At 42.0% G+C, this 115,343-nt stretch carries 96 protein-coding genes and 4 pseudogenes (2 of these 100 running past the window's edge); 64 read left to right on the top strand and 36 right to left on the bottom strand.

Features of this window, described 5'->3' with window-relative positions; genetic code table 11:
* Window positions 1-390, bottom strand: partial view of an alpha/beta hydrolase gene (locus tag MN869_RS06260; RefSeq protein ID WP_033134547.1) — the beginning only. The gene continues 519 nt to the left of window position 1, outside the view; 390 of the gene's 909 nt are visible here — the first part of the coding sequence; it begins with the start codon at window positions 388-390; its stop codon lies off the left edge, out of view.
* Window positions 391-480: 90 nt separating this feature from the next.
* On the opposite strand from MN869_RS06260, the gene MN869_RS06255 reads away from it, so the two are divergent.
* Both MN869_RS06255 and MN869_RS06250 read left to right on the top strand, forming a co-directional pair.
* Window positions 481-894 carry a MarR family winged helix-turn-helix transcriptional regulator gene (locus tag MN869_RS06255; RefSeq protein ID WP_004806068.1) on the top strand — a complete coding sequence of 138 codons (414 nt, stop codon included), beginning with the start codon at window positions 481-483 and terminating at the stop codon, window positions 892-894.
* 117 nt (window positions 895-1,011) lie between these two features.
* On the top strand, window positions 1,012-1,332 hold the full coding sequence (locus MN869_RS06250; protein ID WP_241345128.1) for a DUF1330 domain-containing protein: 321 nt from the start codon (window positions 1,012-1,014) through the stop codon (window positions 1,330-1,332).
* An 89-nt stretch (window positions 1,333-1,421) separates the two neighbouring features.
* On the opposite strand, the gene MN869_RS06245 is transcribed toward MN869_RS06250, so the two are convergent.
* The 5 genes from MN869_RS06245 to MN869_RS06225 form a co-directional block, all read right to left on the bottom strand.
* Entirely contained in the window at window positions 1,422-2,132 is a 711-nt protein-coding gene (locus MN869_RS06245) for a glutamine amidotransferase (RefSeq protein WP_033134548.1), read from the bottom strand.
* A gap of 114 nt (window positions 2,133-2,246) precedes the next feature.
* Complete coding sequence (gene eutC / locus MN869_RS06240; RefSeq protein WP_033134549.1) at window positions 2,247-3,059, bottom strand: ethanolamine ammonia-lyase subunit EutC; 813 nt, start codon at window positions 3,057-3,059, stop codon at window positions 2,247-2,249.
* Window positions 3,060-3,069: 10 nt separating this feature from the next.
* Window positions 3,070-4,455: an ethanolamine ammonia-lyase subunit EutB gene (locus MN869_RS06235; RefSeq protein ID WP_004806075.1), complete on the bottom strand. Its 1,386-nt coding sequence runs from the start codon at window positions 4,453-4,455 to the stop codon at window positions 3,070-3,072.
* Between the two features lie 23 nt (window positions 4,456-4,478).
* Window positions 4,479-5,909, bottom strand: a complete 1,431-nt coding sequence (eat, locus tag MN869_RS06230) for an ethanolamine permease (RefSeq protein ID WP_004806076.1) — start codon at window positions 5,907-5,909, stop codon at window positions 4,479-4,481.
* Window positions 5,910-6,116: 207 nt separating this feature from the next.
* Window positions 6,117-7,628, bottom strand: a complete 1,512-nt coding sequence (locus MN869_RS06225; protein ID WP_033134550.1) for an aldehyde dehydrogenase family protein — start codon at window positions 7,626-7,628, stop codon at window positions 6,117-6,119.
* A 127-nt stretch (window positions 7,629-7,755) separates the two neighbouring features.
* Between MN869_RS06225 and MN869_RS06220 the strand changes: the two genes are divergently transcribed.
* Window positions 7,756-8,934, top strand: a complete 1,179-nt coding sequence (locus tag MN869_RS06220) for a transcriptional regulator (RefSeq protein ID WP_033134551.1) — start codon at window positions 7,756-7,758, stop codon at window positions 8,932-8,934.
* 30 nt (window positions 8,935-8,964) lie between these two features.
* On the opposite strand, the gene MN869_RS06215 is transcribed toward MN869_RS06220, so the two are convergent.
* Entirely contained in the window at window positions 8,965-9,930 is a 966-nt protein-coding gene (locus MN869_RS06215) for an alpha/beta hydrolase (RefSeq protein WP_033134552.1), read from the bottom strand.
* 161 nt (window positions 9,931-10,091) lie between these two features.
* Here MN869_RS06215 and MN869_RS06210 point away from each other — a divergent pair, with 161 nt between their 5' ends.
* The 11 genes from MN869_RS06210 (at window position 10,092) to MN869_RS06160 (ending at window position 25,356) form a co-directional block, all read left to right on the top strand.
* Window positions 10,092-11,804, top strand: a complete 1,713-nt coding sequence (locus MN869_RS06210; RefSeq protein WP_033134564.1) for an AAA family ATPase — start codon at window positions 10,092-10,094, stop codon at window positions 11,802-11,804.
* A gap of 11 nt (window positions 11,805-11,815) precedes the next feature.
* Window positions 11,816-12,178, top strand: coding sequence for a 5-carboxymethyl-2-hydroxymuconate Delta-isomerase (locus MN869_RS06205; RefSeq protein ID WP_033134553.1), 363 nt, complete (start codon window positions 11,816-11,818; stop codon window positions 12,176-12,178).
* Window positions 12,179-12,417: 239 nt separating this feature from the next.
* Complete coding sequence (locus tag MN869_RS06200; RefSeq protein WP_033134554.1) at window positions 12,418-15,612, top strand: type VI secretion system Vgr family protein; 3,195 nt, start codon at window positions 12,418-12,420, stop codon at window positions 15,610-15,612.
* A gap of 70 nt (window positions 15,613-15,682) precedes the next feature.
* On the top strand, window positions 15,683-20,461 hold the full coding sequence (locus MN869_RS06195; RefSeq protein WP_033134555.1) for an RHS repeat-associated core domain-containing protein: 4,779 nt from the start codon (window positions 15,683-15,685) through the stop codon (window positions 20,459-20,461).
* A gap of 13 nt (window positions 20,462-20,474) precedes the next feature.
* Window positions 20,475-20,972: a hypothetical protein gene (locus MN869_RS06190; protein WP_033134565.1), complete on the top strand. Its 498-nt coding sequence runs from the start codon at window positions 20,475-20,477 to the stop codon at window positions 20,970-20,972.
* 47 nt (window positions 20,973-21,019) lie between these two features.
* The gene (locus MN869_RS06185; protein ID WP_050511496.1) at window positions 21,020-21,442 is read left to right on the top strand and encodes a hypothetical protein; all 423 of its coding nucleotides are present in this window, start codon (window positions 21,020-21,022) and stop codon (window positions 21,440-21,442) included.
* A gap of 34 nt (window positions 21,443-21,476) precedes the next feature.
* Window positions 21,477-21,932: a hypothetical protein gene (locus MN869_RS06180; protein ID WP_033134556.1), complete on the top strand. Its 456-nt coding sequence runs from the start codon at window positions 21,477-21,479 to the stop codon at window positions 21,930-21,932.
* 41 nt (window positions 21,933-21,973) lie between these two features.
* Window positions 21,974-22,444, top strand: a complete 471-nt coding sequence (locus tag MN869_RS06175; RefSeq protein WP_033134557.1) for a hypothetical protein — start codon at window positions 21,974-21,976, stop codon at window positions 22,442-22,444.
* A gap of 54 nt (window positions 22,445-22,498) precedes the next feature.
* Window positions 22,499-22,948 (top strand): hypothetical protein, encoded by a 450-nt coding sequence (locus tag MN869_RS06170; protein WP_033134558.1) that lies wholly within the window; start codon window positions 22,499-22,501, stop codon window positions 22,946-22,948.
* Window positions 22,949-23,037: 89 nt separating this feature from the next.
* On the top strand, window positions 23,038-23,985 hold the full coding sequence (locus MN869_RS06165) for an RDD family protein (RefSeq protein WP_033134559.1): 948 nt from the start codon (window positions 23,038-23,040) through the stop codon (window positions 23,983-23,985).
* 186 nt (window positions 23,986-24,171) lie between these two features.
* Entirely contained in the window at window positions 24,172-25,356 is a 1,185-nt protein-coding gene (locus MN869_RS06160) for a porin (protein ID WP_033134560.1), read from the top strand.
* A gap of 51 nt (window positions 25,357-25,407) precedes the next feature.
* On the opposite strand, the gene MN869_RS06155 is transcribed toward MN869_RS06160, so the two are convergent.
* Window positions 25,408-26,241, bottom strand: a complete 834-nt coding sequence (locus MN869_RS06155; protein ID WP_033134561.1) for a DMT family transporter — start codon at window positions 26,239-26,241, stop codon at window positions 25,408-25,410.
* A gap of 75 nt (window positions 26,242-26,316) precedes the next feature.
* Window positions 26,317-27,297, bottom strand: coding sequence for a LysR family transcriptional regulator (locus tag MN869_RS06150; protein ID WP_005213090.1), 981 nt, complete (start codon window positions 27,295-27,297; stop codon window positions 26,317-26,319).
* A gap of 100 nt (window positions 27,298-27,397) precedes the next feature.
* Here MN869_RS06150 and MN869_RS06145 point away from each other — a divergent pair, with 100 nt between their 5' ends.
* From MN869_RS06145 to cntB, 6 genes are all read left to right on the top strand, one after another.
* Entirely contained in the window at window positions 27,398-28,510 is a 1,113-nt protein-coding gene (locus tag MN869_RS06145; protein ID WP_033134562.1) for a tartrate dehydrogenase, read from the top strand.
* Between the two features lie 39 nt (window positions 28,511-28,549).
* Window positions 28,550-30,205 (top strand): BCCT family transporter, encoded by a 1,656-nt coding sequence (locus MN869_RS06140; RefSeq protein WP_241345176.1) that lies wholly within the window; start codon window positions 28,550-28,552, stop codon window positions 30,203-30,205.
* Entirely contained in the window at window positions 30,202-31,155 is a 954-nt protein-coding gene (locus MN869_RS06135; protein ID WP_241345127.1) for an alpha/beta hydrolase, read from the top strand. The genes MN869_RS06140 and MN869_RS06135 overlap by 4 nt, the downstream gene beginning before the upstream one ends.
* Window positions 31,156-31,219: 64 nt before the next feature.
* On the top strand, window positions 31,220-32,335 hold the full coding sequence (cntA, locus tag MN869_RS06130) for a carnitine monooxygenase subunit alpha (protein ID WP_005150788.1): 1,116 nt from the start codon (window positions 31,220-31,222) through the stop codon (window positions 32,333-32,335).
* Between the two features lie 75 nt (window positions 32,336-32,410).
* A complete protein-coding gene (locus MN869_RS06125) occupies window positions 32,411-33,862 on the top strand; it encodes an NAD-dependent succinate-semialdehyde dehydrogenase (protein ID WP_241345126.1) in 1,452 nt (483 codons plus the stop codon).
* Window positions 33,863-33,966: 104 nt separating this feature from the next.
* Window positions 33,967-34,923, top strand: coding sequence for a carnitine monooxygenase, reductase subunit CntB (cntB, locus tag MN869_RS06120; protein WP_241345125.1), 957 nt, complete (start codon window positions 33,967-33,969; stop codon window positions 34,921-34,923).
* A 76-nt stretch (window positions 34,924-34,999) separates the two neighbouring features.
* Here cntB and MN869_RS06115 read toward each other — a convergent pair whose 3' ends face one another.
* Window positions 35,000-36,601 (bottom strand): bifunctional aspartate transaminase/aspartate 4-decarboxylase, encoded by a 1,602-nt coding sequence (locus MN869_RS06115; RefSeq protein WP_004806113.1) that lies wholly within the window; start codon window positions 36,599-36,601, stop codon window positions 35,000-35,002.
* A gap of 49 nt (window positions 36,602-36,650) precedes the next feature.
* The gene (gene aspT / locus MN869_RS06110) at window positions 36,651-38,336 is read right to left on the bottom strand and encodes an aspartate-alanine antiporter (RefSeq protein ID WP_241345123.1); all 1,686 of its coding nucleotides are present in this window, start codon (window positions 38,334-38,336) and stop codon (window positions 36,651-36,653) included.
* A gap of 530 nt (window positions 38,337-38,866) precedes the next feature.
* Between aspT and MN869_RS06105 the strand changes: the two genes are divergently transcribed.
* Both MN869_RS06105 and MN869_RS06100 read left to right on the top strand, forming a co-directional pair.
* Window positions 38,867-42,178: an ESPR-type extended signal peptide-containing protein gene (locus MN869_RS06105; protein WP_243306992.1), complete on the top strand. Its 3,312-nt coding sequence runs from the start codon at window positions 38,867-38,869 to the stop codon at window positions 42,176-42,178.
* A gap of 314 nt (window positions 42,179-42,492) precedes the next feature.
* A pseudogene (locus MN869_RS06100) lies at window positions 42,493-44,082 on the top strand (hypothetical protein); the annotation flags it as partial.
* 61 nt (window positions 44,083-44,143) lie between these two features.
* Here MN869_RS06100 and MN869_RS06095 read toward each other — a convergent pair.
* Entirely contained in the window at window positions 44,144-45,268 is a 1,125-nt protein-coding gene (locus tag MN869_RS06095; protein WP_243306991.1) for a linear amide C-N hydrolase, read from the bottom strand.
* Between the two features lie 323 nt (window positions 45,269-45,591).
* Between MN869_RS06095 and uraD the strand changes: the two genes are divergently transcribed.
* From uraD to MN869_RS06070, 5 genes are all read left to right on the top strand, one after another.
* The gene (uraD, locus tag MN869_RS06090) at window positions 45,592-46,092 is read left to right on the top strand and encodes a 2-oxo-4-hydroxy-4-carboxy-5-ureidoimidazoline decarboxylase (protein ID WP_033134691.1); all 501 of its coding nucleotides are present in this window, start codon (window positions 45,592-45,594) and stop codon (window positions 46,090-46,092) included.
* Window positions 46,092-46,427 (top strand): hydroxyisourate hydrolase, encoded by a 336-nt coding sequence (uraH, locus tag MN869_RS06085; RefSeq protein WP_033134692.1) that lies wholly within the window; start codon window positions 46,092-46,094, stop codon window positions 46,425-46,427. Before uraD ends, uraH begins: the two co-directional genes overlap by 1 nt.
* Before the next feature lie 50 nt (window positions 46,428-46,477).
* Window positions 46,478-47,845: a nucleobase:cation symporter-2 family protein gene (locus MN869_RS06080; RefSeq protein WP_004654259.1), complete on the top strand. Its 1,368-nt coding sequence runs from the start codon at window positions 46,478-46,480 to the stop codon at window positions 47,843-47,845.
* Between the two features lie 199 nt (window positions 47,846-48,044).
* The gene (locus tag MN869_RS06075; protein ID WP_033134693.1) at window positions 48,045-49,340 is read left to right on the top strand and encodes an OprD family outer membrane porin; all 1,296 of its coding nucleotides are present in this window, start codon (window positions 48,045-48,047) and stop codon (window positions 49,338-49,340) included.
* A 17-nt stretch (window positions 49,341-49,357) separates the two neighbouring features.
* Window positions 49,358-50,731: an 8-oxoguanine deaminase gene (locus MN869_RS06070; RefSeq protein ID WP_033134694.1), complete on the top strand. Its 1,374-nt coding sequence runs from the start codon at window positions 49,358-49,360 to the stop codon at window positions 50,729-50,731.
* A 58-nt stretch (window positions 50,732-50,789) separates the two neighbouring features.
* Here MN869_RS06070 and hpxO read toward each other — a convergent pair whose 3' ends face one another.
* Both hpxO and MN869_RS06060 read right to left on the bottom strand, forming a co-directional pair.
* Window positions 50,790-51,947 (bottom strand): FAD-dependent urate hydroxylase HpxO, encoded by a 1,158-nt coding sequence (hpxO, locus tag MN869_RS06065; RefSeq protein ID WP_033134695.1) that lies wholly within the window; start codon window positions 51,945-51,947, stop codon window positions 50,790-50,792.
* Between the two features lie 182 nt (window positions 51,948-52,129).
* A complete protein-coding gene (locus MN869_RS06060; protein ID WP_033134696.1) occupies window positions 52,130-52,846 on the bottom strand; it encodes an FCD domain-containing protein in 717 nt (238 codons plus the stop codon).
* 164 nt (window positions 52,847-53,010) lie between these two features.
* Between MN869_RS06060 and alc the strand changes: the two genes are divergently transcribed.
* The 5 genes from alc to MN869_RS06035 all read left to right on the top strand — a co-directional run bounded on the left by alc (window position 53,011) and on the right by MN869_RS06035 (window position 56,786).
* Window positions 53,011-54,024, top strand: coding sequence for an allantoicase (gene alc / locus MN869_RS06055; protein WP_033134697.1), 1,014 nt, complete (start codon window positions 53,011-53,013; stop codon window positions 54,022-54,024).
* A gap of 198 nt (window positions 54,025-54,222) precedes the next feature.
* A complete protein-coding gene (locus tag MN869_RS06050) occupies window positions 54,223-54,759 on the top strand; it encodes an ureidoglycolate lyase (RefSeq protein WP_005204576.1) in 537 nt (178 codons plus the stop codon).
* Between the two features lie 259 nt (window positions 54,760-55,018).
* On the top strand, window positions 55,019-55,507 hold the full coding sequence (locus MN869_RS06045; protein WP_005204574.1) for a hypothetical protein: 489 nt from the start codon (window positions 55,019-55,021) through the stop codon (window positions 55,505-55,507).
* 133 nt (window positions 55,508-55,640) lie between these two features.
* Entirely contained in the window at window positions 55,641-56,123 is a 483-nt protein-coding gene (gene imm9, locus MN869_RS06040; protein WP_005204572.1) for an Imm9 family immunity protein, read from the top strand.
* Between the two features lie 63 nt (window positions 56,124-56,186).
* Entirely contained in the window at window positions 56,187-56,786 is a 600-nt protein-coding gene (locus MN869_RS06035) for a hypothetical protein (RefSeq protein ID WP_033134698.1), read from the top strand.
* 45 nt (window positions 56,787-56,831) lie between these two features.
* On the opposite strand, the pseudogene MN869_RS06030 reads toward MN869_RS06035, so the two are convergent.
* A pseudogene (locus tag MN869_RS06030) lies at window positions 56,832-57,050 on the bottom strand (2OG-Fe(II) oxygenase family protein); the annotation flags it as partial.
* Between the two features lie 171 nt (window positions 57,051-57,221).
* Between MN869_RS06030 and MN869_RS06025 the strand changes: the two are divergent.
* Window positions 57,222-57,992, top strand: a complete 771-nt coding sequence (locus MN869_RS06025; RefSeq protein ID WP_033134700.1) for a hypothetical protein — start codon at window positions 57,222-57,224, stop codon at window positions 57,990-57,992.
* A 72-nt stretch (window positions 57,993-58,064) separates the two neighbouring features.
* Here the strand turns inward: MN869_RS06025 and MN869_RS06020 are convergent, their stop codons facing one another.
* Entirely contained in the window at window positions 58,065-59,078 is a 1,014-nt protein-coding gene (locus MN869_RS06020; RefSeq protein WP_033134707.1) for a 2OG-Fe(II) oxygenase family protein, read from the bottom strand.
* Window positions 59,079-59,534: 456 nt separating this feature from the next.
* Here MN869_RS06020 and MN869_RS20390 point away from each other — a divergent pair, with 456 nt between their 5' ends.
* The 5 genes from MN869_RS20390 to MN869_RS05990 all read left to right on the top strand — a co-directional run bounded on the left by MN869_RS20390 (window position 59,535) and on the right by MN869_RS05990 (window position 64,995).
* Window positions 59,535-60,386: a DUF4240 domain-containing protein gene (locus MN869_RS20390; protein WP_033134701.1), complete on the top strand. Its 852-nt coding sequence runs from the start codon at window positions 59,535-59,537 to the stop codon at window positions 60,384-60,386.
* A gap of 492 nt (window positions 60,387-60,878) precedes the next feature.
* Complete coding sequence (locus MN869_RS06005) at window positions 60,879-61,871, top strand: ABC transporter substrate-binding protein (RefSeq protein WP_033134702.1); 993 nt, start codon at window positions 60,879-60,881, stop codon at window positions 61,869-61,871.
* A 64-nt stretch (window positions 61,872-61,935) separates the two neighbouring features.
* Entirely contained in the window at window positions 61,936-62,757 is an 822-nt protein-coding gene (locus MN869_RS06000) for an ABC transporter ATP-binding protein (RefSeq protein WP_243306981.1), read from the top strand.
* Window positions 62,750-63,544 (top strand): ABC transporter permease, encoded by a 795-nt coding sequence (locus tag MN869_RS05995; RefSeq protein ID WP_033134704.1) that lies wholly within the window; start codon window positions 62,750-62,752, stop codon window positions 63,542-63,544. Before MN869_RS06000 ends, MN869_RS05995 begins: the two co-directional genes overlap by 8 nt.
* Complete coding sequence (locus MN869_RS05990) at window positions 63,541-64,995, top strand: amidohydrolase family protein (protein WP_033134705.1); 1,455 nt, start codon at window positions 63,541-63,543, stop codon at window positions 64,993-64,995. The genes MN869_RS05995 and MN869_RS05990 overlap by 4 nt, the downstream gene beginning before the upstream one ends.
* Window positions 64,996-65,233: 238 nt before the next feature.
* On the opposite strand, the gene MN869_RS05985 is transcribed toward MN869_RS05990, so the two are convergent.
* The 5 genes from MN869_RS05985 to MN869_RS05965 form a co-directional block, all read right to left on the bottom strand.
* The gene (locus MN869_RS05985) at window positions 65,234-66,409 is read right to left on the bottom strand and encodes an OmpA family protein (protein WP_241345077.1); all 1,176 of its coding nucleotides are present in this window, start codon (window positions 66,407-66,409) and stop codon (window positions 65,234-65,236) included.
* A 135-nt stretch (window positions 66,410-66,544) separates the two neighbouring features.
* Entirely contained in the window at window positions 66,545-66,790 is a 246-nt protein-coding gene (locus MN869_RS05980) for a zinc ribbon domain-containing protein (protein WP_005312984.1), read from the bottom strand.
* A gap of 226 nt (window positions 66,791-67,016) precedes the next feature.
* The gene (locus MN869_RS05975) at window positions 67,017-67,577 is read right to left on the bottom strand and encodes a dihydrofolate reductase family protein (protein ID WP_033134066.1); all 561 of its coding nucleotides are present in this window, start codon (window positions 67,575-67,577) and stop codon (window positions 67,017-67,019) included.
* Window positions 67,578-67,677: 100 nt separating this feature from the next.
* Complete coding sequence (puuE, locus tag MN869_RS05970) at window positions 67,678-68,628, bottom strand: allantoinase PuuE (RefSeq protein ID WP_033134065.1); 951 nt, start codon at window positions 68,626-68,628, stop codon at window positions 67,678-67,680.
* Window positions 68,629-68,756: 128 nt separating this feature from the next.
* Window positions 68,757-69,689, bottom strand: a complete 933-nt coding sequence (locus MN869_RS05965; protein WP_033134064.1) for a LysR family transcriptional regulator — start codon at window positions 69,687-69,689, stop codon at window positions 68,757-68,759.
* A 164-nt stretch (window positions 69,690-69,853) separates the two neighbouring features.
* Between MN869_RS05965 and MN869_RS05960 the strand changes: the two genes are divergently transcribed.
* From MN869_RS05960 to MN869_RS05920, 9 genes are all read left to right on the top strand, one after another.
* Complete coding sequence (locus MN869_RS05960; RefSeq protein WP_033134063.1) at window positions 69,854-70,909, top strand: aromatic ring-hydroxylating dioxygenase subunit alpha; 1,056 nt, start codon at window positions 69,854-69,856, stop codon at window positions 70,907-70,909.
* Between the two features lie 148 nt (window positions 70,910-71,057).
* Window positions 71,058-71,810, top strand: a complete 753-nt coding sequence (gene hutC, locus MN869_RS05955; RefSeq protein WP_004654214.1) for a histidine utilization repressor — start codon at window positions 71,058-71,060, stop codon at window positions 71,808-71,810.
* A complete protein-coding gene (locus MN869_RS05950) occupies window positions 71,807-72,388 on the top strand; it encodes a HutD family protein (RefSeq protein WP_033134062.1) in 582 nt (193 codons plus the stop codon). The genes hutC and MN869_RS05950 overlap by 4 nt, the downstream gene beginning before the upstream one ends.
* Window positions 72,389-72,626: 238 nt before the next feature.
* Window positions 72,627-74,303: a urocanate hydratase gene (gene hutU, locus MN869_RS05945; RefSeq protein ID WP_005204526.1), complete on the top strand. Its 1,677-nt coding sequence runs from the start codon at window positions 72,627-72,629 to the stop codon at window positions 74,301-74,303.
* Window positions 74,304-74,387: 84 nt separating this feature from the next.
* Window positions 74,388-75,926, top strand: a complete 1,539-nt coding sequence (gene hutH, locus MN869_RS05940; RefSeq protein ID WP_004806245.1) for a histidine ammonia-lyase — start codon at window positions 74,388-74,390, stop codon at window positions 75,924-75,926.
* Window positions 75,927-75,990: 64 nt separating this feature from the next.
* Window positions 75,991-77,403, top strand: a complete 1,413-nt coding sequence (locus tag MN869_RS05935; RefSeq protein ID WP_004806247.1) for an amino acid permease — start codon at window positions 75,991-75,993, stop codon at window positions 77,401-77,403.
* A gap of 51 nt (window positions 77,404-77,454) precedes the next feature.
* A complete protein-coding gene (gene hutI / locus MN869_RS05930) occupies window positions 77,455-78,660 on the top strand; it encodes an imidazolonepropionase (RefSeq protein ID WP_033134061.1) in 1,206 nt (401 codons plus the stop codon).
* 34 nt (window positions 78,661-78,694) lie between these two features.
* Window positions 78,695-79,615 carry a formimidoylglutamase gene (gene hutG, locus MN869_RS05925; protein ID WP_005204519.1) on the top strand — a complete coding sequence of 307 codons (921 nt, stop codon included), beginning with the start codon at window positions 78,695-78,697 and terminating at the stop codon, window positions 79,613-79,615.
* 32 nt (window positions 79,616-79,647) lie between these two features.
* Entirely contained in the window at window positions 79,648-80,919 is a 1,272-nt protein-coding gene (locus MN869_RS05920; protein WP_004654197.1) for a Glu/Leu/Phe/Val dehydrogenase, read from the top strand.
* A 63-nt stretch (window positions 80,920-80,982) separates the two neighbouring features.
* Here the strand turns inward: MN869_RS05920 and MN869_RS05915 are convergent, their stop codons facing one another.
* Window positions 80,983-81,810, bottom strand: a complete 828-nt coding sequence (locus MN869_RS05915; protein WP_033134060.1) for an NAD(P)-dependent oxidoreductase — start codon at window positions 81,808-81,810, stop codon at window positions 80,983-80,985.
* A 37-nt stretch (window positions 81,811-81,847) separates the two neighbouring features.
* Window positions 81,848-82,564 (bottom strand): enoyl-CoA hydratase/isomerase family protein, encoded by a 717-nt coding sequence (locus MN869_RS05910; protein ID WP_033134059.1) that lies wholly within the window; start codon window positions 82,562-82,564, stop codon window positions 81,848-81,850.
* Window positions 82,565-82,683: 119 nt separating this feature from the next.
* Here MN869_RS05910 and MN869_RS05905 point away from each other — a divergent pair, with 119 nt between their 5' ends.
* Complete coding sequence (locus tag MN869_RS05905; RefSeq protein WP_033134058.1) at window positions 82,684-83,766, top strand: AraC family transcriptional regulator; 1,083 nt, start codon at window positions 82,684-82,686, stop codon at window positions 83,764-83,766.
* Here the strand turns inward: MN869_RS05905 and MN869_RS05900 are convergent.
* From MN869_RS05900 to MN869_RS05890, 4 genes are read right to left on the bottom strand one after another with little or no spacing between them, the layout of a single operon-like run.
* Complete coding sequence (locus MN869_RS05900) at window positions 83,727-85,157, bottom strand: PLP-dependent aminotransferase family protein (protein ID WP_033134072.1); 1,431 nt, start codon at window positions 85,155-85,157, stop codon at window positions 83,727-83,729. The genes MN869_RS05905 and MN869_RS05900 overlap by 40 nt on opposite strands.
* A gap of 60 nt (window positions 85,158-85,217) precedes the next feature.
* The gene (locus tag MN869_RS20385) at window positions 85,218-85,340 is read right to left on the bottom strand and encodes a hypothetical protein (protein WP_004654187.1); all 123 of its coding nucleotides are present in this window, start codon (window positions 85,338-85,340) and stop codon (window positions 85,218-85,220) included.
* Between the two features lie 13 nt (window positions 85,341-85,353).
* Complete coding sequence (gene cydB / locus MN869_RS05895) at window positions 85,354-86,358, bottom strand: cytochrome d ubiquinol oxidase subunit II (RefSeq protein WP_004806263.1); 1,005 nt, start codon at window positions 86,356-86,358, stop codon at window positions 85,354-85,356.
* Window positions 86,351-87,799, bottom strand: a complete 1,449-nt coding sequence (locus MN869_RS05890) for a cytochrome ubiquinol oxidase subunit I (RefSeq protein ID WP_033134057.1) — start codon at window positions 87,797-87,799, stop codon at window positions 86,351-86,353. The genes cydB and MN869_RS05890 overlap by 8 nt, the downstream gene beginning before the upstream one ends.
* Before the next feature lie 363 nt (window positions 87,800-88,162).
* Here MN869_RS05890 and MN869_RS05885 point away from each other — a divergent pair, with 363 nt between their 5' ends.
* From MN869_RS05885 to MN869_RS05865, 5 genes are all read left to right on the top strand, one after another.
* Window positions 88,163-88,981 carry a hypothetical protein gene (locus MN869_RS05885; RefSeq protein ID WP_241272597.1) on the top strand — a complete coding sequence of 273 codons (819 nt, stop codon included), beginning with the start codon at window positions 88,163-88,165 and terminating at the stop codon, window positions 88,979-88,981.
* 43 nt (window positions 88,982-89,024) lie between these two features.
* On the top strand, window positions 89,025-89,198 hold the full coding sequence (locus tag MN869_RS05880) for a cbb3-type cytochrome oxidase assembly protein (RefSeq protein WP_016164067.1): 174 nt from the start codon (window positions 89,025-89,027) through the stop codon (window positions 89,196-89,198).
* Between the two features lie 228 nt (window positions 89,199-89,426).
* Window positions 89,427-91,835 (top strand): FdhF/YdeP family oxidoreductase, encoded by a 2,409-nt coding sequence (locus MN869_RS05875; RefSeq protein WP_162180592.1) that lies wholly within the window; start codon window positions 89,427-89,429, stop codon window positions 91,833-91,835.
* A 48-nt stretch (window positions 91,836-91,883) separates the two neighbouring features.
* Window positions 91,884-92,672: a formate dehydrogenase accessory sulfurtransferase FdhD gene (gene fdhD, locus MN869_RS05870; RefSeq protein WP_033134055.1), complete on the top strand. Its 789-nt coding sequence runs from the start codon at window positions 91,884-91,886 to the stop codon at window positions 92,670-92,672.
* An 83-nt stretch (window positions 92,673-92,755) separates the two neighbouring features.
* Window positions 92,756-93,697 carry a Dyp-type peroxidase gene (locus MN869_RS05865; protein ID WP_033134054.1) on the top strand — a complete coding sequence of 314 codons (942 nt, stop codon included), beginning with the start codon at window positions 92,756-92,758 and terminating at the stop codon, window positions 93,695-93,697.
* A 45-nt stretch (window positions 93,698-93,742) separates the two neighbouring features.
* Here the strand turns inward: MN869_RS05865 and MN869_RS05860 are convergent, their stop codons facing one another.
* The 4 genes from MN869_RS05860 to MN869_RS05845 all read right to left on the bottom strand — a co-directional run bounded on the left by MN869_RS05860 (window position 93,743) and on the right by MN869_RS05845 (window position 99,958).
* Window positions 93,743-94,138 carry a thioesterase family protein gene (locus MN869_RS05860; RefSeq protein WP_033134053.1) on the bottom strand — a complete coding sequence of 132 codons (396 nt, stop codon included), beginning with the start codon at window positions 94,136-94,138 and terminating at the stop codon, window positions 93,743-93,745.
* Window positions 94,139-94,222: 84 nt separating this feature from the next.
* Window positions 94,223-95,623 (bottom strand): AdeC/AdeK/OprM family multidrug efflux complex outer membrane factor, encoded by a 1,401-nt coding sequence (adeC, locus tag MN869_RS05855; protein ID WP_033134052.1) that lies wholly within the window; start codon window positions 95,621-95,623, stop codon window positions 94,223-94,225.
* Between the two features lie 79 nt (window positions 95,624-95,702).
* The gene (locus MN869_RS05850) at window positions 95,703-98,813 is read right to left on the bottom strand and encodes an efflux RND transporter permease subunit (RefSeq protein WP_033134051.1); all 3,111 of its coding nucleotides are present in this window, start codon (window positions 98,811-98,813) and stop codon (window positions 95,703-95,705) included.
* Window positions 98,813-99,958, bottom strand: a complete 1,146-nt coding sequence (locus MN869_RS05845; RefSeq protein ID WP_033134070.1) for an AdeA/AdeI family multidrug efflux RND transporter periplasmic adaptor subunit — start codon at window positions 99,956-99,958, stop codon at window positions 98,813-98,815. Before MN869_RS05845 ends, MN869_RS05850 begins: the two co-directional genes overlap by 1 nt.
* 143 nt (window positions 99,959-100,101) lie before the next feature.
* Between MN869_RS05845 and adeR the strand changes: the two genes are divergently transcribed.
* Complete coding sequence (gene adeR, locus MN869_RS05840; protein WP_033134050.1) at window positions 100,102-100,830, top strand: efflux system response regulator transcription factor AdeR; 729 nt, start codon at window positions 100,102-100,104, stop codon at window positions 100,828-100,830.
* A gap of 29 nt (window positions 100,831-100,859) precedes the next feature.
* Here the strand turns inward: adeR and MN869_RS05835 are convergent, their stop codons facing one another.
* A complete protein-coding gene (locus MN869_RS05835; protein ID WP_033134049.1) occupies window positions 100,860-101,126 on the bottom strand; it encodes a transporter suffix domain-containing protein in 267 nt (88 codons plus the stop codon).
* A gap of 146 nt (window positions 101,127-101,272) precedes the next feature.
* On the opposite strand from MN869_RS05835, the gene adeS reads away from it, so the two are divergent.
* The 6 genes and pseudogenes from adeS to MN869_RS05805 all read left to right on the top strand — a co-directional run.
* Complete coding sequence (gene adeS, locus MN869_RS05830; protein WP_033134048.1) at window positions 101,273-102,343, top strand: two-component sensor histidine kinase AdeS; 1,071 nt, start codon at window positions 101,273-101,275, stop codon at window positions 102,341-102,343.
* Window positions 102,344-102,579: 236 nt separating this feature from the next.
* Complete coding sequence (locus MN869_RS05825) at window positions 102,580-103,935, top strand: LLM class flavin-dependent oxidoreductase (protein ID WP_033134047.1); 1,356 nt, start codon at window positions 102,580-102,582, stop codon at window positions 103,933-103,935.
* 89 nt (window positions 103,936-104,024) lie between these two features.
* Window positions 104,025-105,074 (top strand): NADP(H)-dependent aldo-keto reductase, encoded by a 1,050-nt coding sequence (locus tag MN869_RS05820; RefSeq protein WP_033134046.1) that lies wholly within the window; start codon window positions 104,025-104,027, stop codon window positions 105,072-105,074.
* A 432-nt stretch (window positions 105,075-105,506) separates the two neighbouring features.
* A complete protein-coding gene (locus tag MN869_RS05815) occupies window positions 105,507-107,030 on the top strand; it encodes a hypothetical protein (protein WP_050511477.1) in 1,524 nt (507 codons plus the stop codon).
* Between the two features lie 24 nt (window positions 107,031-107,054).
* A pseudogene (locus tag MN869_RS05810) lies at window positions 107,055-107,642 on the top strand (ABC transporter substrate-binding protein); the annotation flags it as partial.
* Window positions 107,639-108,334, top strand: a pseudogene (locus tag MN869_RS05805) (class I SAM-dependent methyltransferase); the annotation flags it as partial. The pseudogenes MN869_RS05810 and MN869_RS05805, both read left to right, overlap by 4 nt.
* A 74-nt stretch (window positions 108,335-108,408) precedes the next feature.
* Here the strand turns inward: MN869_RS05805 and MN869_RS05800 are convergent.
* Window positions 108,409-109,185, bottom strand: coding sequence for a M48 family metallopeptidase (locus MN869_RS05800; protein WP_004806331.1), 777 nt, complete (start codon window positions 109,183-109,185; stop codon window positions 108,409-108,411).
* A 200-nt stretch (window positions 109,186-109,385) separates the two neighbouring features.
* The gene (crp, locus tag MN869_RS05795; RefSeq protein WP_243306980.1) at window positions 109,386-110,093 is read right to left on the bottom strand and encodes a cAMP-activated global transcriptional regulator CRP; all 708 of its coding nucleotides are present in this window, start codon (window positions 110,091-110,093) and stop codon (window positions 109,386-109,388) included.
* A 148-nt stretch (window positions 110,094-110,241) separates the two neighbouring features.
* On the opposite strand from crp, the gene MN869_RS05790 reads away from it, so the two are divergent.
* The gene (locus MN869_RS05790; RefSeq protein ID WP_005313099.1) at window positions 110,242-110,664 is read left to right on the top strand and encodes an OsmC family protein; all 423 of its coding nucleotides are present in this window, start codon (window positions 110,242-110,244) and stop codon (window positions 110,662-110,664) included.
* 72 nt (window positions 110,665-110,736) lie between these two features.
* On the opposite strand, the gene MN869_RS05785 is transcribed toward MN869_RS05790, so the two are convergent.
* Entirely contained in the window at window positions 110,737-111,537 is an 801-nt protein-coding gene (locus tag MN869_RS05785) for a M23 family metallopeptidase (protein ID WP_033134068.1), read from the bottom strand.
* Between the two features lie 263 nt (window positions 111,538-111,800).
* Here MN869_RS05785 and clpB point away from each other — a divergent pair, with 263 nt between their 5' ends.
* Genes clpB through MN869_RS05770 form a run of 3 tightly spaced genes read left to right on the top strand, consistent with a single transcriptional unit; the run spans window position 111,801 to window position 114,988 of the window.
* Window positions 111,801-114,380, top strand: coding sequence for an ATP-dependent chaperone ClpB (gene clpB / locus MN869_RS05780; RefSeq protein ID WP_004806339.1), 2,580 nt, complete (start codon window positions 111,801-111,803; stop codon window positions 114,378-114,380).
* On the top strand, window positions 114,381-114,587 hold the full coding sequence (locus tag MN869_RS05775) for a hypothetical protein (protein ID WP_033134033.1): 207 nt from the start codon (window positions 114,381-114,383) through the stop codon (window positions 114,585-114,587).
* The gene (locus MN869_RS05770; RefSeq protein WP_004806342.1) at window positions 114,548-114,988 is read left to right on the top strand and encodes a hypothetical protein; all 441 of its coding nucleotides are present in this window, start codon (window positions 114,548-114,550) and stop codon (window positions 114,986-114,988) included. The genes MN869_RS05775 and MN869_RS05770 overlap by 40 nt, the downstream gene beginning before the upstream one ends.
* On the opposite strand, the gene rlmKL is transcribed toward MN869_RS05770, so the two are convergent.
* Window positions 114,981-115,343 carry the end of a bifunctional 23S rRNA (guanine(2069)-N(7))-methyltransferase RlmK/23S rRNA (guanine(2445)-N(2))-methyltransferase RlmL gene (gene rlmKL / locus MN869_RS05765; protein WP_005204447.1) on the bottom strand. The gene runs 1,842 nt beyond the window's last position, so 363 of the gene's 2,205 nt are visible here — the last part of the coding sequence; the start codon falls outside the window, past its right edge; it ends in the stop codon at window positions 114,981-114,983. The genes MN869_RS05770 and rlmKL overlap by 8 nt on opposite strands.

Below are 115,343 nucleotides of genomic sequence, written 5' to 3'. Positions count from 1 at the left end.
AGTACTTGCCATCAGTTGGGCAATCATCCCACCCATAGAGCGTCCAATAATGTGGACTTGATCAATTGCTAAAGCATCAAGTAATCCCACTGTATCTTCAACCATATCGTGAAGCGTATAAGCAATCTTAATGTTCTCGCCATTTTGGGTGGCATGGATCAGATCACTCAACTCTGGAGCGGGTTGATCATGCAAATGTGTTGACAAGCCAACATCTCGATTATCAAACCGAATGACTCGAAAGCCTCTTTTAGCAAGCATTTGACAGAATAAATCACGCCAATGAATCATCTGAGTACCTAATCCTGAAATTAATAGAATGGTATTTTCATGCTCAGCGCCAAAGATATCGTAGTGGAGATAGAGATTGTTTGTAGAGACCTCATTCATGCTTCATCTCAAAAAAGTAAGATACAATGCTTGCAATATACTTGAGTTATCAAGTATATTGCAAGCATTGTATCGGTATTGAAATTAGTTATGAATAAGCTTGAATTATTACTGGATCAACACCTTGTTGGTTCTTTATTGAGTAAAAAACTTGATCTGGCGCTTAGCGTACACGGAATTAATCTGACGGAATTCATTCTGATGTATCATCTTGGTCTGGTGCCTGAGGTGGGATTAAATCGAATCTCATTGGCCCATAAAGTTGCACTGACGGCTTCTGGTGTCACCAGAGTGTTGCAACCTATGGAAAAAACTGGACTGATCGTAAAGACGGTTCATCCACGTGATGCGAGACAAAGCTTTGTTGTACTGAGTGCAAGTGGCCAAGAACTTCTCAGTAATGCGATCACGACGGTCGAGCACACGGTTGATTCTATCTTTGCATTATTCAATCAAGAGGAAATCAAGACGCTACAGCTTTTGTTAAATAAATTAAAAGTTTAAAGGGGAGGCAAAATGAAAGACGCGTATATTTTCCCAACCCAAGAGGATGGGATTCGTTTATTTAAGCGACATCTTCAAGGGGAGGTCGTCATGTTGAACTTACTTTGATTGAAGCAAGTGGCGGATTATTCAGATTGTCCAGATTTAGCACCAGCAACCCCAATTACAGGGCGAGAGGCTTTTCAGCGCTATATCGACCATACACGTCCATTTCTACAGCAAACGGGTGGCGATATTTTACTGCTTGCCAATGCAGGTGAATTTTTTATCGGCCCCTCTGATGAGTATTGGGACATTGTGATGTTGGTAAAACAAACATCCATTGACAGCTTTATGTCGTTTGCACAGAACCCAGAATGCATGAAGGGAAATGGACATCGTGTTGCAGCAATTCAAGATTCTAGATTACTGCCAATGCAGACAACAACACAGCTTTAACATTGGTGCAACAGAGCTTATGGATGAACCATCGAAAAAGCCCAGCGATTTAATGTTGGGCTTTTTTTACAGTTCTAAAATAGCAAGCTTTAAACATTCAGATGATCTAAGAACGTTTGAATGACCAGTCGGCACTGTTGTTCCAACTGTGCTGCATAAGCCTGATTATCTTGGCGTAATTGAGGAATGGATAAACCCGCATGACGTATTTCACAGGTATGGCCAATGAGCCATTTTTCAAAATTTTCTTCAGCGATTTCAAGATGAAACTGCAAGGCCAAGATGTTATTGCCGACAGAAAAAGCTTGATTTGGATAGATCGCCGAACTTGCCAATAAGCTACTATTTTCAGGTAAATCAAAAGTGTCGCCGTGCCAGTGCAGCACTTCGACATTTTCTAATGCGGCTAAGGGATTCGTCACAAGCACTTTAATGTCTAATTTGCTCCAACCAATCTCTTTTTGATGTCCAGCATAGACTTTTGCCCCCAGTGCATGTGCAATCAGCTGTGCGCCCAAACAAATGCCAATGGTGGGTTTATTGGCTTTTAAGCGTTGTTTTAAACCCTCAATTTCATCCACTAAAAACGGGTAGTCCTCTGTTTCATAAACACCGATTGGTCCACCGAGAATTATCGTTAAGCCTTCATAACTCAGTGCAGGACTCAGATCATCAACACCCGCTTCAAAATAACGGACGCGAAAACCCAACTGATAAAAAATATCTTCTAATGAACCAAGGTCTTCAAAAGCAAGATGCTGAATGGCGTAAACGGTTTTTAGATGAGTGGCGAGGGGCATGACCGAGTACCAATGAATAAAAATTATGTTGTATCTTAAATCATTTTTAAGACCGATGTGTTGACCTTATGCTTTTTGGACAGCACTGGAAAATAGGGCTGTCCAATTGCTCAGTTAAAAAAGCAATCTGCGTTGATGATGTTCTTCAACAGTTGGAACCACATGTTCATCCTTTAAATCGACACCAGATAAGCCCAGTCGTTTGGAGTTATGCATTAAAGCCAATAGGCGTTGTGTGGCAATCGGCGTACTTAATCCTGCGGGACGAATATTGGAAATACAGTTGCGTTGTGAATCTAGGCAACCGCTGTGCGCTTTCCATGTGTAGTAGAGTCCCATACTGTCAGGTGAACTGAGCCCAGGACGTTCACCGATCAGCATAATCAACATACGGGCCTGAAAAATTTCAGCAATTTCGTCACCCAAAGCAACTCGGCTGCCTGTGGCAATTGCAATTGGGGCTAAGGACCACTGTTGTTCTGCAAAAGGCTGGATCAGTGCCTGTATAAAAGGCAGTGCATTTTCTTCAATGGCACGGGCGGATAAACCATCACCAATCACAATACAGACATCATAACCCTGCGAATCTTTTTGCATCTGCTGAAGCAGTTGCGTCGAATCGGTTGAAAGTAAACGTCCTAAATCAGGCCGCTTCAAATACAGCTCTTTATGTTCAGCCTGACTTTGTACATGGATTGGGTTTAAACCTAGTTTCTGTAGCTGTTCTTGCAGATGCGTGACATTCAGTGATTGGAAAACCGCATCTTTGGCTTGGGCGTGGCTGAGTTGGAAATCAAGCAATGCACGGGTTGGAATGCTGCATCCTGCACGTCCAATGGCAATACGGGCATCGGTAAACTGTTTTAGTGTTTCCCACTGGTCTTGATGCGCCTGTGCAGGAAATTGAATATCTTTAGAAAGCTTCATGAGATTCTCCTTAATGCATCAATAATCTGGAGAATTGAGCAGGCATGTGCTCTGCCCAATGAATCTGTTGCTGCTGCTGTTTTAAAATGCCTTGTTGTTCCAACCAGAGTGAAAACTCGGGGGCGGGTTGCAATCCAAGCAGTTGTCTGAGATACAGCGCATCATGAAAAGAGGTAGTTTGATAATTCAACATTACATCATCTGAACCTGGAATGCCCATAATAAAATTAATGCCTGCTGTACCAAATAAGGTCAGCAGCACATCCATATCGTTCTGATCGGCATCTGCATGATTGGTATAGCAAATATCGCAGCCCATTGGCAGACCGAGCAACTTGCCACAGAAATGATCTTCTAAGCCTGCGCGAATAATTTGTTTTCCGTCGTAGAGATATTCAGGTCCAATAAAGCCGACCACGGTATTGACCAATAAAGGCTTGTATTTGCGCGCCACAGCATAGGCACGTGCTTCGATGGTTTGCTGATCAACGCCGTGATGCGCATTACTGGACAGGGCACTACCTTGACCCGTTTCAAAATACATCACATTGTTACCAAGCGTACCGCGGTTTAAAGACAGCGTTGCTTCATAACCTTCTTGTAGCATTTGAAGTGAAATACCAAAACCTTCATTGGCTTTTTGTGTACCTGCAATAGATTGAAACATCAGGTCAATTGGAACATTCTTTTCTGCCAGTTGTATGCCAGAACTGATGTGGGTCAGAACACAAGACTGGGTTGGGATTTGATATTCCTGAATGACATGGTCGATCAGCTTTAACAGCTCAGAGAGATTATGCAGATTGTCTGTTGCTGGATTAATCCCAATCACTGCATCGCCATTGCCATACATCAGACCATCTAAAATACTGGCGGAAATACCCAGCACATCATCGGTGGGATGATTGGGTTGTAAACGCGTGGATAAATGTCCTTTTAAACCGATGGTATTGCGAAACTGGGTAATGACCTCACATTTGCTTGCAACATAAATTAAGTCTTGATTGCGCATGATTTTACTCACAGCGGCAACCATTTCTGGGGTTAAACCCGCTGCAAGCTGTTGCAGTTTTTCGGTGGTTGCATCTTCACTCAGTAACCAGTTACGGAAATCACCCACCGTAAAATGTGCAATTGGTGCAAATAGATCAGCGCGATGTTCATCAATAATCAGACGGGTAATTTCATCGGTTTCGTAATCGACTAGCGTTTCATTTAAAAAGTTTTTTAACGGTACATCTGCCAGTGTAATTTGTGCAGCAACACGTTCAGTTGCATCCTGTGCAGCAACCCCCGCCAGTTGATCACCAGAACGCAAAGGGGTGGCTTTTGCCATCAAGGTTTTAAGATCGGCAAACTGATAGTGTTGTTGGGCTACGATTTGACGGTAACGCATGCGCTTCTCCTTAATCTTTCTGATTATTGCTTTTCATCTGCCGTGATCTGGGCAAACTCTTCTTCTGGCGTCCCTTGTATGAGTTGATGACGGCTATAAAAAATAAAATAGGCAATAAAGACCATATAAATGCCTGCTGCAATACACCACACTTTAGGATTGACCAGAAAACCTGCGACAACTGCGATGGCAGCCAAAATTAAGGCAATGCTCGAGGTGACGATGCCACCAGGTGTTTTATAGGGACGGTGCATTAAGGGACGAGATACGCGTAGCTTAATATGTGAAAGCATCATCAAGACATAAGAAATGGTCGCACCGAAGACTGCAATTAAAATCAGTAAATCGCCTTCTTTACTTAAGGACAAGAAGAAGCCAATGATGCCAGGAATAATAATGGCTAAATAAGGGGCGTGATTTTTGTTGGTCAATGACAGCGATGTGGGTAAATAGCCGGCACGGGAGAGTGCAAAAATCTGGCGTGAATAGGCATAGATAATTGAAAAGAAACTGGCGATAAGCCCAGCAAGACCGACAAAATTAACAAAGTTCGCCAGCCATGTACCTTGACCATAGACTTTGACGAGCGCATCGACCAAGGGCGCACTGGAGTTTTGTAAGGTACTGGCACCGGCTGCACCTGCGCCTAAAAATAGAATCAGTAGGGCAAAAGCGGTTAAAATTAACATCGCACCAATCAATCCGCGTGGTAGTGATTTGGCAGGGTCTTTGGCTTCTTCAGCAGCTAAAGGTACACCTTCAACAGCCAAGAAAAACCAAATCGCATAGGGAACCGCTGCCCAAATGCCTAAATAGCCATAGGGTAAAAAGCTGCTTGCGCCAAATTGTTGCCCGGCAGCAATATCAAACAGATTCTGCGAATTAAAATGAGGCAACATCGCAACGATAAAAACAGCCAGTGCAATCGCTGCAACCAAGGTGATGGCAAACATAATCTTAAGTGCTTCACCAGCACCTTTCAGGTGGATCCCCATAAAAATCAGATAACAGGCTAAATAAACTTGCCAGCCGCCAATACCGAATAGAGATTCACAATAGGCCCCAATAAAGACCGCAATAGCGGCAGGCGCAATCGCATACTCAATCAGAATCGCGGTACCTGTTAAATAACCACCGAGTGGACCAAATGCAATACGGGCAAAACTATAACCGCCACCCGCTGTAGGCAGCATGGTCGCCATTTCGGACATGGCAAGACATAGGCAGAGATACATCACGGCAACGACCGCGGTGGCAACAAACATGCCGCCCCAACCCCCTTGAGCGATACCAAAATTCCAGCCAGCGAAATCGCCTGAAATAACATAGGCGACCCCTAAGCCGATCAGTAATAACCAGCCCACGGCACCTTGCTTGAGTTTTCTTTGGGCAAAATAATCTTCAGAAGAGGTTGCAGATGCTGAAAGTGCAGAAATAGGTTCTTGATTGTTCATACAAAGCTCCGTGTATGGGTCTCATCAGCAAGATGCAAAAGCAATGCCGATGTTGCACACCTTGTGCCAAAATTAAATTTTTATTTGATTGCTTGATCCAGTTTGCTTGAGAAAATACGGTGTTTATTGAGTCATCAGTACATTAGGGTTTAAGGCTGTATAAGCCTATGTCGCAAGGCTTATACAGGGTTTGATCCTTCTATAGACTTAGAAAAAGCCCATGGCTTTGGTTGAATAGCTCACCAACAGATTTTTGGTTTGTTGATAGTGGTCGAGCATCATTTTGTGATTTTCACGGCCTACACCTGACTTTTTATAGCCTCCAAATGCAGCATGAGCTGGGTAGATGTGGTAACAATTGGTCCAAACTCGACCCGCTTCAATGGCACGACCTGCACGATAGGCGGTATGGGTTGAACGTGACCAGACCCCAGCACCTAAGCCATACATGGTGTCATTGGCAATCTGAATGGCTTCATCAAAGTCCTTGAATGTAGTTACCGACAGCACAGGGCCAAAGATTTCTTCCTGAAACACTTGCATGTTGTTATGACCTTTAAAGATGGTCGGTTCGATGTAGTATCCATTGCCGACCTCTTGGCGACCATGCCCACCCAATAGCACTTCCGCACCTTCCTGTCGGCCTGTATCGATACAACGTAGGATTTTCTCTTGCTGTTCCAGTGAGGCTTGTGCACCGACCATGGTGTCGGTATCAAGTGGATGTCCGAGTTTGATGCGCTTGACGCGTTCAATGGCTTTTTCCATAAACTGATCGGCAATACTTTCCTGAATCAAGGCACGCGATGGGCAGGTGCAGACTTCACCTTGATTCAGCGCAAACATGGCAAAACCTTCAAGGGTTTTATCCAGAAAATCATCGTCATGATCCATCACATCGGCAAAAAACACATTTGGTGATTTTCCGCCCAGCTCCAAAGTCACTGGAATGATGTTTTCGGTGGCATATTGCATGATCAATTGCCCAACTTGGGTTGAACCGGTAAACGCAATTTTGGCAATACGTGGACTGGTCGCAAGCGGTCGACCAACTTCGGCACCGTAACCATTGACGATATTGAGTACACCCGCAGGTAATAGGTCCTGTATCAGTTCAGCCACCAATAAAATACCGACGGGGGTTTGTTCTGCAGGTTTGATCACCACGCAGTTGCCCGCTGCCAATGCCGGTGCCAGTTTCCATGCCGCCATCAAAATCGGGAAGTTCCAAGGGATGATTTGTCCAACCACGCCGAGTGGTTCATGAAAATGATAGGCAATGGTATCTTCGTCTATCTCAGAAATACCACCTTCCTGTGCGCGAATACAGCCTGCAAAATAACGGAAATGATCTATGGCCAAAGGGATATCAGCCGCCAGTGTTTCACGCACGGGTTTACCATTATCCCAAGTTTCAGCCACTGCTAACATTTCCAAATTGGCTTCCATACGGTCAGCAATTTTAAGTAATAAATTAGATCGTGTAGTTGGAGAGGATTTATTCCATTCTTTCTTGGCTTTGTGGGCGGCATCCAGTGCTAATTCAATATCTTCTGCACTCGAACGTGGGATACGAGTAAAACTTTTGCCATCGACAGGAGAAATATTGTCGAAGTAGACTCCTTTAACGGGGGCAACCCACTGTCCACCAATAAAGTTTTCATATTGGTCTTTAAAATGGATTTTTGAACCAGATTGATTCGGATCAACATAGCGCATATACATACTCCTTTATGTGTTGTGATATTTTTAAATAAAGTACTGGGTACGTTATTGAGAATGACGTTATCGCGTTGAAGGTTGGAAAAAGGTTGGAATCGCATGTAAGGGAATAGGGAAATTACAAATGCATACAAAAAGGGAATTACAGCAACAGCGGACATTGGTTGAGCAACTCAGGGCACAAAGTAGTCTCAACCCACAACATGCCGAAAAAATGGAACAGAGTATTGCCAGTTCATGGGAGCGTTCTACACTCGCTGATATTCCTAAAGAACGTTTAGCTGCACCGTTGCTCGATCAAGTTTCGACTCAGACAGGTTCTTTGGCCTTGGCATTGCAGGCTTGCCAACAAGACCTCAAGCATGTTGCAGAGCAGTCAGCGATGGTGCTTGCGGTTGGCGATGTCGGCAGTACCATTATTTGGACGGCATCCTGTACTCAAATGCGCAATGCTGCCGAACGTGTCCATTTTGTTGCAGGTGGGCAATGGCAGGAAGAACTGGTCGGCACCAATGCACTGGCACTTTCGCTCAAGACGCAGAAATCAAGTTGTGTATTTTCCAATGAACACTATATGGCGTCGGTGCATGATTGGGTTTGCTATGCTGCCCCGATCCTCGACCCATACTCCAAACAAGTCTTAGGCGTAGTGGATTTATCCACCACATGGGAAAACCACAATAGTTTAGGTTTATTGGCGGTCGAACGCTGCGCCGCAATTATTCAAATGGCGGTGCAACAATTACAACAACAACATGTGTATCTCCGTACTTTTAATACAGCGCAGGTCTTGATCAATGGCAAGCACTTAAGCTTAAGCCCGAGACAAGTTGAAATTTTGGTAATTTTGGCTTTATGCCCACAAGGGCTGAATTTAGAGAATTTACATCAGGCTTTGTATGGGGAACGCAAAGTCAGTATGGGGACATTAAAAGCGGAGATGTCGCATTTAAGAGAGCACTTGGGCGATTTACTTGGTTCTCGTCCTTATCGCCTGAATGTACCTGTTGAGGCGGATTTTCTGCAACTGGAACAAGCATTGGATGCGGGTTATATCAACACAGCCCTGCAAGGTTATACCGGCATTTTTTTAGCGAAAACCGAAAGTCCATTTTTATCAGCTTGGCGGGATTGCTTGGAATCTCGTTTGAGTCATGCGATTTTCCAGACACAGGGCAGTGATGCTTTATTAAAGCATTTGGCTTATTGTCCGGAAGCCGTGGATGCGGCTGAACGCTTATTGGAGTTATTACCAGCCTCGCATCCCGCTAAAAATATGCTCAGTAAGTACCAAGACCACTGAGCATCAAGATATTTAAAATGGTCGTCGGTATTACTGGATTTTTTCAGTTAACCAAGCAAACAGATCTTTATAGACCTGTGCACGAACAGGCGGGGCAGATAAAACCAAATCATGCAAACCATTTTGAATAGACAGGGTTTGCACATCGCCTTTCATTTTCTTGGCATTTTGCGTCATATCATTGACATCCAGAATCACATCGCTTTGCTGTGCATCAATGCCCCATTTTTTAGGGAATTTGGATTGATGTGAATGCATGATCAAGGTCGGCACATTTAAGGTCACACCTTGATGGATTTCTTTTTGTGCTTCGTGAATTGCCGTGACAAAAGAGAGATGAACAAAAGGCATGGTTTTCGGTTTCCAATCCAGATTGAAATCCCATTCGCCGTAAAAATCTTTATGCAAGCTTGGTGTGTACCACGGGTTTAGACCACTTGGAAATTTTGCATTCGGTAAGCGTTTACCCACTTCACTGAGCAAGGGAATCCCGACCTTTTTCTCAATAACACTCTTATAGAAGTCATAAAAGGGGCTGTTGTTCCAAACCGCTTTAATTAAACGATGATCAGGATAATGTGCAGCATATAAAGTGGCAATTAAACCGCCTGTCGAATGTCCTGCCAGTACAACTTGATTGTGGTTTTCTTGACTGATCACTTCGAGTGCTTTACTGATTTCAGCATCGTATTCGCGCAAATCTAAAACGTAGTAGAGTTTTTGATGAGGAAGTTTTGAGCGGCCATATTTTCTCAGGTCGAGTGCGTAAAAATCGTAACCATGCTGATTGAATTGTTCAGCCATTTCTTTTTGGAAAAAATAATCTGCAAAACCATGAATATATAAAACTGCTTTTTTGGTCGCTTCTGTAGCTTTCTTGCGAACCAGTGTAGCAACAACTTTTCCATCATAGTCATCAGCAAAATTTAAAGTCAGTTGCTGATAATCTTCACCGAGTATATCTGGCTGATATGTATAGAGATTTGAAGTAGTCATTTTTATATATCAAGTCTGAATTCATTAACAACCACATTAAATGAAAACCCTTGGATGTCAATGCAATTATGCGACACCAAGCGTTCGCGAATTGGATTTGCATTTTTATTTTTGCGAAAAAATCGTTAAGCTATGCACTGTTGTTTTTGACTGAAGAAATTATGAAACAAGAGACTGCACTCAAGTTACTTAAAGCTGGGGAAAATGTTTTTTTAACGGGCTCAGCAGGTGCAGGAAAAACCTATACGCTTAATCAGTACATTCATTATCTCAAAGCACGTAAAGTGCCTGTGGCGATCACTGCATCCACAGGGATTGCGGCGACGCATATGAATGGCATGACCATCCATACTTGGGCAGGGATCGGGATTAAAGACCGCCTAAGTGATGATGATCTGAAACGGATGAAAGAGCGTAAATATTTAAAAGAGCATTTAGAAAATGCCCAAGTCTTGATTATTGATGAAATTTCAATGCTGCATGCCAAGCAATTGAATTTGGTTAATCAGGTATTGAAATACTTTAAAGAAAGTGACGAAGCCTTTGGTGGGATTCAGGTCATTGTTGCTGGTGACTTCTTCCAGTTACCGCCAGTCGGTAAAAAGGATGAAAGCAATCGCGATAAATTCTGCTTTATGTCAGAGGCTTGGGTCGAAGCCAAATTCCGTGTCTGTTATTTGACTGAACAGCATCGTCAGGATGATGAAATCCTCAATCAGATTCTCAATGCAATTCGGGCACAGAATATTCAAAGCAACCATATTAGTGCTTTGCAACAATCGCGTCAGCACGATATTGGCGAGACCTTTACCCGTTTATACACACATAATATGGATGTCGATAATATTAATTATCAGCACCTGAATGAAATTGACAATGAAAGCCATCAATTCAATGCCGTGGTCGATGGCAACGAAAAGTTGATGGAAACCTTAAAATCATCAGTGCGTGCGCCTGAAGAACTCACCCTAAAGAAAAATGCCAAGGTGATGTTTGTTAAAAACAACTTTGATATGGGCTATATCAATGGCAGTTTGGGTGAAGTGATTGGTTTTGAAGAAGATGATAAGCAGGGCATTTTGCCTAAAGTAAAGTTGACGGATGGCACAACCTTCTTGGTTGAACCTGAAACATGGTCGATTGAAAATGAAGCGGGTAAGGCAATTGCCAGTTTTCAACAGATTCCGTTGCGTTTGGCGTGGGCAATCACTATTCATAAAAGCCAAGGGATGACTTTGGAAGCTGCAGAGATCAATCTCAGTAATACCTTTGAAAAAGGTCAGGGCTATGTGGCTTTATCACGCTTAAAATCTCTGACAGGGCTGAAATTGCTCGGCTTTAATGAGCAGGCACTTGAGCTGGATAGTCTCGCAATCAAAGCAGATCGCCGTTTTCAGGAATTATCGAGTGAAGCGGAAGCCAACTTTGAAAATATTGATTTAAGCACACAGCATAATGCCTTTATTCGGCATTGTGGTGGCACACTGAATGCGACTGAAATTGCCCGTAATGAAAAGAAAATCGCCAAAGGTGCAAAACAGAATTATGCTGCAGCGACCTTGGATGAAACCCGTACTTTATTTGAAGAAGGCTATGAAATTGAAGATATTGCACATGAGCGTGGTTTAACCCCTGCAACGATCATCAATCATCTGGCACGTTTGCATAAAGAGCAGGGTTTGGATATTTCAGTTGCCAGTCCAGGCGATGAAGTGATTGAAGAAGTGCGTAAGATTTATAAGCGTTTGCATAAACGTAAAAACCCTGAACATTTTACTGATGATGGTTCGATTAAATTGCGTCCCATTGTTGAAGCCACTAGTCCGCGAATGGCTTATGACCAAGTCCGTTTAGCTTTATTATTTGTAGAATAGGAATCATAAAAATGCCGCATTTAATTGCAAACTATTCGGCTAATTTAACAGAGTTAAATCCGCATCAATTATTAAAAGATGCGAATATCGCATTAATTGAAACGGATTTATTTGTCGCACATGATATTAAATCTCGTGCATTTAAAGACGAGATATTTTTAATTGGTTTGGATGAAACAGAAGAAGCCTATATTCATTTAAAACTGTATTTATTGAGTGGCAGAACGCAGGCTCAAAAACAAGCTGTTGGTGCGGCATTGTTGCAGCGACTGCAGCAAAAAAGCTATATCCAGTCTGAAGTCAGCTATCCGATACAGTTGTGTGTTGAAGTGATTGATATGCCGAAAGAGGATTATTTTAAGGCCACGGTCTAAGGCTGAATAATTGCTGTTTTATCAAATAGGGAGAATTGGCCTTATTTGATAAAATATTTTAGTTTATATGTATTCTGATTTAATCCTGTAAAAAAATTATTAATCATTATTTTAAGCGCTTAGACTAAAATTGGCAGTTTATGGCAGGCTTTGTTGCAAGAACGTAACATTAAAAATATAGACAGATTTGTATGCTGTTTATAAAATAGCGTAAATTTTAGTTAATATTTTATAAAATAATGTTGAGTAATATATTTCAGGCCTTGGATAATTTGGGCCTTACCGCACAAAAACGTGCAATCCATATTCAATTTTCTAATCAAAATTTAAATACTCAAGTCTTCCTGCAACGTATTGATGGTCAGCATCAACTGAATGAAGGATTTAGGGCAGAACTGATTTGCCTGTCGACCAATGCGGCGATTCCACTCAAACAATTTATTGGTAGCCAAGCAGCAATTGATACGGTGACTGATCAAGGTCAACTCACTCGTGTCACAGGCATTATTACTCAAGCCTTACAAGGACAATCAGACGGTAGCCTGACCGTATATAAACTCACCTTAGAAGATCCAACTGCACTGTGGAAGCAACGCCGTAACAGCCGTGTGTTTATGAACAAGAGCGTGCGTGATGTAGTGGAAATCATCTTCAAAGAGTGGCAACAAAAAAGCCCCTTATTTGCATCCAGCTTAACGCTTGATTTAAGCGGACTCAGCCAAGATTACGACATTCGTCCCTTTATTATGCAATATAATCAATCAGATGAAGATTTTTTAACATCTTTGATGCGTAGCGAATCGATTAACTGGCTCATTGATGAAGCTGAACGAACCGTCGCGCAAAGCAGTGCTGCGATTCAGCCGCAAAAACTACGTCTGATTGACGACAATAGCCAGTACCAAGCTTTAGAGCGTCGACAGATCCGTTATCACCGTAGTAGTGCCACTGAACAATATGACAGCATGACCAGTCTGGTTGGACAACGCTCACTGCAACCGAGCAGTGTACATGTACAACGCTGGCAAGCCGATGCACTGGAACAAGAAGATGGTGCAGGCAGTGTACAGAGCACACATCAACACAGCGAACAATATGACAATGCCAGTCTTGGTCTGGAACAGGCATGGCACTTTTCACCCGCATGGATGCAAGACCTGAATGGGGAAGATGGTGCAACCCCATCGGGCAATGCTCAAATTGAAAAACTGAATCGGAACTTGGGTCAATACTACGACTTACAATCCAAACAATTTACAGCCCATACCACCGTGCGCGATACCCATGTCGGTTACTGGTTTGAATTGGCTGAACATCCTGAAATTGATCAACATGATGGCAGTGATAAAGAATTCCTGATTACAGGCAAAAACTTTTATAACCAAAACAACTTACCTAAAGATCTACATCAACAGATCAATCAATTATTAGCACAAAGCAACTGGCAACCGACTCAATCGAATAATGAAGAGCGCCAAGCCAACCAACTGATTCTGCAACGCCGCAATATCAAAACCGTTCCTGAATTTAACCCATTGCAACACCGTCCAGCAGCTTCACCACAACGTGCCAAAGTGGTTGGGCCAAGCGGCGAAGAAATCTATGTGGATGAATGGGGACGGATCAAAGTCCGTTTCCTGTTTACCCGCAATGACGACCATAGCCATGATGGTGGTGCGGGAGCGAATGACAACGACACCGATTCAGCTTGGGTGGATGTACTGACCCCTTGGGCAGGTGAAGGCTTTGGCGCACGATTCTTACCCCGTATTGATGAAATCGTAGTCATCGACTTCTTTGATGGTAATATTGATCGTCCATTTGTAGTGGGACGTATCCATGAAGGCCATCGCAGCCCAACCAAATTTGACAATGCAGGTAGGCTGCCAGACACCAAGAAACTGGCAGGAATCAAATCGAAAGAATATCAGGGCGAAGGTTTTAACCAACTGCGCTTTGATGATACCACAGGTCAGATCAGCGCCCAGTTGCAAAGCAGTCATGCTGCCAGTCAACTCAATCTAGGGAAGTTGAGTCACCCTAAAGCAACAGCTGAAAGTGAAGATCGCGGTGAAGGTTTTGAGCTGCGCACTGACCAATGGGGTGCAGTACGCGCAGGCGAGGGTCTACTGCTTTCCACACATAAACAGGATCAAGCCCAAGGTGAACATCTGGATGCCCAAGTTGCTAAACAACAGCTAGAAGGCAATCAAAGCAATGCCAAAGCCTTGAGTGAAGTGGCCAAGAATCAGCAGACTGATGAAATAGAATCGCTGGATCAACTCAAAGAATTTGCTGAGCAGATTCAAGAGAAGATCGCTCAGTTTAAAAAATCATTGCTATTGCTGAACTCACCAGCAGGGATTGGTCTAAGTAGCAATGAAGATATTCATTTATCTGCGGATGGACAAATCAATCAGTTTGCAGGCGATAGTATCAATTTGAGTACACAGAAAAATCTGATTACGCATGCGCAAAACAGAATCAGTGTGTTTGCAGCGCAGAATGGAATTAAGCAAGTGGCTGCCAAAGGTAAGGTTGAAGTCCAAGCGCAGTCGGATGGTATGGATTTACTGGCCAAGCAAGGGATTCAGATTATTTCAACTGAAGACCGTATTGAGATCAGCAGTCCGAAAGAGATTGTGATTACTGCGGGTGGTTCTCAGATCAAACTGAATGGTTCAGGTATTTTCCCTGTGACCAGTGGCAAGTTTGAGGTGAAAGCAGGGCAGCATTTACTCGCCTCAGGCGCGAGTGCAAGTAGCAATGCACCCCAGTTACCACAAGCAAAATCATTGAAAGGCGCGCTACAGTTATTAAGAAGTTATGGGGGAGATAATTTCTTTAAGCAGAACAGCTATAAAGTGATTGATTCTCTGGGTAAGCAACTGACTGGCAAACTAGATGGAAATGGTTTTGCGCAAGTGACAGGCATTGCACCAGGTGCAGCTAAGGTCATTTTTGAAAAAGATGAGACCAGTGCATGGGCATCAAGTAGTGACTTTAAACGTGATTATACTTGGGCAGAGCCAGTAGAAAAAGTTGTCGCCTCATTAAGCAGTGCATTGGGACAGAACATGAAGCAACAGCTGAGCAGCAGTTTAGTTTCGATGGATAAAAACAGCCTTAAAAATATAGGTAAAAATACCTTAAATGGTTTGGTTGAGCAGACGGTTGGGCAAATCAAGGATCAAGTCAGCAATACCGCTTTAAGTGCTGTTTCAAAGCAACTGAACCTTAATATTTCTCCAGATCAAATGAAAAGCTTGGCGCAACTCGCCATGAATCCGAGCCAGTCGGTTGACATGATCAAAGCACAGGGTGTGGGTTTTGTAAAAGATCAGGCAGCTACAAAATTGGCGGAGGCCACCCAAATGGATTCGATTCTTCAACAAGGCATCGTTGATCGTTTTCATGGTCAGAACAATGGTTAGGACAGATTTTAATTCACGCGCAGCAATTTAAAAAATAGATGTATTGAAATAAATTAAGGGTTTGAGATTGATGGCTACGGAAAAAACACAACTGGCAACAGATCAAAAAGCGTCGAAGGTTGAACTTGCTGTTTTTAATTTGGACAGCGTACACACGGTAACTGACCTGCAAATGATTGCCAAGCAAATCCAGCTTTATTTACAGGTATGTGGGAATACCAGTTTAGAACAATTACAAGGGAGTGCGAATACTGCAACGGTAGCCAATATTTTTGCTTTAACTGGCAGTGTGCTGGATTTAATTTTATACGCGACCGACAGCAAGACAGAGGATGCTGCGGTACAACAGGGTGCATTGCTCGCTGCAAATTTAATTGGTTTATTTGCGGAACCAAGCAATGAAGCACATGCGCGTATGGCATTACGTCCGATGTTTGGTCTAATGTCGCAATGTTTATATCCTGAAAATGGAAAGATTAAAGACGCGGATATTAAACGCTTGGGACTACATCTGAATGCGATGGTCGCAGGTGATTTAGAAAAGTTTTTACAAGAAACACAAGCCAAATTAGCGACCTTGCTCTCACAGGCAACGATTTTAGGCAGCAGTATTCTGACGAGCTTGTCTGTGCCTGCTACACCAATGAATGCGAGCATGGCTGCAACGTCGGCAGGTGTGACAGCAGAGAAAAGAGACCCCAAACTCAAATTTAGCAATTGGGCTGCACCTCTCATTGATTTAATCGGTAAACCGAGTCAGGCAGATTTAACCCCTAAACTACAACCCAATATTCAAACACGCCTGCAACAAGAAGCAATACAGGCAATTGCAACTTTAAGCCAGACTTTACAGCAGCAAGCCAATGCAGGGCAGAAATACAGCTTGGCTTGGTTATTACAACAAACTTTAACTGCGATTCAGGCCAGCGAAAATAAAGGCAATGCCAGTGTGCCGATTAATCAGACGGGAGAATATGAGCGTCATACCAAAGGTGATACCTTGGAGTTTGTGAGCTTACAGGCGGATGCGTTGAATGCACCACCTTGTGAAGGTAATGGGTCAGAGACGGGTAAGAGTATCAGTTATTCAATTGGCGCAGAGCGGGTTCAGCATGCCGATTTCTATTTACCGAAAGTTGGTTTTGTATTTAGTCGCCAATATAACTCGCAAATGGATGAGTTTGATCAGGGGATGATTGGCGCTCGTTGGATGATGCCTTTTTCCAATGTGATTTTGCCAAAAGAACAAGGTTACGTCTTTATTGATGCGAAAGGGCGTAAACATGCCTTACCATCTACGATTTTGCAGCAGGCTTATACCGTTCCTTATGAAGGAGTGACGGTTCATCCAGTTGGAAATGGTGATTTACTATTAAATTTTGGTGGTGAATGGAGTTTACATTTTCATCAATTTGGTCTTGGTCAGCCCTATCATTTAATTCAACAATTCAATGAAAATTCCAATGAAAAAATTAGCCTAAGTTATCTTTTGGCAGATGGTGTTGCTTATCTGCAAACTATTGATTTCCAATTTGAACAGGCTCAGCACCAACTAAAATTTGCCTTTAATGAGCAAGTTAAGATTATTGCGGTATTTGTGGATGATCAAATTGAGCCTTGGGCACGCTATTACTATGATGCACAAGGTAATCTGATTACAGCTTTCGATCAAAATGGGTATGCACGTCAATACGAATATAATCAGGCGCACCAGCTAACGCGCTATACCGATCGTACAGGACGTGGACAAAATATTCGTTATGAATCGACGTTGCCAAATGCCAAAGCCATTGAAGAATGGGCGGATGACGGCAGTTTCCATACCAAACTGAAATGGCATCCGCGTTTACGTCAAGTTGCGGTTTACGATGCCTATGATGTACCAACCTATTATTATTTTGATTTGGATGGTTTTACCTATCGGACTCGTTTAGCTGATGGTCGAGAGTCTTGGTATTCTCGTGACGGTGAAAAACGCATTACTCGACAAATTGACTTTGAAGGTCGGGAAACTCAGCAAGAATATAATGATCAAGGGCAACTGGCGAAAATTGTACAGCCGAATGGTGGTGTGATTCGCTTTGCTTATGATGAACAAGGCAATTTAACCGAGACCAAAGATCCAGAAGGTAATATCTGGAAACGTGAATATGATGCACAGGGCAATGTTAGCAAAGAGATTAATCCCTTAGGTCATGTCACTCAATATAAATACAACAGCAATAATCAAGTGGTGGAAGTGGTTGATGCCAAAGGAGGTATCAAGAAAATCCAGTACAATGATCAAGGGCAAATGCTGTCTTATACCGATTGTTCAGGCAAAAGCAGTACATGGGAATATGATGAAGAAGGTGATCTAAGTGCCCAGCAAGCGGCGAATGAACAGAAAGTTCAATATCTGTATAGTCTGCAAGGCAAAGATAAAGGTCAGCTTCAAGCCATCGTGTATCCAGATGGCTTGAAAGAGCTATTTGAGCATGATCAAGAAGGTCGCCTGCTTAATCACACCGACACCAACGGCTTAACCACTCAATATCAATACAATACTGTCGGCCTGTTAGAACAACGCATTGATGCCAATCAGCATCGTGTGGGCTATCAATGGGATAGACAGGGTCGTATCCAAAAGCTTATTAATCAAAATCAGGCTGAATACCAGTTTAGCTATAACAAGTTTGGTCAGTTGGTCAGTGAACAAGCATTTGATGGTGAGGAAAAGCATTATAGCTATAGTGAAAATGGTCTATTGTTCCAGATTCGACAACCCAATATTCTGACTGAATTTAGCTATTATGATGATGGACAGATTGCTTCTAAAACATATACGCATCTGCATACTCATCAAAGCCAGACAGAGCAATTTGAATATAATTTAAATCAACAATTAAGCTCGGCCAGTAATGCAGAAAGTCAGGTTCAACTGTATCGTAATCAGCTTGGACAATTGGTGCGTGAACACCAGCATTATAAAATGTTGAATCTAACGGCTGTACTGCGTTATGAATATGATGAACTGGGTCATCTGGTTAAAACGATTCGTCCAGACGGACAGCAACAGACCAATCTAAGTTATGGTTCAGGACATATCTACGGAATTGCGTTTAATCAGCAGGATGTTGTTTCTTTCCAACGTGATGATTTGCATCGTGAAACGGGACGTTTTCTGGCAAATGGTTTGGTGCAAACCAAGTATTATAATGATGTGGGGTTATTGATTTCTCAACAGATTGAGCCTGAGCAAGAAAGCTCAGATCGACTCCGTTATCAAGCGCATAGGCATTATCAATACGATAAAAACTATTTGCTCACCCAAGTTGAAGACAGTCGTTTAGGACAGCTTAATTATCAATATGATCCGATTGGACGTCTGATTTCAATGCAAAGTCAGCATAAAAACGAGAGTTTTAAGTTCGATCCAGCGGGGAATCTGATTGACCCAATCAACCAGACAACACATGCCAAAAACAATTTAATCAAGCAGTATCAAGGCAAGCATTATCAATATGATGTACAAGGCAATGTGATTGAAACCATGCAAAATGGTAAGGTCTTAAAGCTGACTTGGGATAATCATAACCGTTTGATTCAAAGTAACTTGAATGGGAAAGTGACTCAGTATGGTTATGATGTCTTTGGACGTCGTTTATATAAGAAATCATCAAATCAAGACTTCACCTTATTTGGATGGGATGGAGATTTGATGATTTGGGAATCTAGCCAAAATTCGAGCCATCCTGAGAACAGTTATACCAAACATTATGTCTATGAGCCTGATAGCTTTGTACCGTTAATGCAGGCGGGGTATCAGGGTTTTATTCAACTGATAGAAACACCTGATTATAGTGAATATCTCAACAAGCCTTATTCGGTTTATAAAGATCCGATTTGGAGCAGCGATACACGTAAAAACCGTGTGGCTTTAGAACAGACGGTATTTTATCATTGTGATCAGGTTGGAACACCGCAAACACTGAGTAATGCCGCAGGTGAATGTGTTTGGGAAATTACTCAGGATACATGGGGGACTGCGCTCGAGATTCAAATGCTAAATAAGGACAATCCATTTGAGCAGAGCAATATTAGATTCCAAGGCCAATATTACGATAATGAAACAGGACTGCATTATAACCGTTATCGTTATTATGAGCCGTATAGTGCAAGGTATATGAGTAAAGATCCGATAGGACTTGAGGGCGGTATGAATACCTCTGCTTATGTAAATAATCCGAATCAATGGATTGATCCGAAAGGATTAAATGGAATGAATTTTGGTGAGATGTTTGGTATTCCTGCTAGTGCTCAATCTGGTTTAGCGTACCAAGGAAGGAAGAATTATGATTGTTACGCTGAAACTGGAGAGCTATGTAAGTTAAATATACCACCATTATTTGATTATGTTGCATGTAGTGGTGGCGGATTAGGAGTAGGTGTTGGCTTTGTAAAAAATCAATGGACTGGTGAGTATTATATGAGTGGTTCTAAGGATTCTATTTTAGCACCTGTGGCAAAATCAGCTGCACAAAAAAAACCATTTAGCGCTAAAGATTTAGCGGGGATTAGTTGTGTAGGTGGTAATATTCATAATATTCCAAGTTATACAAAATCAATGATGACGATGGGAGAAATTACAAACGAATTTGTAAGTGGAGCTTCTGTCTCAGTTGGAGGTGGAGCTTATGGTGCAGTAGCAAACTTAGTTGTTCCATTAGTAAACAAAAGTAGTCCCGTGCGAGGAGCATGGGCTTCTGAATTTGGTGTAGGAACACCAGGGGTAAATGTTGGAGTCAGTGGCACAGTTAGTGTTGATACAATTTTAGATGCAGTCAAACCTAATAGAGAAAAGAATTAAGAGAGTAATTGTAATGTCTATTATAGTAAGAAATTCGGTTTTGAAATTTATATTATTAATTTTAATTAGCTTAGGTTTTTCTGGGTGTGACTTTAGAAAAAAAAATGAAGTCAAAATTCTCGATAATAACAAGACAATAATTAAAAAATTTGAAAGTGATGCTAACTATGTTTTTGGCGATCGCATCTTAGATAAACATTCATTCTCATCATATAATGCAGATAGATTAATATTTCAAATTCAGAGTGATGGTGGTATTGGCGAAATAGATTTTTTAAACAATATTGAATCTAGTCTTAAAGAAAAAGGATGGGTATATAAAGAAAAATATAAGGAAGCATATATTTACTGTGATAAAAAAAATAATCAACTGGAACTAGTATCTCCAGTTAAATTAGATACTTATAGTTCTGCTGGTGAAGGACAGTCATTAAACCAGTTGGTTGGGTATTGGAATGTGGGTTTTATTCACTCTAGACAGAAACGCTATGTGTGTAATATTGATAGTTAATATTGTTTAAATTCGGTTTTAAGTTGATGATAAGATTTATAAAACTGATGTCTATCTTTACTTTTAGTATTGGTTTATTTGGATGTGATGATAGTGAAGTACTGGATTTGAAGAGGTTCTCCAATGAGTTGTTTGGTAAATATGAGTACGAATATGATACTGATAGGGAAAAGAGCTCAACTCAACTTTTAGTAGTGAAAATAAAAAAACAAGATTTTTCTAGCAAAGATTATGAGGGTGTAAAAAATGATCTACTAAAGAGGAAGTGGGATTTGGTAGACTCTTATAATAGTTATTATAATTTTTGTAAAACCAACCATTATTCGATAGACATATTAAATCCGATTTATGATAAGCATTATACACGAGACGGTGAAGAAGTTAATTTTAAAAGTAAAGATTATTGGTACTTTTCAATTTATTACAATAAGCTAGGCGTTAATAATTGTATGGAGTATTATAGTAAGTAATTATTTTTTATTTTTTTACTTTGATTTGGCTTGTATGAAAAAAATTATTTTAATCCTCTCATTTCTGTTAGTCGGATGTGATAAGGAGGTAGAACGAAAACCCTATATAGATAAAGTAAATCAGGACATCGTAAATGAGGCCAAAGTTTTATTTAATGGTACTGTTGAAGATTTAAGTGCTTATTCTTCATATACTGATAACACTGTGGCATATAAAATTAAAGCAAATAAATTTGATATTAATTTTTTTATGAAAGAAGAGAGTAAAGATTTAAAAAAAATGGGATGGTCTTTCTTTAAAAAGTATAATGAAAGTTATATCTTTTGTGATGGGGAAAGACAATTAGAGATAATATCACCTAGAATTGTTTCTAAAAATGAAGTTTTAGTTAAAGGTTCTGCTGGTATGCAGTTGGATAAGTTTTGGCATGTTATATTTATGTCACCAAATAATACAAGGCGCTATGTTTGTTATGACTACAAGAAATAATGTTTGAATTTAAATATTTTTGAAAAATGTGTATTTATATAATGAAAAGTATATATCAATCTTTTTTAATTATCATACTTTTAACTTCCTGTGCACAAGATGAAAATCTAGAGATTGGAAGAAGTAATCATCCAATTAATATAGAGTTGAAAAGAGAGGCTAAAGATATTTTTGGAGATAAGCTAGAAAGAGAAAGAAGTTATCAATCATTTTCTTCAAATGACGTTGTTTATAAAATTAGTGCTAGAAATTTAAGTATGGAACAGTTTGAATTCTACAAAGATCAGATATTACCTGAAAAAGGTTGGTTTTTTAGATCAAAAGTTAATGAAGGCTATATATTTTGCCAAGGTTCTCGCCAATTAGAAATAATTCCTCCACAAGTTCTTGTTGATAACAATGAACTAGGTCGAGGAGATATTGGTAAACAGCTTGAAAAGAATTGGAATATTTTTTTAAGACATACTGCTAATGGTACTTTAAATGAATGTTATTTGAGAAGTAAAAGTTAAATATGATACGGATTTTTGAATTTATTTTATAAAAGATTTATGGATAAGAAGGAAATGACAAATCACTTTAAGAAATTACTCATTTCTTTAATAGTAGTACCTTTTTTGAGTTGTTCTTTACTTGAGGAAAAAGTATGTATTCATAATTTTAATAAGAGAGTGATTGAACTAAGCCATGATCTAAAGGTACAGAAGGTGATCAATCGTATTGATCAGAAAATTTTTTGTGGAAACCATCCTTATAGTGATTTTTATAATCGCTTGGATAGTTTATTGGTAGGGTTGGATGAAATTCAACGAGAAGAATTTTATACAGTTTTATTTTTTGCTGAATTCCATCGCAATGAAAATGGTGGTGAGTATGTTGAATTTTTGAATAAAAATAATATTAATATTTACAAGCAATATAAGCTAAAAATGAGTGATCAAAAGTTATTGGCTAAAATGAAATATACAGATGAAGAGTTGTTGAATATAAAAGCCTTGGGTGAGATGCTTCATTAATGTATTTTATTAAGATTTAATATATAATCTTGAAATTTTAGTTTGATAGCTAAATTTATAAATTTTTAATTAAATATAAAGGGTATGTTTTGTCTTCTGTAAAATTTTCTTATATTGCTGGTTTCTGGCGCCGATCATTTGCTTTTCTTATTGATTTATTACTGGTAGGTGGTTTCTGCTGGAGTACGATTAGACTTTTATCTAATTTTTTGCATCAATTCCCAGTTATATCTATTTTTATTGGATATTTCTTTGTTGTTTTATATTTTGGTTTGTTAAACAGTCATTTACATTCTGGACAAACGTTTGGCAAACAGCTTTTAAAAATCAGAGTGGCTGACACACATGGGAAAGATCTTGCTGTAATTCCATCATTGCTTCGTTCATCCATCTTGTTTGCGCCATCATGCCTCATGTCATTAAGCGGTTATTTTCCGATTTTACTATTATCTGAATTATTCAACCTGTTGTTGGCCTGCTTACAAATTTTGCTTATTTATTTTTATATTTTTAACCGACAAAACCGCCGCTCCATTCATGACTTCGTTGTGGGTTCAATGGTGATTAATTTAAAAAAAGATGATCAAGAACAACAAGTTCCTGAGATGTGGACTAAGCATAAGATTTTTGCAGCATTGATTACGTTGGTGGGTTTAGGCATTGGAATTTCTTCTTTCAATTTGTTTGATCGTGATAATACTGTTGAAATTAATAATTTTAAGGGCGGTCAGCCTGAAATTGTTCATGTAAAACGGATTTTAGAAATGGAAGATGGATCAGAGGCTCAACTCATTTTATTTGATGTGCAGATCAATGATCCAATAAAACTTAAAAATTCATTTTTCGCCCAAGAGTTCGCAGATAATTTACAAAGACTTGAGCCGCAGTTGATAAATGACAGCAGTAAAATTTCAATTCTTTTGAGCACACGGCTTCAATTTGGCTTAGCCTCATCAATGGATTTAAATATGTACTCAGTTAAAAAAACGCAGCAAGGATTAAAGGTTGTAGAAGAGATTTCTACCGTAAACTTTTAAACCATGAAAAAAGCTGAAGCTATTTGTTGCATAGATTAAACCTTTTAATTTACGTGCGGATAGCTTCAGTATCTCTAATCCTGTTCCATTAAACACACTCCGTAAAGACCAACTTTATAGTTTAAGCGTTGTTTGTCAGCCTGAATTTCTTCATTTTCTTATGAGGTTAAACAAGGACGTACAACAATGAAAAAAGCACTGCTTCTCTTGGGTTCAATAGGTATCTTGGCAAATACGCCAGTCTTGGCCGCCGATTTAAGTATCGGTGACCCGAAAACACAGGCGGGTGAACTAAAACTGACAGGCGCCATCCGTACCCGCTATATCCATAAAGACTATATTGTCGAAGCCAATGAAGGCTCCAAAAATGATGACTGGAGATTGGCCGATATCAAGGCGGTCTTGAGTTATGAAAATCCAGACTGGATTGCATCGATGGATGTGCGTTGTTACCAGTATGACCGCTTATGTGATGCACTGTTTTTAAAAGATGCTTGGGCAGGCTACAAATTCTCGGATCAGCAACGGCTGACAGTTGGTTTTCAATCGGTTGATTTCGGCTTTGGACGACTTTGGGGCAATAGTTATTATGAAACTTTGCTCAATACCGTTGGGCTGGAAGACATTCAAAACCTTGGAGTGAAATACCAGTTTAAGGACAATCTGTATAACTTCATTCTCGGTTTTTACCCGACTGATGGTGGTAACTACAAAGGCACATCCAAAGATTCCAGTCGCTATAGCGGTAACTTTGTGCGGGCAGATGATCAGACCCAAGGTACCGATATTGATGAAAAGAATATGTGGGTGACACGCTTATCCCGAAAATTTGAGCTCGATCAATCTCAGAATTTCTCCACGGAAATTGGTGGCTCTTACTGGTATTCGGAACTGGAAAATAACCGAACCAATAAAGATGGGCATCGTAGTACATGGAGCATTTTTAGCACCACCAATTATCAGGCATGGCAATGGTTGTTCTTGGCAGGAGAGCAGGACATTAAAAATGCAGATGATCTTTTGCCAAAAAGTTCGACCATTGGCGCATTTGACTATCCTTATCAAGTGGCCAACAAAGGTAAATATATGGCCAATGAAATTAACTATACCTTTGCTAAGCCTTTCCATCAGTTAGAAAATATTAAACCCTATGTGTCGTATAGTCGTTTTTATAAAGATGAATCAGGCTATCAAGATTCGGATCGCTTAATCGCAGGTCTATATTTTAACTATAAAAAAGTCGGCATACAGGGGGAATATATCTGGAGTCGCAATGACCCAATGACGGGCAGTGGCGCAGATGGATTGGCACAAGGTGAGAGCAATCAATGGAATAAATTGTTCTATTTATCCTTGGGTTATTATTTCTAAACTCAGCGTTGAAAATGAGCCAGTCTGTTTGCGATAGACTGGCTTTTTGCTTTAGGCGGTTCTTAAGATCAAAGCACCAATCAAAATGATGCATGAGGAGATAATCCGTACCGCATTAATACGTTCTTTTAGAATAAAGATCGAAATCAGCGTGGCAAATAAAATCGAGGTTTCTCTTAGTGCGGCAACAATCGCAACAGGTGCAAGCGTCATCGCCCACAGTGCCAAACCATAAGAAAAAAATGAACCGATTCCACCAATTAAACCTAAATGCCAATTATGTCGAAAATACTCCCCCATTTGCCGATATTGCATTTTTAGGGCAAAGATAAAAAAGATCAGTCCTGAGAGTACGAAACTCCATAGGATATAGGCAATGGCTGATCCTGCAAGGCGAACACCATGTCCATCCAGCAAGGTATAACCCGCAATCAGGACAGCGTTGAGTAGAGCCAGACCGATACCTTTGCGTCCCGTTTTGGGCGCAGCCAGAATCATCGATAAAATGCCGACGGAAATGGTGATAATGCCTAGCCATGCATTGAATTGAAGTTGTTCATGCAATAACAAAGTGCCTAAAATGGCCACAATCAGCGGTGCTGTGCCACGCATTAAGGGATAAGTCAGCCCCATATCGGCAACGCGATAGATTTTAGCCACCATACCAAAATACAGAATTTGTATTGCTGTTGAAGACAGAATATAAGGCCAGCTCTCGCGATGCGGAATCGGGAAAAAGGGCAGCAGTAGTGCGGCTAAAACTGCTGCGGATGCAGTGACCAATACGGTAGTTAAAAATTTATTTGTACCCGCTTTTACAATGGCATTCCATGTGGCGTGACATGTCGCTGCAAGTAAAATAAGGCCAAATATTGCCGTGCTCATAAGCTGCCTGTTATTTCATGATCTTGCTAATGTGCATGATATGGTTGAAAAAAGAAAGCAGGCAGCTTAGCGCGATTATAGAAATACTTTCTCTGTATTTGGATTGATCGGCTCAATCGGTTGGATCAACTGACCACGGCTTAGGTTCTGGATATGCTGTAAACGGTTGATCAGTTCATTTTGAATAAACAGGATACAGGTCTGTAGTTTAGACGAACTTTTTAAACGTGAAGGATAGACCGCCCAAACATCGGCATCTTGCCAGTATTCAGGCAAAATATGCTGTAACTGACCACTAATCAATTCATCTGCGACATCCCAAATCGAACGTAAGATAATGCCATGTCCCTCAATCGCCAACTGGTGAATAATCTCGCCATTATTGGAAATGAAGCGCGGTGTGACATGTACCGACCGATCTTCCGAGAGATGACGCAATTTCCATAATACTGAGGATTGGTCACGCTCACTGATAGTCAGGCAATCATGGTTGCGTAAATCTTCCAAACTTTCAGGCATGCCTTGTTGCAGTAAGTAGCTGGGTGCAGCGCAGAAAATTCGGAAATTCGACACCAGTTTTTTGGCAATCATATTCGGGGCAATGTCATTGCCGATGCGAATATCCAGATCAATACTGTGTTGAATCAGGTCTTTGGTGTTGTCGATGGTATCAAACTGAATTTCCAGTTTTGGGTACATGGTCATTAATTTAGACAGAATTGGCGCAACATGTTTACGGCCAAAACCGAAGCTACTGACTATGTCGAGATGACCTGTGGGCGTGCTTAAGGGGTTATTCACCAGCTCACTGATTTCATCAAATTCATCCAGAATATTGGAGACCCGATCCAGAATCAGTTTGCCATCTTCGGTCAAACTGACATGACGGGTACTGCGATGGAACAGTTTACAGTTCAGATTGGTTTCTAAAATATTGATGCGTTTACTGATAAATGCAGGTGAAGCACCTAGCTCCTCAGCTGAATCGACAAAACTCTTGCGTTTGGCGACTGTGCAAAAAACCTTTAAATCCGATAGGTTAGGTAGATTATTCACGATCCGTGTCCATTGGGGTGATAGTTTTCTTATTGATCATTTTTGCTGAAAACAGCATGTTTACAGCTAAGGATATTAACCAAAGGTGTAAGGGAGCGTTATGGCAAAAAAGTATAAAGTTGCCACGATTGCGGGTGATGGGATTGGTTTAGAAGTTCTACCAGAAGGCATCAAGGTTGTAAAGGCGGCAGCAGACAAATATGGCATTCAAGTTCAAATGGATAGCTTTGATTGGGCCAGCTGCGATTACTACCTTGAACACGGCAAAATGATGCCGGATAACTGGTTTGAAGTCTTGCAGGAATATGATGCAATTTTCTTTGGTGCGGTGGGTTGGCCTGAAAAGGTGCCTGATCACATTTCACTATGGGGATCATTGCTGCAGTTCCGTCGTCGTTTTGACCAGTATGTGAATTTACGTCCAGTTCGGTTAATGCCTGGGGTGAAATGTCCACTGGCTGGTAAGCAACCAGGCGATATCGATTTTTATGTGGTGCGTGAAAACAGCGAAGGTGAATATTCAGCGATTGGTGGTAAAGCCTTTGAAGGCACTGATCGTGAGTTCGTCTTGCAGGAAGCGGTGTTTACCCGTCATGGCGTCGATCGCATTTTAAAATATGCGTTTGAATTTGCGGATCAACGTGAGGCTAAAAAAATCACGGCTGCAACCAAATCTAATGGCATTGCCGTCAGCATGCCGTACTGGGACGAGCGTGTCGATGCAATGGCAAAACACTATCCACAGATTAAGGCAGATAAACAGCATGTTGATATTTTAGCGGCACGTTTTGTTCTACAGCCTGAGCGTTTTGATGTGGTGGTGGCATCGAATTTATTTGGTGACATCTTGTCGGATTTAGGCCCTGCATGTACCGGCACCATTGGTTTGGCGGCTTCGGCCAACCTCAACCCTGAACGTAAATTCCCGTCATTGTTTGAACCTGTGCATGGTTCAGCACCCGATATTTACGGTCAGCAAATTGCCAATCCGATTGCGGCGATTTGGTCAGGTGCCATGATGCTGGATTTCTTGGCAGATGGAGATGAGCAGGTGATTCAGGCAGGGCAGGAAATTATGCAGGCGATTGAGCATGTGTTGGTGCATGGCCCGAAAACGCCTGATGTCGGCGGAACTGCCAAGACCTATGAAGTGGGTGATGCGATTGCATCCTGTGTGACTCAGCAAAAAATGGATTTATTCGCGATGGAGTAAGTACCCCTGAGGGAATAGTCACTATCCGAGATGGATTGAATAGATATGGATAATCAAATTACAAAGCCTTATACAGATAAGACGCTTGCGATCACCAGTCTTGCCGTTGTATTTACATCGGTGGCTGGGTTGGCAATCTACTCATCTGAATCAATACAACTGGCAGCAAAATGGATGCAATGGACCACGTCGGTGTTTACCACGCCAGTCCTGTTATTTGCTTTTTTATCAATTATTTTTACCTTCGGTTTGGCCTTTAGTAAATACGGCAAAATCAAGCTCGGCGAAGGTAAGCCCCAATACAGCACCATGTCATGGATTTTCATGTTTATTTTGTCGGGGATCGGGTCATCTACCTTGTACTGGGGCTTTCTAGACTGGGCTTATTATTATCAAACGCCAGGTTTGAATTTAGCTCCTGAGTCAGCTGAAGCACTGAAATACAGCGTGGCCTATTCCTTCTTTCACTCTGGTTTGAGTGCATGGTCGATCTATGCTTTGGCATCGATTTCACTGTGCTATAGCTATCATGTCAGAAAGAATAAAGGCTTGAGCTTAGCCTCAATGGTCGAAGCAGTCACTGGCTTTAAAGCGACAGGACCCGTTGGACGTGTGGTCGACCTGATGTTCTTGCTATGCATGTTTGGTGCCTTGACCATTTCACTGGTTTTGACTGCAGTCACTTTTACCAACATTCTGTCCCAACTCACGGGTATTCCGAATACCTTCATGACCAAAGTCATTATCATCTTGGCGGTGTCGGTGTTATTTGCCCTCAGCTCTTATGTCGGTATGGATAAAGGCATGCAGCGTTTGAGTCATATGGTGTGTTTGGGTGTGGTGCTGTTTGCGATCTATGTGCTGTGCTTTGGCCCAACCCAATTCATTATGAATAATTCATTGATGAGTTTTGGTCTGATGGCGACTAACTTTGTCGATATGAGTCTGTTTACCGACCCGATGGGCGATGGAAAGTTTACCCGTGAATGGACGGTGTTCTATTGGTTATGGTGGATTTCTTATGCACCCGGTGTAGCGCTGTTTGTGACCCGTGTATCTAAAGGACGCACCATTAAAGAAGTGATTCTTGCCATGGTCATCGGCGGTAGCGTTGGTTTATGGTTCATCTTTGGGGTATTTGAAAATTACAGCGTTCACAGCTTTATTCACGGCATGGTCAATGTGCCGCAAATCTTGAGTCAGCAAGGCGGTGAAGTGGCGATTGGTCAACTGCTCGGTTTATTGCCAGCAGGCAAGCTGATGATGTGGTTGTTCCTTGGCATTATGGTGATTTTCCTTGCAGCACATATGGATGCGGTGGGCTATGCGGTTTCTGCAACCTGTACCCGTGGCCTAAGTGAAGGGCAAGATCCATCTCCGAATGCGCGTTTGTTTTGGTGTCTGATGTTAACCCTGGTACCGATTGCGATGATTTTCTCTAAGGCGCCGTTAGACACCATGAAAACGGCCACCATTGTGACTGCCTTGCCGTTTATTGTGATTATTCTGGTACAGACCTATGGCTTGGTGAAATGGTTGATTGAGGATTATTCCAAAGTACCATCGCATTTGATTGAACAGCGCAGCTTTAGTGATTTGGACGCGCTTGAGCATACTGACCCAAATCAACAGATGCAGATTGATATTGCGGCAACCACACTGGCACATAAAAGCAGTCAAAAGGAATTGTTATGACTCAGCAACCGAACATGCACTATGGGTTAAGCGAAGAAATGCAAAGTCTGGTGTACTGGAGCAGCATTTATTCAGCAGCGGATAACGATATTGATTCAATTCGTGCAGCCTATGATGCGATGTGCCTGCATTACACCTTGCCACGTGATGGTACGGTCAATATTGAAGATAAAACTGTTGCGCATGCCACTCATCCAGTCAATGTTCGGTTGTATTCACCCTTGGGCCAAGCACCTGCGCAAGGTTGGCCTTGCGTGTTGTTTATCCATGGGGGTGGCTGGATGCTGGGGAATCTAGATTCACATGAATTTATTACCCGTTATTTATGTCGTGATTTGAATGTTGCGGTACTGAGTGTGGATTATCGTTTGGTGCCCGAACATCATTTCCCAGCCGCTTATGAAGACTGTGAAACGGTTTATCAGTGGCTTCGTGCGCATGGCGCAGACTGGAACATTGATCCAACGCAGATTGCCTTAGCAGGCGACAGTGCAGGCGGCAATTTAGCCGCGGCACTGGCGGTTCAATTACAACATACAGGCAATCAGGCATGTGGTTTGGCTTTGATCTATCCATGTTTGGGCATTAGTTTTGATACCGCGTCTTGTCAGCAGCACGCACAGGCGCCGTTATTGACGCTCGAGGAAATGCATTATTACCTGAAGGAATATGCGCCGAATGCAAATGACTGGGAAGATACACGTTTAGCGCCACTAAATGCACAGGATTTTTCTGACATGCCACGTAGCTTTGTTGCGGTGGCTGAATACGATCCACTGAGTGATGACGGGCGTATTTTCGTGGACAAGTTAAAACAAGCCAATATTACCGCCGAGTTTTATCTCGGCAAAGGATTACTACATGGCAGTTTACGTTTAGTACGGGATTGTCCTGTGGTGCAGGATTTATATCAGCACATGCTGAGTTCGTTAAAGCAAATGTTCAAGTGATTTGAACATCAGCCAATTTTGATAAAACGGTCGTTAGGACAAAACAGTTTAATGGAGTAAAACCATGAATGCAGTTGAAAAATTACCAGAAGATTTCTGTTCAAACCCAGATGTGGCATGGACATTTCCAAAAGTGTTCTATACCTCATCTCAGGTGTTTGAGCGCGAAAAAGAAGAAATTTTTGCGAAAAGCTGGATTTGCGTAGCACATGGCAGTGAAGTTGCCCAAGCCAATGACTATATTACCCGTAAGGTGATTGGTGAAAACATCATCGTGATTCGCGGTAAAGATAGTGTATTGCGTGCATTTTATAATGTCTGCCCACATCGTGGTCATGAATTATTAAGTGGTAGCGGTAAAGCCAAAAACGTGATTACCTGTCCGTATCATGCATGGACATTCAAGCTGGATGGTAGTTTGGCACTGGCACGTAACTGTGATCATGTTGAGTCTTTTGACAAGCAAAACTCCAGCATGGTGCCGTTAAAAGTTGAAGAATATGGTGGTTTTGTCTTTATTAATATGGATGAAAATGCCACTTGTGTTGAAGATCAATTGCCTGAATTTGCACAAAAACTGAATGAAGCTTGTGCCGTAATCAAAGACTTGAAACTGGCTGCACGTTTTGTAACGGAAACACCTGCCAACTGGAAAGTGATCGTGGATAACTATTTAGAATGTTATCACTGTGGTCCAGCGCATCCTGGTTTTGCTGACTCGGTACAGGTGGATAAATACTGGCACACCACCCATCAAAATTGGACGCTGCAATATGGTTATGCACGTTCTTCAGAAAAATCATTCAAGCTTGACCCATCGGTGAAGGATCCAACTTTTAGTGGTTTCTGGACTTGGCCATGCACCATGTTTAACGTACCACCGGGTGCGAACTTTATGACCGTGATTTATGAGTTCCCGATGGATGCGGAAACCACTTTGCAGCACTATGACATTTTCTTCACCAATGAAGAATTGACTCAAGATCAGAAAGACCTGATTGAATGGTATCGCAATGTCTTCCGTCCTGAAGACCTCGAACTGGTTGAAAGCGTACAACGTGGTTTAAAATCACGGGGTTATCGTGGTCAAGGGCGTATCATGACCGACAAGCAACGTTCAGGAATCAGTGAACACGGTATTGCGTATTTCCAGAATCTTGTTGCGCAATACCACAAATAATTTTGTCTCAGGCATCAGATAATTTAAGGTGCGGTGATCAGGCCGTACCTTGCTTTTAATCGATAGGAACATGACATGTCAAGTTTGCAAGCAAGTCCGTTATTTCAACAACGCGGATTGATCAATGGTCAATGGGTGAGTGCACAATCTAATGCCACCATTCCTGTGACCAATCCTGCGACAGGTGAAGAAATTGGTGTCATTCCAAATATGGGTGCAGCAGAAGCCACCGAAGCGGTTGAAGTGGCGTATCAGGCTTTAGCAGCGTGGAAAGGATTAACGGCACAAAAACGTGCAGACCTATTATTGGCTTGGTATCAGCTGGTTTTGAGCCACGCGGATGAGCTGGCGCGGATCATGACCATTGAGCAGGGTAAACCCTTAGCCGAAGCTTTGGGTGAAGTGAAATATGCAGCTTCATTTATTCAATGGTTTGCGGAAGAAGGCAAACGTGTTTATGGCGATGTGATTCCAACCACCAATAGCCAGCAGCGTTTTATTATCACCAAAGAACCTGTGGGTGTGGTTGCAGCGATTACGCCGTGGAATTTCCCTATTGCCATGATTACCCGTAAAGCGGCACCTGCTTTGGCAGCGGGTTGTACGATCGTGATTAAGCCTGCCAATGAAACCCCATATTGTGCGCTTGCAATTGCCAAACTGGCAGAAATGGCAGGCATTCCAGCAGGTGTCATTAATGTAGTTACAGGCAAATCGCAAGAGATTGGTTTGGTCTTTAGCAGTCATGAAAAAGTCAAAAAACTGACCTTTACTGGTTCTACACCTGTGGGGCGTTTATTGATGCAGCAATGCTCAGGCACCATTAAAAAATTGGCGCTGGAACTGGGTGGCAATGCACCATTGATCGTGTTTGATGATGCGGATCTGGATAAAGCGGTACAAGGTGCAATCTTTGCCAAGTTCCGTAATGCAGGGCAGACCTGTGTTTGTGCCAATCGAATCTATGTCCATGACAAGGTTTATCAGGCCTTTACCGAGAAATTTGTGCAAGAAGTACAGAAATTCAAAATCGGCAATGGTTTGGAACCGAATGTACAGATCGGGCCGTTAATCAATGACAAGGCAGTACTGAAAGCAAAACAGTTGATTGATGATGCTTGTGGCAAAGGTGCCCAAGTGGCGTGCGGTGGTCAACAACATGCACTTGGACAAACCTTCTTTGAACCGACCGTGTTAACCGATGTTTCGCGTGATATGGACATTGTTCAGGAAGAAATTTTTGGCCCAGTAGCACCTTTAATTCGTTTTACTGAGGAAGCGGATGTGGTGGCGCAAGCCAACGATACCATTTTTGGTTTGGCAGCCTATGTGTATAGCGAAAACATTTCACGGATTTGGCGTGTGGCTGAACAACTGGAATATGGCATGGTCGGGATGAACTCAACTGCTATTTCCAATGAAGTGGTGCCATTTGGCGGTGTAAAACAATCGGGTGTTGGTCGTGAAGGCTCTAAATACGGTTTAGAAGAATTTATGACCATTAAATATATGTGTTTAGGAATTTAGGGACACTGTTGGTTGGGTTGTCAGAATGGGCAGCCCAACGGGCAATATGCGCTTAAAATTAGAAAATGCTGAGATGAGCAGCATGCGGTAAAGAGGATTTAGACATGGCTAGTCATTATGAAATGTTTGCATCGGTGGTCACACGGGTAGAGCAACTGACTCCACTGATCAAACGGTTTACATTTAAACGTCAGGACGGACAAAATTTCCCTCAATTCAATGGTGGCAGTCATATCATTGTGAAAATGAATGATCAGCTATCCAATGCCTATTCATTGATGAGCTGTGCTCATGATCTATCGACTTACCAAGTCTGTGTCCGTAAAGATATTGAAGGTAAAGGTGGTTCAGTCTTTATGCATGATCAGTGCAATGAAGGCTGTGAAATTCTGATTTCTGAACCGAAGAATTTGTTTCCATTGGCGGCAGATGGTGAGAAACATATTTTAATTGCAGGCGGGATTGGGATTACCCCATTTGTGCCGCAAATGGATGAGCTGGCAGCGCGTGGTGCAGACTTTGAATTGCATTATGCCTACCGTTCCCCAGAGCATGCTGCATTGTTAGATGAACTCAAGCAAAAGCATGGCGAACATATTGTTAGCTATATTGATTCAGATGGAAAATATCTTGATCTCGATCAATTGATTGGCTCTCAACCCAAAGGTACGCACGTCTATGTGTGTGGCCCAAAGCCAATGATTGATGCAGTGATCGATCGTTGTAATTACCATCGTTACCGCGATGAATATATTCACTGGGAACAGTTTGCATCTACGGTACCTGAAGAGGGTGAAGCATTTACGGTTGTATTGGCGAAATCCAATCAAGAAGTGGAAGTGCAAGGCAATCAAACCATTTTACAAGCGATTGAATTGCTCAATATTGATGTGGAATGTTTATGCCGTGAAGGAGTCTGTGGCACGTGTGAAACCATGATTCTAGAAGGTGAGGTAGAGCATTTCGATCAGTATCTGAGTGATGATGAAAAAGCCTCACAGCAGTCGATGATGATTTGTGTATCGCGTGCAAAAGGCAAAAAACTGGTACTTGATCTTTAATTTAAAGTTTTGAGTTTAAAAATATAAAAAAGCAGCCTAAGCTGCTTTTTTATTGATCAGGAACATTGATTCAGATTTATTTTTTGCCTTTCTTGGTTTTTAAGTATTCTTGATAAGATTCTTCGGCAAAGCGTCTTAAGGAATCCCCAATGGCAGCATATTGGTATTCATTCAGGTTGGCCAATGACGCACGGGCAGAAGGGTGCTGTACCCCAAAGCCTGAACCTGGTAACAGTACCACACCTGTTTCATCAGCAACGCGGAATAATAATTCGGTTGGGTTCTTATTCTTCATGACCCAATCTGCAAACTCGTCTCCATACAGTGTTCGAGAGGTATTTTCCAAGTTGACCAAGGTATAGTAATCGACTGAGTTTGGATCGGCTGGAACTTCAACTCCTAATTGTCGATACAGCGCAGCATCACGTTCGCGCACTACAGATTTAACCGCCTTCTTATAGTTCTGTTGCGAATCCATCATATTGAATAGGGCAAACAGTACCATTTGCACTTGTTGAGGTGTAGAAAGACCTGCGGTGTGGTTCAGTGCTACATTGCGACTATCTGCGACCAGACGATCAATAAATTTGATCTTGGCTGGATCAGTGGTTAAAGAAGAATAGCGTTCTTCCAGTTCCTTCTTGTCTTTTTTCGACAGCGCAGCCAGTTTTTGATCCAGAATATTATTGTTGGAGAGAGCGATTACCCCGAGTCTCCATCCAGTTGCTCCAAAATATTTCGAGAATGAATACACCAAGATGGTATTGTCTGGGCAGATCGCAAACAGTGATTTGAAATTGTCTGCAAATGTACCGTACACATCATCGGTTAAAATAATCAGGTCAGGTCGTTTTTTCACGATATCAGCCAATATCGCCAAACCTTCATCGCTGAGTTTTACTGAGGGCGGGTTACTTGGATTCACCAGAAAGAAGGCTTTAATCGATGGGTCTTCCAGTTTCCGCAATTCAGATTCAGGGTATTGCCATCCGAGTTTTGGATCGGCCTCGATCAGGACTTCTTCAAGTTGATAGTCATTCAGTTTTGGAATTTCCAAATATGGTGTGAAAATAGGTGCACCAATCGCGATACGATCGCCATTGGCAATAATTTTATTCTCTTTTAAGGAGTTAAAAATATAGGCCATTGCTGCGGTTCCACCTTCGACCGCAAACAAGTCTAAGCCTTCTTTCGGCATGCCTTGGACGCCCATTTCACGTAGGATATATTCTTTGATAATCGATTCACTGATACGTAGCATGCGGTCAGGGACAGGGTAGTTACAACCTAAAATTCCCTCAACCATTTCCAGTAAAAAAGCATCTGGATCTAAACCGAGCTGATCTCGGACATAGGAAATGGCTTTGCCTAAAAATACTACACCGGGTTTATCCCGATTGTGCATAATGAAGTTATCGAAGCGAGATTGCAGACCAACTGGGCGAGGGAAGCCGCCTAAGCCTTCTGGCATATAAGAGAACGAAAACTCTGATTCCGTTGTTGAAAATAGCCCCAATTGGAAGAATGCCCGACGCGGAATCGTGGCTAAAAAGTTTGGATTTCCGCGGCCTGCATTCAGCATCATCCTGTCTGTTTTGCTTTGGGCAAGCTCAATTAAATTGTCTTTTAGTTCGAATGGGCTAAGTTTTGAGTATTTTGAGTAATCAACGTTCCCCATGGGAAGTCTCCTTAATTATAGTGACGGCAATAAAATTTTGAATATGGATTTAAGCAAGGCCAACAATCAGTGGGCCAAGCAGAGTTAAGAATACGTTTGCCAAGGCATAGGTAATTGCAAAAGGCACGGTCGGAATTGAGTTTCCAGCTTTATCTAAAATTGCACCAAAGGCAGGGTTGGCACTACGAGAACCAGACAAGGCGCCTGCCATAACGGCAACGTTGTCATAACGCAGCACATAACGTGCAAAAAGCATGGAAAGAATCAGAGGAACTAATGTGACCACCACACCGATCATAAATAAGGACAGACCACTGTCTTTAATGGTTTGGATGGCTTGTAAACCAGATTGCAAGCCAACCGCAGCCACGAATCCTGCAAGACCCAGATCTTTCAGGAGCTGCGATGCAGCTAAAGGCATGTTGCCATGGACTTGATTGCGGCTGCGCAACCAACCAAACAGAAGACCTGACAGTAACGCACCACCACCTGCACCAAGTGTTAGAGGGACATCACCAATACGGACTACAAACAAACCAATCAATAAACCAACGACCAAGCCTGCGCCGTGGAAAATCCAGTCGGTTTTTAAGCTTTCTGGCAGTGCTGTACCTGCTTCTTTGACTAAACGATCAAGATCACTTTTAGTTCCATACACGGTAATAACATCCCCTTGATGTAAAACGGTGTCATCACTCAAGCTCTGCGTTTCATCGTTACGTTTAATCGCCAGCACGTAAATCCCATGCTTTAAATAGGATGGGGTATTACTTTTAATATCACCGAGACTGCGATTGATATACTTGGAATTTCTTAGGATGACATCGGTCGTATCCATAATCATTTCCATACCTTGTGAAGACTGTAGTTCAGTACCAATTTGGTCTGAAATAGCAACAACACTGGCACGACGGCCGACCAGCAATATCACATCATCTGTTTGTAAAGTTAGTTCTGGTGCCACATCAATCAATTGATCTTTACGCTTTAAGCGCTCGATGGTAATGCTACTTTGTATGGATTCAAGTTCTGCAACAGTTTGTCCATTGGCTTGTTTGACTTTATAAATACGTCCGACAATTTCAGGCATTGCAAGCTCTTGACCTGGTGCTAATTCAAAAGCACCTTTCAGACGTTCGGATTGTGCTTTCAAAGCATCATCGTGAATTTCTTTGCCCATAAATTTAGGCAGAATATTGACACAGACAATGATGGCACCCAATGAACCAAAAATATAAGTCACCGCATATCCGATTGCGACATTGGCCTGTAGTTTTTGAATCTCAGCCAAGGGCAGGTCGAGTCGTGAAATCGCATCACCTGCAGTCCCAATAATTGCAGATTGGGTCATTCCACCAGCAGCGAGTCCTGCGGCTAAACCTTTGTCTAAATGGAATAACTTTGCCATGACCAAGACTGTGATTAAGCCGCTGACTGCCATGAAGACTGCTAATAGGATTTCTTTTATCGATTGTGGACCCAATGATTTGAAGAACTGTGGGCCACTTTCAAAACCAACTGCATAAATAAATAATGCAAATAGAATGGCTTTGACCCCATTATCGACGGGAACACCGATGAGACTGAGTACGACTGCAACAAGTAGGGAACCTGCTACACCACCGAACTGAAATTTTCCGAATTGAAACTGACCGATCCAGAAACCTATTGCTAAGGATAAGAACAATAGTATTTCTGGGCTATGTTTTAATTCGCCTTGTAACCATTCAATCATTTTTCGATCTCACTTTTCTTATTCGATCTATCTTTAGGTTTGAAATTTATTTATTTTTCATGTTTTTTTAAAATACGCCTCAGAGCGATTCTGTGCAAATCTATTGATTTTATTGTATTTTTATATTTTTAAAGTCTAAGTTGTTATAAAGGCTAATTTTTTTTTCAAAGTGTTGTTATATAAAAATATATTTTAACTAAAGATAAAAATAAAGTTACACAAATAAACAAATTGGAATCTAAGTATTTACTAGTGTTTTATGTTTTTTTAATAAATTTTAAATAATAATTAATTTTTTATAATAAATATTTAATATTATGATTTTTAATGAAAAATGTTGTTTTAAACTGTAATCATTAATTAGATTTAAAATAATATTAAAGTAAGTTGTATTTTTGTAAATTACATTTAAAAAACAAAGTATAAATAAAGAGTTACTCTAAGTTACCAAGGGTTGAATAAGTTTCTGTTTATATTTTATTCAAAATAAACACTTTAAAAACATACATAAACGATAAGGTGAAATAATCATGAATAAAGTCTATAAGCTGGTGTGGAATGCTTCAACTGGTGTTTGGGTAGCGGTATCTGAGCTGGCTAAATCCAGAGTAAAATCAAAGACAATTAAGGTTTTAGCTGCTGTCATACTGGTTAATTTTAGTGTAGGGATAGGCGCAAGTTATGCAGATGAGGTAATTCAGGGAAATAATATACAAGTCGTTACAGATAATAGTGATCCGTTGAATATAAAGCACACAATTTCTACATCGGATAATGTTGCTTTTAAGAATGTTACCGTGGGGACGGTGGTGGTTGATAGTACAAGCAATAAAATCTCTGGATTGAGTGATGGGGCGAATAATGATGATGCTGCAACTTTTGGGCAATTGAAAACTGTTGATAATAAAGTCAATCAAAATAGCTCAGATATTTCATCATTAAATTCTAGTGTTTCGAAAAATACAGGTGATATTTCGACAATAAACTCGAGTGTATCTAAAAACACAGGTGATATTTCCTCACTAACTAATCGAGTCACGGTGAATGAAGGAGATATTGCAAATTTACAGTCATCGGTTGGGGGAATATCGAATCAAACCTGGAAAATTCAAGCAAATGGTGATGCTGCAACATCAGTAAAGTCTTCTGATACAGTTCAGTTTTCAGATGGCGCAAATATTGCGATTACCCGATCAGGAAATAATCTGACTGTTGCGACAAAGCCAGAGGTTAGTTTTGACAAAGTTACAGTCGATGGGGTTGTGATCGATAATGGCCAAATTACAGTGACTAAAAATGCTACTGTAGGTTCTGGATCTAAGGAAGTTGTGACTGGTGATCAACTGTATAAAGTTGAACAAGACTTGTTAAATGCAGGAATTGAACGCGCTAAATATTTCCATGCAACTTCAGTTTTAGATGATTCTGTTGCTGATGGTACCGACTCAGTGGCGGTAGGGCCAAAGGCTGTGACCAATATAGCAGCTAAAGATGCGGTGGCGATTGGTAATAATGCCATTGTCGGAACAGCAACCGTTGCGGGTACACCTGCTACCGATGGAATTGAGTCAATTGCGATTGGTAAAGACACTAAAGCACTAGGCAATAAAAATACCGTGATTGGGCAGGCAGCGACGACGGATACGATGGAAATTACCAGTTCGATTGCGATTGGTGATGCTGCAAAGATTAGTGGTACCAGCACCAAAAATGCCGTTTCTATAGGTTCTAACTCAATTTCAAGTGCTGAGAATGCGACTGCGTTAGGGGCTGGTGCAGAAGCTTCTGCATCGAATGCTACCGCTATTGGTCAAGGGGCGAAAGCAGCATCTGGCTCAGCAATAGCCTTGGGAGATAGTGCAATTGCGAGTGGAGCAAATTCTACTGCACTGGGTTCAGGTGCTCAGGCGAATAGTACCAGCGCCATTTCTTTAGGTGCAAATGCAGGCGTAGGTACGGTCAATAATGCAGGAAATAGCAATCAAAACCATATTGCAATTGGTACCAATGCAGGACAAAACATCAAAGGCAATGAAAATATCGCCATTGGTTTAGAAGCATCCAATGGTACATCGGGAAATTATAACATTGCGATTGGTTCGAAATCGGGTCAGGCTTCCGCGGGCGAGGAAAATGTCAGTATTGGTTATTTATCCAATCAAAATGCCAAAGAAACTGACCATACCACAGCGATTGGTGGACGTTCAATTTCAGGTCAAGCGGCTGTTGCTGTTGGTTATTTAGCAAGTGCAGACAATCAAGGTGCGGTTGCGATTGGGTCCAATTCAAAAGTAGAAGGGATTGATGACGGCTCGGGTACAGGGACCAAGAAAAATGCAGATAATGGCGTTGTAATTGGAACAAATGCGTGGTCTAAAGATAATAGTATTGCTTTGGGTTCTAATTCTGTTGCTTCAAAAGAGTTAGCCGAAACACAAACAGGTTATCTGACCTCATCTAAAACCAGTAATCAAGGCGTGGTCTCAGTTGGTTCGGATGGTTCAGGAGGTGTGGCTGCATTTAACAGAAGAATTGCTCATGTGGATGATGGTGCAGATGGTTATGATGCTGTTAATGTCAGACAATTAAAAATTGCTCAAGAGAAAGTAGGTAACTTAATTGGTGGCGATGTTAGTGTAGACAACAACGGTAATTATTCGCAAATTACCTTAAAAGATAATAATGGCAAGGAATATAAATACAATACAGTGGTCGATGCTTTAGGTGCGATCTCAAGTGGTGCTGTGCTGCCAAGTATTGATAATGCAGTGACTTATACAGATGCAACCTCTAAACAAATTAATCTAAGACCTAATACGGTTATTAGTGGTTTGGCACCAGGTAAAGTGGGTACAGATGCGGTGAATCTAGCTCAAATGCAAGAAGCCGTTGAAGCGAGTCGGGTCAAATATATCAGTGTTAAATCTGAGACGATTGGAAACAAAAATAATGAAGGTGCTTCTGGGGTAGATGCGGTTGCAATTGGGCCTGAAGCCATTGCCCAGAATAAAAATAGTACGGCAATAGGTTCGCAGGTCTATGCCCTTGGTGATAATGCGACCACGATTGGTTCAACAGGAACGATTGCATATGATGCAGCAGGTGTTGCGATTGGTCAGCATGCGATCAGCCGGGGTGAAAATAGTATTGTCATTGGTAAAGATGCGAAATCAGAGCCACAAACCAGCAATGATAAAGTCAATGATGCAGTGGCAATTGGGACAAATGCACTGGTGACTAACAGTAAAGGGATTGCGATTGGTAAAGAAACGATTGCACGAGGAGAGGAAAGTATAGCGCAAGGTTATGATGCTCGAGCGAGTGCCGATCGGGCGCTTGCCGTTGGGGTCAGCAGTCGTTCCTCAAGCACAGATGCACTGGCTTTAGGTACGCAAGCATCGGCATCTGGAACCAATGCGTTGGCGACAGGTAAACAAGCCAATGCCAATGCTCGTGACTCAATTGCAACAGGGACACAAGCAACAAGTTATGCAACCAATGCAATTGCACTGGGAAATAACTCTATTTCAGGGAAAGCCAATCCGACCAAAGATGAAATTGATAACAATCTCAATTCAAATACGATTGCCATTGGTACAGATAGTTTTGCTCAAATTCAAAGTGCAATTGCTCTAGGGAATACGGCTCGAGCGACTGAGGAAAATACCATTGCAGTGGGTAAAAACAGCAAAGTTGAGGCGAAAGATGCAATTGCGATTGGTCTAGTGCAGGGAATGAACGTATCATCGTCAATGTCGCAGCAGGTCGAATCAGCTCAACCAGTACGGATGCGATTAATGGTAGTCAATTGCATCAAACCAATACTGCAATTGAAGATTTAGCCAATACACCACTAACCTTTCAAGCAGATAGCGGTGCCAATGTACAGCGTAAACTTGGAGAAACGCTAAATGTCGTTGGTGGTGTAACAGATGCGAGCAAATTAACAGATAACAATATTGGTGTTGTGGCTGATGGAAATAACAAGCTCACGGTTAAATTAGCCAAAGATGTGAAAGTCGATAGCGTCAATGCAGCAGGTACATTGATCAATAGTAATGGCCTCAGTTTTGTGGATGCTAGTGGCAATGCGATCGCGAATAGTCCAAGTATTAGCAAGAACGGAATTAGTGCAGGCAATCAAAAGATCACCAATGTCGCCAAAGGTGATGTAAATGCCACTTCGACTGATGCGGTGAACGGCAGCCAATTGAATGAAGTTCAGCAAATTGCCAATAAGGGTTGGAACCTCACCACCAATAAGAATGCTGCAAGTAAGAGCAATGTTGCACCTGACGGTACTGTAGATATTTCCAATGCAGACAGTAACCTTGTGATCAGCAACCAAGGCAATAATGTGGATATCCGTCTCGCCAATCAAGTCACGATTGGATCAGGCGCAGGCAGCAACCCTGTAACGGTGAATGGTGTCACAGGTCGAATCAATGGCTTGACCAATACTACATGGGACCCGAACGCAACTTATAACAGTAAACAAGCCGCGACCGAGGAACAGTTAAAGTCAGTCAGCGATGTTGCACAGAATGCCAACAAGGGCTGGAATGTAAAATCAGACAGTAATTTGGCTGCGACACAAGTGAAGCCGACAGATACGGTAGATATTGGCTTAGCCACAGGCGAAACTAATCTTAAATCAACTGCGGTGAATGATGGCAAAGGCACCACCACCATTGATTTTAGTTTAAGCAAGGATTTGAATATTGATACGGTCACTGCAGGTACAGGAACAAATAAAACTGTGCTGAGTCAGACGGGCGTGACTATTGACAATGGAACGACTCAAACGCAACTCGAAGCAGGTAAGGTGGTTGTTAAGAACACAGCGAATACGCTGACTTTAGATGCAGGTAAAGGCACGCTTGAAGGTCTAAGCAATAAAGATATCAGTAGTGCGGACTTTGCGACTCAAGGTCGTGCAGCAACAGAAGAACAATTAAAACAAATCCAGACAGGCTTAACCGACAGTGGCTTTGGTTTAACTGCGGCAGATGGTAATTCAGTTCAGAAGAAACTGGGACAAACGGTGGATGTGGTTGGCGCAGACAGCAATATCACCACGAAGGTGGATCAAGGCAAGCTTGCGATTGAATTATCAAAAGACTTGGCAGTGAATAGTGTCAATGCAGCAGGAACATTGATCAATAGTAATGGTCTTAGCTTTGTGGATGGTAGTGGCAATGCAATCGCAAATAGCCCAAGTATTAGCAAGAACGGAATTAGTGCAGGTAATCAAAAGATCACCAACGTGGCCAAAGGTGATGTAAATGCGAGTTCGACTGATGCGGTGAATGGCAGTCAATTGAATGAAGTTCAGCAAATTGCCAATATCCCATGCCAAAAACCACCTTATGGCACCATGACCGCAATTGATATGAAAACCCGTCAAATTGCATGGCAGGTTCCAATGGGAACCGTGCAAGATACGGGCCCGATGGGCATCAAAATGGGGCTTAAAGCACCAATTGGAATGCCAACCATTGGTGGACCAATGGCAACTCAAGGTGGTTTGGTATTCTTTGCTGCGACGCAAGACTATTACTTGCGTGCATTAGATTCATCTTCTGGTAAGGAGCTGTGGAAAGCGCGTTTACCCGTGGGTAGCCAAGGTACACCGATCAGCTATGTGTCTCCGAAAAGCGGTAAACAGTATGTCATGATTACTGCGGGTGGTGCACGTCAGTCGCCTGATCATGGTGATTATGTGATTGCATATAGCTTGAATTAAGCTGAAATTGAAATAAACAAAACGGCAATCTTAGTGATTGCCGTTTTTCATTGATTTAGTTTTAAGTTGCTGCAGTTAAAACAGGCATCTGTACAGCATCAGAAATCACAGCAAATTGTGGTTGAGCATTTTGTTCCAGTTGATAGTCTGAGAAGTTTACTTGCCAAAACCCTAAGCTTGCCGTTGTTGAAATATAGAAAACCTGATTGCTGTGATCACGAACGATTTCCCATTGAGTATAGTCACCTTTGATATTGCCGCTTTGATCAATACATTGTTCGCGTGTGACATAAATGCCTTTAATCACATTCATCACATGTGCAATCGCAGCAGTATTACTTGGGCGTTGAGTTTGGTTTAGCCAAGGAATTGAATAATTCAGGGTGAATGCTGTACGCAGGAATCGATCTGAAGGCAATGCGGAAGAAGAAAGTCCAATCGAACCACCACCATTGCCTGCTTTATTGACATTGAGCCCAATGATGGTTTGATTGTCAGTTTCAACATTGGTGACGCCCAGATAATTTTCTAAATTGGTACGATGCCATTCAATAAATGGGGTATTGGTCATGACACCAATATCGGTGTTGTCGGTAATTGACAATTGTCCATCACGAAATTCAAGTACCAGACTTGCCCCCGTTTTATCGTGAAACTGGAAATGAATCGGGATTAAATTTTTGAGCTCATCCGTGTGATTAAACTCGCTGTGCTCAGAAAACTGTAACGGATCCCAAAAATATAAAACTTCCCCCAGAGAGGTCGGCAGTCCTTGTTGAATGGCAGATAAATCCTTTTTTAAGGTTTCAACTGAGTTGTAGTTAGACGCAGCCCAGCCACAAATATCCAAAGCTGAAATGAGTTTAGCATTTGGTGGCGCGTCGGCTTTTTTCGGATAACGCGAAGGGGGTAACCAAAGTGCGGCTGCCGAAAATCCTTCTGTATTCATGGCATCACATAGTTTGGTATCAAGCAGATTTAAAGGGAGCTTAATCCCAATCCCCATAAAACCATATTTTGCAGTCCAGTGATAAGCTGATGTATTCGGACTTAAGCTATTAATTGCTTTTAAGGACGTTGCCAATGGGATTGCAGCCAGTTGCCAAGTAAATGTGGCGGCAAAATCCATAGTACGCCCAGAAATACGATAGCCTGTTGCTTGAGGTAAAATAAATTCGGTACACATATTATTTTCTCTTTTGATTATTAAAATAAATCATGATTTTTGGTTTTTATTTGATCTTAAATTATTATGTAAGTGCTTTAAATATATAAGATCGTTTGAGCCTTTAAAAAATAACAGAGAGTATTTTTATAGTCAAATTATTTTAAATTAAATAGTGGTGGTTTATTTTAAATTGATTTTTAAATATAAATAATTAATTAAGTTTAAAAAATAAAAATCAGCTCGGCAATCTTTTACTGTGAATTTTTATAGTTGGCATATTCATTGCTTAATTTATGATATCTGGTCTGACCAGTCAGACAATGCGTTAAATTGGAGCAGCGATGCAACTCGAAACATTCAATCAGCTAGATTCAGGTGAGGCCCAACGGGTTTTGCAAGGCTGTGTGCACATTCCCACTTGGATTTCTGAATTGCTACAGCAACGTCCTTACAGCTCTAAAGAACAGCTTTATAAAACAGCGCTTGCACAAGCCCAAACCTGGCAATGGCCTGAAATTTCTACGGCCTTGGCGCAACATCCACGTATTGGCGAGAAAAAAGCGGCAGCGGTGTTGTCTGAAAAAGAGCAGCAGTTTTCTCAGCAAGAACAAGGGCAGATCCAAACCGATGCAGTGCTGCAACTGGCACTTTATCAGGGCAATTTAGATTATGAGCACAAATTTGGGCATATCTATCTGATTCGTGCAGCAGGTCGTTCAGGGCAACAGATACTGTCTGAGCTGCAACGCAGACTCAAAAACACAGCAGAACAAGAGCAAGCCGAAGTGAAGCAGCAATTAGGGGAAATTGCACTGCTTCGTTTAAATCAGGAGATTCAATAATGGCGGGTATCAGCACACATATTTTAAATGCATCACTGGGTCAGCCTGCGTCAAAGGTTCTGGTGAAATTACTGCAGCAAGTGGATCAAGGCTATGTGTTATTAGATCAGCAACTTACCGATACCGATGGTCGTATTAAAACATTCAACATCGATGTATTTGTGCAGAGCAATTACCAATTAATTTTTGAAGTTGCCGATTATTTTCAAGCTTTGAATACCGAAAGTTTTTATCCACGTGTGTGTATTGATTTTAAGGTCGCTGATATTCAACAGCACTATCACGTGCCGTTATTAATCAGTCCGTTTTCATATTCAACCTATCGTGGCAGCTAAACCAACTCAAGCAATGTGGACATTATGAATTTAATTTGAGGAATTAACCCATGCAGCAAGACAACTTAGACCGTGAGGCTCACGGATCAGCAGAACATCAATATTTAGGCATGAACAAAAACCTCATTTATGGTTTGCAGCATGTCTTAACCATGTATGGCGGCATCATTGCACCACCGTTAATTATTGGCGCTGCGGCAGGTTTGCAAGCCTCGGAAATTGGATTGTTGGTAGCGGCTGCATTATTTGTTGGGGGAATTGCCACAGTTTTGCAAACCGTTGGTTTCAAGCATTTTGGGGCGAAATTGCCGATTGTTCAGGGTGTATCTTTTGCAGGGGTCGCCACCATTCTTGCTATTGTGACCACAGGTGGTGGTTTGGCATCGGCGTTTGGTGCAGTCATTGTGGCGTCGATTATTGGCCTGTTGCTCACCCCATTTTTTGCAAAAATCATCCGTTTTTTCCCACCAGTGGTGACGGGTTGTGTGATTACCATGATCGGTATTTCGCTGACGCCTGTGGCAATCCGCTGGATTATGGGCGGCAATCCTAAAGCTGAAAACTGGGGGGATCCAGCCAATGTCGGTTTGGCATTAATGACCTTAGCGATTGTGATTATTTTTAGTATGTTACGCAGCCAAATTTTGCGTCGGCTTGCAATTTTGATTGCGATTGTGTTGGGAACAATACTGGCTTATTTTGCAGGATTCACTGATTTTTCTAATGTGGGTTCAGGCTCTATCTTTGCTTTGCCGAGCTTTTTCCACTTCGGTTCTCCTGTCTTTGAGTTTTCTGCCATTCTTTCCATGGTGATTGTGACCTTGGTGGTGATGACGGAAACCACCGCAGATATTATTGCGATTGGTGAAATCGTGGGCAGCAAAGTCGATTCTAAACGGATTGGGGATGGCTTACGTGCAGATATGTTATCGAGTGCAATCTCACCGATCTTTGGTTCATTTATGCAAACGGCATTTGCACAGAATGTTGGACTGGTGGCGATAACTGGCATTAAGAGCCGATTCGTAGTGGCAACTGCTGGGGGAATTCTGATTGTTTTAGGTTTACTGCCGATTGTGGGGCGTTTAGTCGCATCCATTCCGATGCCGGTATTAGGTGGAGCGGGGATTGTCCTGTTTGGAACGGTCGCAGCCAGTGGAATTCGCACTTTAGCAAAAGTGGATTATAACGAGCATAAGAACCTGATTATTGTCGCGACCTCATTGGCGATTGGCATGATTCCGATTGTAAACCATGAGTTTTATGCACAATTCCCTGTTTCTGTGCAGATGTTATTACACTCTGGGATCAGTTCGACCTGTATTACTGCAATTCTACTCAACATCATTTTCAATCATCTTCCATTCACTAAAAAATCTGTGGAAGTGGCAAGCTTGCCCTTAAATTCAGGGCATTGATCATCACGGATTCAGAATTGAATATTCAAACTGAATCCTGCTTTTTACCTGCACATCGTTAGACGTCACTTATTCAATTTTGAATAGGTCTGGGGGAGTTTTGGCTTTAAAAAAGTGCAAAGCAAGATTTTTAAAGCATCAGCAGGTCGGTTTTAAACGTTTTAAATCAATTTTTAGATCCAAGATCTAGGGGATATCTATGCAAAAAATTCACTTAACATCGGTTGCTTTCGCAGTCGCTATGGGGACAACACTACCTGCATGGGCTGCCGATACCAGCTTAAATGCTTTATTTAATCTGCAACAAGATTGTCAGCCTCAGGACAATTCAATTGAATCGATTTCCGCTGTATTTGCCTGTGGTAGCGTGCATGGTGTGGTCAAGTCTACTTATTATTCACTCAATAATGGTTATTTTGTGAATAATTTAAATCAAGATACCACGGTGATTGGCGGCTATATCAAATATGAAACAGCGCCTTTTTATGGAGTGCAGGCAGGAATTGGCTATGATATTCAACGCCGATTAGATGAAAAAAACAAAAATGATGAAGTCTCTGAATTAAAAGAAGATCGTGATGGTTTAGCAGAAGCCTATCTGACGTGGAAAAATGATTTGGCTCGGGTGACCGTCGGGAATCAGCGTCTCAATTTGCCGTTTATGGGAGATTATGCGGACCGCCGTGTATTGATGTTCTTATATCAAGCTGCGGATGTACAGATCGGGAATAACAATGATTTCCTGCGCCTGACCAAAGTAAATAAATATAAAAGTTATGCGGAAGATGAGTTCACCAAAAGCTCACGTCAAAATTCAAAATTGCAAACCGATGGAGTTTGGTCGATTGGTGCTGGGAAACGCTTTGCACTAGCGGATGATAAGACCCTGAAAACACAACTGTGGTATCAGGATTATGATGATTATCTACGTTTGATCTATACCCAAGCGGATCTGGCATTTCCAAAATTGAATTATGCTCCTGAGTTTTCACTGCAATATATGTCTGGCAAGGATCAGGGCAAGGCACTTGCAGGCGAGGTCAATAGTCAGGTTTGGGGTGTCCAAGCTGCGTTGAAAGTTTTACCCGCTGCCACTTTGAAGCTGGCCTATAACTATATTAAGCCCGATCAAAACAGCTATTTAAATGGCGCGTTACTCATGCCTTATGCCAGTCAGACATCGTCTGGTGAAATTTTTGCACAACCTTTTTTTACCAGTACCCAAGATTTAGGTGCGGGCAATGCCTTGATGGTGTCTTTGGAGGGCAAACTGACAGATCAAGTGATTGCAGGAGCACGTTATTCATTTATGGATTTAAAAGAGGCTGAAAATCTCGCCAGTCGAAACCAATCTGAATACATGCTGTTCGGCATTTATAACTTCAAGGGTGCTTTGAAAGGTTTTAGTGTCAGTAATTTTGCAGGGATTCAGACTTCTCCACGCTATGACAAGAATTTCTTACAAAACCGTTTTGCACTGAGCTACAAATTTTAAAGGACGAGGTAATAATCATGATGGCCAGCTTAAATAGCCGTTCAAGAATCTGGATTAAACAACCACTTGCAATTTATACCGCGAATCAACTCGACGCGAGTAATGGCTTGGTAATTGAAAATAATAAAATCATCGAGGTCTTGGCAAAGGACCAGCAACCGAGTCTGCCATGTGATGACATATTCGATGCCAAAGATTTGGTGGTGATTCCTGGGTTGGTGAATAGCCATCATCATTTTTATCAAACCTTGACTCGGGCTTGGGCACCTGTGGTTAATCTACCTTTATTTCCATGGTTGGTTAATCTGTACCCGGTATGGGCACGTCTAAATCCAGAACAGTTACATGTGGCGACTCAAGTGGCTTTGGCCGAGTTGTTGTTATCGGGCTGTACCTTTGCTGCGGATCATCATTATTTATTCCCGCAACAATTGACCGATGCGATTGATATTCAAGTTAATGCCGCGCAGCAATTGGGAATGCGGGTGATGTTAACCCGTGGTTCGATGAGTCTCGGACAAGAACAGGGTGGTTTACCGCCACAGCATACTGTGCAAAGCATGGAGGTTATTTTAAGGGACAGTGAGCGCTTGGTGCAGAAATATCATCAACGGGGGGATAATGGCATGGTCAATATTGCTTTGGCCCCATGCTCACCCTTTTCGGTCACACAGGAGATTATGCGAGAAAGCGCGCAACTTGCCCAGACACTGGATGTTCGATTGCATACACACCTTGCCGAAACCTTGGATGAGGAAAGCTTTTGTCTGGAAAAGTTTGGTATGCGTACGGTGGATTATTTAGAACACGTGGGTTGGCTGAATGAACGGACTTGGTTGGCACATGGTATTCATTTTAATGCGGATGAAATTCAGCGTTTAGGGCAGGCGGGTGTAGGGATTTGTCATTGTCCCCATTCCAATATGCGCCTCGCCTCAGGGATTTGTCCAACTCTTGATTTAATGCAGGCAGGTGCCAAGGTCGGTTTGGGGGTTGATGGTTCTGCCTCTGGAGATGCTTCAAATTTAATTCTGGAAGTTCGTCAGGCCATGTATTTACAGCGTTTAAAATACGGTGCCGAAAGGATTACCCCTGAGTTGGCCTTGCATTGGGGAACCCATGGTTCTGCGCAACTATTAGGGCGTGGACAGCATTTAGGACAATTTGCACCTGATTATCAGGCCGATTTAGCCTGTTATAAACTCGATGAATTGAAATTCTCAGGTAGTCATGACCCGATTGCAGCCTTACTCTTGTGTGGTGCAGATAAAGCAGAACATGTGATGGTTGCAGGTCAGTGGCAAGTCAAACATGGCGAGATTCAGGGGCTTGATTTAGAGGAACTGAAAACGAAGCATCGTGCCGCAGCAAAAGCCTTATTGGCGGCTTAAGAAATCGTTGTTGATTTAACTCAAAAGGAGGGGGCTGATAAGTGCCCCCTTTAAGGATTTAATCCAGTGGATTGCCGATAATATTACTGATGATGCCTTGCATGATATGTGAACCTTGTTCTTGATACAGCGATTGATACCATTCTTCAGTCACTTGAGGATCTTTCATATGGGTGACATCGCAACGCTTACGTGCTCGGAGCACCATTTCCTTAGTGCGATCATTGCGCTTATTTTGATAACGTGCCAATGCATCCTCTAAACCAAAGGTATTGATTTGCAAGGCACGAGCAAGATAAATCGCATCTTCCATGGCTTGGCAGCCGCCTTGTCCGATATCTGGGGTGGTGCTATGCGCTGCATCACCGAGCAGCACCACACGTCCTTTATAAAAATCCATAAACGGTTCAATGTCATGAATTTCGACACGATTGGTTTTTTGCTCATCTAAAGCTCCAATCAGTTTTTGTACAGGCTCACACCAGCCGCTGAAATGGGATTTGAGGTCTTGCTTATATTGTTCACGTTGATTGGCCAGCCCAGCCGCTAACGGAACATCAAAGAAAAAATAAAAACGATTTTGGGCAACAGGCATCAGTGAGACACGTTTACCTTCACCGATATACGTCGTCCATTGCATGGCAGGTGCAATGGCTTCATCAATATCAACCAAACCATTCCAATTCACATAACCTGCATAGCGACGTTCAACCTGATAACCGAGGACAAATTTTCGGGTGAGCGAATGTGTGCCATCTGCACCAATCAGTAAATCGGCTGTAATTTGTGAGCCATCATGAAAATGAAGGGTGACATCATCTTGATGGCTTTCAATCGCCGTCATTTTCATGCCCAGTCTGATATCTTCCAGACCAAATTGCTGCATTAATAATTGTTGTAGATCTGCTCGGGCGACAGGGTAGGCACGTTGCCCGACTTCTTTATATAAAGGTGATAAGCTAAATTGGGTCATGGTTTGTTGGCTCAGTCCATCCACATAAGCCAAAGATTCCATTTGTCCACCAAGCGCCTGAATTTGATCGGTTAAGCCCAAATAGTTGAGGCACTTAACCCCATTTGACCAAAGTGAAATAGCGGCCCCAACAGGTAAGATTTCGGCAGCTTGTTCATAGATTGTGACCTGATGACCAAATTTTTTTAAAGCGATACCAGCAGTCAAACCGCCCATACCTGCACCTACAATCGCAATATTCATCGTTCAGACCCTAAATATATAAATAAGTTTCTAAACAGTTCTAAGCGAGAAGTGTGCCAATTTTAGCAACTGGTTTTACTGGTCATACCAGATAATTTGCTTTATTAAAAAGCAAAAATAGAAAGGTTGCATTGATGTGGTTCAAAGCATGGGGCAAAGTGGTGCAGATTTAATTTTCGTGCTTAGATTGAGCTGTTATGCCGAGAAAAGTACACACCCGCCCGTTGCGCAGCACCAATAATATGCGCTTGCATGGCTTTTTCAGCCGCAGCTGCATCTTGCTTAAATAAGGCTTGCAGAATTAATTCATGTTCTTGAATGGTTTTAAATGCCAGATTAGGTTGAACGAAAGGCAGGATCTGGCTTTTTTTAATCCATTCAGTATGCATTTTAAGTGTTTGAATAATTGATTGATTGTGACTAAGTTCAATAATGTGCCGATGAAAAGCATAATCAAATTCAGAGGCTGCTTGCCAGTTCTGCTGTTTGATTGCACTGGCAAGTGATTGGTAGTGTTGTTGGAGGGTCGACTTATCCTCTTCGGTTAAGTACTCACATGCAAGCAGGGCACAGAAACCTTCCAATACATAACGTAATTGATAGAAATCTTTAAGCGAAACACGGTGTTCGCCATCCCATTGTTCAGCGGCTTGGCTATGCTGTGAAATCACATAAACCCCTTTACCCGCCTTAATTTCCAACAATCCTAAAGCGGCAAGACGGGTTAATGCCTCACGTAAAGAAGCGCGGCTGATTCCCAACTGGAGGGCAAGATCACGTTGTGAGGGTAAGGCAGAACCAACTGCATAAGTATTTTGTTGAATGCGTTGATGAATCACTTCCACCGCTTGCTCAGTCACCTGAGAGGATTTTCCATTGAGCATAGCCTGTGGACTCATCAGTAACGCACCTTAAATATAAAAATAAACAGTTTGATTCTACACAAAATTTATCTTTTTGTTGGTGCTGTTGCTTAAAAATAGCTATATTTTTAACAACAGGTCAGACCAGTTGGACTGGATCTTGCATAATAGAATAGAAATGAAACCTTCAGGAATGATCAATGACAGTGCATGTTGCTAAAACCGTAGCTTTACCGACCCATTTGCAGGCATTAACCAATCTTGCTGATGCCAGAATTGGTGCAACTATCATAAGTTGTTCCGATGAGTTTTTTGCAGAAGCGGCAAGAATGTTGCAAAGCACACCCGCTCAATTCATTGAAGGAAAATATGATGACAATGGCAAATGGATGGATGGATGGGAAACGCGACGTAAGCGTGAGTCTGGTTATGATTGGTGTATTGTTCGTTTAGGTGTGACAGGGCTTGTATCTGGATTTGATATTGATACCTCATTTTTTACAGGCAATTATCCAGCCTCTGCTTCCGTTGAGGGCTGCTATGCGCCAGATAATCAATTGGAAGGTATTACTTGGACGACGTTATTAGAAAACTCAGTTTTATCTCCAGACCAGCATCATTTTTTCGACTGTGCCGCTCAGAAAATTACCCATATCCGCATTAATATTTTCCCTGATGGCGGTATTGCACGTTTAAGAGTGTATGGCCGTGTGCTGCTCGAAAATGTCGATACAACCCAGCAGATGGATTTGATTGGTTTGAAAAATGGCGGGCGTATTGTGGCCTTTAGCGATGCGCATTTCGGCCATCCGAATAATCTACTCAGTCCTGAGCGAGGCTTAAATATGGGCGATGGTTGGGAGACCAAACGTCGCCGTGCCCCTGGTTTTGATTGGTGCATTATTGCTTTGGGACAAACAGGCCAGATTGAAAAAATTGATGTAGATACCGCGTATTTTAAAGGGAATTTTCCTGCGTTTTGTTCGATTCAAGCTGCTTATATTGAAGATGCAACCGATGCGCAACTTATTCCGCAGAGTATGTTCTGGCCTTTTTTATTGGAACAGCAACCTTTGAGCATGGACAATATTCATGAGTATGTTGCAGAAGTGCTTCAACATCAAAAAGTGAATTATATCCGCGTCAATATGATTCCTGATGGCGGGATTAGTCGGATTCGTTTATGGGGGAAAGCGGCACTGGTTGCAAAATGATTTTTCAGGGATTTAAGGGGCGAAGCCCCTTAGCACACCCTCAAAAACCAATGGCGCAGCCATTGGTTTTTGAGCTTTTGATTTTAATTTGATTGCATAACCTGTAGTTATTTTTAAGCAAATAAAGCAACAGCGCAAAAGTTGTCTTGCGCGACAGTGTTGCTCACGCGATGCAACTGATCTAAAGAGAATCAACCTATGCATGAAAAAAATATTGAAATTCGGCCTTTAACTCAAGACAGTTTTGCTGATTTTGGGGATGTGATTGAAAAGAGCAACAAAGACTTTATTCCGATTAATCAGGGACTCACTGAACGCTATCACGCCTTATCTCTTGCACAGGTGTCAGGCGATCAGGTCGCGGTAGGGATGAGTATTTTTCATAATCTGTTTGCAACTCCCATTCCATTTCAGATTGAGATGTTGGAACGACATCCGTATGGTTCACAGTCTTTTATTCCATTACAGCAACAGAAGTTTATTGTTGTTGTGGCGTTGCCTTTTGATCAAACGCGACCTGATGAGCAACGGATTCAAGCTTTTATCAGCAATGGGCAGCAGGGAATTACCTACCATCAAGGGGTATGGCATCATCCTTTAATTACTTTGGAAGCAAATAGTGATTTTCTGGTCGTAGATCGCATTGGTGGTGGCAGTAATTGTGATGTCCATCATTTATCTCAACCGTGCTGGATCACTGAGGCTTTAGTACAGTCAGAGATCGTGAATTTGTAACCATTAAACCATGCTTTTATATTTTCTTTTAAATGGCCTATTCTGTTCAGTAATCTAGTGCATTCAGAAGCTTTTTTAGATTCTTTTCTTGATATAATTTTATTTCTTATAAGGTTTACGAAATAGAACCAGAAGATACCCTGCAAGAGAAGCCTTGTGTTCTTGATTGGAATATGAAGTAGTTTTTGAATCAAGAGTTTTGCCTGTTTTTATAAATCTTAATATTTGAAAGATATTGAATTGATGTCGAGCGATCATAATGAGTATTGATAAAAAGCAGTTCATTAAAGTTGCACAAGCACATTTAAAATCTATAGAACATCAATTAAACACAGAGTTAGCCATGTTGTCTAATCGATCATGGCATGACACAACAAAGTTCTTGCTTATAGAATACGATTCATCACAGTTTGATAGTCAGTTTTCTGTGAGCTTATGGGCGATGGATGAGTACGGTAATTCTATTAATTCTAATAAACATGACTTTCTAATTGATAATACGATTGCAATTCCTGTGGAGATATATGATTACGATAATTATGCTAATGATGAAGAATGGGATGAAGTTGATCCTTGGGCAACTGCGTCAACATTGATAGAACATTGGTTTGCGCAACAATGGAATAATCATCCATTAATAAATTTTCCCGCATATATCGGGCACCATGACAGTTACTTCAAAACTGAATTGTCGAATCTCATGCAGATAGATTGGGATGCTATTCTCAAACGTGCTCAGACCCGATAAAACTATTTTTAGAAAGGCGGACTTTTTTTTTCAAATTCGTATCGATTTGCGCTTAAGTACTCTTTTACCATGATAAAGAACAATTCAGATTTGAGCTATTACAGTTTACGATATACAAATTTATAGGGAAAAAATGCACAATTATCCGAAGATCAGAGTTCTTTCATACATTGGAGTGATGAAGCTGAATGATGTCGTAGATATAAATGCGATTGAGGCGTTGGCTAACAAATACATTGAGACACTCACGCCGTCGATAAACACTGAAGATTTGGGTGAGTGGCGACTCTTGATGTATTTGGTGTTTAACCACGGCGATGTTATTGGGCTTGGCAAGTGTTGCGTCACCTATCCGTCAGACAAAGAAAAAAGCTGGTCGATTGGCATTCCTGTTCCTGACCTGAAACAAGCCGCTTATGGTCTGGAAGAAAAACATTTCGTTCGTACTAGCGTTGATCGACGAGCCGAGTTCCATGACCCTGTTAATGCTAAATTCGCTGATTATTCCGATTTGCAGACGTGTCTAGCTACGAATGTCATTCGTGGTTTGGAGGCTGCTTTTTTGCGTGGCGTGACCATTGCAGGGAAACGCATTAAGCTTATACGACCAGTGTAGTAGTCGCTATGGTGGTAAAAGTTAATGCTTAAGGGTTAAATTGGCAAAGGATTGATAAATATTATGTTATCTACAGTTAATATATTAGTGCAATTTGTCGAAGGCCATATGGAAACGCGCTTATTCGAAGATGCTTTATACAATGATCCTGATATTGAAAAATTATTATCTGCTGAGCTAGCTCCACAATACGCACTTGCTGCCCACACGCTTTATCATTATTTGATCACTCTAAATTATCGCAATCCGATTGATGTGTTGAATGCCGAATCCGTGATTGTAAAATATTTAAAAGAACAACAAGGGATTAACGTGCGAGTGTCTAGTGGTAAGGCTGATATGGTTAAGCTTATTGCTGTAGTTCAACCAAAGTGGTTGGAACTTGATCCAAGTTATGTACAACAACTTATGCAAGAAGCCCCAGAAAAACTATCAAAAGATGAATTAAAAAAATGGCTACAATGCAGAATATTGGAACTCTTTCGCTATGCAAAGAAACCACCTAAATGGCTCCAAGCACCAGCTTGGCCGATAGGAGAGAAAAAACCATTAGTCTTTCTAGGGCAAATTACAATTCCAGATTATTTTCATGATGAGGCTGCTGCATACGTCTTCCACGATCCAGTAACTCAACAATGCCAAACCATAGTTCAAGTATGTTGACGACTAGATAGGGTTTGAAAATTACTTCAAACCCTATCTAAATAATCAGTATTTCCCTTTAAAATTCGCACTGATGCGTTGTTTTAGATATTCCTTCGCTGTAATTGCTGGATATTTCTTTTGTGGGCTTTCGATCAGCACATCTTCATTGGCTTGGCAGAAGAACGCCAGACTATAACGTGCTCCTTGGTATTCATCTGCTTCTGGATTTTTGACTCGGTGGAAATTAGAAGGTAATTGATCATCACTCCAATGCATCAGTACAGTCAGAGATTGTGAATCTCTGACTGTATAAATTTTATAAAAGAAGATATGTACTTTATAATATTGGAAGGTTGCTCATTTTAATTTAGAATTCTTGATTCTATGAATATTCGCATATCTTTATTATTTTCTAATTAAGATTTTTATATAAAACATAAATATTGATTTTCTATGTCAACAAAACGTTATGTAGCAAGAGAATTGCTTGAACAGCACACAAAGCAAAAGAAGCAAGAAAAATTAGAACAAAGACGTTTGGCGCTTGAACAACGAGCTAAAGAAAAAAGACAGGCGAAAATACATATTAGCCTTTTGATTATTGTATTTATTTTACCGTTATTTTTATTTCCAGCATATCCACGCAATCAGTGGCAGTATGAGATTTATCGTTATATCACAGAGCAGATGTTGATTACGGTAGGGACTAAAGGTCCATTGCCATTTTTTACTATTCTTTCAAGTATTTATTATACGATTGTAACCTCTGTTTTCGGAGGTTATTTGTGCTTCTTATTCATTAAGAGAGTCGGCGTGAGCAAGGCGTTTCAGGAAAAAATTTATAGTAAATTTTTTCAGGCCGAGTTTAAAGCATCGGAGAAATATCCATGGCTGGAGAAACCATTAATAAAAAAAACGATTGTTTCAGGTATATTTTTCTTATTCCTCTTAATCGGCATCCTACATTTTCTACATGATGAAATTTCCTTTCAGGATGGTAGCCGTAGAGGTGCACTCATCCAGTTAAGTTATAATTATCGAATTGGCGTAATTTTTTGGGAAGCATGTATTAGCACTATTACGATCTTTCCATTTTTCTATTTTGGTTTTTTATTCATTTATCTTGTTAACTATTTTTTCAGAGGTTTAGGTACGGGAAAAATCAATATTCCTCAAAAAGCGGTACCTAAAAGAACCAAGAAGAGATCACGGAAAAGATCATAAACGGAAAAAATAAATCGATATTTTTTAAGAGTAGACAGAGACGATTTACCTCTGTCTACAATGAATCAACGATTAGTATTTCCCTTTAAAATTCGCACTGATGCGTTGTTTTAAATATTCCTTGGCTGTAATTGCTGGATATTTCTTTTGTGGGCTTTCAATTAGCACATCTTCATTGGCTTGACAGAAGAAAGCGAGGCTATAACGTGCTCCTTGGTATTCATCTGCTTCTGGATTTTTGACTCGATGGAAATTAGAAGGTAATTGATCATCACTCCAACGCATTAACATATCGCCGATATTACAAGTGATCACATCATCTCGTGGTTCGATACTGGTCCATTGTTGTTGCTCCATATCTTTACCTGGGCACACTTGCAGACCACCTTGACCATTACGCTGAAACAATAAGGTTAAACAATCAAAATCGGTATGTGCGCCTGCACGCCATAGACCTAATTGATCTTTCAGAGCAGGATCAATAGCATAGTAATGCAACATTCTTAAAGTGCTTTGATAGCTGTCTTGTTCAGGATCATGAGCAAGGCTAAAAAAGTTATCTGCAAAACCCAGTTTATAAGCAAAACAGGAGAGTATTTTCATACCCACGTGCCAACACGCTTGTTCAAATTCAAGCATGGTATTTTTAAAGTCAGGCAGCTCTTGCTCGGTTGGATAAAGTCCATCCATACGTGGGCGAGTGATTTGGTAGGATTCTTTCTGGTCTGGGGTACTGGTTGATGGACGAACTTGAGCCTTACTTTCCCAACCTGCATTTCGATGAAGTGGGTAGCGTGCTTTGACCGGTTCAGGCAGATCAAAAAACTGTTGTGTCATGTCAAATGCAGTTTGAATCTGCTCAAGTGGAATACCATGATGCGAGACCTGAAAGAAACCAATATCAGTGGCAGCCGTCCAGAGTTGTTCCGCAATCTCATATTTACGTTGTTCAAAGTCAGATAAATCAATCACTCGGACTTCGCGTTCAAAGGTTTCTTGACCCAAAGCTCCCATACGAGCTTCTTTTTGCAGTTCTTCTAAGCTGTAGTCTTGTTCAGCTAATGTAGTCATATTGGCGCTATTCATATTTTCAACCTCATCTTTTGGATAAACCGTGACCCAATCAAATAGATTGAAAGAGACGGGGTCACATTCAAAAAAGAGCTGCACTTTTTCCATAAGACAAAGCTTATAAAAAAAGTGAGCTGATTTCTGAGCAATGACCCACATAGCAGTCGATGTGACTGACTATGCTGAACGCTTCTACTCTGACAGAAAGAATGAAGCACTTTTTGTGCCAGTTTATAAAGTGAAATAGGTCAATATGAGCAGAAACACTGCAATTTCTTGTGAAAATGTTGAAAATCAAACAACAGTGGACTTTAATCTGTCTAAAGATGGCGCTGAATTAAATGACTTTCAGAAGGGATGTTGTCATATGAGTAATTTATCTCACCGACGTCAGTGACCACTTATTGAATAACAGATTATTCTTGCTGAAGATTTTCGATTTTTACTCTCTTTTGATGGAATAAACTACCAATGACTACATTGCCCTCCCTTATGCCAGAGTCCAAGTTTTGGGCATTGATGACAAAAGTAGATCATCCATTACTGTTGTCAGGACAAGATGTTGCGAGCTTACTTCCACTCAAATCCACATTGAGCAATATGCATCCCGATGAGATTGTTGCCTTTGCGTTACGATTGACAGAGCGATTGGAGAAGTTGCTGATAGCATCGCGAGCAAGACGAGGCCCCTTTGGCGATGATGCGCTGCTTTATGCCGCCTGTTATGCGATTGCACGAGGACAGGCGTGGTTCGAGGCATCACTGCACTGGCCGAGGATATTCGACGATAGAGTTAATCCTGAGATGAATTGGTGTGAATCTCTGCTGTATGTGGGCGGGCAAGCTTGGAGTCTAGCGACTGGTGGCAAAAAGGATGATTTTCCTGTTTGGACGCTGGAAGATGGATTACGACCTTTTGTGAACAAGATGCCCATGAGTATAGAAAATCGTGCCTTAGCAACCGCCACATGGGAAAATTTTATCGTCTATGCCCACTTCGAGCAGCACCCCGCCATTGAGCGGACGGTAGAGTCTGACGCGGAAGTTCGAGTGACATTTACCGACTTGTTGGATGACTATTTTTGGTGCTTGTTGGACTTAGGTGATTACCTTGGCTTGGTCGATGAAATAGGTCAAAGCTTTCAGATACTGCACGATGCAAGCAAGAATCTATACTGGGCTGAGGTTCCGTACGAAGCTGAGCGAGCTTCTTATGGGCAAGAGTTTTCAAGAGAAGAGATATTGGCTTTGCTCAATCAATTACCAAGGTATTTCAGTACAGGGATGTTCAATTGCCCGCAAAAATTGGTCTGGGATGAATAAGGTTGTCGTAAATATTTAGGATACGATTTAAGTGATACAGGAAAAGAGGTAAATGATTCGGCTTATGCATCAAGCTAATTACTATCTTGGTCAATGAATTAACTCAATATAATTCTTTCACAAAAGATTTATTGAAACCTCAGCACCTCGAGAGTGCATCTGCACTTACTTAACGCACCATTAAACTGCATACAAAACCAAAGACTCAATGCAGTTGATTCATCTAAAAACAACTAAAAATAAATCCAACCTAGAAAATTACTATAAAAATCAAGATCAAATCAATCTTGGCACAGAGCTTGCTAAATCATGATTGAGTATAAGCGGTCAGTGTGTTGTGAACACACGGGACATTGCTCTACAGCGTTTGCTGTTCCTCTTTTGGGGACAAAGCCAATTGATTTGGTTTTGAGAGAAATGTGTAGCTTATACATTGATTGACCCCCTTAAAAGAATAGCAAGATGAATCCATACAGATTTAGGGGTCTTAATATGAATATTCAGCACTATGTGGGCAAAGGGCGACGTACTGTTATCTCGGGCGCGTTATTGGGACTAGGCACAGTTCTCAGCTCAACCAGTTTTGCAGCCGATAAACTGGTTTTACAAACCACTTGGTTTGCACAAGCCGAGCAAGGCGGATATTACCAAGCACTGGCACAAGGAATTTATAAAAAATACGGGCTTGATGTCGATATTAAAATCGGTGGGCCACAAGTCAATAACATGACCTTATTATTGTCAAAACGTGCCGACATTATTATTAATTATGACCTACAGGTCTTAAAAGGCATCGAAAGTAACTTTCCCATCAAAGCGGTAGCAGCACCATTCCAGTTTGATCCACAAGGCGTGCTCACTCACAGCGATGTAAAGTCTTTGGCCGATCTCAAAGGCAAAACCATTCTAGTCTCAACCAGCGGACAAGCAAGCTGGTGGCCTTGGTTAAAAGGCAAATATAAATTAGATGCTGCACAGGCACGCCCTTATACCTTCAATATGCAGCCATTCTTGGCAGGCAAAAATGTAGTACAGCAAGCCTATGCCACTTCAGAAGTCTTTCAGGCAAAAAAAGCAGAACCATCCAGTAATTTCTTTTTATTTGCTGATGCGGGTTATCCAGCCTATGGCGGCATTTTAGTGACTCGCAATGATGTGATTCAAAACAAACCTGATGTGCTGCGCCGTTTTGTCCAAGCTTCAATGGAGGGATGGAAAAACTATTTAGCAGACCCACATTTGGGCAATAGCATCATTAAAAAAGAAAATCCGAATATGAATGATGAATTACTGACTTTTGCAGTGGGGCAAATGCGCAAATTAAAATTGATTGATGGTGGAGATGCCAAGACCCAAGGCATTGGCGTGATGACGGATGCACGTTGGAAAGCAACGCGAGATTTTATGGTGAACTCAGGCTTACTCAAAGCTCAAACCAATTGGAAAGCTGCTTATACCACGCAATTTATTAAAGCTAGCAAATAATCTTAGCTCTAAATTATGGCTGAAGGGTTAACAAAATAGTGCATTCGCATCAAGGGGAAACCACATGAATTCTGCTTTATCAATTGAGATACCAATACAAGAATCTTCAACCTTTATCACGCCAATGATCATGGCTAGAGGGGTTGAAAAAACCTATCCCAATGGCACCAATGCCTTACAAAGACTGGATTTAAATATTGCACGCGGCGAGATTATTTCATTATTGGGACCATCAGGTTGCGGTAAAAGCACCTTGCTGAAAATGTTTGCCGATCTCGAGCAACCTTCTGCTGGATTAGTGCGCTGGAATGGTAAAGCTGATATTCAATCACAGTGCAAAATGGCCATGGTGTTTCAGGACGCTACGCTGATGCCGTGGGCCAATATTGAGGACAATGTGCGTTTACCTTTGGACTTACAGCGTATTGCCAAATCAACCAGTACGCCCAAAGTCCAAGCTGCTTTAAAAGCCGTTGGTTTAGAAAAATTCAGCACAGCTTATCCACGTGAACTTTCAGGCGGCATGCAAATGCGTGCCTCATTGGCCAGAGCTTTAGTAACAGAACCTGATCTATTGTTGATGGATGAACCTTTTGGGGCATTGGATGAATTTACCCGCCATAAACTGGATAGTGATATCCGTCAATTATGGTCAGAACGAGATCTTACAGTGGTATTTGTTACGCATAGTATTTATGAAGCGGTGTATCTGTCTTCACGGGTCATTGTGATGGGTGCACGACCAGGACGCGTAGTGGCGGACCTGAATATTAAAGGGCCTTATCAACGCGATGAGTCTTTCCGAAGTTCAGACATCTTTATTCAACAATGTTCGCATCTATCGCAATTATTGGCTGAGGCAAGCGGAGGGCATGCTCATGATTAAACCATTGCTACAACATCCAACCGTACAACGTATTGCCGCTCCACTTGGGCTTGGTCTGATCTTTTTGTTGTTTTGGCAACTGAGTTTTCAACAACTGGAAGTCCCTGTTTATGTCGTGCCGAAGCCCAGTGATATTGTGATGGCGCTGATTAATCAGTCCAGTGTGCTATTCGGTAGTTTATGGGTAACTTTAAAAATCACCTTATTGGCTTTTGCTTGCGCTGTGATGATTGGCACATTGATCGCTTTTGTATTTGTACAAAGTCGTGTGCTCGAAGCTTGTTTTATGCCGTATGCCATTTTATTTCAGGTGACACCCATTGTTGCGATTGCTCCCTTGGTCATCATCTGGATTCAAAATACCACTTTGGCTTTGGTGGTGTGTGCCATGTTAGTCGCAGTTTTTCCGATACTGACCAACACCACTTTAGGTTTGCGTAGTGTCAATAAAGGTTTGCTCAATCTTTTCCAAATCAATAAAGCCAGTCGCTGGCAGATTTTGATGCGTTTACGTGTGCCGAATGCCTTGCCTTATTTCTTTGGTGGCTTACGAATTTCCTGTGGTTTGGCACTGATTGGCGCTGTGGTTTCCGAGTTTGTAGCAGGCGCGGGTGGTACTAGTGCAGGCTTGGCTTATCAAATCTTACAAGCAGGTTTTCAGTTGGATTTACCCTTGATGTTTGCTGCATTATTTCTGATTACGTGTACTGGTCTGGGCTTATTTGTTCTGATGTCTTTATTAAGCCAGTTCTTTTTAAGCAAATGGCATGAGAGTGAGCAGGTATGATTTCAAAGCAATTAAATCAAAGTTATTTAATTCAAAATGCCCATGCCATTTTGACAGGCTTAACTGGTGAAGCAGCACGCTGCTCATCCACTGATATCCGCATCCAATCAGGTAAAATTACTGAAATAGGGCGGTTAAGTGCTCAGCCGAATGAACAGGTTGTGAATGCTCAAGATTGTGTGATCTACCCAGCATGGGTAAATACTCATCACCATTTATTTCAGTCTTTATTAAAGGGCGAGCCACAAGGTTTAAATCAAAACCTGACCTCATGGCTTGCCAGTACGCCGTATCGGTTCCGTGGCGCATTTGATGAAAGCACTTTTCGGATTGCTGTACGTATTGGCTTGATTGAATTATTACGTTCAGGTTGTGCAACGGTAGCAGATCATCATTATTTATATTGGCCACAGATGCCGTTTGATGGTGCTGCAATTTTATTTGATGAAGCCGAAAAATTGGGCATGCGCTTTGTGCTGTGTCGTGGTGGTGCAACCTTAACGCGTGGTTTGGAAAGTGAGTTGCCTCAAGCCTTACGTCCTGAGAAATTTGAAGACTATATGGCGGATATTGAGCGTTTGGTGCAGCAATATCATCAGCCAGAATCAGATGCTTTTCGAAAAATCGTGATGGCACCGACTTCAACCTTGCATTCGACCACAGCTCAGCAATTACGGGAAAGCGCCAAAATTGCCAGACAATTGGGGATTCGGATGCATAGCCATTTATCTGAAACAGTGGATTATTTGGATGCAGCTAGAGCCAAGTTTGGCATGACCCCAGTCCAGTTCTGTGCCGAGCAGGATTGGATTGGCAGTGATGTCTGGTTTGCGCATTTAGTGAAATTATTACCCGAAGAAACTCAGTTGTTAGGTCAGACCAAAACAGGTATTGCGCATTGTCCTCAGAGTAATGCGCGTTTGGGTAGCGGTATTGCTGATCTTGTTGCTCTGGAACAGGCAGGGATGACCATTTCAATTGGGGTAGATGGCGCGGGTTCTAATGAAGCCGCAGATATGCTGTCTGAAACCCATGCTGCTTGGTTATTACAACGAGCCAGAAAGGGGATGTTGGCGACACCACAATATGAGGGTGGGCAATTTGAAGGTGGTGCAGATGCTGCCCGTATTGAGGATGTGATCCGTTGGGGAACAGTGGGTGGGGCCAAGATTTTAGGGCTTGATCAAGTCGGGACAATTGAGGTGGGGCAACAGGCTGACTTGGTCATTTATCAGTTAGATGATCCTCGTTATTTTGGCTTACATGATATGGCGATTGGGCCTGTGGCAAGTGGCGGACGCGCGCATATTAAAGCGATGTTTGTAGCAGGGAAAATGGTGATGGAAAATGATCAGATTCCTGATCTGGATATGATGGAGTTGGGTTGGCAAGCCAAGCAAGCGGTGAAGTTATTACAACAGCGGAGTGTAGAAATGGCAAAAATAGCCTAAGCTAAAGTTGAGATATCGTAGCAGGGGAAACTCATCGCATTTGCGGGCATCTTTAAGTATTCATTCAACTAAGTCCAGCGAGTAATAAAAAAACATCGGCATATCATCAGTTGCCAGATTGGAATCTATATAGACAAGATACAAGGTTTTATCGTTCATCAAATGCGTATTGCAATACTGAGCTATTGCAATACGCTTACGAGTATAAAACGTGACCATCGTTGACCCGCTCGCATCATCAAGTGCGCACGAAGATTTCCACCCGCCGATTCAACTGCCGGCAGGCAGGGTTGTCTTGGCCGCTGACTACGTTGGGCGCCACTGGCTGCGACTCGCCGTAACCACGCGTGCTGGCATCAGCTGCGGCACCACGCTGGCGCAAGGCCATGCCTACTGATTTAGCACGGCGCTCGGACAAATCCAGATTGTAGGCATCACTGCCCTTGGCATCGGTATGTCCGCGAATTTCTATTGCTTTGGCTGGTACTTTCTGCAAGGCCATGGCCAAGCTGTCCAGCACTTTAGCTGCGTCAGGACGGATATTCGTCTTGTCGAAATCGAACAACACCTGATCATTGAGAGTGATGATGAACCCACATGGCACACCGGATGGAGCGAATTTTTTTAACGGCGGGAACTTGCCAGCTGGAGTGACCTTGGGAATTGGTGCCATTTTCACTTGACGTGCTGGTGTGCCAATGCTGCCATTGCCTTTACCGTCGTTGCTCACCAACCCGTGCGGACCGTTCCATGTACCGCTGCCGTCGGCGTTGATGGTGACGATGCCTTGCGGACCATTCCAACTGCCTGAACCATCACCTTGGTTGCGAATCACCCCGTGGTCGCCGTTCCAAGTACCACCACCTTTGCCGTCCAGCACGATGATGCCGTACTTGCCGTTATACGTGCCCGAACCGTCGGCCTCGACCGAGATGATTCCATCGTCAGCGCCACCGCCGCCATTGCCGTTGATTGTGCCACTGCCATCTGCGTTGACGACGATGACGCCGCCTTCGTAGTTGGCGGTACCACTGCCGTCTGCGTCGATATGGAAGATGCCTTCATCACCGTTGCGCGACAGATTGCCTTGCGCATCTGTGCTGGTAATGCCCGCATCGTTGACTAATGCGCCGTCGGTGGCACAGTTGGCGGGCTTGACACTGATGCCAGCCACTGGGTCAATGATATCTTGCATCGATGTTTCCAACGCTCGCTGGGCTGGGCCAATACCGATGATCTCCGGCACAACGATCTGCGGGATTACTGGGAAGTCGACATCCCCAGCGGACTTCGCTGCTGATTTGGCTGTTTTCGCCGTGGCATTATCCTTATCTTCGTTAGCCGAGGGTGACTTCGTGCAGGCGCACGCGAGCAATGCTATTCCCAACACCATGAATCTGTTCATTGAAAACATGTCTAATTACTCTACTTATATGTTGACCGCATTTTGTTTTAATTGAGTCGTGTTAAGTCCTTCGAATACCTATCTTTGGCTACAAAAAACACGTGTACAACTAACAAGGCTATGTAGTTCTTTAATTAAGCTTATTCATTCGCTCTTAAGTGAAAGATAGGCAAATACCAGCACCGCTAGTCCGAAGAGGAGTCGCGCAATCCAAGGCGTGATCAGCCAAGCGCCGAGTGCCATGATGGTGCGGCTTAACACATGCGGTGATTGCAATGCTCTTGGCTCGGGTGTGTTATGTTGCGTCTGCAGAGGATAACCGCAATGCGGGCAGGAGTTGGCTTGGGTCGAAACCTGACGGCTGCATTCGGGGCATGAAATAAGCGCCATAAGCATTTTTCCTTTTTAATTTTTCCTATTTGGGCATTAAGAAATGTCGTATAAACGCATCTCCTCGATTCGCAATCAGGTCATAAAATTGTATCAGTTCAACGATTGGAAAATTCTTCCGAATAACCCATTTTATTTGACAGAATGGGTTAATTCGATTGAGTTGGGGGAGTTCTTTAATTGTTTCACCAGTATTTACAGGCTAGATAAGGCATTCAACATTTTACTAATTTTTTTTATGTTCAACGCTATAATGTAATTCAACCATACCTTCACCCATTTGATGAACGGAGATCAATTTAAGTGTTGGAGCAAGTACTTTTCGGGGGAAAAGCGCTTTTCCTTTCCCAAGGGTGGCTGAGCCAATTTGTATAATCAGTTCATCAAGCAAATTGGCATCATAGAACTGACCCGCTAATTCGCCACCGCCTACAATCCAAATATTCTTATCCTCAATGATGGATTGTATTTCAGCATAAACAGGAGTGATGTCTCCTTGTATAAAATGGATATTTGCACCTTCAATCAAGGGCAGTTTACGGCTGGAAAATACCCAAGTTGGCTGAGTATAAGGCCAAGGAGAACCTGTTTCGGCAGCAACTTGCTCTGCGTTATTCAATATCCATTCATAAGTTGCCGATCCCATCACCAAAGCACCAACATTTGCAATAAACGTGGGATAACTTGAGTTATCTAGTTCGCCTAATGCAAATAACCATTCCAAAGAATCGTCTTCGGTCGCAATAAATCCATCTAGTGTACTCGCTGCAAAATATTGTACTTTCATCCTGATCATCTCCTTATTCTAAAGGAGTAGCTTAAAGCTTATTTTGTTTGGATAAATTGTTTAAATCGGATATACGACACATGATGACGCTTTAATAAACCTAAGCTTGAAAAGGATGATGTGTATACCAATGCTCCGCAATCTGCTGACGGGTGCAAATCCAGACCCGATCATGATTTTGCACATAATCAAGGAAACGTTGTAATGCCTTAAAGCGGGCAGGACGTCCTAAAATTCGACAGTGCATACCAATCGAAAGCATCTTGGGTGAGGTTGCTCCCTCTGCATAGAGGACATCAAAAGCATCTTTTAAATATTCAAAAAAATCCTCACTGCGATTAAAACCAGTTGGTGAGGCAAATTTCATATCATTGGTATCAAGTGTATAGGGAATAATTAAATGCGGACGGCTTGCACCCGCTGCATTGCTGAGTGTTGTCCAAAAGGGTAAGTCATCGCCGTAATAATCACTGTCATATTGCACCTGATCATATTCAGCCAATAATTGACGGGTATTCGGGCTATCACGGCCTGTATACCAACCTGTCGGCATTTCACCAAACAAATCTTTAAGGGTATGCATGGCTTCATCCATATGTTGTTTCTCGGTTGCAACATCCATATTTTGATAATGAATCCAGCGTAAGCCATGCGAGACCACATCATAATGGTGTTGTTTGATCGCCTCGACCACCAATGGATTACGTTGCAACGCCATCGCCACAGCAAAAATAGTCATAGGCAATTGGCGTTTGGCAAATTCCTGCTGAATCCGCCAAAAACCGACCCGTGATCCATATTCATAAATCGAGTCCATCGAAAGATGCCGAGCAGGATAACTTTCTGCACCACTGATTTCAGACAAGAACTGTTCTGATCCTTCATCGCCATGCAGAATATGCTTTTCGCCGCCTTCTTCATAATTCAGCACAAACTGAACCGCGATTTTTGCTTGATTGGGCCATTGGGCATGTGGAGGTTGATCGGCATAACCGACCATATCGCGTGGATAATCTGCTGTTAAATGAGCGTCTGTATTGGGCCAAACCATAGCAATGCCTAAATCGTGAAAAAGGTGAATCTTCACATCAACTTACCTGATTAAATCTTTGGGTGTCAAACACTATATTGATTTAAATCAATAGCTTGTGTGTTTTGTTTTGGTGCAAAAATACCATGTTATTGATGAATATTCTGTAGCATGCGCGATTTTAGTGCTTCCATCTCGATAATGATTTGATTCATCATGATTTGAGCAATCCGAGAAAGTTGCCGTTTTGGTGCAACACAAAGTGCAACTGTAATTGGATGTAGGCCATGATCATTGATCGCTCTAAATTCAAATTCAGCATTTTCAATATAAGGGGCTGCATCCAGATAACTCATGATGCTGATACCTAGGTTTTGTCTGAGCAATGAAATCATCATATGGATATCGTTGCATTCGATGGTGTGGCGTGGGTGAAAGTCCTGTTTTTTATATAAGGCGGTGACATGGTCATGAATAACCAAAGGCTCGGCAGGAATAATATGATTGAATTCCAGCGTATCGGAGAAGTAGATTTTTTCTTTATGGGCTAAAGGGTGCTGTTTAGGAATTACGAAACCCAAGGGCATTTCAATAAAGGCACTGATCTGCAATTGATGCTGATGTTTGGGGTTCAGAATCAAGCCAAAGTCCAGTTCAGCATTAATCACCAGATCAGCGATACGATCACTGTCCAAGACACGAACCTTAAAATTAATCCACGGATATTGCTGAACAATAGACTGCATCACGGCACTGACAAAGCTTTCATTGAGTGCTGCAATCATCCCAAAATCAATTGAACCGCGTTGTATGCCTTGGATTTCATTCAAACGTTTCTGTGTGATTTGAAACTCTTTTTGCCAGCTGCGTAGATCGGCATAGAGTAATTCACCAGCCAAGGTCAGCTTGAGTCCACTGGGTAAACGTTCAAATAAAGCCACACCGAGTTCTTCTTCTGCCAAAACAATCTGCCGATGTACGGCAGAGACAGAAATAAACAGTTGATCGGCTGCTTTTCTTAAACTGCCTGTTTTGGCAACGGCAATAAAATAATCGGCAAAACGTGAAAATGGCAAGGCCATTGCAAACTCACTTGAGATAAAGCAGGTTTTAATACAGAAGCAATTTTAGTGCCTAGGCTGTTCTAATTTTTAGAATGATGCATATAAATCATTCTAATAGACGAGAATATTGATCTATTCCACACTGCTCTTGAAGAGAAAAATCTTAAAAATGAGCACAGGATATGAACGCAATTCCATTCATCAATCTTCCAAATAAGCCATGTCATAGCCAATTTGATGATCAGGATTGGCAGATTCTTGCACAACATTGGTATCCCGTGGCACGTATTGAAGATGTGGGCAGTAAACCTCAGCAAGTGACCTTATTGGATATGAATCTAGCTTTGTATAAGACCGAAACAGGGCAGATTCATTTAGCACGAGATATTTGCCCGCATCGTGGTGTGCCTTTGAGTAAAGGCTGGGTTGAGGGAGACACTTTGATTTGTCCTTATCATGGACTTCATTTTAATGAAGATGGCAAATGCACTAAAATCCCAGCTCAACCTGATTTAACTAAAATCTCAGAGCGCTTTTCGCTGACCAAGTTTCCCGTGGTTTTAAAATATGGCTTGGTTTGGACCAGCATTTTGGGCAGAGATGAAAGTTTGGCAAATTTCCCTGTATTAGACACATGGGAGAGTGAGGCACATCAAGCCATTTTGCCGCCTTCTGTGGATATTGCCGGTTCAAGCGGTCGTCAACTGGAAGGTTTTATTGATGTGGCACACTTTGCTTGGGTGCATCATCAGGCCTTTGCCGATCGAGATAATCCTGTAGTACCTAAATATTGGACTGAACGTACCGATTATGGCTTGCATACGAACTACACCAGTAATGTCAGCAACTATCCGCATGGTATGCAACATTTAGCACCCGATGATTTTTTATGGGAACGAATCTTTGATGTTTATCCGCCATTTTCAGCAATACTGACCATTCATTTTCCAAATGACGGGGTGCTCAAGATTTTAAATGCCTGTTGTCCCATCTCGCATAATAAGACCCGTTTGTTTGTACCGTTAACCCGTAATTTCGATACCACGGGGGATTTACAGGCAGTCTATGATTTTAATGCGCAGATTTTTGCCGAAGATCAAGAGATGGTAGAGGCGCAAAAGCCAGAAGAATTACCTTTAGATATTAGTATGGAAGCACATTTTGAAGCAGATCGTTCTTCGACCATGTATCGCCGTATCTTGGCTGAATGGGGTTTAAGCAAACGCTATACGGTTTAGCTTGAATAAATTTGGGATATTTAAGAGATTAAATCAGAGTTGTTTATCTTCTATTAAGCCTAAATTGTTTATTTGTATAGGCTTGTATATACAATTGCGCTAAATTCAATATACAATGAGTTATAGTATTTAGTATGAGTTTTAGCCAATGTCAAGAGCGACAAAGCAAAACGATTTAGATTTGTCCTTAGAAGAAGATAGTCCTGTTCCTTTGTATTTGCGTGTGAAACAAATGATTTCGCAAAAAATCTATGAAGGAACATGGACCGTCAATAAAAAAATTCCATCAGAAAGTGAATTGGTTAATTTACTCGGCTGTAGTCGCATGACCGTGAATCGTGCCTTGCGCGAACTCACCAGTGAAGGTTTGTTGGTACGTATCCAAGGTGTTGGTTCTTTTGTTGCAGAAGGACAAGGGCGTACCGCTTTGTTTCATGTCAATAATATTGCCGAAGAAATCATTGCCCGAAATCATAAACATCATGCCGAAGTTTTGGTACTGGAACAGATTCAGGCCAATGCTGAACAAAGTATGCTGATGCAGATTCGTGAAGGACAAAAACTATTTCACTCGATCATCGTGCATTATGAAAATGATGTGCCTGTACAAATCGAAGATCGACTGGTCGATCCGATGTTGATTCCAGATTATTTGGCACAAGATTTTAAGTCCATCACACCAAATGCTTATTTAATGTCGAAAGCACCCGTGACTGAAGGGGAACATGTGGTGACCGCAATTTTAGCGTCAGCACAAGAATGTAAATGGCTGAAAATAAACAAGACTGAACCTTGTCTGTTGATTCGTCGCAGAACTTGGTCAAATAAACAACTCATTTCCAGTGCGCGCTTGATCTATCCGGGTAGCCGTTATTATCTGGAAGGTAAATTTACCCAATGATTCAACACTTAGACACGGCTGACTATAAACAGATGCTGTGGAAGAATGGTGCAGGTTATACCGTTGAGCTTGCCCGAAGTGACGGTGACAGTTTGGATACGTTTGATTGGCGTATCTCCATGGCTGATGTCAAAACTTCGGGGGATTTTTCCAAGTTTAATGGCATGCAACGCATCCTTACGGTATTGGAAGGTGCTGGCATCGTATTGAATATTGCCGGTGATTCCGAGCATCTGAGAACTTTACAATCTGTTCAATTCAGTGGGGATCGCACGACCAGTTGTAGACTAATTGACGGACCGATCCGGGACTTTAATTTGATTTATCATCCTGAAAAATGGCATTCCTGCTACCAATGGCTGTTTGAGTCAGCGAGCACTGAGATGTTCAGTTCAGCCGATCTGATTTTTATTTTTAATCAGAGTTCAGAACCATTGGAAATTGAAGTGGATCGGCAGGTTTTTCGTTTAGTACACCAGCAAAGTCTTAAAATCGAGCAGCAAAAAGCATTGAAAAAACTGGTTTTAAAATCTGAGCGTTTTAAGCAAGCTTGTCTGATCGAACTCACAAAAATCTAATTTTTTGCAAACTTCACGAAACACATATGACTTCAGGTTGTATGTGTTTTTTATTGCCGATCAAAAAATAAATCTATTTATTTCATAAGTTTGTAATTTATTTTCATAAAAGAATTGAAAAGCATCTTTTCAATATAAAAGTTTTGTGTAGTATATGGATGTATATACAAGTTAATACATTGCTATACAGTAAAGCAGGTTAATTTGCTGATTCAAACTCAATGGAAGGAGTCCGATTGTGACAACAACGACAACAAAATTTCGTGATGTAGAAATTCGCGCACCACGTGGTACAAAGCTCAATGCAAAAAGCTGGTTAACAGAAGCACCGTTACGCATGCTGATGAACAACCTTGACCCTGATGTTGCAGAGAATCCAAAAGAGCTTGTTGTTTACGGTGGTATCGGTCGTGCTGCACGTAACTGGGAATGTTTTGACAAGATCGTTGAAACGCTAAAGAATTTAGAAACTGATGAAACCTTGTTGGTTCAATCTGGTAAGCCTGTGGGTGTGTTTAAAACCCATAAAGATGCACCGCGTGTTTTGATTGCAAACTCGAATCTTGTTCCACATTGGGGAACGTGGGAGCATTTCAATGAATTGGATGCGAAAGGTTTGGCAATGTATGGTCAGATGACAGCGGGTTCTTGGATTTATATTGGTAGCCAAGGCATTGTGCAAGGCACTTACGAAACGTTTGTAGAAGCAGGTCGCCAACACTATAACGGTGATTTGACAGGTCGTTGGGTCTTGACTGCTGGTTTAGGTGGTATGGGCGGTGCACAACCTTTAGCTGCAACATTGGCAGGCGCATGCTCACTCAATATCGAATGCCAACAAACCAGTATCGATTTCCGTTTACGTACGCGTTATGTCGATGAGCAAGCCACTGATTTAGATGATGCTTTGGCGCGTATTGAAAAATATACCAAAGAAGGTAAGGCTGTTTCGATTGCATTACATGGCAATGCAGCAGAAATCTTACCTGAATTAGTCCGTCGTGGCGTACATCCAGACATGGTGACTGACCAAACCAGCGCACATGACCCATTAAATGGTTATTTACCAATTGGCTGGACATGGGAAGAGTACCGTCAGCGCGCTAAAACTGAGCCAGAAGTTGTGGTTAAAGCAGCGAAACAGTCGATGGCGCAGCATGTTCAAGCGATGCTGGATTTCCAGAAAATGGGTGTTCCAACTTTTGACTATGGCAACAACATCCGTCAAATGGCACAAGATGAAGGCGTAGCAAATGCCTTTGATTTCCCTGGCTTCGTTCCTGCTTATATTCGTCCATTGTTCTGTCGTGGTGTTGGTCCATTCCGTTGGGCTGCACTTTCAGGTGATCCAGAAGATATCTATAAGACAGATGCCAAAGTAAAAGAACTCATTCCAGATGATGAACATTTACATCGCTGGTTAGATATGGCGCGTGAACGTATTAGCTTCCAAGGTTTACCAGCGCGTATTTGCTGGGTCGGCTTAGGTTTACGTGCAAAACTCGGTTTGGCATTTAATGAAATGGTTCGTAGTGGTGAACTTTCAGCACCTATCGTGATTGGTCGTGACCATCTGGATTCAGGTTCAGTGTCTAGTCCAAACCGTGAAACAGAATCAATGAAAGATGGTTCAGATGCCGTATCTGACTGGCCGTTATTGAATGCCTTGTTGAATACTGCTGGCGGTGCGACTTGGGTGTCATTACATCACGGCGGTGGTGTAGGTATGGGCTTCTCTCAACACTCAGGTGTGGTGATCGTATGTGATGGTACAGATGAGGCAGCAGCACGTATTGCACGTGTATTGACCAATGACCCTGCAACAGGGGTAATGCGTCATGCTGATGCAGGTTATGACATTGCGATTGATTGTGCCAAAGAGCAAGGCTTGAACTTGCCGATGATCACACAATAAACAGACAAGGACATTACGATGCTTTTTGCAATTGTGTAAGCGGCATCGTAAGCGAACAATAGAGTGCAAAACAGGACGCCAATAATGGAACTTCTAATTCAACCCGGCAAACTTAGCTTAGCAGATCTGCGCCACGCTTATTTAAATCCAATCAAAGTGAAACTCGATGACAGCGCTTCTGCTGGCATCAATGCGAGTGTTGCTTGTGTCGAACAAATCGTCAACGAAGGCCGTACTGCTTACGGGATCAATACGGGTTTTGGTTTACTTGCATCAACTAAAATTGCACCAGAAGACCTAGAGCAATTACAGCGTTCTTTGGTGCTATCACACGCTGCTGGCGTGGGCGAGCCGCTTGATGATGCGATGGTTCGTCTGATTATGTTGCTTAAAGCAAATAGTTTGGCACGTGGCTTTTCGGGGATTCGCCGTAAAGTAATTGATGCCATTTTGGCGTTGATCAATGCAGAAGTTTATCCGCATATTCCATTAAAAGGTTCTGTTGGTGCTTCAGGTGACTTGGCACCACTGGCACACATGTCTTTGGTGTTATTAGGCGAAAGCAAAGCGCGTTATAAAGGTGAATGGTTACCAGCGGTTGAAGCACTTAAAATTGCGGGTTTAGAGCCAATTTCTTTAGCTGCGAAAGAAGGTTTAGCACTTTTAAACGGGACACAAGTTTCTACAGCATACGCATTACGTGGTTTGTTTGAGGCAGAAGATTTATTTGCTGCTGCAACGGTGTGTGGTGGTTTAAGTGTTGAAGCCATGCTGGGTTCTCGGGCACCATTCGATGCACGTATTCATGAAGTTCGCGGTCAACGTGGTCAAATTGATGTTGCTGCTGCATATCGTGACTTACTGACTGAATCGAGTGAAATTTCTCATTCACATGAGGACTGTAGCAAGGTTCAAGACCCATACTCACTGCGTTGCCAACCTCAGGTGATGGGTGCTTGCTTGACTCAAATTCGTCAAGCCGCAGAAGTGTTAGCAATTGAATCAAATGCGGTATCTGATAACCCATTAGTCTTTGCTGCTGAAGGTGATGTAATTTCAGGTGGTAACTTCCATGCTGAACCAGTGGCTATGGCTGCGGATAACCTTGCATTGGCAATTGCCGAAATTGGTTCACTGTCTGAACGTCGTATTTCGATGATGATGGACCGTCATATGTCACAATTGCCGCCATTCTTGGTTGCCAATGGTGGGGTCAATTCAGGCTTCATGATTGCTCAAGTAACAGCCGCTGCGTTAGCAAGTGACAATAAAGCACTTGCACATCCTGCCAGTGTTGATAGTTTACCGACCTCTGCAAATCAGGAAGACCATGTTTCTATGGCGCCGAATGCGGGCAAACGTTTGTGGTATATGGCTGACAACGTTCGCGGCATTCTTGCAGTTGAGTGGTTAGGGGCATGTCAGGGTCTTGATTTCCGTGAAGGTTTGAAGAGTTCTCCAAAACTTGAGCGTGCGCGTAAAGTGCTGCGTGACCAAGTGCCTTATTACAGTGAAGATCGTTTCTTTGCGCCAGATATTGAGCAAGCGAGTGAATTGCTTGCAAGTGGCTGCTTGAACGAATTACTCATTCCACAGCTATTACCGAGTTTGTCTGAAGTGTGATCAATAAATCGGTCACATGGAGTGGCCGAATCTAACTAAATTTCCTCAAGGATTGGAGATTATAATGTCACAACACTCCACATTACAGCGGGGGTTAAACACCCGCCATATTCGTTTTTTGGCATTGGGTTCAGCCATTGGGACAGGACTCTTTTACGGTTCGGCAACAGCCATCAAAATGGCAGGTCCGTCTGTATTAATCGCATATATCGTTGCAGGGATTGCAATTTATATCGTGATGCGCGCATTGGGTGAGATGGCTGTACATAACCCAGTATCGGGTTCATTCAGTCACTATGCCTCACAATATATTGGTCCACTTGCAGGTTTTACCACAGGCTGGACCTACGTTTTTGAAATGATCATTGTGGCTTTGGCCGATGTCACCGCCTTCGGGATTTATATGGGGTTCTGGTACCCCGATGTGCCGCGCTGGATCTGGATTCTGTCGCTGATTATGTTCCTTGGGGCAATTAACCTGATTCATGTCAAAGTCTTTGGTGAACTGGAATTCTGGCTTTCAATTGTCAAAGTGACGGCGATTGTTGCGATGATTGTCGGTGGTTTAGGTTTAATGTTCTATGGCTTCCATGCGGATCATAGTGGTTTTACCACTGGCATTCAAAACTTATGGATTCACGATGGCTTTATGCCAAATGGTATTGCTGGTTTAGTTGCCTGTTTATCTGTGGTGGTATTCGCTTTTGGTGGGATTGAAATTATCGGGATTACCGCAGGTGAGTCGCAAGACCCGAAAACCTCGATTCCTAAAGCAATTAATGCGGTGCCAGTACGTATTCTGTTGTTCTATGTCATGACGATTTTTGTATTGATGTCGATTTTTCCATGGAATCAAATTGGTAGCCAAGGCAGTCCATTTGTACAGATCTTTGAAAATCTTGGGATTGGATCTGCGGCAACCGTTCTCAATATCGTGGTGATTACCGCGGCGATCTCTGCGATCAATAGTGATGTATTTGGTGCTGGACGTATGCTGTATGGCATGTCGAATCGTGGACAAGCACCGCAAGTATTCCAAAAAATCTCCAAAAATGGTGTGCCTTGGATGACAGTTGTGGTGATGGCAGGGGTGTTATTGATCGGCGTATTGCTGAACTATCTGATTCCTGAAAATGTATTCATCATTATTGCTTCAATTGCGACTTTTGCTACGGTTTGGGTGTGGTTGATGATTTTAATTGCTCAAGTTGCGATGCGTCGTAAGTTGTCTAAAGCAGAAATCAAAGCCCTCGATTTCCCAGTGATTGGCTGGCCGTATGCACCTGCATTTGCAATTGCGTTCATGTTGTTTATCTTGGCGATGATGGGCTATTTCCCAGACTCACGACCTGCAATTTATGTTGGCGCAACCTGGTTAGTTTTACTTTGGATTGCTTATACCATTTGGGTGAAGCCCAAGCAAAACACGGTAAAAGAAAATCAAAGCATGCAACAAAATATCGAAATGGAAAGTTAAATATCAAGCTGCTCAGGTGTCATCCCGCCTGAGCAGTGAGAGGAACTGTGAATGAAAAAGCTTTGGAAAAACTGTCATATCGCCACCATGCAAAATGGGCAATATTCCAGTATTGAACATGCTGCAATGGTCACTTCAGGGCAGCATATCCACTGGATTGGAACATTTGAAGATCTTCCTGCCGATGCTTATTCCGAAACCATCGATTTGAATGGCGCATGGGTCACACCGGGTTTGATTGATTGTCATACCCATAGCGTGTTTGGTGGCAACCGTAGTGTTGAGTTTGAAAAACGCCTGCAAGGTGCTAGCTATGCTGAGATCGCAGCTAGCGGTGGCGGGATTGCCAGTACGGTTCGTGCCACGCGTGAAGCGAGTGAACAAGAGTTGCTTGCATCAGCTTTGAAACGAGTTCGCTGCTTGCTTAAAGATGGTGTCACCACTATTGAGATTAAGTCAGGTTACGGTCTGGACTATGCTAATGAGCGGAAAATGCTGCGTGTGATTCGTCAGATTGCAGATACTTTGCCGATGACAGTTCGCAGTACCTGCTTAGCAGCACATGCTTTACCGCCTGAGTATCAAGATCAAAGTGATGCTTATATCGAGCATATCTGCAATGACATGCTGCCAAAACTACATCAAGAAGGTTTGGTTGATGCAGTCGATGCCTTTTGTGAATATTTGGCATTTTCGCCAGCTCAAGTCGAACGTCTATTTAAAACAGCGCAGTCTTTAAATCTACCGATCAAGTTACACGCTGAGCAACTGTCTGCATTGGGTGGATCGAGTTTGGCGGCACGTTATCATGCCTTATCGGCAGATCATTTAGAGTTTATGACTGAGGATGATGTTAAGGCGATGGCTGCTGCTGGAACGGTGGCGGTGTTATTACCGGGCGCATTCTATTTCTTGAGAGAAACCAAATATCCACCTTTAGACAGTTTGCATCAACATGGGGTACGCATTGCACTATCCAGTGATTTAAATCCAGGCACATCACCAGCCTTATCTTTACGGTTAATGATGAATATGGGGAGTACCTTATTCCGTCTAACACCTGAACAGACTTTGGCGGGTGTGACGACGCATGCGGCACATGCATTGGGTTTACAAGAGACTCACGGCACTTTAGAGACTGGTAAAGTTGCAGACTTTATTGCGTGGGATATTGAGCATCCATCCGAGATTGTTTACTGGTTGGGTGGCGATTTACCGAAGCGGATTATTCAGCATGGCAATGAAATCTCAATCTAACAGCGAAGCTCATTTTTAAAGGACGCTAGACATAATGAATCATTCATTTACATGGCAGGGGCGTAAAGATGGTGAGGGTGCTGAACACTTAAGGATTCACCAAGTCGTCAATACCACACCACGAGCTGATTATGCCTTGATTGGCTTTAGCTCGGATGAGGGCGTTAAGCGTAACAAAGGGCGCTTGGGTGCAGCAGATGCACCTGACAGTATTCGTGCGCAATTGGCTAATTTACCTGTGCATCAACCAGTCACGATTACCGATATTGGCACAGTGGTATGTGACGGCTCCAAACTGGAACAAGCACAGGCTGAATTGGCTGAACAAGTTGAAAGAAGCCTCAAACAGGGCATGAAGCCGATTGTGTTAGGCGGTGGCCATGAGGTGGCTTTTGGTAGCTTCTCAGGTCTGTTTCAATATCTGCAAAATCATGAGCCGAATAAGAAGATCGGCATCATCAATTTCGATGCACATTTCGACTTGCGTGAAGCTGAACAGGTGACTTCTGGCACACCTTTTTTAAATGCAGCAAAACTGTCTGAACAGCATCAACAAGAATTTAATTATTTGTGCATTGGCGTAGCGAAACATTCAAACACCAAGGTTTTATTTGAAACCGCAGATCGGCTGAATTGTACTTATATTTACGATTATGAGTTGCAGCAACAAAATGTTGAAACTTTAATCGAAAAGTTGACAGCTTTTACCGGAAAAGTTGACTATTTGTATATTACAGTTGATCTTGATGTATTTAGTGCTAGCATTGCGCCAGGTGTAAGCGCACCTGCGGTTAAAGGGATTGATTTATCCGTCTTTGACCCATTACTAGAGGCCATTAAGGAAACCGGAAAGATTAAAGTTTTTGATGTGGCGGAATGTAATCCACGGTTTGATTTGGATAGTAGAACTGCCAAATTAGCCGCTTATATAATTTTTAACTACATATTTGATTGATGGATCATGTGAATTCATCAAAAGGTTAAAACATGTCTAATTTATCTTATGTCTCTCAAAATGACGGTCCATGGGCAACTTATCTTGAACAGATCGAGCGTGTTGCTCCATATCTAGATGGTTTAGAAGACTATGTGGACACATTGAAGCGCCCAAAACGTGCTTTGATTGTCGACGTGCCAATTGTTATGGACGATGGCACAATTCGTCATTTTGAAGGTTATCGTGTACAACACAACTTGTCACGTGGTCCGGGTAAAGGCGGTATTCGCTATCACCCAGATGTAGATTTAAATGAAGTAATGGCTCTTTCAGCATGGATGACAATTAAAACTGCGGTGGTAAATTTACCATTCGGCGGTGCAAAAGGTGGCATTCGTGTTGATCCGCGTCAACTTTCACCACGTGAATTAGAACGTTTAACACGTCGTTATACCAGTGAAATCAGCCATATCATTGGCCCACAAAAAGATATCCCTGCCCCAGACGTGGGGACTAATCCAAACGTAATGGGTTGGATCATGGATACCTATTCATCTGGTCAAGGTCATACGGTGACGGGTGTTGTAACAGGTAAACCGGTACACCTCGGTGGTTCTCTTGGTCGTATTAAAGCAACAGGCCGTGGTGTATTTATCACAGGTCAACAAGTTGCTGAAAAAATCAAATTACCTTTAGACGGTGCGAAAATTGCGGTTCAAGGTTTTGGTAACGTCGGTAGCGAAGCTGCATATTTGTTTGCAGACTCGAAATCGATCATCGTGACGATTCAAGATCACACAGGTACGATTTTCAACCCTGAAGGGATCGATCTTGCTGCATTAAAAACTCACATGGAAACTCACCAAGGTGTGGGTGGCTTTGCTGGTGCGCAAGTGATCAGTGATGAAGAGTTCTGGAATGTAGAGATGGATATTTTGATCCCTGCTGCATTGGAAAGCCAAATCACAGTTGAACGTGCTCAAAAATTAACTGCGAAGTTAGTGCTTGAAGGCGCGAACGGCCCAACATTCCCTGAAGCGGATGATGTTTTGGTTCAACGTGGTATTACGGTTGTTCCTGACGTGATCTGTAATGCGGGTGGTGTAACCGTATCTTACTTCGAATGGGTTCAAGATATGTCGAGCTACTTCTGGTCTGAAGAAGAAATTAATGAAAGACTGGATAAGTTGATGATTCAAGCCATTAACGATGTATGGCACAAATCAAGCGAAAAAGAATGTACTTTACGTACAGCAGCCTTCATTTTAGGTTGTGAGCGTATCTTAAAAGCACGTAAAGAGCGTGGTATTTTCCCAGGCTAATTTTAGCTGTGCTTTTGAAACGACCTTAAGGTGTAAACTTTAAGGTCGTTTTTTATTGCTGAATCAATCCAGAAAGAAATCTTTTTGTAGCTGGGTGTTGCCACTGACACAGGCATACTGAGCGAAATCAGTGATCCCGATCCGTGCCAGTGCTTGTTCATCTGTGAGGCTTTGTCCCGTTAGTTCACCTTTGACCGTACTGTAAATTGCAAAAGCAGCGTCCGCCATGATCTCCGGTTTACGACTCAATTGACGCGTATTTTCCTCACCTAGGTTCTTCGAAACTGCTGCTGTAGCGATATAGGTTTCAGGCCATAGCGTATTACAGGAAATACCATAGTGACGGAACTCTTCTGCCATACCTAGCGTCAGAATCGTCATACCATATTTAGATAAGGCATAAGGCGAGAGCATACCCAACCATTTTGGTGACATATTTACAGGTGGCGATAAGCTTAAAATATGCGGATCTTTTGCTTGTTTGAGATAGGGTAAAGCGGCCTGTGCACAAATAAAGGTTGCACGGTGGTTAATGGTTTGGATCAGGTCATATTGTTTTAATGAAGTGGCTTCGACACCTGTGAGTGCAATCGCACCTGCATTATTTATTAATACATCAATACCACCAAAGTTCTTGGCTGCTTGTTGCATGGCAGCATGAATCTGCTGTTCATCTCGTACATCTAACAGTAAGGGCAGTGCTTTGCCACCAGCAGCTTCAATTTCTTCGGCGACGCTATAAATTGTGCCTGTTAATTTTGCTGTTTCCACTTCAGTTTTTGCCGCAATAACAACATTTGCCCCAGCTTGTGCTGCTTTCAGCGCGATGGCTCGGCCAATTCCGCGGCTGCCACCAGTAATAAAAATGGTTTTTCCTTGCATATTACTCATGTCAATGTCCTATATTCGAGTTGTTATAAAAGCTGATTTAAATCATAAACGGATGTGAAAATTTTTCTGGATTGTATAGCTGTCGTTGTTTGGCAATCTCAACAATGCGATGGCGTAACTGACGTTTGATTACAGCATAGGTCAGACGATGCTTTTGTGACATCTCCTCAGCAAACTTAAATACCTCTGTATTTAATGATTCGGCAGGATGAATCTGATGGACCACTTGTGCGTCTAAGCACTCAATCCCTGTCATGGATTTTCCTGTTAAGGACATCTCCCAGATCGCATGTTGATTGGGAAGGAGTTGCACAATTTCTGCAATACAGTCAGTAAAAGGAATGGTCAGTTTGACTTCGGGGAAGCAAAAGCGTCCCTTATCTGCCCGCATCAAGCGGAAGTCACATGCAGATGCCAAGATTGCACCACCTGCATAAGCATTGCCATTAATCTCAGCAATCACTGGTATGTTGAGTAAGGCCAAACGCAGTAGCATATTTTCCAGTTCTAAGGTAAAAGCTTTTTTATCTTGCATGGATTGCTGCATTAACCAAGCGAGGTCTAAGCCATTGCAAAATGTTTTAGGATGGTCGCTTTGAATGACTAGGCAAGCATTATGCGAATGACGCTCGATTTCATCAAAGATCTCGATATATTCATTTAGCACATCTTGATTTAAGACATTGTCCTGATCGCCATTGGTTAATGTCAAAACATAAATGGACTGCTGTTGATCAAGCCTCATGGTGGTCATTGAAGCGCTTCCTCATTCTGCGATGGTTGATTGATTGCAGTCATTATTTCGAATAAAACACTCGCACAATAGGTGTGACTATGCCATATTGATGATCATTTTAGGACAGTGGATGTGCGATGCGAGATCCTTTTGGATTGTTTCAAGAAACCATCTCGGTTTCTTATGCACATTTATTATTAGAAATTGTGCATGATTATACCATTGATATTGAAACAGTTTTATCTGGCACAGGATTGGTGCTGGCAGAAATGAAACAAGCTGATGCCAAAATGAGTGCCCATCAATGGTCAAAGCTGGTGGTGAATGCTTTAAGGCTGACGGGGAATCCACGGCTTGGGATTGAATATGGTTTTAAATTACGTCCCACTTCGCATGGAGCCTTAGGTTTTGCATTTCTGAGCTGTACGGATGTTGAAACTGCATTAACGTTGTGCCAGCAGTATTTCTGTACACGAATCCAAAACTTTACCCCTGAATCGTATATTGATGAAGACTTTGTCTATGTTTATTTGGATGGTGTACATCCTGTTAAATTTGGCAATGAGCAGCAATCTGATCAATTACGGCAGTTTATGATTGAAAGTTTGCTCTTTGGGGCGATTCATTTTTTAGCTTTGTTTTCTGAAAAAATTGTTGAACGTTGTGAGGTCTTTGTTGATTGGGCCGATGCACAGAATTATAAACGTATCGATTTATCTCAGATCAAGATTCATTTTAATCAGCAACGCAATGGCCTACGCTTCCCCAAGCAATATCTGCATTGTAAAAATCCAAATGCAGATCAAGTCGCATTCCAACAGGCATTATTGTATTGCGAAAATGACAAATTGAAGTTACTCAAAGAATCGACGCGCGACCTGCAGAAAAGCATTCGTTCTGAGTTGTTGTATCGAGCTGGCAATACTTATCCGACATTAGCGTTGATTGCACAGCGGTTGAATATGTCTGAACGAACCATCAAACGACATTTACAAGCACAAGGGACCACTTTCTTGCAGATTTTAGCTGAGGTACGTTTTAGTCAAGCCAAGAAGTTACTGCAACAGCCACAATATAGTATTCAGGATATTGCAGCTCTGGTGGGTTATGAAGAAGCCACAAATTTTATTCGCGCCTTTAAAAAGATGTTTGGGGAAACACCGAGTCAGTATCGGAAAGGCTATTTGTCCAAGGCCGATTCATCCGACATCGCCAACTGAACCGTTACAATAAAAAGTTCTAGCGAATGCTGAATCTGTTCTGTCCATTCAAAGGAACAATTCATACGAATAAAATGTTGATGTGAGGGCAACACATTAAATAAAGGGCTTGGCGCAACTCCGATCTGATGTTGAATCAGCTGCTCATAGATTTGCATACTGCTGACTTTGTCTGGTAACTGAATCCAGAGAAAATAGCCACTTGGATAGTTATAGACCTTACAGTCTTTCGGTAGATGTTGTTTGAGATATTGAAAGAATTGTTTTTTATTCTTTTCCAGAGCCCGTCTAAGCGTTCTTAGATGCTTTTCATAATGATGATGGGAGAGAAACTCCACCAGCGCATTCTGGATCAGCGCATTGGCTGAAATGGTGCTCATCAATTGCAAATGCTGAATATGTTCGGAAAATTTGCCAGCATAGACCCATCCCATACGGAACCCCGAACCCAAGGTTTTGGAAAAAGAAGAGCAGTGCAACACCAGATTTTGCTGATCGAAATACTTCATGGGTAACGGCTTTTGATTGCCGTAAAACAGTTCTTCATAAACATCATCTTCGATCAAATGAATTTGATGTTCATGCAACAGCTTGGCAATTTTATATTTGATCTCATCGCTGACGGTAAAGCCAATCGGGTTATGTGCGTTCAACATGAACCAGCAGACTTTGATCGGATAGTTTTTAATGACTTGTTCAAAAGCTTCAATATCAAAGCCATGTTGTGGATGTTCTGGGAGGGTAATCACCTTGAGTCCCAAACGTTCAGCTGCCTGCCATGCGCCATAGAAGATGGTTTGCTGCAATAAAATATAATCGCCTGGTTGAGTAATCGCTTGCAGGGAGAGATTTAAAGCTTCTAAACCACCAGATGTAATGACAATGTCATCTGCATCGGTTGGAATCCCTTGCATACAATAGCGTTGCGCGATGAGTTTTCTGAGGGCTAAATTTCCAGGCGGCAGGTTGGTGGTCTGATCATAACTATGGCGATTGCGGGAAAGTTGCCCCATGATCTGAATCAGTTTGGGTGGATAGAGTAACTGACTATCTGGAAATGCAGAACCTAGTGGGCTGACCTGTTTGGATTGAATCGACTTCAGGTATTTAAACACCAAGGAGTTAATTTCAATTTTGGGGTTTAAAGAGACCACCGAATAAGCTTGTGGAATTTGGATATTATTTTGCTCAGCGACAAAATAACCTGACTTTTCTTTTGAATAAATCAATCCTTGCGCTTCCAGTTCTTGGTAAGCGTTCATTACGGTAATTAAGCTAAACCCTGATCGTTGCACTTGCTCACGTAAAGAAGGAAGTTTGCTGTGCGGTTGCCATGATCCATTTTCAATGAGAAGTTTCAGGTTGTGCGCTAATTGTTCTGATTTATACATAAAGTAAAGTGAATCCATCTTGATGGAACAGCTTGGTATGCAAGCTGCTCCATCTCTTTTTTAATAAGCAAACATCAATAACAGTCTAAATAGGCCTGCAATGATGGCGAGTGCAAAAAATCCAAGTAACCACAGTATTATAAACCATTGAGTTTGGCTTAAATGCAGAGATTTAATTTTCATGCAAAGCTGCTCCTTAGTGATAACCCGTATCTCCAACCCGTACTTTATCTCTAAACACCCAGTACGACAGGATGGTATAGGCGATAATGATTGGGATGAGAATTACTGCACCAACCAGTGCAAATTTCTGGCTAGAATGCGGTGCGGCCGCTTCCCAAATCGTGACCGATGGTGGAATGATATTCGGCCAAAGGCTGATCACAAATCCAGTAAAGGCCAAGAACACGAGTGCCAAGGTATAGATAAAAGGTTTAAAGTCCTGACGCTCTTTACAAGCTTTTAAAATCAAGAATGTAAACAGTAGTACTAAGATGGGCACAGGACTAAAATACAGCAGATTCGGCAAGGCAAACCAACGCGCTGCAATTTCAGGATGGGTCAGTGGGGTATAGAGACTGACACCTGCAAAAACCACAAATAGCAGCATGATCAGTTTAGGCATCAGTGCATACATCTGATCTCGTAGCTCATGGTCGGTTTTCATAATCAACCAGCCACAACCGAGCGCTGCATACATGGCAACTACACCCAACCCGGTAAATAAGGCGAAAGGAGTGAACCAATCTAAACCTGAACCAGAGAAAATACCATTGGTGGTTTGGATGCCTTGAATATAAGCGCCTAAAATCACGCCTTGCAGAAAGCTGGATAGAATTGAACCCCAAATAAAGGCCTGATCCCATAAATGCTTGGTGCGATTGGCCTTAAAACGAAACTCAAAGGCAACACCACGAAAAATCAGTGCAATTACCATCAGGGTAATCGGCATATATAAGGCTGAAAGAACGGTTGAATAGACCAATGGGAAGGCCGCAAACAAACCTGCACCACCAAGCACCATCCATGTTTCATTACCATCCCAGACCGGTGCGACAGTATTCATCATCACATCACGTTCTTCACGGCTTTTGATGAAAGGGAACAGAATGCCAATACCGAGATCAAAACCATCCAAAATGACATAGATCAATACACCAAGACCGATAATGCCGACCCAAATCAGAGATAAATCAATCATGGCGGTTCTCCTCTTTGGTCTGGTCTTGTTGGTCAATGCTTTCATCGACCGCACTTAATGGACGCATTGGGGTCTTGAAGTGACCATGGCCAGCTGGCTCAAGATCAATCGCTTCAATAAATTCAGGACCTTTTTTCAATAGTTTCAGCATGTAGTAAATACCGCTACCAAACACGATGGCATAGACCACCACGAAAATGATCAAACTGATACCGACTTGATCGGCAGTCACGGTATGCGACAAACCATCTTTGGTACGCATCACCCCATAAATTACCCAAGGTTGACGGCCAACTTCGGTCGTCACCCATCCCGCCAGTAAGGCGACATAGCCTGTAGGCCCCATGACAAAAGCGAATTTATGAAACCAAGATGATCCATAAAGCTTGCCTTTTTTACGCAGCCATAAGGCAACGAAAGAGAGCAGTACCATTAACATGCCAAGTCCGACCATGACACGGAAACTCCAAAACACAATGGTTGAGTTTGGTCGGTCTTCTGGGGCGAAGTCTTTTAAGCCTTTGACTGTACCATCCATAGAATGAGTCAAAATCAGACTGCCTAGATTTGGAATCGCAATTGCGTATTTGGTACGTTCTTCTTGCATATCTGGAATGCCAAATAAGTACAGTGGCATTCCTTCATCATAATTGGTCTCCCAATGACCTTCCATTGCGGCCAATTTTGCCGGCTGATGCTTCAAGGTATTTAAGCCATGATTATCACCAATCACCACTTGCAAGCAGGAAGTGACCAGCACCATCCAAAGCCCCATTGAAAATGATTTTTTGATCAGTTCATCACGACGCCCTTTGATCAGATGCCATGCAGCAGTACCCACCACCAGTAAGGAAGACACTAAAAATGCTGCAGCGGCCATATGCGCAAAGCGATAAGGGAAGGAGGGATTAAATACGATCGCCCACCAATCGGTTGGCACAATAATACCATTCTCGATTGCAAAACCTTGCGGCGTCTGCATCCAACTGTTGGAGGATAGAATCCAGAACATGGAAATACAGGTGCCGATGGCAACCATCAAGGTGGCAAAGAAATGGGCTTTGGGGCTGACTCGTCCCCAACCGAACAGCATGATGCCCAAGAAGCCCGCTTCTAAGAAGAAAGCACTCAATACTTCATAAGTGAGCAAAGGGCCAGTTACGCTTCCCGCAATACGGGAAAATTCACTCCAGTTGGTACCAAACTGGTAGCTCATCACCACGCCAGATACCACACCCATCCCAAAGGCCACCGCAAAGATTTTGATCCAGAATTTGAATAAATCTTTATAAATGGGGTTTTGAGTACGTAGCCATTTCCATTCCAGCATGGCAAGAAAACAGGCGAGACCAATCGAGGTGGCGGGAAAGATAATGTGAAATGAAACAGTAAATGCAAACTGTATTCGGGCTAATTCTAAAGCAGTGAGACCGAGATCCATATATCCTCTCCTATAACAGACCAGCAAAAGCAGTCGCTAGGAAAATGTGAAAGAATGGACTTAAATGTTTGAAAATAAGCAGAACCTGAAAAAGCTGCGGTTTGGATATTTAAAAGCGATTTAAGTTTTATTCATCATCTAATCTTCTGTTGTATATGAGTAGGTACAATTTCTTTTTGTTTTTTTATAACAGATGGGGTGTCCATAAATGATCTGTTATATTTTTTTAGCGAAACTCTGTAGCTATTCAGTTGTTTGTACCTGATTCAAAATAGCATCAAGCAACGATGCAGTGTGTTAAATATTGATCAAGCATTGTAAGTCGTTTGAATGACACTAATTCGGACTGAATGGCGTATGACTATGTTTATCACGAAAGAACTTAATGCGTTGACTCAGCTTTTTCAAAGTAAAGTGCCTTCGCAAGCAGTACAACAACAGCTAAGTCTTGAATATGTAAATCTTGAAGCAACCTTATTAAGAGGCAAGGTATTGAGAGATTTTTCTAAGGAGAAGGTCGCTTATATTGCTCAAGCTGAAATAGTGGAAAATGACAATAATCTCGCCTATTTATTTGCACCATTTATGATTGCCAATTTAAATCAGCCAGTGATTTATACCACGCCAGTCTCGTCCTCTGTACTTAAGATATTGAATCAATACTATCAAGCCGATAAAAGCGTCAATCTTAAAATCGAAGATGTGATTCATAGCCTCAAGCTATATATCGAGCTGGTCGATGATGCAAAAGCAGAGCAAGATTTTCTGTTCCGTTGTTTAGTCAAGGCACTGTGTCGTACAGATGTTTTTCATATTTTTTTGGTCACGCATTTATCCTTAGATCAGCAACAGATTCAGATCCTAGAAGAGTATTTTGATGTAAAAATTGATGTGATTGATGCTGATCGTAGGCCAAGCATGCTCAATGATGAATTGATTAATACGCGCAAGCTGCTATTTAAAAACAAAGATGAAGCACACAAAAGCTTATGTACTTTGTTTTCCAGTCTTAATGCAAATCTAGTCGCGAAGATTGGTCAGTTTAGCCCAGCCCAAGCGGCTCATTTAATCGAGGATATGTTCTATTCGGAACATATTTTTGAAAAGTTATCGGTCTATGCCGAATACATGCAAACCCGTATTCAAAATGGCGCTAGTTTTAAGGCTTTATCCACCATGTAATTGTTATGAATTAAGTTTTAGTCTTTCAATAGGAGCAGAGCTCATGTCTCAACAGCAATCAAAATTCCCATACCTTGCGGTTGGAATCAGTATTTTATTGGGGTGTTTATTCTTAGTCTTTTTCTTTCTGGCTGTGAGTAATCAACCCGATTATATGCCATCGCAACAGAAGCAGAATGCTGCCCATGTACAATCAACAGTTCAAGCGAATAAATAACTGATATTTTTCTTATCCGAAGCTTGTTTTTTTCTCTCTTACTGGTGATTTTGAGCACTTGCCAGTAAGTTTTTTTTATTTTGGGCTTGGTTGTAATTGTTAAAATCAAGAGAGATTTTAACGCTCTAATTGATCGAATGAGACAAATCAAGAATAGAAAAGAAGCACAATTCATGTTAATCCTATCTGTAGTAAATGTTAAAAAATAGCTCAGATGAGGGCAACATGATGGATAACTCAGAACAAACCATTCATAAGCAAGAAAATACCAGTTTTGCCAGAATTGAACCCTATACCCAACCCGCAGGTGGATGGGGCGCATTACTGAGTGTCGCCCGAAACCTAAAAAGGCAAGATATTTTAAAAAAAGGTTCAATCACCTTACTCAATATTAATCAGCCGACTGGTTTTGACTGTCCGGGCTGTGCATGGCCTGAGAAGAAAGATGCGCATGCCTTTAACTTCTGTGAAAACGGTGCCAAGGCTGTGGCTTTCGAAGCAACCAGTAAAACGGTAACACCTGAATTTTTTGCACAGCATACCGTGAGCTGGCTCGCTGAACAGAATGATTTCTATCTGGAAGATTTAGGTCGTTTAACTGACCCGATGCGTTATGACCCAGTCTCGGATAAATATGTACCGATTTCTTGGGATGAAGCTTTTCAGTTAATTGCCAAACATCTACAGGCGCTTGATCATCCTGATCAAGCGGCATTTTATACCTCTGGTCGTGCCAGCAATGAAGCGGCTTTTTTGTACCAATTATTTGTCCGCAGCTTCGGGACCAATAATTTTCCAGACTGTTCCAATATGTGCCACGAAACCACCAGTGTTGGCTTAAAAGATGCGATTGGTTTGGGTAAGGGCACGGTCATTTTGGATGATTTCGATCAAGCAGATGCTATTTTTAGCTTTGGGCATAATCCAGGCACCAATCATCCACGGATGTTGGCAACCTTAAGAGAGGTTTCGCGTCGTGGGGGTAATATTGTTGCCATTAATCCTATTAAAGAGCGTGGTTTAGAGCGTTTTCAAGACCCACAAGCGCCGCTAGAAATGATGACCAATGGCAGTACTCCAATCAGCCGTTATTATTTCCAGCCCAAAATTGGAGGGGATTATGCCCTGATGTTTGGGGTGATGAAGCATTTACTGGAATGGGATAAAAAGGCACTTGCGAAAGGGAAAGCAAGCGTTTTTGATCGTAGCTTCATTGAAATGAATACCATTGGTTTTGATGAGATGCTGGCGGAGATAAATCGTACTGAATGGTCTGAAATTCATAAACATACTGGACTTTCACCTGAGCATTTAGAATCGATTGCCAAGATGTATCTGGATGCAAAAACGGCTATTTTTTGTTGGGGGATGGGTATTACCCAACACCGTCATGGTACAGCCAATATTCATATGTTGGCGAACTTGATGCTGGCACGAGGACATATTGGTCGTCCAGGGGCTGGTCTTTGTCCAGTGCGTGGGCACAGTAATGTGCAAGGCGACCGAACCATGGGAATTAATGAAAACCCAAGTGATGCCTTGCTAGATAGTATTGATCGGGTATTTGGCATCAAGTCACCGCGTAAACATGGTTTTGGTGTGGTGGATACCATTAAGGCGATGTATGAAGGTGATGTAAAAGTCTTTATTGGTTTGGGCGGAAACTTTGCGGTCGCAACGCCTGATACACCTTATACCCAAGAAGCGTTACGCCGTTGTAACTTAACCGTTAACATTACCACCAAGTTGAATCGTAGCCATCTGGTCTGTGGCAAAGATGCGTTGATGCTACCTTGCTTAGGGCGTACCGAAGTAGATATGCAAGTGCATGGCGCACAAGCAATTTCGGTGGAAGATTCGATGTCGAATGTGCATCTTTCAGCAGGACGTAATCCACCGATCTCTGAAAATATCTTGTCTGAACCTGATATTGTGGCGCGTATGGCAGAAGCAGCATTGCCTGAAAGTAAGGTGAAATGGCGTTGGTATATCGAAAGTTATGACCGTATCCGTGATTCGATTGCCGATGTTTTTGATGAATTTCATGATTTCAATCAACGGGTCTATCAACCAAGTGGTTTCCATTTGGAGCATCCTGCCAATCAGCATGTCTGGAATACACCAAGTGGTAAAGCCCAGTTCTTGATTACACCACTGGCCGAAGTTTACGAAGATAAAGAAAATCAATATGCGGCTGCTTATAGTGAACAGCAGGTGTATACCTTGATGACCACTCGTTCGCATGACCAGTACAACACCACGTTATATGGTTTGGATGACCGTTATCGCGGTGTATTCGGGCAACGCCGTGTGTTGTTTATGAATCAAACCGATATTGATGCAGCAGGCTTTGAAGCAGACCAATGGGTTGATATTGAGAGTGTATTCTCGGATGGTGTGAAACGGATTGTACATAGTTTCCGTATCGTACCGTATAACATTCCACAAGGTAGTCTGGCGGCTTATTATCCAGAAACCAATCCCTTAGTGGCTTTGGGTAGCCATGACAAATACGCCAAAATTCCGGCGTCTAAAAGCATCCCTGTGATTTTGCATGCAGGTAATGCACCAGCACATTTTAATTTGAATGTTGAAGTTGACCCTGAGCATGCCAATGAACGCGTCAGTAGTGCATAACGGATAGGAATCTATTTTTTTCGAATCAGTGATGCAAATGAGGTAAGTGTGGACACAAAAACACGAGGTTATGAAACGATGCAAGTGCATCGTTTCCATCGCGAGATTTCTGAAAATGAACTGGATTATATTGTTCAGGAGTATCCTGTTGCCTTAATTTATAATGGTATTTCGCATGCCGTCATGATGGCAACACCATCGGATCTAGAGGTCTTTGCCAAAGGCTTTAGTCTCTCGGAAGGAATATTACAAAATTTAAGCGAGCTGTATTCACTCGATATTCGTCAAAATGAACTGGGGGTTGAAGTGGATATGACTATTTCATCCCGTGCTTTCATGGCTCTAAAAGCACATCGACGTATGATGGTTGGGCGTACAGGTTGTGGCTTATGTGGTATTGAAAGTCTAAAGCAACTCTATGCAAATCTACCAGCGGTCAGTACCCATATTTCTTCAACATGGTTAAGCCAAATTCCAAATGCAATTGCCCAATTAAAAGTCAGACAAAAAATCAGTGAGCTCACTGGTGGAGCACACGCTGCAGCATGGGTGGTGAAAGGGCAGATCGTAGCATTATTTGAAGATGTTGGTCGGCATAATGCCTTGGATAAATTATTGGGCTACTTGGCTGAACAGAAAATGGATGTGGCGGAGGGTTTTGTGGTGATGACCAGCCGTGCCAGTTATGAGTTGATCCGTAAATGTGTGCAATCCAATATTGCTCTATTGGCGACCATTTCTGCACCCACCAGTATGGCCATTGAGATGGCAAAACAATTAAATCTCACCTTAGCCAGTTTTTGTCGCGGTGAGAGCTTTGTTTTATATACCGAATAATGGTAAAAATTTGTGATTAGGTCGATATCTAATGCATTGATTTGTGTAGGATATGAGCATTAAGTTTTTTATTCTAAAATATTATGAATACACCTTTAAGACCTCAGCCTGTAATCAATAATCTTTCAGGTGAGAATGCATTATTTATTGTGCTTGGAATCAATAGCAATCCTGATCATTCAGGGGTAATTGATTTTCTTGCGAATTTTTCCGCATTGGTACGCAGTCTGACCAATCGTTTTCCGAATAGTAATTTTAGTGCCTCTGTAGGGATTGGTTCGAATGCCTGGGACTTACTGTTTCCTGAGTTAAATAAACCGAAAGAGCTTGCGCCATTTCAGGAAATCAAAGGGCCAAAATATACCGCCGTTGCAACAGCTGGGGATTTGTTTTTTCATATTCGCGCCAATCAAATGGCGATCTGCTATGAACTTGCCTCGATTTTGCATGAGCAACTCAAAGAGGATACCTATCCAATTAGCGAGACCAAAGGCTTTCGTTACTTTGATGGTCGTGCCATTCTTGGTTTTGTGGATGGTACAGAGAATCCTGAGCATGAAATTGCCAAAGAAATTGCCTATGTCGGTTCAGAAGATGCTGAGTTCTTAGGTGGCAGTTATGTATTTATTCAAAAGTATTTACATAATATGGAAATGTGGAAGGGCTTAACTACAGAAGAACAGGAAAAAGTGATTGGTCGAAAGAAATATGATGATGTCGAGCTGGGCGATGACGTTAAACCGCAAAGTGCACATAATGTCGCAAGTAAGGCACATGATGCGGACGGGAACGAACTTAAAATTTTAAGAGCCAATATGCCATTTTCCAATCCAACAGAAGGGGAGTATGGCACCTTCTTTATTGGCTATTCACGTTCTTTTAATATCACCAAAACTATGCTTGAGAATATGTTCTTGGGTAAAGAAACTGGACATGTCGATCGTTTACTTGATTTTAGTACCGCAGTTTCGGGCAGCTTATTTTTTGTACCAACCTTTGATTTTCTCGAAGATTTAGGCGAGTAAGGATGATCCGCTGAAATGAATGCGTTTATTTCAGCGGGAAATTGTTTATGGGGAAATCAGATATTGCTGTAATAGGACACGGAACTGATCTGGGATACGACCTGATTTTTGCGTGCTGAAATCGAAATACACTTGAACCGCTTTGCCACGTGCAACACAGTGCTCATTTTGCCAAGCTTCATGCGCCACAATAAAAGAAGAATTGCCGATATGCTCAATCCATGTTTTGACCTCGATATCAGCGCCGTAATAGATTTGTGCAACAAAATCGACTTCCACCCGAGCGAGAATCAAAGGCAGATTTTTGATTTCCATACTTGGGTTGAATAAGCGAAAAACAGGTTCACGTGCAGTTTCAAACCAGCCTGTAATGACAGTATTGTTGATATGTCCAAAAGCATCAGTTTCATAGAATCTGGGTGTAATCGAAAGTGTAAACATAGATCAACTGTTATTTTTCATTTAAAGCTCAATACTATAAGGGCTGAATATGTAAAAATCAGCCCCAATAACAGACTTAAGCGTTTATGAATGCTGAGATAGCCCACCACCTAAAGCTTTATACAATTCAATCTGATTATTCAACTTGCTTTGTTCAAGCATCAGTAAGCCTTGTTGTGCTGCATAAGCAGAACGTTGTGCATCCAACACGGTCAGATAACTATCAATCCCCGCTCTAAATCGAGCCGTAGATAATTTATAAGTGGTCTCAGTGGCAGAGACCAAACGACGTTGTGCTGCTAAACGCTCGTCAATATGGGCATGTGCAGCCAACGCATCATTGACCTCACGAAAAGCGGATTGAATGGCTTTTTCATAATCTGCCAGTGCAATTTGTTGTTCAGTTTCTGAAATTTTAATATTGGCTTTACGCGTCCCCCAATCGAAAATAGGCAGGTCGATACTTGGCCCAATTGACCAAGAAAAACCACCTGATTTAAATAAATCTTTAAGATCTGTCGATGCATAGCCAACTGGACCTGTCAGGCTAATCGTAGGGAACATACGTGCTTTGGCTGCACCAATATTGGCTCCAGCAGCACGTAATTGATATTCAGCAGCTTTCAGATCTGGGCGGTTATTCAGTAAATCACTACTTAAGCCCGTTGCCAAGCTGCGTTCAACACTAATCGTTTTTACGGCTTGATTCGGCAGGAGATTTTGAGGAACCGATTGACCAGCCAATAGATCCAGTAAGTTTTGTGCTTGTGCCACTTGAGTCTTATAGGCGGCAACATCATTTCTTGCAGTTTCAACCGATATCTGTGCTTGACGCAGCGGAACCTCGCTATCAATTCCGACATCAAAACGTTTTTTATTCAGATGATAGGAATCGAGCTGTGCTTTTAAGGTCTGCTCAGCCAGATTTAAATTGGCTTTTGCATAGGCATAATCTAACCAAGCTTGTGAGACTTGGCCGACTAAACTGATCTGTGAGGCTTCTCTTGCACTCTGGGTTGCAAAGTAATTATTTAAGGCCACATCTTTTAAGCTTTTGACTCGGCCCCAAAAATCCAGTTCATAAGCCGTCATTCCTAGTCCAACTTGAAAAGTTGAATAAGGATTGTTTGGGTTCGCAGATGGATTCACCTGTCGAACAGCACTGCCATTTGCTCCAATAGTAGGTAACTGGTCATTTTTACTGATCTGATATTGCTGTTGTGCACGCTGAATATTGAGTGTTGCAGTACGTAAATCACGGTTGTTATTTAAGCTGATTTCAATCACTTGTAATAGGCGTGTGTCGGCAAAGAACTGTTTATAGCCCTGAGTTGCAATTGAGTTGCCTGTGTTTGCGAGGGCAAAATTTTGTGGAATATCCGATTTGATCGCAGGTTTTGGTGCCTGCAGATTCATACATGCGGTTAAGGCAATCGAAAGTGTAGAGACAAGCAGGCCACGAGATAAGACAGTCGCTTTAGACATGGTCTTCTCCAAATAAGATGAGGATAAATACTGAGGAGGAGTCAGAGGAAACCCATTGATTCCCTCTGCTCTATGTCATTTAAGATGGATTTTTTTGTTTCGATGAAAACAGCTTTTCAACTGCACCCAGAATGAAAATAAAGAACACTGGGACAAAGAAAATTGCCAGAATCGTCGCTGAAATCATGCCGCCAAATACACCTGTACCTAAGGCATGCTGTGTTTCTGAACTTGCCCCTGAGGCGATGACCAATGGAATGACACCACAAGTAAAGGCTAAGGAGGTCATCAGAATCGGGCGTAAACGAAGTTTGGCTGCGGCAACGGTGGCCTCGACTAAACTCATGCCTTCTTCTTTCAGCATCTTGGCAAATTCAACAATCAAAATCGCGTTCTTTGCAGATAAACCAATAATGGTAATCAGACCAATTTTAAAGAACACATCATTCATTAAGCCACGAGACATAATCGCAACCACAGCGCCAAAAATACCCAATGGGACCACCAGCATCACTGAAAGCGGAATTGCCCAACTTTCATAAAGTGCAGCGAGTACGAGGAATACCACTAGCATAGAAAGGGCCAGCAGGAATGCCATCTGAGATTCAGATTGTTTTTCCTGCAAGGAAATACCTGTCCATTCATAACCAATGCCTTTTGGCAATTTGGCAATCAGGTGCTCCATTTCACGCATAGCATCGCCTGATGAGGTATCAAAATTCGGGATACCTGCAATACTTAACGATGGGCGACCGTTATAGCGGTTATATTGCTGGGGTGCTTTATTCCATTGCGGTGTCACCACTTCAGACAGAGAAACCAACTGCCCATTTGAACCCATCACTTTCAGATTCAAAATATCTTTGAGTTGCATACGTGATTTGGCATCGACCTGAACGATCACTTGTTGCATACGTCCCTGATTTGGGAAATCGTTGATATACATCGAACCCATTGAAGTTGAAATAATGTCGGAAACATCAGAGAACTTCACACCCAGAACATTCAATTTTGCACGGTCAATTTTTAAAGAAATATTGTCGCCTTGCGGTAAGCCTTCATTCCAGACCATATAGAACTTTTTGTTCTTGGCAGCCATTTCCATGAGCTGGTCTTGTGCAGCTAAAAGTACAGGCATGCCCAAGTTGGCACGGTCTTGCAAGCGTAAGCTAAAGCCTGAAAAAGTCCCAAGTTCATCAATGGCAGGAGGTAGTACCGCCATTGTTGCACCTTCTTTACTATGTGCCATCGTGGCATTAACCGCATTGGTCATTTCAGTTGCTGTCGAAGTACGGTCTTTAAAGTCGGTTAATGTGGTAAAAGCCACAGCCACGTTTTGACCTGCACCACTAAAGCCCCAACCCATGATGGTCGTGTTACTTTTAACATTTGGATTGTCTTTTAGACTGCTTTCAAATTCATTGACCACACCTCGCGTTCTTTCAGCAGTGGCGTCCGATGGCAATTGGAACGACGTCAGGAACCAGCCTTGGTCTTCTTCTGGCATAAATGCTGTAGGCCAATACTTCATACCTGCAAAGGTAAGGCCTGTAATCACTACAAAGATCACCATCATTGGAATAGTATGTTTAATCACTTTAAGCAGGATCAATTCATACTTTTTAGTGACTTTGTCGAAGCTGCGATCAAACCATGCAAAAAAGCCTTTCTTCTGATGATGGCCATCAATTGGTTTAAGAATCGTGGCACACAATGCAGGCGTTAAGATTAATGCCAATAATGCTGAGAACAGAATTGAGACTGACATGGTTAAGGTAAATTGTTGATAAATAATACCGACCGAACCACTGGCAAAGGCCATCGGTAGGAACACCGCTGCCAAGACTAAGGTAATCCCAATAATCGGACTGGTAATTTCCTTCATAGCCTTGGAAGTTGCTTCTTTTGGAGGAAGCCCTTCAGTCGCCATAATTCGTTCAACGTTTTCGACCACCACAATCGCATCATCGACGATGATACCAATCGCAAGTACCATACCAAACATGGTCAGTACGTTAATCGAGAAACCTGCTAGTAGCATCACCGCAAATGTACCGAGTAGCGCAATCGGTGCAACAATCGCTGGAATTAAGGTATAACGAACATTATGCAAGAATAAATACATGACAATGAAAACCAGTACCATGGCTTCAAGTAAGGTATGAATCACTTTTTCAATCGAAATTTTGACAAAAGGTGCGGTGTCATAAGGAATACTGAAGTGCATGCCTTCAGGTAAGTTGAGTTTTAATTCCTCAATTTTTGCTCTTACACCTTCCGCTGTTTTGACAGCATTTGCACCAGGACTGAGCTGAATCGCAGCAGCCGTTGCAGGTTTGCCATCTTCTAAAATCGCAAAGTTATAGGCCTGTGAACCCATTTCAACTTCAGCCACATCAGAAAGTTTAATCACGCTGCCGCTGGTTTTACTTTTTAGGCTGATATTTTTAAATTGTTCAACATCGCCTAATTGACCTTGTGCCGATAGTGGGACAGTAATCAATTGACCCTTTGCTGCAGGGAGATCACCTAATCGTCCTGGTGCGATCTCGACGTTATTTTCACGGATAGCATTATTAACGTCACTAATTGATAAACCATAAGACACCAGTTTATTGGGATCAACCCAAATACGCATGGCTTTTTCAGCACCGAAGGATTGAACTTTACCAACACCTTCAACACGTTTCAGTTCTTCGACCACGTTACGGACCAAATAATCACTCAGATCAACTTCGGAATACTGTCCATTGGGTGAGTTGATTCCGACCAACATCAAGAATCCCGATGACGATGCCTCAACCTGCAAGCCTTGTTGACGAACTACTTGCGGTAAACGTGCTTCAATGGCTTTGATTTTGTTTTGTACATCAACCTGTGCCATATCCACATCTGTACCCGGTTTAAAGGTCGCAGAAATCTCTGCAGTACCTGAGGTATCAGTAGTTGAGCTATAGTACAGTAGATTTTTCACCCCTGACATTTCACGCTCAATCAAGGTAACTACACTGTCATTAATGGTCTTGGGTGTAGCACCTGGATAAGTCGCACTAATATTGACTTGTGGTGGTGCAACACTTGGAAAGCGGGCAATCGGCAATTTCGGAATACTGAGTACCCCAAATAAAATAATGAAAATCGCAATCACCCATGCGAAGACAGGGCGGCGAATGAAGAATTGTGACATCATCATTGAGCTCCTTGTGTTGCAGGTACTTTCCACATGCTTATTTCAAGTTTTTGATTCGGCTGAATACGATCAACACCTTCTACAACGATTTTATCGCCTGTTTTAAGGCCTTTATTGGCGATGTAGAACTGATCATATTGTTGTCCCAGTTCAATCGGGCGAATATCTGCGGAACCTTTGGCATTGATCACATAGACTTGCGGGTCGCCATTGATATTGCGTTGAATTGCTTGAGCTGGGACAAGCAAAGCTTGAGGCACTGAAGCGCGGTCGATATTGACGCGGACATACATGCCTGGGAGGAGTTTTCGTTCAGGATTCTGAACTTCGATACGGATGGTGACATCACCTGTTTCAGGGTCAACATTAATGTCCTCAAATAGCATTTTGGCAGTGACGTTATACGCTTGACCATGGCTATTAGAAATACGTACAGTTTTTTCATTATTGGCAGACAACTCACCACTTTGTAGCGCAGCTTGCAAACGTTCGTATTCACTAATCGACTGTTTTACATCAACATAGACTTTATCGATCTGCTGTACCGTTGCCATAGTATTGGCATCACCTTGGCTGACCAATGCACCTTCAGTGACAAAAGACTGTCCGATCCGACCTGAAATTGGTGCGCGTACCGTGGCGTATTGCAAATTCAAGTTTTGACGCGTAAGCAGGGCCTTCATTTGCGCAACATCAGCCAAAGCTTGACGATATTCGGCTTGCGCATTACTGACTTCTTGTTTACTGATGGCATTGCTTGGCAGTAATTGTTCATAGCGTTCTAATTGAACTTTTAAACGGACCACTTCAGCTTCGGCCTTATTGAGAGAGGCTTGGTTACTATTCACATCAGCCTGAAAAGTTTCCGCGTTAATTTTATAAAGTGCTTGACCTGCTTTAACTTCACTGCCTTGTTTAAATAGCACTTTTTCAATAATGCCACCGACTTGTGGGCGAATTTCAGCAGTTCGGAAAGCCTGTACCCGTGCTGGCAAGTTTTCGCTAAAGTTCACCGATTGCGGCTGAATATTTAAAACGCTCACTTTGGCAGGGGGTGTTTCTGCTGGCTTTGCCTCCTCAGAACCACAGCCTTGTAGAACAAGTCCGATAGATAAAAATAATGGAAGTAATAGATGCTTTTGCATTCTGTCCAAACCTTGGGAGTTTTTGATGCTGGCATTATTTTCGAACTTTGTGTAACGATCATCGCTGAAGTGTGGAAAAAGTGTGGAGATCAACAGATAAATCATCGTATGATGAATCGATTGTTTTATTGATCTAAATCCTTATGTTTGAGCACTCTTTTTCTTTCGATTGCCATGACAAACTTATTCTTGTCGTAGAGGATGAGTATGATATTGGGGACATTATTGAGCACTATCTTAAGCGTGAAGGGATGCGCGTGATTCGGGCAATGAATGGTAAACAGGCGATTGAAATCCATGCCGCACAAACAATCGATCTGATTGTCTTGGATATTAAATTACCTGAACTGAATGGCTGGGAAGTATTAAGCAAAATTCGTCAAAAGGCGCAAACCCCTGTGATTATGCTCACCGCATTGGATCAGGAAATTGATAAAGTCATGGCATTACGGATCGGTGCCGATGATTTTGTCGTCAAACCATTCAATCCGAATGAGGTGGTGGCGCGTGTTCAAGCGGTGCTGCGACGCGCTCAGCAAAGCCAGCAGGTACCCAATAAAAATCCAAGTTATAAAAATATTGAAATTAATACCGATATTCATAGTGTCTATATTCATCAGCAGCATAAGAAGGTGATGCTGAATTTAACCCTGACTGAATATAAAATCTTGCTACAAATGATTGATCATCCTCATAAAGTATTTACCCGAAGTGAACTGCTGAATCATTGCCTACCAGATAGTGACGCTTTAGAGCGCACCGTTGATAGTCATGTCAGTAAGCTCAGGAAAAAACTGGAAGAACACGGTTTGCAACAGATGTTGATTAACGTGCGTGGGGTCGGTTATCGCCTCGATCATCCTGTGGAATGAGCGTGTTTTGAATGTTGATGGCTTTAATTCTAGTGATCAGATTTTCTCTTCTGTGACTTAAAGGATGTAAACAAGCGTTTAAATCCATTTTTGATTTTTGCCCAATATTCTTTACCCAATAAGGCAATCACGATTAACAGTAGAATTTCACCCCCAATCGCCATTGCTGTCATGATCAATGCTTTATGCGGGATGTCTAAGAATGGAACGATAGGAAAGGCAAGCCAGTAAGCGATGACTATGGCCAAAAGCACGAAGCCTATTTTCTTGCGTAGATTGAGTTTTGGTTTTTGCATTTTGGTCACATCAATAAAATTTTGATGCTGCTATTTTTGGAAAGGTTCGAGGAGCAATGATCTTGAATGTGTGGAAAAGTGTGTAAATCACTAAAAAAATCAGCGTATCATGTGAAAAATTTAGGTTAATTGATTGGACAAATCCAATGAAGAATAAGTCAGGTATTAGTAAACAGTTGTTTATCGCATTAAGTATCGTGAACTTAAGCGTGACGCTGTTTTCTATTTTGCTTGGCTATTTTATTTATAACTATGCCATTGATGTGGGCTGGATCACTTTAAGTTCCTTGCAGGAAGATTGGACCGAATTTCATTTTGTAGACTGGATTTGGCTATCTACAGTGATTTTTTGTGGGGGTGTCATTTCGATCATTATCGGGATGCATTTGGCCCAGCGGTTTATTAAGCCGATTAATTTCTTGGCAGATGCAGCAAAGAAAATCAGTCAGGGTGATCTTTCCGCACGGGCAGATGATAGTCAAATTCATTCCACTGAAATAGCTGAGTTGATGCAGAATTTTAATCATATGGCGCAGCAACTAGAAAGCTCGGTTGAAAATGCACAGGTCTGGAATGCCGCAATTGCACATGAATTGAGAACACCAATCACGATTTTGCAAGGCCGCTTACAAGGCGTTTTAGATGGGGTGTTTCAACCTGATGAAGCATTGTTTAAAAGCTTGCTCAATCAGGTGGAGGGATTATCACATTTGGTTGAAGACCTGCGGACACTCAGTTTGGTGGAAAATCAGCAGCTGAGATTAAATTATGAAAAGATTGATTTTAAATTGCATGCGGAGAAAGTTTTAAAACTGTTCGAAGATCGCTTGGCAAAAGCGCAACTTATTCCTGTATTGGAGGTCAGCGCCACATTTATAAATTGTGATCGTCGGCGTATCGAGCAGGTTCTGATTGCCTTGATTGAAAATGCAATTCGCTATGCCAATGCAGGCACATTAAAAATTTCCTCAAAGCAAGTCTCGGATGAATGGATCTTACAAATCGAGGATGAAGGACCAGGTATTGCGCAGGATTATCAACAGGATTTATTCAATCCTTTCTTTAGATTGGAACAGTCTAGAAATAAAGAATTTGGTGGGACTGGCTTAGGTTTAGCTGTTGTACATGCGATTGTCATTGCACATAAAGGTGCAATCGAATATAGCAACCCGAATCACAATAGTGTATTTACGATCCATCTGCCTGTTCACGTTTAATCTAAGTGATTTAGGTGATTGTTAGCGTTCGACTATGCTCATAAAGATCTGCTATGAATAAAAGAAGAGGTGTTGATTTAGCACCACCTCCTCAACAGAATCGTGCTGTTGCTGAAACATTGATAAAATTAATAATTTTTAATTGATTGATATTTATAAATAAAAAACATGGCATTCAATTTGTATTAACCACAGTGAAAGATAAATTGTGTTTAACAACAAATTTGGAGCAAAACATGAGTAGAAAAATTCGATTAGGTGCATTTATTCCAGCTACTGGACAACATGTCGCTGCATGGCGACATCCTGAATCGCAACCGACCAAAGCAGTGGATTTTGATTTTATTAAAGAGCAGGTACAACTTGCTGAAAAAGGCTTATTTGATGCCTATTTCTTGGCAGATGGTCTCGCCGTTAATTTCGGACAAGCTGAGAAAACAGGCTATAGCGATAAGGTAGCGGGCTTTGAACCTGTCACCTTGTTCGCAGCTTTATCAACGGTGACCAAACATATTGGTTTTATTGCAACTGCATCAACCACCTATGAAGAACCGTATTTATTGGCGCGTAAATTTGCTTCTTTGGACCATCTCAGCCATGGTCGAGCAGGATGGAATGTAGTGACCTCTGCTTCGGAAGCTGCCGCGGCTAACTTCGGTTATGAACAACAAATTCCACATGCAGAGCGTTATGAGCGCGCACAGGAATATGTTGATCTGATTAAAAAACTTTGGGACAGCTGGGAAGATGATGCCTTTATTCATGACAAGGCATCAGGTGTGTTTTATGACCCTGAGAAAGTGCATAACCCGAACCACAAAGGCAAATACTATGCGGTAAAAGGTGCTTTGAATGTGCCGCGTACACCACAAGGTTATCCTGTGATTGTACAAGCGGGGCAGTCAGGGCCGGGACGTGATCTAGCAGCTCGGTATGCCGAAGTTATTTTCACGGCCAATCAAAAGCTGGAAGATGCGCAAGAGTTTTATCGTGATGTAAAAAGTCGTTTGGCCAAATATGGGCGTTCAGCCGATGAGCTTTTAATTTTACCGGGCGTTTCTGCGTTTGTGGGTCGTACTGAAGAAGAAGCGCGTGCCAAATACCAACAGCTTACAGACCTGATTCACCCAGAAGCAGGGCTTGCCTTGTTGAGTGGGTTAAGTGGCGGCTTTGATTTTTCAGGCTATGATTTGGATGGTCCATTCCCAGAATTGGGTGAAGGCCAAGGCATGGTGAGTCGTCCTGCTCTAATTGCAGATATTGCCAAGAAAAACAATTTCAGTATCCGTCAGCTGTATGAATGGGTGGCGGGTGCACGAGGACATTGGCAATTGATTGGTACACCTGAGCAGATCGTCGATCAATTACAACAATGGTTTGAAAATGAAGCCGCGGATGGTTTTAATATTTTGCCACCAAGTACACCTGCTGGGTTAAATGATTTTGTTGAATTGATTGTGCCTGAGCTACAACGCCGTGGACTGTTCCGTACTGAATATGAAGGAACGACCTTACGTGAAAACCTAGGCTTGGCACGTCCAGAAAATCAATATGTCCTTGCCCGACAAGCTGAAAAAAACAAAGCCAGTTAAAATCATGTTAAAACTAAATCATGAATCAAAGTAACAAGAGTGACTTTTAAGCGTCACTCTTGTGTTATCACAATTGAATTGAGTGAAAAATGCAATATAGAAAATTAGGTCAAACTGATATTGATGTTAGTGTCATCGCCCTCGGCACCATGACTTGGGGCGAGCAGAATTCTGAATCCGAAGCGCATGAGCAGTTGGATTATGCAGTGGAGCGCGGCGTAAATCTGATTGATACGGCTGAAATGTATCCCGTACCACCGAAACCCGAGACACAAGGCTTAACTGAACAATATATTGGGACATGGTTAAAGCAGTCACAGAAACGAGACCAAGTATTGATTGCAACCAAAGTGGTAGGCCGTTCAGGGAAATTAACCCAAGCCTCGCATTTTCGTTCGGGTCAAACCAAGTTGGATCGAGCCAATATTGAAACTGCGCTACATGATAGCCTGAAACGTTTACAGACGGATTATGTTGATCTATATCAGCTTCATTGGCCTGATCGCAGTACCAATCATTTTGGTGAATTGGGCTATACGCATGTTGAAAATGAAGAAACGGTTCCAATTGTAGAAACCTTGACAGTTTTGTCCGATTTGATTCGAGCAGGCAAGATCCGACATATTGGCTTATCCAATGAAACACCCTGGGGCGTGAGTCAGTTTTTAAAGTATTCCGAAACATTGGACTTAGCGCGGGTTGTTTCCATCCAAAATCCATATAACTTATTGAACCGTAGTTTTGAAATTGGCAATGCCGAAATCGCCATACGAGAACAGGTCGGATTACTGGCTTACTCACCTTTGGCTTTTGGTGCTTTGACAGGAAAATACTTAGATGGTGCACAACCAGCAGGCGCACGTTTAACCTTATGGGAACGCTTTGCCCGTTATAAAGGGCAAGCCTCTGAAGATGCAATTCGTCGTTATGTAGCATTGGCCAAACAATATGATTTAGATCCTGCCCAATTGGCTTTAGCCTATGTAAATAGTCGCCGTTTTGTCACCAGTAATATTATTGGGGCGACCAATTTAACTCAGCTTAAAACCAATATTGAAAGTATTGACCTACAGTTAACTGATGAGGTCATTCAGGGAATTGAGCAAATCCATCAAGCCCATCCTAATCCCGCACCTTAAGGCATAGATAATCTCCTATAATTTAACTTTGGTTTTGTTCAGGACAGTTGAGTCAATCCAACTGTCTTTTTTTATTTTTAGAACAAAGCGACTGAGTCTCTATATCAAAAAATAAGAAATAGAAACCTTGAAATGTGCTGTTTTGGTATAAGCAGGGTGTTGGAAAATCAACAGTGCTTCAACAGAGAGAAGTGGATGTGTTTTTATAAATATCAATATAAAACAATTGCTTAATAATTGGCATGCTGCTTGCAAAGATCAAAGTATATAAATCAAAGATTGATTTTATGCAGGCTGAGGAGCACAGGATGAAGATGTTGCGTTGTTGTATGGAAAGTTAATTTCTCTCTCATTTTTTAATTCATTTAGTTCGAATCTTTTTCGGTGTGATTGCTTATTCAGTCACACATAGGATTTTTTTACTCAAATTTTATGGTTTTAGTTTTAGGGGTTTTATTGGTGAAAAAACATTATCTCTCTTTATCGATTGCTTTGAGCATTGCAACACTGTTGGGAAGCGGCACAGCTCAAGCAGCAGAAGATATTGATACAACATTAGCGCAATTACAGGCGCAATTGACTGCTCTACAGCAGCAGGTCAATGCATTAAAGCAAAAGAAGCAAGCTTCAACGGAGCTGAGTGAGACAGCGCAACTTACAGCCCAAGATGATGCATCGGCAGAGGCTCAGGAAGAAAATACGGAGCATAGTTTTGCGACTCAAAGTGAGCTGGCAGGTTTCCGAAGTGATTTAGAAAACTATAAATATGATCAATCACGCCAATATGAGCGGACTTCGGTGAAGTCGACACGAGATGCAACTTTATATGGAACTGTGCAAGTTCGGGCACAAACACAAAGTCGAGATACCTCTGCTGGGAACCCTGCACCAGTTACACCTCGTCGTAATACGTTTGATATCCCTACGGCTTTATTCGGGGTTAGAGGAAATTTATATCGAGATTATAAAGAAGGCAAAAACTTAGATTACCAATTGTCTTTTAGCTACGGCAAGCGTACGGGTACAGCAGGCAGTGCCAGCGATTTGAATTTGGCTGATGCTTTTTTACGCTATAACTTTACTTCAACCAATGGTGGTCCTGAAGTCCCACGTTTAAACGTGACGCTGGGGCAACAATTGATTCCCTTTGGCTTAGACCCACAATCTCCAGAGGATTTACGACCGACCATTAATGTTGCAACAGGATTGGCGCAATTGGGGCTATTCAATCGTCAGACAGGTCTGATAGTTCGTGGTGATGTAAAACCATTTGTTGATTATTCATCAAACTATCGTGCACCGTTATTTGAATATGCTTTGGGGGTGGTCAATGGCAATGGCACCAATAAAGTCGATGACAATGACAAGAAAGATTATATCGGACGAGTGGCTTTTACCTTACCCGTTGATTATGCCAGTTGGTTCCGTGAGTTGAAATTTGGTGCTTCCTATCTCAAAGGCAGTAAAAACGTTATCGCAGGCAGTAATGTTCTCGATGGTAACGGTCGCAATGATCGTCTGGGCTTCGATATCTACTATAACCATGCACCGTTTGGCGTGACTTATGAATATGTCAAAGGACTCAGTGATTATGCAACTGCGACAGGTTCAAGCTCAGAAGTAAAGTCTGAAGGGCATACCGCAACCCTGTTTTATACCTTTGGCGATCAATTTTATAACAGCGTGAAATCCGTTGCCAAGTTTGATGACTTCTGGCCGAAATCAATTCAGAGCTTCTATCGCTATGACAGCTATAACCCAAATAAAGGCGCAGATGTGATCGGCATTGCTGGGCATGGACTCGGCAAAGTCGATATTCATACCTTGGGGCTAAATTTCTTCTTCGCACAAACCACCAAATTCCAATTAGGGCTGAATCGCTGGAGCTATGACCACGAGACAGCTGCGCAGAAAAACTTCTCAGAAGTACAAGCGCAATTCCAATACACCTTTTAATTTTCCAATATGAGTAATGACACAATGAAATTTTTGACGAAACATTTATTTATTGGTGCAGCGGCAGGTTTGCTGGTTGCCACCAGTTTCTCAGCTTTTGCTGAAACCAATCCCACAGAAATCCGACTGGGGGTTCCCGGTGCAGGTGTAGGTGGAAAACCTAAAGTCGGAGGAAGTGCTTATGCAAGTGCCAATCTACGCGGCATTTTGGAAAAAGAATTTGCCAAAGATGGCATCAAGGTGAAATGGTCATTTTTTCCAGGTGCAGGACCCGCGCTAAATGAAGCTTTAGCCAATAAAAAGGTCGATTTTGGTATCGGGCATGGCGATCTACCTTCGATTGTCGGACGTTCAACGGGTTTGAAATCCAAACTTTTATTTGTGACGGGACGTTTTGGACCTGTGTATTTTGCAGTGCCATCAGATTCAGGTGCGAAAAGTCTGGCGGATTTAAAAGGCAAAACCATTTCTGTGTTTAAAGGCACCAATCAACAGCTAATCCTCGGTCGTTTATTACGGAAATATGGTTTCACTGAAAAAGATTTCCGTGTGATCAGTCAGGACTTTTATTCAGCTCAAACCTCGCTTTCCACGGGTGATATTGATGGTTTAACCGTACTTTTGGCTTATTGACTGGACAGGTGGTTGGGCGTTCACGCTACGCCGAAGATCAGCTCCAGGCAGCGATTGAGCGGGGCGTAGTACAATATGTATTGGTCGGGGCGGGATTAGATTCATTTACCCTGCGACAATCACAGCAGTATCCACAGCTGAAGATTTATGAAGTGGATCATCCAGATACCCAAGCAGCAAAACAACGTAAACTACGCCAATATGGCCCGCTTCCAGCGAATGTTGAATTTGTTGCGATTGATTTTGAAAAAGAATCGATCGCAGATGCTCTAGCTCGAAGTTCTTTTCAGCAAGATCAGGTGGCTTTTTTTTCATGGTTGGGGACAACCCATTATCTAGAACCAGCAACGACCTTAAATACTTTGGCAAGTATTGCACAGATTGCCACACAGGGGAGCGAGGTGGTCTTGGACTACTCGGTTGACTATCGTGAGTTGGAGGGCATAGAGCGTTTAGGCACCTTGTTTGTGTCGCAATTTACTCGGTTTTTAAAAGAACCCTTAAAAGGGCAATTTAGACCAAAGACACTGCATCAGGCAGTAGAACAAATGGGGTATATCGTTACTGAGGATTTATCAGGTGATGGTTTAAGTGAGCGTTATTTTCATGCTCGACCTGATCATATCCGTCATACCATCGCAACGCATATGTTGCACTTGCGATTAATGTGAGCTTGATTCAGTAATAAATGAGTTGATACGAAAAACCCCTTAAATCCGAACTTAAGAATTTAAGGGGCTGTTGATTAACGGCGTTGGTTATAAACAGCCAAAGCAGCTGGTAAGTTTTTACGCATATCACCAATACGTTGAGTATTTGATGGGTGAGTTGATAAGAATGAACCACCACCAGCGCCATCTAAACGATTCATTTTTTCCCATAGACTGATTGCTGCATTCGGGTTATAGCCTGCTTTCGCCATGAGCATTAAACCACCATAATCGGCACGGCTCTCTAAATTACGTGAGTATGGTAAGCCGATCCCCACTTGACTGCCTAAATCGATTGCTGCGCTGCCTAGATCACCTATGCTGCTACCTGCATACGATTTACCAATGCCAATCGCAAGATTTGTTAAAGCTTGAGCACCAATTTTACTTTTGGCATGTTCTTCGAGCGCATGGGTCATTTCATGGCCCATTACCGCAGCAATTTCATCATTGGTTAAATTAAGCTTGTTCACAATCCCTGTATAGAAAACAACTTTACCACCTGGTGCTACATAGGCATTAACAGTATCCGATTTGAGTACTGCAAGTTGCCATTGAAAACGTTGACCAGTCTGGTTCATTTGATCAGCATACGGTTTTAAGCGATTAAATACAGTATTGATACGCTGATAAGTACTTGAACTACTATCCAGTTGGTTCTTAGCACGTGCTTCTTGCGTCATTTTTGCGAAGCTCTGTGCAGATTGAGCATTTAAAGTTGCGCTATCTGCGCCAGCCATGTCCGCGAAAGATGCGCAGCCAGAAATTGTCATTACGGTCATGGCACAAAGGCTTAAAGCTAATTTCTTCATACTTATTCTCTCCAAATCAGTATCTTATGAATATAGTCTTGATTAGGGTGGATTATAGAAAATGTTGGCAGCAGTTAATATTCTGAATATCTCTATAATCATTGTAATTATGTAATCAGTAAGGCTTATTCTTTGTTAAAAAATGAAAGCCAGTGACGAGCACTGGCTTTGTTTAAGAGTTAATTCGATCTTAGATCAAATTAGTCTTCGTCATCGTATTCTTCTTCTGTAAAATTATTTTCTTCTAAAGAAGCATTAAAAATTAAGATTGCTTTACCATCAGTTTGAATCATACCTTGATCTTCAAGTGTCTTGAGGACACGTCCAACCATTTCGCGAGAGCAACCCACGATACGACCAATCTCTTGGCGAGTGATACGAATCTGACGACCATTTGGCAAAATCATTGCTTCAGGTTGAGCCGATAAGTCAATTAAACAACGCGCAATACGACCTGACACATCAATGAAGGCTAGATCAGTGACTTTACGTGTAGTATTTTTAAGACGACGGACCAGTTGAGCAAACACAGCGTAACTTAGATCTGGGTATTGTTTACTTAACTCGTGGAAATTGTCGTAAGAGATTTCTGCAATTTCACAGACATCTCGTGTACGTACTTCTGCAGTACGTTGAGGGTTCTTTTCAAAAAGCCCCATTTCACCAAAAAAATCGCCTGGGTTTAGGTAGGCAACTACAATTTCACGTTCGTCATCTTCACGTAAGATAATTGACACTGAACCTTTTAATATTAAATACAGTGATTTTGATTCCGTTCCAGCGTCAACAATCGTGGTGCGTTTAGGGTATCTATTAATATGAGCACGTTTTAGCAAAGCTTTAACTGATTCAGGTAGTTGACCTGGAGATAAAGCATCAGTGCTAAGTTGTGAAAAATTTGAAGTCATGCTTAAAATTTCCGAATTTGGATAAAACCGATCGCACAGGCCCTTGGTAGAGCCTTTTCTACACAGAAGAGATGAAATTCCTTATCAACTCATTTTATGTTAGTGTACAAGAACAGAGTAAATTTATAACGTTTTTCGGGTAGTTGCAATGCAAACAAGTGTACATTGGTTAGAGAATGTTGCTTTTGAGGCAAAATCAGAAAGTGGCCACACTTTGGTGATGGATGGTTCTGCTGAATATGGGGGTGAAAACCGTGGTCCACGTCCTATGGAATTGATTTTAATGGGACTTGGTGGGTGTGCTTCGTTTGATATTGTGACCATTTTAAAGAAATCTCGCCAAGATGTGACGGATGTTGTATGTCACCTCAAAGCAGAAAGAGCAGACTCCATTCCTGCGGTGTTCACTAAAATCCATTTGCATTTCGTAGTGACAGGTAAAGCCGTGAAAAGTAAGCAAGTTGAAAAAGCTGTTGAACTCTCTGCAGAAAAATATTGTTCAGCCAGTAAAATGCTTTCAGATGGCGGTGTTGAAATTACTCATGATTTTGAAATTGTTGAAGCTGCTTAAACAATAAATTATTAAGTTTTTCTAAAAAGTGATCTATTTTTATAGATCACTTTTCTTTATAAGCTTTTCTTTTTATTTTATAAATAATTGTGGGTCTACTCGCGCATTATTCAGGCTCATTCCCCAGTGTAAATGTGGTCCAGTGACTCGACCGGTTTTACCAACCAATCCCAGTGTTTCACCCTGATGAATCTGCTGTCCCTTTACGACATTAATTTTACTCAAATGACAGAACATACTGATTAAGCCTTGGCCATGATCAATCAGTACAGTATTGCCATTAAAGAAATAGTTTCCTGTTTGTACGACGACCCCATCAGCAGGCGCTACTACTTTTTGTCCAACAGGCGCAGGAATGTCTAAACCGGAGTGAGGAGCTCGTTCTTCGCCATTGAAAAAGCGTTTTCTGCCAAATGAATTACTAAATTTACCTGCCGTAGGTCGAATAAAGTTAGGAAACTGGGTCCAGTGGCTTTGGGAAAAAGAGCTATAAATATCATTTTGCTCTTTTGCTTCTTGAGCATAACGGTCGAGTTGATCTTGAGTGGGATTGACATAGTCTTGGTTTTTAACCGTTAAACGTTGTTCGGCATATTGATAAGGCTTTACTTCGATTTGAATTGGTGTGGTATTGCTTGTTAAGGTCAAGCCACCTAAGGGAGCGGAAAGTGGAATGCCAAACACGGCATAGCGTTGTGTCCCTTGTTGTGTAATCAAGACGGGTTTTTGTTCATAAAAAACTTGTGTGGTGTTTGCTGGAAGCGGGATCACAGCAACACCACCAGCACGTCTTGAGTCCTGTGGTAGTTGTGCAAAAGTAGCATGAAGTGGAAGCAGGGAAGCAACACTGAGCAAAATTGTTTTTAGAGACATGATGGGCATTTTTAATTGAAGCAAAGGGTTAAACTAAAAGGTTCACCTTAAAATCACAATAAGGATTTTGTGCAAAACCGAATAGACAGAAAAATTATACAAAATATACTTGAAATGGATCGTTTATACACCCATATTAATACTGAGTTTTATTTCTTTAAATTTTTATAAAATATTGAAAAATATATAAATTTTATTTGAAATTTTAAAAAGCGTTCCCATCTAAGTGATAAGTTAAGAATTTGTTGTGAGGAATAACAAGAATGCGATTTGAAAAATTTACAAACCGTTTACAGCAAGCACTCTCAGACGCGCAATCATTGGCAATGGGTCAGGATCATACTGCGATTGCAGGGATTCATATTTTGTCGACTCTTTTGAAAGAACCTGCCAATCTGAGTTTATTGCAACAAGCGGGCGCACGTTTACCAGAGTTAAAGCAAAAACTTGAACAAGCGTTAGAGAATGCACCAACGTTGGCGAATCCTACTGGTGATATCAATTTGAATCCTGAAGCGGTAAAGGCACTGAATTTAGCTGACCGCTATGCACAAAAAGCAGGTGATGAATTTTTATCAACCGATTGGGTGTTGTTGGGGCTGACAGAAACAGGTGAAACCAAAAGCATTTTAAATAGTGTTGGTGTAACACCAGAAAGCTTACGCAAAGTAATTGAAAATATTCGAGGAAATGACAAAGTTATGAGCAATAATCACGAAGATCAACGTGACTCACTCAATAAATATACCATTGACTTAACTGAGCGTGCTTTAGCGGGCAAGCTCGATCCTGTGATTGGTCGTGATGATGAAATTCGTCGTACCATTCAGGTTTTATCACGTCGTACCAAAAACAATCCTGTCCTGATTGGTGAACCAGGGGTAGGTAAAACAGCAATTGTGGAAGGTTTAGCACAACGTATCGTCAATGGTGAAGTGCCTGAAGGCTTGAAGAATAAGCGTGTACTGTCATTAGACTTGGGCTCATTGCTTGCAGGTGCAAAATATCGTGGTGAGTTTGAAGAGCGTTTAAAAGCGGTTCTCAAAGACCTTGCTAAACATGAAGGTGAGATCATCCTGTTTATTGATGAGTTACATACTCTCGTCGGTGCTGGTAAGGGTGATGGCGCGATGGATGCAGGTAATATGTTGAAACCTGCTTTAGCGCGTGGTGAATTGCGTTGTGTAGGTGCAACGACATTGGATGAATATCGTCAATACATCGAGAAAGATGCTGCACTTGAACGCCGTTTCCAAAAAGTGCTCGTTGATGAGCCGAGTGTAGAAGATACTATTGCGATTTTACGTGGTCTAAAAGAAAAATATGCAACCCATCATGGGGTGCAAATTTTAGACTCAGCCATTATTGCTGCGGCGAAAATGTCACATCGTTATATCACGGATCGTCAATTACCTGACAAGGCTATTGATCTGATTGATGAAGCGGCATCGCGGATCAAAATGGAAATCGACTCGAAGCCTGAAGCTTTGGATAAACTTGATCGTCGATTAATCCAATTGAAAATGCAATTGGAAGCGGTGAAAAAAGATGAAGATGCTGGCAGTAAAGCCGAGGTCAATCATCTTGAACATCAAATTGCTGAAAAGCAAAAAGAGTACAACGATCTAGAAGAGATCTGGAAAGCTGAAAAAACGCTGGTTGAAGGTGATAAAAAAGCACAAGTTGAACTGGATCAAGCACGTGTTGCTTTAGAAAAAGCAAAACGAGAAGGTGATTTGGCGGAAGCTGCACGTTTGCAATATGGCGTGATTCCAGAGTTACAGAAACGCTTGGAACAAGCCGAGGTTGCTGAGGAAAATGAAGAGCCGAAACTGATTCGTACCAAAGTGACTGAGAATGAAATTGCTGAAGTGGTCAGTGCGGCAACAGGTATCCCAGTGGCGAAAATGTTGCAGGGTGAACGTGAAAAACTGCTGAACATGGAAGAGTTCTTGCATAACCGTGTGGTTGGACAAGATGAAGCAGTGGTTGCTGTTTCCAATGCGGTCCGTCGTTCACGTGCGGGCTTGTCTGACCCGAATCGTCCAAGTGGCTCATTCTTATTCCTTGGACCAACAGGTGTGGGTAAAACCGAGTTGACCAAAGCATTGGCGAACTTCTTGTTTGACAGTGATGATGCCATGATCCGTATTGATATGTCTGAGTTCATGGAAAAACACTCAGTCAGTCGTTTGGTCGGTGCGCCTCCGGGCTATGTTGGTTATGAAGAAGGTGGTGTGCTCACTGAAGCTGTACGCCGTAAACCTTACAGTGTGGTGTTATTTGATGAGGTGGAAAAAGCGCATCCAGATGTATTTAACATCCTGCTACAGGTGTTAGATGATGGGCGCTTAACCGACTCGCAAGGTCGTGTGATCGACTTTAAAAATACGGTGATTGTGATGACCTCGAACCTTGGTTCACAAGATGTGCGTGAACTAGGTGAAGGCGCAACCGATGACGAGGTTCGTGCTGTGGTCATGAATGCGGTTACACAGCATTTCCGTCCAGAGTTTATTAACCGTATTGATGAGTTGGTGGTATTCCATTCACTGCAAAAGGCACAGATTCGTGGTATTGCGGATATTCAGTTAGATCGTTTACGTTCACGCTTGAGCGATCGTGATATGGGCTTAACTGTGGATGATAGCGCTTTTGATCTATTGATCGATGCTGGTTTTGACCCTGTATACGGTGCACGTCCATTAAAACGTGCGATTCAGCAACAAGTGGAGAATAACTTGGCTCAGAAAATCTTGTCTGGGGAATTCCAGCCAGGGGATAACATTTTAATCAAAGGTGAAAGTGGTCATCTGGTCTTTGATAAAATGAAACTGAGTTAAGTGAAATTTGAACGTTTGGCTAAAAAGATGGTGATGAAAATCACCATCTTTTTTTGTATCAGTGCAACTGGTCAGATTTTTGCAGGAATATTACCAATAACATTGCGACTTTGTGAAAAACTTGATAGTTTCGGATCAAATAAGAAAAAAATTCAGGATGAATTGCAATGGAAAAGAACAGACATCATTGCACAAATGCTTGTGTAATTTTGTTGATGACTGCCTTATCTTCAATGGTGCATGCCGCACAACCATTGAGTGAAGGGACACTCGCCTTACAAACTGCTATGCTGAATAATGCACTTCCCAGTATTCTCATTAAAGCGCAACAAGATGCCTTAAAGCCTGAAGAAGAACGTTGGCGTTCACAACGGATCTTGAGTGATAAATACTTGGGTGATATTCGTGTCAGTACGATCTTAGGAGGCGTTTTATCACCTCATGAAGAGCAGAAGAAAGTGTTGGCTGTTGATAATCGAGATAAGCGGGCTGCGACCATCAAACCACATGAACAGCCACCTGATCGCTACATGATTTATGAGTTCGAGTCAGGCAATGTTCATGTGACTTATAACGATGACGTAAAAGCCGAGCTAGTGATTAAATAGCAGGGTGTTGAATTTTCCAAGCACGATGAATTTTTTGATTCCGTTTAAAATCTGGACCAATCGTTTCAGAGGTGATCTCTTCAACCTGATACATCGCCTCAATTTCTTCATCTAACTCAAAACCACGATAGTTATTTGAGAAGTACAGGGTTCCATCACTGGTTAAGCGATTCATAGCTCGTTTAAGAAGTGAAACGTGGTCACGCTGTACGTCAAAAGTTCCATAGAACTTCTTTGAGTTCGAGAAGGTTGGTGGGTCAATGAAAATCAAGTCATATTGCTCATGACCTTCTTTTAGCCATTCAAAGCAATCACTTGCAAAGAACATGTGCTGTTCATCTGCATGATCGACAGT

The sequence above is a fragment of the Acinetobacter sp. NIPH1876 genome, assembly GCF_022808535.1.
GTDB lineage: Bacteria > Pseudomonadota > Gammaproteobacteria > Pseudomonadales > Moraxellaceae > Acinetobacter > Acinetobacter higginsii.
The sequence above is the reverse complement of the archived record's forward strand: the minus strand, read 5'-3'. Positions and strand labels throughout refer to the sequence as shown.

Excerpts from the sequence above, each read along its gene's own strand:
- MN869_RS06255 (WP_004806068.1), top strand. The coding sequence starts at position 481 with ATGAATAAGCTTGAATTATTACTGGATCAACACCTTGTTGGTTCTTTA.
- MN869_RS06245 (WP_033134548.1), bottom strand. The coding sequence starts at position 2,132 with ATGCCCCTCGCCACTCATCTAAAAACCGTTTACGCCATTCAGCATCTT.
- eutC (WP_033134549.1), bottom strand. The coding sequence starts at position 3,059 with ATGAAGCTTTCTAAAGATATTCAATTTCCTGCACAGGCGCATCAAGAC.
- MN869_RS06235 (WP_004806075.1), bottom strand. The coding sequence starts at position 4,455 with ATGCGTTACCGTCAAATCGTAGCCCAACAACACTATCAGTTTGCCGAT.
- eat (WP_004806076.1), bottom strand. The coding sequence starts at position 5,909 with ATGAACAATCAAGAACCTATTTCTGCACTTTCAGCATCTGCAACCTCT.
- MN869_RS06225 (WP_033134550.1), bottom strand. The coding sequence starts at position 7,628 with ATGCGCTATGTTGATCCGAATCAATCTGGTTCAAAAATCCATTTTAAA.
- MN869_RS06220 (WP_033134551.1), top strand. The coding sequence starts at position 7,756 with ATGCATACAAAAAGGGAATTACAGCAACAGCGGACATTGGTTGAGCAA.
- MN869_RS06215 (WP_033134552.1), bottom strand. The coding sequence starts at position 9,930 with ATGACTACTTCAAATCTCTATACATATCAGCCAGATATACTCGGTGAA.
- MN869_RS06210 (WP_033134564.1), top strand. The coding sequence starts at position 10,092 with ATGAAACAAGAGACTGCACTCAAGTTACTTAAAGCTGGGGAAAATGTT.
- MN869_RS06205 (WP_033134553.1), top strand. The coding sequence starts at position 11,816 with ATGCCGCATTTAATTGCAAACTATTCGGCTAATTTAACAGAGTTAAAT.
- MN869_RS06200 (WP_033134554.1), top strand. The coding sequence starts at position 12,418 with ATGTTGAGTAATATATTTCAGGCCTTGGATAATTTGGGCCTTACCGCA.
- MN869_RS06195 (WP_033134555.1), top strand. The coding sequence starts at position 15,683 with ATGGCTACGGAAAAAACACAACTGGCAACAGATCAAAAAGCGTCGAAG.
- MN869_RS06190 (WP_033134565.1), top strand. The coding sequence starts at position 20,475 with ATGTCTATTATAGTAAGAAATTCGGTTTTGAAATTTATATTATTAATT.
- MN869_RS06185 (WP_050511496.1), top strand. The coding sequence starts at position 21,020 with ATGTCTATCTTTACTTTTAGTATTGGTTTATTTGGATGTGATGATAGT.
- MN869_RS06180 (WP_033134556.1), top strand. The coding sequence starts at position 21,477 with ATGAAAAAAATTATTTTAATCCTCTCATTTCTGTTAGTCGGATGTGAT.
- MN869_RS06175 (WP_033134557.1), top strand. The coding sequence starts at position 21,974 with ATGAAAAGTATATATCAATCTTTTTTAATTATCATACTTTTAACTTCC.
- MN869_RS06170 (WP_033134558.1), top strand. The coding sequence starts at position 22,499 with ATGACAAATCACTTTAAGAAATTACTCATTTCTTTAATAGTAGTACCT.
- MN869_RS06160 (WP_033134560.1), top strand. The coding sequence starts at position 24,172 with ATGAAAAAAGCACTGCTTCTCTTGGGTTCAATAGGTATCTTGGCAAAT.
- MN869_RS06155 (WP_033134561.1), bottom strand. The coding sequence starts at position 26,241 with ATGAGCACGGCAATATTTGGCCTTATTTTACTTGCAGCGACATGTCAC.
- MN869_RS06145 (WP_033134562.1), top strand. The coding sequence starts at position 27,398 with ATGGCAAAAAAGTATAAAGTTGCCACGATTGCGGGTGATGGGATTGGT.
- MN869_RS06135 (WP_241345127.1), top strand. The coding sequence starts at position 30,202 with ATGACTCAGCAACCGAACATGCACTATGGGTTAAGCGAAGAAATGCAA.
- cntA (WP_005150788.1), top strand. The coding sequence starts at position 31,220 with ATGAATGCAGTTGAAAAATTACCAGAAGATTTCTGTTCAAACCCAGAT.
- MN869_RS06125 (WP_241345126.1), top strand. The coding sequence starts at position 32,411 with ATGTCAAGTTTGCAAGCAAGTCCGTTATTTCAACAACGCGGATTGATC.
- cntB (WP_241345125.1), top strand. The coding sequence starts at position 33,967 with ATGGCTAGTCATTATGAAATGTTTGCATCGGTGGTCACACGGGTAGAG.
- MN869_RS06115 (WP_004806113.1), bottom strand. The coding sequence starts at position 36,601 with ATGGGGAACGTTGATTACTCAAAATACTCAAAACTTAGCCCATTCGAA.
- aspT (WP_241345123.1), bottom strand. The coding sequence starts at position 38,336 with ATGATTGAATGGTTACAAGGCGAATTAAAACATAGCCCAGAAATACTA.
- MN869_RS06105 (WP_243306992.1), top strand. The coding sequence starts at position 38,867 with ATGAATAAAGTCTATAAGCTGGTGTGGAATGCTTCAACTGGTGTTTGG.
- MN869_RS06095 (WP_243306991.1), bottom strand. The coding sequence starts at position 45,268 with ATGTGTACCGAATTTATTTTACCTCAAGCAACAGGCTATCGTATTTCT.
- uraD (WP_033134691.1), top strand. The coding sequence starts at position 45,592 with ATGCAACTCGAAACATTCAATCAGCTAGATTCAGGTGAGGCCCAACGG.
- uraH (WP_033134692.1), top strand. The coding sequence starts at position 46,092 with ATGGCGGGTATCAGCACACATATTTTAAATGCATCACTGGGTCAGCCT.
- MN869_RS06080 (WP_004654259.1), top strand. The coding sequence starts at position 46,478 with ATGCAGCAAGACAACTTAGACCGTGAGGCTCACGGATCAGCAGAACAT.
- MN869_RS06075 (WP_033134693.1), top strand. The coding sequence starts at position 48,045 with ATGCAAAAAATTCACTTAACATCGGTTGCTTTCGCAGTCGCTATGGGG.
- MN869_RS06070 (WP_033134694.1), top strand. The coding sequence starts at position 49,358 with ATGATGGCCAGCTTAAATAGCCGTTCAAGAATCTGGATTAAACAACCA.
- hpxO (WP_033134695.1), bottom strand. The coding sequence starts at position 51,947 with ATGAATATTGCGATTGTAGGTGCAGGTATGGGCGGTTTGACTGCTGGT.
- MN869_RS06060 (WP_033134696.1), bottom strand. The coding sequence starts at position 52,846 with ATGAGTCCACAGGCTATGCTCAATGGAAAATCCTCTCAGGTGACTGAG.
- alc (WP_033134697.1), top strand. The coding sequence starts at position 53,011 with ATGACAGTGCATGTTGCTAAAACCGTAGCTTTACCGACCCATTTGCAG.
- MN869_RS06050 (WP_005204576.1), top strand. The coding sequence starts at position 54,223 with ATGCATGAAAAAAATATTGAAATTCGGCCTTTAACTCAAGACAGTTTT.
- MN869_RS06045 (WP_005204574.1), top strand. The coding sequence starts at position 55,019 with ATGAGTATTGATAAAAAGCAGTTCATTAAAGTTGCACAAGCACATTTA.
- imm9 (WP_005204572.1), top strand. The coding sequence starts at position 55,641 with ATGCACAATTATCCGAAGATCAGAGTTCTTTCATACATTGGAGTGATG.
- MN869_RS06035 (WP_033134698.1), top strand. The coding sequence starts at position 56,187 with ATGTTATCTACAGTTAATATATTAGTGCAATTTGTCGAAGGCCATATG.
- MN869_RS06025 (WP_033134700.1), top strand. The coding sequence starts at position 57,222 with ATGTCAACAAAACGTTATGTAGCAAGAGAATTGCTTGAACAGCACACA.
- MN869_RS06020 (WP_033134707.1), bottom strand. The coding sequence starts at position 59,078 with ATGAATAGCGCCAATATGACTACATTAGCTGAACAAGACTACAGCTTA.
- MN869_RS20390 (WP_033134701.1), top strand. The coding sequence starts at position 59,535 with ATGACTACATTGCCCTCCCTTATGCCAGAGTCCAAGTTTTGGGCATTG.
- MN869_RS06005 (WP_033134702.1), top strand. The coding sequence starts at position 60,879 with ATGAATATTCAGCACTATGTGGGCAAAGGGCGACGTACTGTTATCTCG.
- MN869_RS06000 (WP_243306981.1), top strand. The coding sequence starts at position 61,936 with ATGAATTCTGCTTTATCAATTGAGATACCAATACAAGAATCTTCAACC.
- MN869_RS05995 (WP_033134704.1), top strand. The coding sequence starts at position 62,750 with ATGATTAAACCATTGCTACAACATCCAACCGTACAACGTATTGCCGCT.
- MN869_RS05990 (WP_033134705.1), top strand. The coding sequence starts at position 63,541 with ATGATTTCAAAGCAATTAAATCAAAGTTATTTAATTCAAAATGCCCAT.
- MN869_RS05985 (WP_241345077.1), bottom strand. The coding sequence starts at position 66,409 with ATGTTTTCAATGAACAGATTCATGGTGTTGGGAATAGCATTGCTCGCG.
- MN869_RS05980 (WP_005312984.1), bottom strand. The coding sequence starts at position 66,790 with ATGGCGCTTATTTCATGCCCCGAATGCAGCCGTCAGGTTTCGACCCAA.
- MN869_RS05975 (WP_033134066.1), bottom strand. The coding sequence starts at position 67,577 with ATGAAAGTACAATATTTTGCAGCGAGTACACTAGATGGATTTATTGCG.
- puuE (WP_033134065.1), bottom strand. The coding sequence starts at position 68,628 with ATGGTTTGGCCCAATACAGACGCTCATTTAACAGCAGATTATCCACGC.
- MN869_RS05965 (WP_033134064.1), bottom strand. The coding sequence starts at position 69,689 with ATGGCCTTGCCATTTTCACGTTTTGCCGATTATTTTATTGCCGTTGCC.
- MN869_RS05960 (WP_033134063.1), top strand. The coding sequence starts at position 69,854 with ATGAACGCAATTCCATTCATCAATCTTCCAAATAAGCCATGTCATAGC.
- hutC (WP_004654214.1), top strand. The coding sequence starts at position 71,058 with ATGTCAAGAGCGACAAAGCAAAACGATTTAGATTTGTCCTTAGAAGAA.
- MN869_RS05950 (WP_033134062.1), top strand. The coding sequence starts at position 71,807 with ATGATTCAACACTTAGACACGGCTGACTATAAACAGATGCTGTGGAAG.
- hutH (WP_004806245.1), top strand. The coding sequence starts at position 74,388 with ATGGAACTTCTAATTCAACCCGGCAAACTTAGCTTAGCAGATCTGCGC.
- MN869_RS05935 (WP_004806247.1), top strand. The coding sequence starts at position 75,991 with ATGTCACAACACTCCACATTACAGCGGGGGTTAAACACCCGCCATATT.
- hutI (WP_033134061.1), top strand. The coding sequence starts at position 77,455 with ATGAAAAAGCTTTGGAAAAACTGTCATATCGCCACCATGCAAAATGGG.
- hutG (WP_005204519.1), top strand. The coding sequence starts at position 78,695 with ATGAATCATTCATTTACATGGCAGGGGCGTAAAGATGGTGAGGGTGCT.
- MN869_RS05920 (WP_004654197.1), top strand. The coding sequence starts at position 79,648 with ATGTCTAATTTATCTTATGTCTCTCAAAATGACGGTCCATGGGCAACT.
- MN869_RS05915 (WP_033134060.1), bottom strand. The coding sequence starts at position 81,810 with ATGAGTAATATGCAAGGAAAAACCATTTTTATTACTGGTGGCAGCCGC.
- MN869_RS05910 (WP_033134059.1), bottom strand. The coding sequence starts at position 82,564 with ATGACCACCATGAGGCTTGATCAACAGCAGTCCATTTATGTTTTGACA.
- MN869_RS05905 (WP_033134058.1), top strand. The coding sequence starts at position 82,684 with ATGCGAGATCCTTTTGGATTGTTTCAAGAAACCATCTCGGTTTCTTAT.
- MN869_RS05900 (WP_033134072.1), bottom strand. The coding sequence starts at position 85,157 with ATGTATAAATCAGAACAATTAGCGCACAACCTGAAACTTCTCATTGAA.
- MN869_RS20385 (WP_004654187.1), bottom strand. The coding sequence starts at position 85,340 with ATGAAAATTAAATCTCTGCATTTAAGCCAAACTCAATGGTTTATAATA.
- cydB (WP_004806263.1), bottom strand. The coding sequence starts at position 86,358 with ATGATTGATTTATCTCTGATTTGGGTCGGCATTATCGGTCTTGGTGTA.
- MN869_RS05890 (WP_033134057.1), bottom strand. The coding sequence starts at position 87,799 with ATGGATCTCGGTCTCACTGCTTTAGAATTAGCCCGAATACAGTTTGCA.
- MN869_RS05885 (WP_241272597.1), top strand. The coding sequence starts at position 88,163 with ATGTTTATCACGAAAGAACTTAATGCGTTGACTCAGCTTTTTCAAAGT.
- MN869_RS05880 (WP_016164067.1), top strand. The coding sequence starts at position 89,025 with ATGTCTCAACAGCAATCAAAATTCCCATACCTTGCGGTTGGAATCAGT.
- MN869_RS05875 (WP_162180592.1), top strand. The coding sequence starts at position 89,427 with ATGGATAACTCAGAACAAACCATTCATAAGCAAGAAAATACCAGTTTT.
- MN869_RS05865 (WP_033134054.1), top strand. The coding sequence starts at position 92,756 with ATGAATACACCTTTAAGACCTCAGCCTGTAATCAATAATCTTTCAGGT.
- MN869_RS05860 (WP_033134053.1), bottom strand. The coding sequence starts at position 94,138 with ATGTTTACACTTTCGATTACACCCAGATTCTATGAAACTGATGCTTTT.
- adeC (WP_033134052.1), bottom strand. The coding sequence starts at position 95,623 with ATGTCTAAAGCGACTGTCTTATCTCGTGGCCTGCTTGTCTCTACACTT.
- MN869_RS05850 (WP_033134051.1), bottom strand. The coding sequence starts at position 98,813 with ATGATGTCACAATTCTTCATTCGCCGCCCTGTCTTCGCATGGGTGATT.
- MN869_RS05845 (WP_033134070.1), bottom strand. The coding sequence starts at position 99,958 with ATGCAAAAGCATCTATTACTTCCATTATTTTTATCTATCGGACTTGTT.
- adeR (WP_033134050.1), top strand. The coding sequence starts at position 100,102 with ATGTTTGAGCACTCTTTTTCTTTCGATTGCCATGACAAACTTATTCTT.
- MN869_RS05835 (WP_033134049.1), bottom strand. The coding sequence starts at position 101,126 with ATGCAAAAACCAAAACTCAATCTACGCAAGAAAATAGGCTTCGTGCTT.
- adeS (WP_033134048.1), top strand. The coding sequence starts at position 101,273 with ATGAAGAATAAGTCAGGTATTAGTAAACAGTTGTTTATCGCATTAAGT.
- MN869_RS05825 (WP_033134047.1), top strand. The coding sequence starts at position 102,580 with ATGAGTAGAAAAATTCGATTAGGTGCATTTATTCCAGCTACTGGACAA.
- MN869_RS05820 (WP_033134046.1), top strand. The coding sequence starts at position 104,025 with ATGCAATATAGAAAATTAGGTCAAACTGATATTGATGTTAGTGTCATC.
- MN869_RS05815 (WP_050511477.1), top strand. The coding sequence starts at position 105,507 with ATGGTTTTAGTTTTAGGGGTTTTATTGGTGAAAAAACATTATCTCTCT.
- MN869_RS05800 (WP_004806331.1), bottom strand. The coding sequence starts at position 109,185 with ATGAAGAAATTAGCTTTAAGCCTTTGTGCCATGACCGTAATGACAATT.
- crp (WP_243306980.1), bottom strand. The coding sequence starts at position 110,093 with ATGACTTCAAATTTTTCACAACTTAGCACTGATGCTTTATCTCCAGGT.
- MN869_RS05790 (WP_005313099.1), top strand. The coding sequence starts at position 110,242 with ATGCAAACAAGTGTACATTGGTTAGAGAATGTTGCTTTTGAGGCAAAA.
- MN869_RS05785 (WP_033134068.1), bottom strand. The coding sequence starts at position 111,537 with ATGTCTCTAAAAACAATTTTGCTCAGTGTTGCTTCCCTGCTTCCACTT.
- clpB (WP_004806339.1), top strand. The coding sequence starts at position 111,801 with ATGCGATTTGAAAAATTTACAAACCGTTTACAGCAAGCACTCTCAGAC.
- MN869_RS05770 (WP_004806342.1), top strand. The coding sequence starts at position 114,548 with ATGGAAAAGAACAGACATCATTGCACAAATGCTTGTGTAATTTTGTTG.